The organism is Streptomyces sp. NPDC001970, assembly GCF_053594115.1.
Genome location: NZ_JBSFDW010000002.1, coordinates 343074 through 453769, shown reverse-complemented (window position 1 = coordinate 453769; position 110696 = coordinate 343074). Strand labels below are relative to the sequence as shown.

Below are 110696 nucleotides of genomic sequence, written 5' to 3'. Positions count from 1 at the left end.
CTCCGCGCTGTCCACCACGCTAAGGACGGCCGTGAGGCAATCCACCGGACGCAGAACACGAGAAAGCCGGCACCCTTCGTATCCGGGACCCAACATTGGTCACCAAAGGCAGCACAGGAAGACCGTCTCGTCGCCACCATCGGCCAGGAGGGGCCGGACGCGCACCTCCCCGACCCTTGCGGTGCCCTTGGTCCCTGCGTCGAGGCGATCCTCATCGGACGATGGATGACCTTGCACCACCAGTGGTGGAGCGACCGCACTCCCCGCTGCTCACACGCTGCCGGACGGTGAAGGAACTCTCGGTGCGGCAGGGGTGTCGGAGTACTGGCGTTGCACGCCGGCGGAGGTGGTGCCCTTCTTGATGAACCCGGTGTCGTCGATGATCAGGACGCCGCCCGGCCCGGCCGAGCTTCTCGGCCCGTCATACCGACCACCGCGCTGTGCGCCGGGTCCGGGGCGCGATCCTGCGTCCGGGCCGCGGCCGGTTCGCGCAGTACACGGCGGAGCCACGGGGTGACCGCGCGCTCCGCCCCTGACATACGCAGCGTTCTCCGGCTCCAGTGGCAACGGCTCCCCGGACACCGGGGGTTGGCCGACGGCCGACCCGCCGCGCTCGTCGTTCCTCCTGTCGCCCATCGCTCCACCTGCGGCAATCCACTACTCACAGGGAGTCAATGCATACTGCATACAGTATGGTTCTCCCCACCAGTTCCGGACAGCTCTGTGGGAGGGAACATCCGTGACCGACACCTCGACGACCGAGCGCACCGCCGCCAGACGCCTCGCCACCGCCTGGGCCGGCAAGGCCCCGTCGCGCGCGGCGAAGTCCGCCATCTCGGTCGCCACCCTGGGCAGCCTGGTGGCGCTGGTCCTCCTGGTCGCGATCGGCGCGGCACTCCACCAGACGGTGCTCATCCCGCCGCTGGCCGCCAGTGCGGCCCTCGTCTTCTCCGCCCCGGCGCTGCCGCTCGCCCAGCCCCGCAGCGTCGTCGGCGGCCAGCTCATCTCCACCGTCGTCGGTTTCATCGCCCTTGCGATGGGCGGCAGTTCCCTGTGGACGGCCGCGGTGGCCGGCGGTCTCGCCATCGGCGCGATGGGGCTGGCCCGTGCGCCGCACTCACCCGCCGCCGCGACGTCGGTCATCGTGGTGCTCACCGAGCCCTCTCCGGCGAGCTTCCTGCTGCTTCTCCTGCTGGCCACGACGGTCATCGTCGCCGTGGGCATCGTCGTGGGGCGCAGCGGGAAGACACCCCGGTATCCCAGCTACTGGTGGTAGGGACACGCGCGTGCCCCCGCCGGACGCTTTCCGGCGGGGGCACGCGGCCGCTGGGTCCAGGGCCGAAGGTCAGCTTCCGGCGAGGAAGTCCCGTGCGATGTTCTCCGCGAGGCGCTCCAGCAGCGGACCCGCCTGCGCCATGCAGACCGCGGGGTCCGGCTCCAGGTCCAGGAGGGCGTACGCCCGGCGGATGCCCGCCTTGCCGAGCGCCTCGGGCGGGAGCGCGAGGCGGCCGCAGACCGCGACGACTTCCTTGCCCTCCGCATGGGCCGCCGCGGCGACGCCCGCCGGGGCCTTGCCGTGCAGGGTCTGTTCGTCCAGGGAGCCCTCGCCGGTGATGACGAGCGTCGCCCGGGACAGCGCCGGGGCGAAGCCGAGGATGTCGAGCATGACCTCGATACCGGGGCGGAAGCGCGCACCGAGCGCGACCAGCGCGCCGTAGCCGATGCCGCCCGCGGCGCCCGCGCCGGGCAGCGCGGCCTGCTCGGGGCCGAGGACGGAGGCGTAGTGGGCCAGCGCCGCGTCCAGCGCGGCAACGTCCTCGGGCGACGCGCCCTTCTGCGGGCCGAAGACGGCGGGCGCACCCTTGGGTCCGGTCAGCGGGTTGTCCACATCGCTGGCGAGGACCAGGTCGACGTCCTCGAGGCGGGCGTCCAGTCCCGACAGATCCGCGGTCGCGACGTCGATCAGCGCGCCGCCGCCCGGGCCGACGGGCTTGCCGCCCGCGTCCAGGAAGTGTGCCCCCAGCGCGGAGAGCATCCCTGCCCCGCCGTCGGTGGTCGCGCTGCCCCCGACGCCGAACACGATCGTCCGCGCCCCCGCGTCCAGCGCTGCGCTCAGCAGCTCACCCGAGCCGTACGTCGTCGCCGTGAGCGGAGCGAAGACCCCCGCGGGAAGATGCTGCAGGCCCGACGCCTCCGCCATCTCCACCACCGCAGTGGTGTCGCGCAGCGCGAACGCGGCCGTCACGGGCTGACCGGTCGGCCCCGTCACCCGCACCTCACGGCGCTCGAACCCCGCGGCGACCGCCGCCGCGACCGTGCCGTCGCCGCCGTCGGCGACGGGCAGGGTCTCCACGGGAAGGCCCGGGACGACCCGCCGCAGCCCGGCCGTCACCCGCTCCGCGACCTGCACGGCCGTGAGCGAGCCCTTGAACTTGTCCGCCGCCACGAGCACTCGCGCGGCAGTAACTGCTCCGTCCGCCACCTTGCTATCCCTTGCTTTCGAACAGGCAGTCGCGCCGCCCCGACCCTATCCGCACCCCGAGACGGCGTGCCACCCCCTGATAAAGCGGTATTTCGCACAGTAGTGGGGCGGCGCAACCACGGAACGTACGAACTGATCGATCATCCGCGCCGAGGGCGGTGGCCCGTCCGCCCCGCAAGGGAGGAAATCCGCGCCATGAGGACAGACGCTGACCTATTCCGTCCCTGCCTTCGGAGCCGAACCCGACAAGGGAAAGGGAACACACCATGCTGCGCGGACTCACCACCACGAGCTTCTGGGCCTCCGGCCTGGACGCGGCAAGGGACTGGTACACGGAGCTGCTGCGAGTCCCCCGTACTTCGACAAGCCCGGCTACATCGAGTTCCGGATCGGCGACCACCAGCACGAGCTGGGTCGTCGACAGCCGCTACGCCCCCGTCGGGCACACGTCCGACGTCAACGGCTCGATCGTCCACTGGCACGTCGACCACCTTGCGTACACGCTCGAGAGGCTGCGCTCCCTGGGTGCGACGGAGCACGAGGGGCCGAAGGAACGCGGCCCGGGCTTCGTCACCGCATCCCTCGTCGATCCCTTCGGAAACATCCTCGGGATCATGTACAACGCTCACTATCTGGAGATTCTGCGGGCAAATCTCCCCGATTCCTGAGCCGGAACCGGGTACACCCGAGTCATGACGCATCAAGGCACGCGGACGGCCGACCGGATCCTCGGCGGCTGGCTCGGCCGGATCGCCGGCAACATGCTCGGGAAGCCCGTCGAGCGCGGGGACTACTGGACACGCGACCGTATCGACCGCTACCTCCGACTCACCGACGCGCTCCCGCTCACCGACTACCTCCCCGAGCCCCCACCGGGCACGCCCGAAGCGGAGTTCGAGCTGCGCCCGGAGTGGCGGCAGTGCGTCCGCGGCCGGATCCACGGCAGTTGCCGTGACGACGACGTGGACTACGCCATCCTCGGACTGCATCTGCTCGAGACCCATGGCTTCGGCTTCACCACCGAACAGGTCGGCGAGGTGTGGCTGCTGAGGCTCCCGTATCTGCAGACGTTCACCGCGGAACGTGCGGCGTACCGCAATCTCACGGCCGGCCTGAAACCGCCGCTCACGGCCACGTACGACAACCCGTACCAGGAGTGGATCGGCGCGCTCATCCGCGCGGACATCTTCGGCTGGGCCTCCCCCGGCGACCCGCACCGCGCCGCGTCCCTCGCCCGCCGGGACGCGGTGCTGTCCCACACCGGCAACGGCGTCTACGGGGCGATGTGGGCGGCCGCGATGGTCGCGGCGGCGTTCACCGCGGCGGATGCGCGCGAGGCCATCGACGCGGCCCTCGACCGCATTCCGGCGAGCAGCCGCCTCGCACGTACGGTCCGCCGCACGACGGCCCTGTACGACAGCGGCCTGCCCTGGTCGGACGCCCTCACCACGCTGGAGGAGGAGACCGGGCGGCTGGGCTGGATCCACACCGTCCCCAACGCCGCCGTCATCACGGCCGGACTGCTGTACGGCGCCGGGGACTTCACCGCCACCATCGCCCTCACCGTCCGAGGCGGCCTCGACACGGACTCCAACGGCGCGACCGCGGGCTCGGTCGCCGGGGTGCTCCGCGGCGCGTCCGGCATCCCGCCGCAGTGGACCCGGCCGCTGGAGGACCGCGTGCGCAGCGCGGTGTTCGGCTTCGACGGCGCGAGGATCGGCGAACTGGCGGACCGCACGGCTCGGTTGGCGTCCATCTGACACGGCATCCCTGGCACGGCCGGCAGACGATTAGGCTGCACCGGTGACCACCTCGGACTACGCCACGTACATCGCCGGCCTCCCCCGTGTCCTCTCCGGCGCCGCCACGCTCTTCCGGGACGCGGAAGGGCGGGTGCTGCTCGTCGAGCCAAACTACCGCGAGGGCTGGGCCCTCCCGGGCGGGACGATCGAGTCCGACGCCGGCGAGACCCCGCGCGAGGCCGCCCGGCGCGAGACCCTCGAGGAGATCGGCCTGGACGTCGAGCCGGGCCGGCTGCTCGCGGTCGACTGGGTGCGGGGCGCGATGCGCCCGCCGATCGTGGCGTACGTCTACGACGGCGGGGTGCTCGACGGCAAGGACTTCACGGCGATCCGGCTGCAGGAGGAGGAGCTGATCTCCTGGAAGCTGGTGGCCCGCGACGAGATCACGACGTATCTCCTCGGCACCCTGGGCTCCCGGGTCCTGGCCGCCCTCGACGCGCTCACGGCGGGCACGGGTCCGGCGGAGCTGGTGGACGGGCACCCGGCGGGCGGTTAATCGTCTCGCAGCGGCGGGCCTCCGCTGCGTACGCTCGCGGCATGACTCTCGTCGCGATCCTCAGCGGTGCCGGGATCTCCACGGACTCCGGCATTCCCGACTACCGGGGGCCGAACGGCCTGTGGCGGCGCGATCCGGAGGCCGAGAAGCTCGTCACGTACGACCACTACATGGCGGACCCCGAGATCAGGCGCCGGTCGTGGCGCATGCGCAGCGAAAGCCCGACGCTGCGGGCCGAGCCGAACGCGGCACACCGTGCGGTGGCCGAGCTGGAGCAGTCGCGCAACGGGGTCGCGGTGCGCGTCATCACACAGAACGTCGACGGACTGCACCAGCGGGCCGGGATGCCCGAGCGCAAGGTCCTCGAACTGCACGGCACCTCACGCCAGGTGGAGTGCACGCGCTGCCATGCGCGCTCCGCCATGAAGGACGCGCTCGTCCGGGTCGCCGAGGGCGAGGACGATCCGCCCTGCCGGACGTGCGGCGGAATCCTGAAGTCGGCGACGGTGATGTTCGGGCAGCGTCTGGACCCCGTGGTGCTGGGTGAGGCGATGGGCATCGCGAAGGCGTGCGAGGTCTTCATCGCGGTGGGGTCGAGCCTGCAGGTGCAGCCTGCCGCGTCGCTGGCGGGGATCGCCGCGGACAACGGGGCGCGGCTGATCGTCGTGAACGCCGAGCCGACGCCGTACGACGACCGCGCGGCTGAGATCATCCGCGAGCCGATCGGCACGGCCCTGCCGGCGCTCCTGGAGCGGATCACCGAGGCGGTCTAGGTCCGGCGCGACCCCGCGGTCGTGGGGCCCGTTCGGTGGGCCCCGGCCTCCCGGACGGGCCGGAGGTGCGCCCCGGTACCGGCCGCGGGGAGCCGGTGCCCGCGGTCTAGAAGAGGGCGTCCTCCGGCGTGCCGCTCTCGAAGGCCAGCAGCCGCTGCTTGCGGTCCAGACCGCCGCCGTAACCGGTCAGGCCGCCCGTGGAGCCGATCACTCGGTGGCAGGGCACGATGATCCCGACCGGGTTCCTGCCGTTCGCGAGACCGACCGCGCGGGACGCGCCCGGCTTGCCGAGGGCGTCGGCGAGTTCGCCGTAGGTGCGGGTCTCGCCGTACGGGATCAGGCACAGCTGCTCCCAGACACTGCGCTGGAACGGCGTGCCCTCCAGGTTCAGCGGCAGGTCGAAGTCCGTCAACTCGCCCGCGAAGTAGGCGTCGAGCTGGCGGATCACCTCTCCGAAGGCGCGCGGGTCGGGCTCGCCGAAGGTCTCCTCGGCGGGGCGGTGGCGTTGCTCGGTCATGTAGAGGCCGCTCAGGACGGAGTCCGTGGCGACGAGGGTGAGCGGGCCGTACGGGCTGTCGACGACCGTGTGGGTTCTCGTTCTGTTCGTGGTCGTGGTCGTGCTCGTGCTCGTGCTCGTGTTCATGGTCGGGTTTCCTCAGGCAGGCAGGTGGTTGATGGGGTGGTCGCCGGTGGCCCAGAGGTACTGGACGGCGTACGCGCGCCAGGGCCGCCAGGCCGCGGCGCGGGCCGTGAGCGCCGCGGGTGTGGCGGGCAGGCCGAGGTCGGCCGCGGCACGTCGGATCCCGAGGTCGGTCGGAAGGAACGCGTCGGGGTCACCGAGCGCGCGCATCGCGATGACCTCGATGGTCCAGGGGCCGAAGCCGGGCAGCTCGGCGAGCCGCGCACGGGCCTGGTCCCAGTCGCTGTCGGCTCCGAGCCGCAGCGTGCCGTCGGCGAGGGCGGCGAACAGTGTGGTGAGGGTGGTGCGGCGGCTGCGCGGGAAGGCAAGGGTGTCCGGGTCGACCCCGGCCAGTGCCTCCGGCGTCGGGAAGAGGTGCGTGAGGCCGCCTTCGGGGTCGTCGACCGGTATGCCGTGCGCGGTGACGAGCCGGGCCGCGTGGGTGCGGGCCGCCGCGGTGGAGACCTGCTGGCCGAGAACGGCCCGTACCGCGAACTCCGCCGCGTCGACGGTCCGCGGCACCCGTCTGCCCGGCGCCTTGTCGACGAGCGGCGCGAGCAGCGGGTCGGCGCGCAGCTGGTCGTCGACGGCCACGGGGTCGGCGTCGAGGTCGAGCATCCGGCGGCAGCGGCTGATGGCGAGGGTGAGGTCGCGGGCGTCGGTGAGGGAGAGCCGGCAGGCGATGTGGTCGGGGCGGGGGGCGAGCGACACGGTGCCGTGGCCGTGCGGAAGGGTGAGGGTGCGGCGGTACGCGCCGTCCCGCCACTCCTCCACGCCGGGCACCCCGGTCGCGGCGAGGTGCCCGAAGAGGTTGTCGGGGTTGAGCGGCGCACGGAACGGGAGGCGCAGCGCGAGCACTCCAGGGGTCCCCGGTGCGGGCTTCGTCGCCTGCCGGGTGGCGCGGGTGCGCAGCTCGCTCGGGGAGAGCGCGAAGACCTCGCGGACGGTGTCGTTGAAGGTGCGGATCGAGGAGAAGCCTGCCGCGAAGGCCACCTCGGCCATGGGCAGGCCGGTCGTCTCGATGAGCAGCCGGGCGGTCTGGGCTCGCTGCGCGCGGGCCAGGGCGAGCGGTCCTGCGCCGACCTCGGCGAGCAGCTGGCGTTCGATCTGCCGGGCCGAGTACCCGAGCCTTGCTGCCAGCCCGGGGACACCTTCGCGGTCGACGACCCCGTCCTGGATGAGCCGCATGGCGCGGGCGACGGCGTCGGCACGGGCGTTCCACTCGGGGGATCCGGGGCTGGTGTCGGGCCGGCAGCGCTTGCACGCCCGGAAGCCGGCCTGCTGGCAGGCGGCCGCGCTGGGGTAGAACGTCATGTTCTCGGCCTTGGGCGGTACGACGGGACAGCTGGGGCGGCAGTAGATCCTGGTCGTCAGGACCGCGGTGAAGAACCAGCCGTCGAAGCGGGCGTCCTTGGACCGGACGGCCCGTACGCAGCGCTCGGTGTCGGTGTGCATGGCGGGATGCATGGGTCAAGCATCGGGCATCGGCGGCGGTGGACGCTGGCGAAAAAGCGACATCAGCCTTCCTCAGCCAGCACCTTTCTCGCGTCCCGGAGTGCAAGGACGCCGTACGCCGATGCCCGCGATACCCTCCCGGTCTCCGTCGCCGGAACCACCCCGTCGGCCTGCGCGTCGAAGGGCCATGACGGAGACAGCCGGTCGGATGGTCCTGGTACTCGCGCTGGCTGCCGGCGCACTCACGGGCTGCGCCGCGGCCAATGGCGGGGGCGCGGCCGAGGTCCGGCCGGCGGCGTCCGGGCCACCCGCGGGGTCCGGGCGGACGATGCCCTTCGACCTCTACACGCACTGCGGGATCGACGAGGCCCGCATCGGCTCGACGTACTTCGAGGCGGAGAACCCCCTCTCCGACGGCTCGGGAAACCCGCCCGAGGGCTGGGACAACCCCACCCAGCACGGCACGATGACCCTGGTGTCCGGGACGGAGGCGGTCTTCACCGACGACGCGGGGCACGAGGTGACGTTCCGCGCCCGCCCGGGTGCGACCGCCTTCAAGCTCATCTGCGAGTAGCCAGCACAAGCAGCGCGCGGGCCCGCCCGGCGGCGCCCCTTACTCCTCGCACTCCTCGGCGGTGCGGGCCCGCGCCCCTGCCCTGGTGCGGCCCGGCGACTGGGCGCGCTGCGGATGACGCCGTAGGTACTCGCCCTCCAGTGCCTCCATACGAGCGGTGTGCGTCCTCAGCGCCTCGTCGGACCCGAAGAGCAAGGTCTCGTGGCGGGTGCGGTGGATCGCCTCCAGCTCCTTGAGCAGCAGTCCGTCCTGCAGCTGCTCCGGCGCCACTCCGCGGTCCTTCTCGGTCATGGCTCACACCTCCGGGTCAAGGCACCTGACGTCGGGGCTCCACTGCCGGAACACCGGAATACCAGTATCGAGGGGACTCGGACCGTGGCGCGCGGTCCGGGCCGGATCACTCCGTCCGTGCGGCGAACGCCGCGTACGCCCGCTCGTCGAAGAGGACGAACCGCACCTCCTCCACCGCCGACGTCTCCGCGCCCCGCACGGTCTCGACGGCGATGCGGGCACCGTCGTCCATGGGCCAGCCGTAGATGCCGGTGGAGATGGCGGGGAAGGCGACCGTACGCGCGCCCAGCTCGTCGGCGACGCGCAGCGACTCGCGGTAGCACGAGGCGAGCAGCGCGGAACGGTCCTCGGTCGCGCTGTGGACGGGGCCGACGGTGTGGACGACCCACCGGGCCGGCAGCCTTCCCGCGGTGGTGGCGACGGCTTGCCCGGTCGGCAGGCCCTTGCCGTAGTGCGAGGCCCGCAGTTTCCGGCACTCCTCGAGGATCTCGGGCCCACCGCGGCGGTGGATCGCGCCGTCGACACCGCCGCCGCCGAGGAGTGAGGAGTTCGCCGCGTTGACGACGACGTCGACGTGCTGCGCGGTGATGTCGCCTTGGACGAGCGTGATGGCAGGGCTCGTGGTCATACGCCCATCATCCTGCCCGGCGCGCTCATCGCGCTCATCTCCCGCGGAGGTGCCGCCACACCGCCTTCGCGGCGTTGTGCCCGGACATCCCGTGCACGCCCGGGCCGGGCGGGGTCGCGGACGAGCACAGGAAGACCGCCGGGTGCGGGGTCGAGTACGGGAACAGGGAGAGCTTCGGGCGCAGCAGCAGCTGGAGTCCGCTCGCGGCGCCGCAGGCGATGTCCCCGCCCACGTAGTTGGCGTTGCGCGCGGCCAGTTCCGGCGGGCCGGCCGTGGCGCGGGCGAGGACGCGGTCGCGGAAGCCGGGGGCGAAGCGCTCGATCTGGCGCTCGATCGCGTCGGTGAGGTCGCCCTCCCAGCGGTGCGGGACGTGGCCGTACGCCCAGAAGACGTGCTTGCCGGCCGGGGCGCGGGACGGGTCGACGAGGCTGGGCTGCGCGGTGATCAGGAACGGCGTGCCGGGGGCGCTGCCCCCGGAGGCCTGCCGGAGGGCCACGCCGATCTCGCGGCTGCTGGGGCCGATCTGAACGGTGCCGGCGCGACGGGGCTCGTCGGCGGTCCAGGGGACGGGGCCGTCCATGGCGTAGTCGATCTTGAAGACACCCGCCCCGTAGCGGTAGCCGTCGTACACGCGGCCCAGGCCGGCGATCCGGGCGAGGGCGGTCGGGGAGGTGTCGAAGACGTAGGCCCGGGCGGGCGGCAGATCGTCGAGGCGCTTGATCTCGGTGCCGGTGTGGATGGTGCCGCCCAGGTCCCGCACGTACGCGGCGAGGGCGTCGGAGATCGACTGCGAGCCGCCGCGGGGCAGCGGCCAGCCACCGGCGTGCGCGGCGAGCGCGAAGACGAGCCCGACCGCGCCGGTGCCGATGCCGTCCAGCGGGGCGATGACGTGGGCGACGAGCCCGGCGAACAGGGCACGGGCCCGGTCGTCGCGGAAGCGGCGGAGCAGCCAGGTGGACGGGGGCAGCCCGGCGAGGCCGAAGCGGGCGAGGGTGACGGGGTCGCGGGGCAGCGCGGTCAGCGGGAGGGACATGAAGTCCCGCGCGAGGGTGTCCCACTTGCCGAGGTAAGGGGCGACGAGGCGTCGGTACGCCCCCGCGTCCCGGGGCCCGAACGAGGCGGCGGTCTCCGCCACCGAGCGGGACAGCACGGCGGCGGTGCCGTCGTCGAAGGGGTGGGCCATGGGGAGCGGGGCGTGCAGCCACTCCAGCCCGTACCGCGCCAGCGGCATGGCCTTGAAGGCGGGCGAGCCCGCGCCCAGGGGATGTACTGCGGAGCAGGGGTCGTGGCGGAAGCCGGGGAGGGTGAGCTCCTCGGTCCTGGCGCCGCCACCGACGGTGTCCAGGGCCTCGAACACGGCGACCGAGAAGCCCCGACGGGCCAACTCGGCAGCTGCGGTCAGTCCGTTGGGGCCCGCCCCCACGACGACGGCATCGAGCATCGACGGCACCTTCGGACTCCTTCGTCAGCCGATGGCCAAGGAACCCAGGATATTCGGCGGCACGGACAACGCGGCCGGGGGTAGCGTCCGCAGCCATGAACGACCTGATCGAAGCGATGGCTGCGCGACTCGTGGGCACACACGGCGTGCGCGCCGTCGCACTCGGCGGCAGCCGGGCGCGCGGGGCGCACCGGCCGGACTCCGACTGGGATCTGGGCGTCTACTACCGGGGCTCGTTGGACGTGGCCGGTCTGGCCTCGCTGGCCGGCGAGCTGACCGGCGCCCCGGTGGAGGTGGCCGGGCCGGGCGGGTGGGGCCCGTGGGTGAACGGCGGCGCGTGGCTGTCCGTGGACGGGGTCCGGGTGGACTGGATCCTCCGCGACCTGGACCGCGTGGAGCGCGTCTGGGCGGACTGCCGGGCGGGGCGCTACGAGGTGGGCGTCCAGGCGGGCCACCCGCTGGGCTTCTGGTCCCCTGCGTACGCCGGCGAGGTCGCGCTGTGCCGGGTCCTCACCGACCCGTCGGGCGAGCTGGCGGCCCTGCGGGCGCAGACGGCGACGTACCCGGAGCCGCTGCGGAAGGCGCTGGTCGAGGCGGCGTGGGAGGCGGAGTTCTCGGTGGCGGCTGCGGCGAAGTCCGTGGGCACGGGGGTGGGGCCCGGGGATGCGCTGCACGCATCGCTGTGCCTCTCCCGCGCCTTCGGCATCCTCACGCAGTCGCTGCACGCCCACCACCGCGTGTGGCTCCTCAACGAGAAGGGTGCTCTTGCGAGCGCGGCCTCCCTCCCGTCCGCCCCGCCGGACTTCGCGTCCCGCGTGACGGCGGCGCTGCGCACCCTCGACGCGGCCGCGGTCGGCGCGGCGGGGGACCTGGTCCGGGAGACCCGTGGCCGCCTGACCTGACGGCGCGTGCCCGTGCCCGTCGGCCCCGGCGCGCGGCCTGGGCGCCTGCGGCGGGTTTTGCTCCCCGCCCCGCCCCTTCCCGAAATGGGGGACAAGCCCCCGACCCCCGTTCGCGAAGGCTCCGCCCCGAGCCCCTACGCCCTTCGGGCGTGGGTCATGTGGCCCCTTCGGAATCGGTCCGACGTCGAAACCAGGCACCCGGCTCGCCGGACGGCACCGGCACGCATCAAGCCCGTCCGACGCATGAGAACCGACACCCCACCCGCCCGGCGACACGCGACACACATCAAGCCCGCCCGACGCATGAGGACGAACACGCGGGCCCACGGCCCGCTACGCGGCGGCGCGCTCCGGCTCGTCCGGTGATCGGAGACAGACCCCCGGCCCACCGGACGCCACCAGCACGCTTCAGACCCGACCGATGCATGAGGACCGACACCCGGCCCGGTCGCCGGTACGGGACGATCCACGACCACCCGGCCCGTCCGCCGCTCGAGGGCGCGCCGGGAAACCGTGCACGGGCCGGGGCGGGCGGAGCCGCCCGCGGGCAGGAGCTGCTACGCGCGCCGCGGCTCGCGCAGCAGTTCGTGAAGCGTGCGTGCCGTGGTCTCGTCCCGTGCAGCGGTGAAGGGGAGGGCGTTGCCGCCGGTGATGCGGAAGGGCTCGCCGGTGAGGGTGAGGTCGGTGCCGCCCGCCTCGTGGACGAGGAGGAGGCCCGCCGCGTGGTCCCAGGCGTTCTCCCAGGAGAAAGCGACCGCGTCGAGCTCGCCGCGGGCGACCGCGAGGTATTCCAGGCCGGCGGAGCCGCACGGGCGGCCGTGGATGCCGTCGGTGCGGAGGGCGAGGAGGGCCTGCTTCTGTTCGGGGGTGGTGAAGTCCGGGTGGGACGTGGCCACTTCGAGCACCGCGCCGGGTTCGGGCGAGCCCGACCGTATCGGCACGCCGTCCACCCGCGCCCCGTGCCCGCGCACGGCGGTCGCCATCTCGTCCAGCGCCGGGGCGTAGGTCCAGGACGCGAGCACCTCGCCGTGGCGGGCGAGCGCGACGAGCGTGCAGAAGCCGGGGTCGCCGTGCACGAACTGCCGCGTGCCGTCGACCGGGTCGACGATCCAGACCGGAGCGTCGCCCTGCAGCGCGTCGTACACCGCAGGGTCCGCGTGGACCGCCTCCTCGCCCACCACCACGGAGCCGGGGAGCAGTGCCGTGAGCGACGCGGTGAGGTGCTCCTCCGCGCTGCGGTCGGCGACCGTCACCAGGTCGTGCGGGCCGTTCTTCTCGACGATCTCGTGCGCGGCGAGCTGCCGGAAGCGCGGCATGATCTCGACGGCGGCCGCCTTGCGGACCGCCTCCTCGACCAGGGCAAGGTTGCCGGACTCCCAGGGATTCCCTGTCGTCCCGGACAGAAACTCTTCGGTCATGCGTCCAGCAAAGCACGCCGGGCTGACATCCCCGCCGACGCCCGGTGACCGTGCGACGGACACCCGGTGGACTCCAGGTGACTCCCGGCCGAACACCGGGTGTCCGCTCAGCGGCCTACCGCATAACCCTGCATGCCGCGCGGGTTCGCCGCCGCCGACAGCACACCGGTTCCCGGGTCCCGTGCCACCGCGCACAGCCGGCCCTCCGACCATGCCCCGCCCACCGTGACGTCATGACCCCGCCGGCGCAGTTCCGCGACCACCTCGGGGGCGATCCGCGACTCGACGGTCACCGAGCCGGGACGCATCCCGCGCGGGTGGAACGACGAGGGGAAGGCGTCGTTGTGCCAGTTCGGCGCGTCGATCGCCTCCTGCAGGGCCAGCCCGCCCAGCGCCACGGCCAGGAAGAAGTGCACCTGCCACTGGTCCTGCTGGTCGCCGCCCGGCGTGCCGAACGCCATCACCGGCACCCCGTCCCGCAGCGCGAGCGACGGAGTCAGAGTGGTCCGGGGGCGCCGCCCCGGCGTGAGCGAGTTCGGCAGGCCCGGGTCCAGCCACGCCATCTGCAGCCGCGTGCCCAGGGGAAAGCCCAGCTCCGGAACGACCGGGTTGGCCTGGAGCCAGCCACCGCTCGGCGTGGCCGCGACCATGTTGCCCCAGCGGTCGACGACGTCGACGTGGCAGGTGTCTCCCCGCGTGCCCCCGTCCTCGGCCATGGTCGGCTCCCCCGCCCCGGCGGCCGGGGCATCCGGCGCGCCGAAGCCGGACTCCCCAGCCGCCACCGCGCGGGCGTGCGCGCCGAGCACGGGCTCCCGGCCCTCCGGAGCGCCGGGCCGCAGCTCGTACGACGCCTTCTGGCCGATCAGCGCCCGCCGCTGCGCGTTGTACGGTTTCGACAGCAGCGCCGCGACGGGCACATCGGCGGCATCGCCGTACCAGGCCTCCCGGTCGGCCATGGCCAGCTTGCAGCCCTCGACGAGGAGATGGACGTACTCGGCCGTGCCGTACGCCGGCGGCTGCGGCGGCAGCAGCGCCAACTGCTGCAGGAACGCCGGGCCCTGGCTCCAGCCGCCCGCCTTGCACAGCGTCCAGCCGCGCCAGTCGTAGATCACCGGCGTCTCGTACGTCGCCGACCAGCCCGCCAGATCGGCCCTCGTGAGCGTGCCGGTGTGCCGGGTGCCGCTGGTGTCCATGGTCGGGACGCCCGCCTGGCGTACGAGCGCCTCGGCGACGAACCCCTCACGCCAGACCGCCCGCGCCCGCTCGATCTGCTCGGTCCGTTCCCCGTCGCCCGCCTCCTCGAGGAGGCGCCGCCAGGTCGCGGCCAGCGCCGGATTGCGGAACAGCCCGCCCGGCCGCGGAGCCCTGCCGTCCGGCAGGTACACCTCCGCGGACGAGGTCCACTCCGTCTCGAAGAGTGTGCGTACGGTCTCGACGGTCCGGCCCAGCCGCTCGACTGCCGGGTGCCCGTCCTTGGCGTACCCGATGGCGTACTTGAGCACCTCGGCAGGCGTCCTGGTCCCGTGGTCCCGGAGCAGCACCATCCACGCGTCGAACGCGCCTGGCACGGCCGCGGCCAGCGGTCCGGTGCCGGGAACGAGATCGAGGCCGAGCTCCCGGTAGTGCTCGATCGTGGCGCCCGCGGGGGCCGGTCCCTGCCCGCACAACACCTGCACCTCGCCGCCCGCGGGAGCGAGAATGATCGGAACCTCACCGGCGGGGCCGTTGAGGTGTGGTTCGACCACATGCAGCACGAAGCCGGCGGCGACGGCGGCGTCGAAGGCGTTCCCGCCGTCCTCGAGGACGGCCATCGCGGACTGGGATGCCAGCCAGTGGGTCGACGACACCATGCCGAAGGTGCCCTGGAGGGTCGGCCGGGTGGTGAACATCTGTGGCTGCTCCATCAAGGCAGCGTACGCGGGAGGCGGAAGACGCAGACCGGCGGCCGGCGTACGTCGGCCAGGCCCCCAGAGGCGGGCCTGCTGCGGCGTGGGCTCGCGGCCGATCGGAATCCTCAACGCCCTTCGCGCCACTGCGCGATTCACCAGAGGTCGGGCGCAGGGAAGGGCTCCGCCGCGGCGGTCGGCCGTCGTCATCCCTGCCCCTGTGCACGATCCGCGGGCACCAGGCGTGGCCTGCACAGGGCCGAGCGGGCAGCCGTACATCGTGATCCGTACCGATGGACGGACCGGCCTTCACGGCCATGGGCACCGACGGCTCCGGCCAGGCTCCACCACGCCGTGTGACGCCGTTGACGCGCCGACGCCCCGACATGCCCGATCACCACCCCCTCCGCCACACGCCACGGGCCGGGCAGCGCGCCGAGCTGCTCCGGAGGGCAGCGGGGGGCAGCCGAGGCGGCCTGGAGAGCGAAGACAGGCGCAACCTCTGGATGCCTCATAGATTTGATGTTGGGCAGATCCGCAGGCCGGGCGTCCTCAGGGAGCGCAATGGAGACACCGGAGATCGATTACGCGGCGCTCTTCGCGGCCACGCCGAGCCCTTACCTGGTTCTCGACGCCGACCTGGTGATCGTCGACGTCAACGATGCCTATCTCCGGGCGACCAATCGGACCTGCGACGATCTGGTCGGGCAGTACATCTTCGAGGCCTTCCCGGACAACCCGGCAGACCCCGGGGCCGACGGGGTGCGGAATCTGAGTGCCTCGCTGCACCGGGTCCTCGCCTCCCGTGTGCCGGACACGATGGCCCTGCAGCAGTACGACATCCCCGTCGTGGCACGGCCGGGGACGTTCGAGGAGCGGTGGTGGTCGCCGATCAACACTCCCGTTCTCGGGCCGGACGGGACGGTGGCGTGGATCATCCACCGCGTGGAGGACGTGACGGCATTCGTCCGCTCCCGCCGAATCCGCCACCGGGGCCAGGGCAGCGAGCTGAGCGAGCGGGAAATGGCCATGGAAGCCGAGCTGTACTCGAGGTCGAGGGAGCTGCAGCGGCTGAACGAGGAGCTGCGCCAGGCCCACGCCCGTGAACGACAGGTGGCCCTTACGCTCCAGGAGGCCATGCTCCACTCACCGGACCTGGCACGACACCCCAACATCGCGGTGCGCTACCTGCCCGCCATCGGATCGCTGAACGTGTGCGGGGACTGGTACGACGTGGTGAACCTGTCGGCCGGTCGCTTCGCCGTGGCGGTCGGCGACGTCGTGGGCCACGGGCTGAAAGCCGCCACCGTGATGGGCATGCTCCGCAGTGCGCTGAGCGCCGCCGCCCGTACCTCGGACGGTCCGGCCAAGGCGCTCGAGGTACTCGGCCTGTACGCCCGCTCGGTCGAGGGCGCGCTCGCCACGACCGCGGTCCAGGCGATGGTCGACACCGGTTCCCGCCGGATCTCCTACAGCTGCGCCGGCCACCCGCCGCCCATCCTGCTGCACACCGATGCCACCTACGAGTTCCTGGACCAGGCGACCGACCCGCCGCTGGGTGCCCGTCCCGATCACCTCCCGCGCCCCGAGGCCAGTGCGACCTACGCCCCCGGCGACACCCTCGTGCTCTACAGCGACGGCCTGATCGAACGCCGCGGCGAGGACGTCGACGTCGGCCTCGCCCGCCTGACCGACGCCCTCGCCCGGCACGGCGGCCTCGGCCCGGAGCGCCTCGCGGACGTCGCGCTGGCCGGTCTCGGTGTCAGCGCCGGCGCTCGCGACGACATCGCCCTGGTCGTCGTCCGCCTCTGACGGCGTCGTCGCCCGTGCCCGCCGGCACACCCGGACGACGACGAGCTGTCGGGCCGCCCGCCGGCGCCTCGGTCCGTACGGACTCCTGCGCGGGGCGCCCGCTCCCGCGAGGATGCCCGCGGCAGGCCATCGGCCGACTCGCACAGCCGCGCCGGCCCACCCGCCCGCACGGGTTCGGAAGAACCGAACCCCCGATCCGGTTGCCTGCCCCGTCGTGGACCCGACCGGTGCCCTCATACGGTCGGACCATGAGCACCGCCCTCGACCTGGAGCGGTCAGCCGGACCTACGGCCGCTGCCGGTGCCGTGGGCCTCGCCCCGGCCCTCAGAAGACCAGGGGGTGGCGGAACAGTGCGGGTTCCCGTCAGTCCGAGGGGGACACCGGGGCGGGCGGTGCGGGCGGCAGGTCGTAGACGTTGCCGGGGGTCACGAGGGAGGTGATGGCCTTGGCGAAGAGCGTGCTGGGATCGTTGCCCTGGTAGGCGGTGTCCGTGTTGCTGAGCGTGACCAGCGTCGCCTGCGCCGAGGGCAGATGGACCACCACGGACTGGTAGCCGGGCAGTGAACCGTTGTGCCCGATCCAGCCGTGGTTGGTGAAGATGCCGAGGCCGTATCCGGTACCGGGATAGCCGGTGGGAAGGGTGCGCAGTCGCTGTGCCTGGGTGGCGGGCTTGAGCAGGGTGCCCGTCGCGACGATGCGCGCCCACGCACGGAGGTCGGACAGGTCCGAGATCATCGCCCCGGCGGCCCAGCCCCAGGACGGATTCCAGTTCGTGGCGTCCGCGACCTCGCCGTCCGCTGTCTGCTCGGTGTAGCCGTGTGCGTGCGGCTCCGGGAACTCGGCCCCTTCGGGGAGGAGCGTGTGGTCCAGGCCGCTCGGTTCGAGGACGTGCTTCTTCAGGTAGTCGGCGAGGCGCTCGCCGCTCACCTTCTCCACGACCAGGCCGAGCAGGATCGCGTTCGTGTTGGAGTATTCGAACGTCTTGCCGGGCTCGGCGTTCGGCGGGTGCCTGAAGGCGTAGTCGAGCAGTTGCTGTGGCGTGAACGGCCGGTCGGGGTCCGCGAGAAAGGCCTTCTCGAAGTCGGGATCCTCGGTGTAGGAGTAGAGCCCGCTGCGCATCTCGGCGAGCTGGCGCAGAGTGATCCGGTCGCCGCCCGGGACGCCCTGGACGTGGTCCGACACCGGGTCGTCGAGACCGATCTTCCCCGCGTCCACCAACTGCAGCAGCGCGGTCACGGTGAAGGTCTTGGTCTCGCTGCCGATCCGCATGCGCAACCCGTCCGACATGGCGGCGCCGCTGCTCTTGTCGGCGACGCCGAACGCGCGGACGTAGCTGCCCTTTCCCGGGATCCACAGCCCCACGATGACGCCGGGGACGCCGGCCTGACGCAGCGTCCGGGTGATGGCCTTGTCGAGCTGTGCCGAGACGGCGGGCGTCAGCGCGCGGACCGGGCCGCTGGGCGAGGGTGTCGGCACCGCCGCCGCCTGCGGGGCGGAGGTCGGCGCCGCGGTGCACGCCGTGACGGTGAGCAGCCCCGCGGCGGCGAGTGCCACGGCCGCGATTGGGGAGGGGAGGCGTGCCATGCAGCAGAACGTACGTCGCGGGTGCGCGTGCGGCGGCGCGACGGGGCCCGGCGCTGACCCGTTCGGCAGCCTGGCCGCCGCCGGCCGGACCTGTGCTCAGCCGGCCCCGCGCACCAGGAGCAGCAGTGCGTCCGTGAGGTCCTCGGCCGGGGAGCCCGTCGCCAGGCGGCGGAGTTGGAGGCCCGTGACGAGGGCGACGGTGGTCGCGGCGAGGCGGTCGGCGTCCGGGACGCCGAGGGCCGTGAGGATCTGTACGGCGAGGCGGTCGTACGCCGCGAAGCACTCCGCCGCGGCCTCGCGCAGTCGTTCGTCGCGGCCCGCCTGGACGTACAGCTCGAAGGGCGCGATGTGTTCGCTGTCGAAGGTGGTGCCGTCCGCGACCTGGGCCGCGAGGGCGGCCGCGCCGTCGATGTCGACGCCCTCGGCGCGGCCCGCGTCGGCGAGTTCGGTCAGCCGCCGGGTCTCCTCGCGGACGAAGTGGAGCAGCGATTCCCGCAGCAACTCGTGCTGGCTGGTGAAGTGGTAGGTGACCGAACCGAGCGAGACCCCGGCCTCTTTGGCGATCCGCCGGTTGGTGACCGCGGCGATGCCGTCCCGGCCGATGATGCGCAGGACGGCACCGATGATGCGCTGCCGGGTCGGGGGCGTGGAGGTGACGGGCGGGGATATGACGGGCGCGGCGGGCTCGCTGGACATGCGCGTCATTGTTCCACCGGCGCGCTCCAGGTGATCAGGGGGTCGGGGCACTTCTCGTACCAGCGGCGGTCGGCCTCGAGCTGGGCGGCCAGGGAGATCAGCCGCTCCTCACCGCCGGCGGGGCCGAGGAGCTGTGCGCCGACGGGCAGTCCGTCGGCGGTGAACCCGGCGGGCACGCTGACGCCGGGCCAGCCGAGGACGTTCCAGGGCCAGGCGTACGGACAGGCGGTGGCCATCGTGGCGTTGGTACGCCAGGTGCTGAGTCCGTCGAAGGTGCCGATGGCGGGCGGGGGCGCGGCGGTGGTCGGGGTGAGGACGACGTCGTACGTGTCGAAAATGGCGCCGATGCGCAGGTGCTGGCGGGCCTCGCGGGCGCGGGCGGCACGCACGATCCGGCCGCCGAGGAGGCGGCCGTTGCGCATGGCGGTGCGCGTGCGCGGGTCGAGGAGCGTGGGCTCGGGGTGCAGGGCGGCGATCTCGGCGACGCCTGCCGTGCCGCGGGGGACGAAGCCGAGGCCGATGAGGCCGTAACGGGGCCTGGCCTCCTCGACGTGGTGGCCGAGGCGGGCGAGTGCCTCGGCGATCTCGGTCACGGCGCGGCGTACGTCCGGGTGGGGCCTGGCTCCGGTGAGGGTGAGCGGGGGCCGCCAGGCGAGGGCGATGCGCAGCCGGCCGGGGTCGCGGCGGGCGGCGGCGGAGGCGTCGATGGCGTCGGGCCGGTGGAGGTCCTCCGGATGCGCGCCCTGGACGACGTCGAGGAGGAGGGCGGCGTCGGCGACGGTGCGAGCGAGGGGGCCGTTGACGGCGAGGCCGTGGAAGGCGTCGGTGTGCGGGTGGAGCGAGACCCGGCCGCGCTGGGGCTTGATGCCGACGAGGTGGGTCCAGGCGGCGGGGATCCGGATGGAGCCTGCTCCGTCGGAGCCGAGCGCGGCGGGCACGAGCCCGGCGGCGACGGCGGCCGCCGAGCCGCCGGACGAGCCACCGGGTGTGTGTCCGGGTGACCAGGGGTTGCGGGTGGCTCCGAAGGCGGGTCCCTCGGTGAACGGCCACTGGCCCAGCTCGCAGGCGTTGGTCTTGCCGACGATGACGGCTCCGGCCGCGCGCAGCCGGCGTACGGCCTCGCCGTCGGCAGGCGCCGGGGCGAGCTCGCCGCGGCAGCCGAACAGCGTGGGCAGCCCGGCCACATCGGTGTCGTCCTTGACGGCGAGGGGGACGCCGAGCAGGGGCAGTCGCTCACCCGCGGCGAGGCGCCGGTCGGCGTCCTCGGCCTCGGCGAGCGCGGCTTCGGCGCGTACGTGCCGGAAGGCGTTGAGCACCGTGCGGCTCGCCTCGATCCGCGCGAGCGACGCGGCGACGAGCTCCCGCGCGCCGACCTGGCCCTCCCTCAACTTCCTTGTCTGCTCCACGAGTCCCGAGAAATCTGCTGTGGACATGCCCACCCTGCGCTCCTTATTGTTCGTTCGAACGAACAGAACTGGAGGGTAACCAGATGCGCATCACCGGATCAACCGTTCTGCTCACCGGTGTCACCGGCGGTATCGGCGCGGCCCTGGCCGCCGAACTCTCAGCGCGCGGCGCGAAGTTGATCCTCACCGGGCGACGCGCCGAGGCACTCGAACCCCTCGTGGCGCGCTACGACGCACGCGGCATCGTCGCCGACCTGGCCGACCCCGACGATGTCGAGCGGCTCGCCCACGAGGCGGCCGGCACCGAGATCCTCGTCGCGAACGCCGCCCTGCCCTCCAGCGGGGAGCTCCTCGACTACACCCCGGACCAGATCGACCGTGCCCTGGCGGTCAACCTCCGCGCTCCCGCGGTCCTGGCCCGCCTGCTCGCCCCCGCCATGGTCGAAGCGCGCCGCGGCCATCTGGCGTTCGTCGGCTCGATGTCCGGCAAGACGGCGACCAAGTACTCCGCCCTGTACGACGCCACCAAGTTCGGTCTGCGGGGCTTCGCGCTCGCGCTGCGGCAGGACCTCCACGAGCACGGCGTCGGGGTCTCCGTCGTCCAGCCCGGTTTCGTGCGCGACGCGGGCATGTTCGCGGCGACGGGCGCCGAGGCCCCGGCCGGTCTGCGCACGGTCTCGCCCCGCCAGGTCGTCGCGGGCGTCGTCCGCGCCATCGAGCGCGACCGGGCCGAGGTCAACGTCGCCCCCGCCGAGATGAAGGTCCTCACCGCGATCGGCGGGCAGTTCCCCGGGTTCTCCGAGCGCGTCCAGCGCCGCGCGAGCGGGGCCGACCGTACGGTCCGGCGCATCGTGGACGCCCAGCGCGACAGCCGCTGAACCCGGTCGTCCCCGCCGTCCCGGGCAGGCCCGTGGGACTGTCGGTGGCCCTTGCTACGGTCGGCCGCATGTTCGCAGTACGGGAATTCGCCGGGGACTTCGAGACGCATCTGACCGTGCGCCCGCCCCGGACACCGGCCGAGGACGAGCGGCTCGGCGCATGGGCCGCCGACCATGGTCTGAAGCTGACGCGCATCGTCCTCGACCGGGGCGCGACGCCCGACCAGCCGATGCTCACCCGCACGGGCAGCGGCGGGCTCGGCGATCAGCTGGCGGCCGCCGGCCGCACGGCCCGGCAGCTGGGCGAGGCGGGCTTCTCGGTGATACGCACCAAGGTCGAGGCGGCTCCGTGGAACGAGGACGTGCCACGCACCGCCGACGAGGCACTGCTGCTGCCCCCGCACTGCGGCTTCGAGCACCACGTGAAGCTGCGGCTGGACGACGCGGAAGCGATCGCGGCGGTCCGGGCCGTGGCCGAGGCACACGACGCCCATGTCTCCCGCAACGCCCGCCGCGCACTGCGGGACGGCCGGCACGAGCGGTTCGTCACCCAGCGCTGCCACACCGTCGGCCGCCCCGGGGCGCGCCGCAGGCTCGACGCGCTCCTGGCCGCGCTCTCGGCCGCCGGTTTCCGGTACGTGGAGGTGGAGGAGGAGTTCGTCGTCCACGACGACCGTCCGTCGGTCGACGCGGGCTGGATCATCGGCTCGGGGAGATGAACGGAGTGGAGCCGCCGCTGCGGCGGGCCGCCCTCGACCATGTGCTGCGGCTGATCGCCGATGCACCGTGGAGCGACGGACTGATGCTGCGCGGCAGCATGCCGCTCCAGGCCTGGCTCGGGCCCGGGGCGCGCGAGCCCGTCGACCTTGACTGGATCGTCCACGCGCCCGGCCCCGGCTCGTTCCCGGACCGGCTCAGCCCGTATCCGTACGTCGACGACATCGAAGCGGTGCAGCAGTGGCCGGAGGCGGCACAGGGGGCGGCGCGGTACGAGATCTGGGGCGAGGAGGAGTTCTCGACGTTCGGGGCGCGGCCGGTACTCCCGCCCGAGGGGCTGCGGTGGCTGGACGGCCGGTCCTTCGAGAGCCTGGCATCCCTGGACGATCTGGTCGAGGAGATCCGCAGCAGCCCCACGGCTCCCGGCGGCGTCACTTTCGACCCGGACTCCGTCCGGCAGGAGCGGTTCGGGGACTACGACGACGATGTCCACGACGATGACGACATCCTGAGCACCTGGGAGTACGAACTGCCCGGGCTGCGGATCTTCCTCCCGTGGCGGGCCTCCGGTGACGAGCGTGACGGAGTGCGGGGCCGGATCCAGCTGGACTTCACGCTCGACGAGGCCGTACCCGACCCGCCGGTGTGGACGGCCGTCCCCCGCGGCGACGGCGGCCCGCCCACTCCGGTGCGCACCGCGAGCCGGGAACTGTCCCTCGCCTGGAAGCTTCTGTGGCTCTGCACCGACTGCGCGAAGGACCGCGTCGGCCGCGGCAAGGACCTGTACGACGCAGCCCTGCTCGCCGAGTGCCCCAGGACCCGTCTCACCCCGCGGCTGCTCCACCGGGTGCTCGGCGAGCACGCGGCGGACTTCGGGCCCGGCACGGTGCGGGGCTGGCGGGTCGACGGCGCGTCCTGCCCGGGCGACCAGGACCAGCTGCGGGAACGGCTGGTCCGGGCGCTCGGGCCGGTGTTCGGCGGGCGGTGACGGCACTGCGCCCGGGCAGCATCGGCGGCGTGCACCGCACCTTCCACGGCACGAGCTTCCACGGCACGACGAGGACCCCGACGACTGCGTGACCAGCGCGTCAGGGAGCGGCGTCGAGATCCACGTCGAGGTCCTCGGCCTCCGTCCAGAACCCCTCGTCCGCGTCCTGGAGCCGAGCGGCGGCGTGCACCGCACCTTCCACGGCACGAGCTTCCACGGCACGACGAGGACCCCGACGACTGCGTGATCAGCGCATCAGGGAGCGGCATCGAGATCCACGTCGAGGTCCTCGGCCTCCGTCCAGAACCCCTCGTCCGCGTCCTGGAGCCGAGCGGCGGCGTGCTTCAGATGGAGACGCGCGGCGGTGCGTGCCGCCTCGGCGTCGCCGGCCTCGATGGCGGCCAGGATGGCGTGGTGCTCCTGCCGGACCGCCTCGATGAAGTCGCCCCGTCGCGCCTCGTTCGCGCGGGTGACGCGGATGCCGCTGCGCAGCACCTCGCCCAGGTACCGCACCGTCGAGACCATCACCTCGTTGCCGGTCGACTCGGCGATGGACCGGTGGAAGGTGAGGTCCTCGTCCACGCCGTCACCGCCGGACGCGACCGATGCGTCGATCGCGTCCAGGGCCTGGCGCATCCGGGCGAGGTCGTCCTGCCTGGCGCGGGCGGCGGCGAGGCCGGCGGCCTCGCCCTCCATGGCGCGGCGAACCTCCACGATCTGCAGGACCTTGGACTTGGTCTCGGTGGTGCCGCCGGTGTCGGCCTCGAGGTCGAGCGGCCGTGTGCGCCGGGGCAGGACGAACACGCCGAGACCCTGGCGCGGTTCGACCAGGCCCGCGTTACGGAGCCGCGACACGGCCTCGCGCACCACGGTGCGGCTGACGCCCAGCTGCTTGACCAGCGCGACCTCGGTCGGCAGCTTGTCGCCCGCGGCCAGCCGCCCGGACTCGATCTCCTCCGCGAGGATCGTGGCGACCTGATCCGCGAGCCGGACGGGACCACTCACCTTGGAAAACATGATTTTCAGTCTATCGGTGCCGACCCCGAAGCCCTCGTTGCGAGGCGTACGTCGGGCACGACCGCGTCGGCGTGGTCGGCGACGTAGTCCCGTACCACCGATGCGAAGCTCGGGTCGGGTTCCAGGCCGAGCGCCGCAGCGCGCGCGTTGTCGAAGGCGGCGGGCCACGAGCCCACGATGGCCTCGACGGCCGGGTCCGGCGCGACCGTGACCAGGTCGGCGACCTCGTCGCCCGCCACCCGCCGCAGCGTGGCCAGCATCTCGGCGACCGAGACGGTGAGGGCCGGGAGGTTGACCGGCACACCGCCGTCGAGGCGGCCCGGTCCGGCGCCGCGCTCGGCCTCGGCGACACGGAGAATCCCCTCGACCGTGCGCCGTGGCGAGGCCAGGGCGACCCGCAGGTCGGGACGGACCGGGCAGGTCGACGGGAGGCCCGCGAGCGGCTCGCGGATGATGCCGGACAGGAAGCCGGAGGCGGCCGCATTCGGCTTGCCCGGCCGCACCGACACGGTCATCAGGCGGGCGACGCGTCCGTCGACGAATCCACGACGGGTGTACTCGGCGACCAGTTGCTCGCAGACGAGCTTCTGCGTTCCGTAGCTCGACCGCGGCGTCGGCAGGGTGGCCTCGCTGACCACCGGCGGCAGCCGCAGCGCCGGGTCGCTGCCGTAGACCGCGACGCTGCTGGAGAACACCACCCGCGGGGTCGGCCCGCCCGCGGCCGACTGGGCCCGGGCGGCTTCGAGCAGCGCGCGTGTCGTGTCCACGTTGGCGCTCATCCCGAGGTCGAAGTCGGCCTCGCACTCGGCCGAGACCGCGGAGGCGAGGTGGATCAGCACATCCACGGGCTCCGCGAACACGTCGTCGAGGCGCTCGGTCAGGTCGCCCTGCACGATGTCCACGATGGGGTATCCCCTGCTCGAAGAGCTTGGGGAAGGGTCGTCCGCGAGCGGCGACCCGGACGGCACGAACCGGTCGGCGAGCACCAGCCGGTCGATCGGCGCACCGCGGAACGTCCGCGTCTCCAGCAGGGCACCCGCGACCTGCCGGCCCAGGAAGCCGAAGCCGCCCGTGATGACGATCCTCATGCGTCTTCTCCTTGGTAGTTCTTCAGCCAGCCGAGCCCCTCGCTCGTGCCGGCGCGGGGGTGGTACTCGCAGCCGATCCACCCGTCGAAGCCCAGCTCGTCCACGACGCCGAAGAGGTGGCGGATGTCGAGTTCACCGCCGTCGGGCTCGTGGCGGTCGGGCACGCCCGCGACCTGCAGATGACCGACGCGGCCGGTCGGCAGGTCGCGGCGCAGGGTCGCGGTGAGGTCGCCCTCGACGATCTGGCAGTGGTAGAGGTCGAGCTGCACCTTGAGATTCGGCGCTTCCACCTCCTGCACCACGGCATGGGCGTCCGCCTGCCTGTTCAGGAAGTAGCCCGGAATGTCGCGGCCGTTGATCGGCTCGATCAGGATGTCGACGCCCGCCGCGGCGGCCCGATCCGCGGCCCGGGCCAGGTTGGCCACGTAGGTGTCGCGGTGCTCGGCGAGCTCCGCCGGCGTCGCGTCCTGCCGTACCAGCCCGGCCATCATGTGCACGCGCGGGCACCCCAGCGCCGCGGCGTACTCCAGCGCCCGGTCGATCCCGGAGCGCACCTCCGCCTCGCGTCCGGGCAGCGCAGCGATCCCGCGCTCCCCGGACTCCCACGCCCCGGGAGGCGCGTTGAAGAGCACCTGCCTCAGGCCGTGGTCGTCGAGCCGGCGGCGCAGCTCGGTGGCGTCGTACGCGTAGGGGAAGAGGTACTCGACGGCCGTGAAGCCGTCTGCCGAGGCCGCGGCGAAGCGGTCGAGGAAGTCGTGCTCGGTGTACAACATGGACAGGTTCGCGGCGAACCTCGGCATGCTGGCTCCTGTGTTGGGACCGGGGCCGGACCCGGTCAGCGGTTGACGACCTGCTTCTTGGTGGTGAGCACCGCGCCGGCGCCGACGACGAGGCTCAGCGCCAGGACGTACATGGGGACCGACGTCGAGCCGGTGGCGTCCTTGAGCGAGCCGATCATGTACGGGCTGACGAAGCCGGCGAGGTTGCCCACCGAGTTGATCGCGGCGAGGCCGGCCGCGGCGGCGGCGCCGCCGAGGAACGCGGTGGGCAGCGACCAGAACAGCGGGGCGCAGGTCAGTACGCCTGCCGCTGCGAAGGAGAGCGCGACCAGGGACAACGCGGTCGACCCGGACCAGCCGGCGGCCAGCGAGAACCCGACAGCGCCCATGAGGGCCGGGACCACCAGGTGCCAGCGGCGCTCGCGGCGCTTGTCCGCCGAGTGCCCGAACAGGTTCATCGCGACGAGTGCGGCCAGGTACGGCACGGCGCTGAGCACGCCGATCGCGAGGTTGCCCTTGATGCCGGTGGACTCGACGAAGGTGGGCATCCAGAAGGTCAGGGCGTACTGGCCCATCACGAAGCAGAAGTAGATGAGGCACATCAGCCACACCTTGGGCTCGCGGAAGGCGTCCCAGACCCGGCCGTGCACCGTCTGGTGCGTGGCGTCGTCGGCGATCGCCCGCTCGACGACGGCCTTCTCCTCGTCGGTGAGCCACTTCGCGCTGCGCACGTCGTTGTCGAGGTAGAACAGCGTGGCCACGCCGATGGCGAGCGCGGGGATCGCCTCGAGCAGGAACATCCACTGCCAGCCCTGCCAGCCGTTCACGCCCTGGAACCGGTCCATGATCCAGCCGGAGAGCGGGTTTCCGAAGATGCCGGCCACCGGGATCGCCGACATGAACATCGCGATCACCCGGGCACGGCGGTTCGACGGGAACCAGTAGGTGCAGTAGAGGATCACTCCCGGGTAGAAGCCCGCCTCCGCGGCGCCGAGGAGGAACCTGAGCACGTAGAACGTCGCCTCGTTGGTGACGAACATGAACGACGCCGAGACCAGGCCCCAGGTGATCATGATCCGGGCGATCCAGGTGCGGGCGCCGACGCGCTGCAGTATCAGGTTCGAGGGGACCTCGAAGAGGAAGTAGCCGATGAAGAACAGGCCCGCGCCGAGGCCGTACGCCGCCTCGCTGAATCCGAGGTCGTCGGACATCTGCAGCTTCGCGAAACCGACGTTGACCCGGTCGAGGTAGGAGACGACGTAACAGAGGATGAGGAAGGGGACGATCCGCCGCACAACCTTGCGGAAGACGGCGTTCTCGCGGGCGAGGTCGGGGGCCTCGCCCACCGTTATGGGCAGGGACATGACGGAATCCTTCTCGCGGCTCAGGGGATTCTCTGACAGGGGTGGAGCTGGTCACCACGCGGCGCCGAACGCGGACCTCAGTTCGTCGATGGCGTGGGCGGGGAGCGGCTCGGGGCGACGGTCGGTCAGGAGCCAGAGTCGTGCCGTCTCCTCGAGTTCTTCGAGGACGGCGAGGGCGGTGGCCGCGTCGGGGCCCCAGACCACGGGGCCCAGCCGGTCGAGCAGGACGGCCCTGATCGGCGTGCGGCTCGCCCGGCGGTCGGCGATCCGGGCGGTCACCAGGTCGGCCACGCGCGGGTCGCCGGGCCGGTGGTACGGAATGAGCGGGACGTGACCGACCTTCATCACGTAGTAGGGAGTGAGGGGCGGGAGCACGTCGTCCCGGCTCCACACCCCGGCCAGGGTGAGCCCGACCAGGTGCGTCGAGTGGGTGTGGACGACGAACCGGGCCGTGGGGTCGGCGGCGTAGATGCGCCGGTGGAGCGTCAGGGTCTTGCTGGCGCGGTCGCCCGCGATCTGCTCGCCACTGGCGTCGACCAGAGCAAGGCGGTCGGGTTCGAGGAAGCCCAGGGCGGCGTCGGTGGGGGTGATCAGGTGGGAGTCGCCGACCCGGGCGCTGATGTTGCCGGCGCCGGCGTGGACGTACCCCCGGGCGAACAGGCTCGTGCCCACCCGGACGATCTCCTTGCGCGCCCTGTCGACGGCGGTGCCGGGGAGTTCGGTCATGAGGCGTCCCCGTCCAGGAGGGCGAACGAGTCGGTGAAGAAGCCGGGGCCGCCGAAGTTGCCGGACTTGAGCGCGATGTGGAGCGTGTCCCCGTCGGGGAGGGTCGCCGCGCACCATGGCACACCCGGGTCGATCTGCGGTCCGATCCGGAGCCCGGTGATGCCGAGGGCCTGGACGACCGCTCCCGAGGTCTCGCCGCCCGCCACGACGAGCCGGCGGACACCGCGCTCCACGAGTCCCTGCGCGACGTGGGCCAGGGTCCGCTCGACGAGCTCACCGGCCTCGGCGGCCCCGAGCCGGCCCTGGACGGTCCGGACCGCGTCGGGCGCCTCGGTGGAGTAGACGAGGACCGGTCCGACGGCCAGGTGCGACTCGGCGAAGGCCAGGGCCCGGCCGACCACGTCCTCGCCGTCCGCGATGCGCAAGGGGTCCACACCGAACGCCGGCCGGCCGCTGCGCAGGAACTGCTGGACCTGGCCGTTCGTGGCGACGGAGACCGATCCGGAGACGATCGCCCGGTGGCCGCCGGCCGGCGGCAGCTGCGCCACGGCCGGGGACGGCGTGAGGCCCCAGTTCGCGGGCAGGCCGATCGCCAGGCCCGAGCCGGCGGTCACCAGGGGCAGCCCCTGGACCGCGGCCCCCAGACGCAGGAGGTCGTCGTTGGTGACCGCGTCGGCGATGGCGATCCCGGAGCCGTCCTCGCGCAGGGCGTCGATACGGGCACGGATCGCGTCCGAGCCGGCGGCGACGACCGTGTGGTCGATGAGGCCGACCGGTCGTGCGGTCTGCGCGCCGAGCACGGAGACCAGGTTGGGGTCGGTCATCGGCGTGAGCGGGTGGTCGCGCATGCCGCTGTCGCTGAGGAGCACGTCGCCGACGAAGAGATGGCCCTTGAAGACCGTGCGTCCGTTGTCGGGGAACGCCGGTGTCGCGATCGTGAAGTCGGCGCCCAGTGCGTCCATCAGTGCCTCGGTGACCGGCCCGATGTTGCCGGCCGGGGTCGAGTCGAAGGTGGAGCAGTACTTGAAGTAGATCTGCTCCGCGCCCGCGGACCGCAGCCAGGCGAGTGCACGCAGCGAGGCCTCGACGGCGTCGGCGGCCGGGACTGTCCGTGACTTGAGCGCGATGACCACGGCATCCGCGTCCATCACCTGCTCGGCGGCGCCCTGCGGCACGCCGATCAGCTGGACCACGCGCATGCCCGCGCGCACGAGGTTGTTGGCCAGGTCCGTGGCGCCGGTGAAGTCGTCGGCGATGCAGCCGAGTCGGATTCCCATGTCAGGCCTCCGCAGGCTCGGGCAGATCGATCCCCGGGAAGATCTTGATGACCGCACTGTCGTCCTCGGCCCCCAGGCCGGATGCGGACGCCTGGAGGAACATCTGGTGGGCGGTGGCGGCGAGGGGAAGCGGGAACTTCTCCGGGCGGGCGGAGTCGAGCACGATCCCGAGGTCCTTGACGAAGATGTCGACCGCGGAAAGGGGCGTGTAGTCACCGGAGAGCACGTGCGCCATGCGGTTCTCGAACATCCACGAGTTGCCGGCGCTGTGCGTGATGACCTCGTAGAGTGCCTCGGCCGGAACTCCGGCCTTGATGCCGAGTGCCATGGCCTCGGCTGCCGCGGCGATGTGCACGCCCGCGAGCAACTGGTTCACGATCTTGACCTTCGAGCCGAGCCCCGCCCGGTCCCCCAGGCGGTAGACGGTGCTGCTCATGGCCTCCAGCACCGGGTCGGCGACCGCGTACGCGGCGGCGGAGCCCGACGTCATCATGGTGAGTTCGCCGGTGGCCGCCCGCGCGGCACCACCGGAGACGGGGGCGTCCAGGTAGAGCACGCCCTTCCCGGCCAGGCGCACCTCGAGCTCGGCGGACCAGGCGGGGTCGACCGTGGAGCACATCACGAAGACGGCGCCCGGGCGGAGCCGCCCGGCCGCCCCGTCGGCACCGAACAGCACCGACTCGACCTGCGCCGCGTTGACCACGACGCCGACCAGGACGTCCACCTCGGCCGCCAGTTCGCCGGCCGTGGCGAACGCCGTACCGCCGTCACGGGCGAAGGCCGCGGCCACCTCCGGCCGCAGGTCGTGGACACCCACGTCGTGGCCCGCGTTCCGCAGGCTGCGGGCCATGCCGAGGCCCATGGCCCCGAGTCCCACCACGCCCACGCGCGGCCGTGCCGGCCTGTCCTGGTCGTTCATGCCCAGCCCATCCTCGTCTCGCTCCGCCGTCCGGGCGTGGCAGCCCGGCTCGTGATCCCTGCGGCGATCGGGTCATATGATGACCTGAGGATGTGCGTTCATGCATGGTGATGTCCGTCACACAGGGCGGAAGGCCGACAGGTCCGCTCCCCCGGCCATCGGCGGAGCGGACCTGTCGGTGTCGCACTGTCAGCCGGCGTCGGGCTGTGCGTGCTTCGTCGCCCCCATCAGCAGCGTGTACAGCAGGAGGGCGGCCGCGAGCCCCACCGCCCAGCCGTAGTCCGCGAGCGGCTTCAGGAAGGGGATCAGGCCGTCCTCGGGGAACGGCCCCTTGCCCGGCTGGGAGTGGGAGCCGCCCACGGCCAGCACCCCGCCGACCGCGAAGGCGGCCACGGCCCGCCAGTTCCAGCCGGACGAGTACCAGTAGCGGCCGCCCGGCTGGTAGAGCTCCGCCAGCTCCAGGCGGGTGCGGCGGACGATCCAGTAGTCGGCGATGAGGATGCCCGCGACCGTGCCGAGGAGGCCGCCGACCAGACCGAGCCACGTGAAGATGTAGAGCTCGGGGGTCTCGGTCAGCTTCCACGGCATCATGAGGACGCCGACGACTCCCGTGATCAGCGCGCCCGTACGGAAGTTGATGAAACGCGGGGCGAGGTTCGCGAGGTCGTACGCGGGCGAGACGACGTTCGCCGCGATGTTCACCGAGATCGTCGCGATCAGCACGGTCACCAGGGCGAACAGCAGCCCGAAGACGTTGTCGGCCTTGGCGGCGAGCTGGACCGGGTCCCAGATCGGCGCCCCGTACACCGCCTGGGATCCCGAGGTGACGAACACGGACAGCAGCGCGAAGAGCGTCATGGTCGTCGGCAGCCCGAGGGTCTGGCCCCAGACCTGGGCGCGCTGCCCGGCGCCGAATCGGGTGAAGTCCGGGATGTTCAGCGAGAGCGTGGACCAGAAGGCGATCATGCCCATGAGGGAGGGGAAGAAGACCGGCCAGAAGTCGGGCCCCCAGCCCAGCTTGGACGGCTGGTCGAGCAGCGGGCCGAAGCCGCCCGCCTTGATCGCGATCCACACGAGCAGCACCAGCGCGCCGACGATGACGAAGGGCGCCGCCCAGTTCTCGAAGCGGCGCAGGGTCTCCATCCCCCGGTAGATGATGGCCAGTTCGAGCACCCAGAAGACCACGAAGCAGAGCCAGAGCGTCCACGGCTGGCCACCCACCTCCGCCACGTCCGTCCAGCCGCCGAAGATCGTGCCGAGCAGGACGAAGATCCCCTGCCCGCCGATCCAGGTCTGGATGCCGAACCAGGCGCAGGCGACGCCCGCCCTGATGAGCGCCGGGAGGTTGGCGCCGCGCAGCCCGAAGGAGGCGCGGGCGAGCACCGGGAAGGGGATGCCGTACTTGGGCCCGGCATGGCCCGTGAGCAGCATCGGAAGCAGCACGATCACATTGGCGAGGGCGATCGTGAAGACGGCCTGCTTCCAGTCCATGCCGAGCGTGACGAGCCCGGAGGCGAGCAGCCAGGACGGGATGTTGTGGGCCATGCCCACCCAGAGCGCGGCGAAGTTGTACGTCGTCCAGTGCCGGCGGGCGACGGGGACGGGCAGCAGGTCGGCGTTGACGAACCGGCTGCCGGCGGGGACGGCACCGGGTGCGAGTTCGACGCGGCCGTCGAGGTGGGCGTTGGGGTCGGGGGTGGGGGTCGGCGGTATGGCGGCGGTACCGGTCATGAGCGGCCTTTCGATGAGTGGTGTGGGCGTCGCCTGCGGCGGGCCTTCTCCCTGCCCCTCCCCCTCCGCCCTGCGGGCGTGGGGGGAACGTCCCGAACGGGGGGCTTCGCCCCGGCCCCCGGACGTGCCGGTACCGGGCGCTGGGCCCGGTGACCGGCCTCACACGCGGACGGGCTCCCAAGGAGCCCCTCTGCCGAATGGGGCAGGGGCCCGGGGAAAGGCCCCGACGTCACGCCCCGCCGACGATCGCGGTGGGGCGTTCCCCCATGCCCGAAGGGCGTAGGGGACGCGGGTCCGGGGGCAGAGCCCGCAACGGGGTCGGGGGCCTGCCCACTGTTCGGGAAATGGGGTCCCCCACGCCCACGGGAGCAGGACGCAGGGGTCCGCGTTCCCCCATGCCCGAAGGGCCTAGGGGACGCGGGTCCGGGGGCAGAGCCCGCAACCGGGTCGGGGGCCTGCCCACTGTTCGGGAAATGGGGTCCCCCACGCCCACGGGAGTAGGACGCAGGGTTCGGGGAGGGGCGAGGCCCCGCCTCAGGCACGGCGGTCCGGGGCGGGGCCCCCGGGTCAGCCCAGCGCGGGGATGACGTGCTCGCCGTACGCGTCGATCACGGCCTCCCGGGCGTCGTGCATCGCGTACACCGCGAACTGGTCGACGCCCAGGTCCCGCAGCGCCTTCAGCTTCTCGATGTGCGCGGACACGGGCCCGAGCAGGCAGAAGTGGTCCACGATCTCGTCGGGCACGAAGTCCGTCGACGGGTTGCCCGCGCGCCCGTGGTGGCCGTAGTCGTAGCCGTGCCGTTCCTTGATGTACGCGGTGAGCGCCTCGGGCACCATGTCCGAGTGCTCGCCGTACCGCGCGACGAGGTCGGCGACATGGTTGCCGACCATCCCGCCGAACCAGCGGCACTGATCCCGCGCGTGCGCCAGATCGTCGCTGACGTACGCGGGCGCCGCGACGCAGATCGTGATCGAGTCCGGGTCGCGGCCGGCCTGCGCCGCGGCGTCGCGCACCGCCTTGACCATCCACTCGGTGAGGTAGAGGTCGGCGAGCTGCAGGATGAACCCGTCGGCCTTCTGCCCGGCGAGTGCCAGCGCCTTCGGACCGTAGGCGGCCATCCACACCGGCAGCTTTCCGTTCCGCACCCAAGGGATGCGGACCGTCTGCCCGTCTATGACCGTCTCCCGGCCCTCGGCGAGGTCACGGATGGCGGGGATCGCCTCGCCGAGGCGCGCCAGGGTGTTGGGCTTGCGGCCGGCGACGCGCATCGCGGAGTCGCCGCGCCCGATGCCGCACACCGTCCGGTTGCCGAACATCTCGTTGAGCGTGGCGAAGGTCGATGCGGTCACCTCCCACGTCCGGGTCCCGGGGTTGGTGACCATCGGGCCGACGTGCATCTTCCGGGTGTGTTCCAGGATCTGGCTGTAGATGACGAACGGCTCCTGCCAGAGCACCGCCGAGTCGAAGGTCCAGCCGTACCGGAAGCCGTTGCGTTCCGCGCGCCGCATCAGGCCGACGACCGCCGAGGCGGGCGGATCGGTCTGCAGGACGAGTCCGAAGTCCACCGGGACCTCCTAGTTCAGGTACTGACAGGTGGAGCGGGGGGTGTACACGCCGTGGCCGGCGCGGCCGGTGAACTCCCGCTGGTCGATGACGGTTTCGCCGCGTGAGAGGACGGTCTCCACCCGGCCGGTGATCCGCTTCCCCTCGTACGCCGAGTAGTCGACGTTCATGTGGTGGGTCTCGGCCGACAGGACCTGCTCGACGCCCGGGTCGTAGATCACGACATCGGCGTCGGCGCCCGGCGCGATCGTGCCCTTCTTCGGGTAGAGCCCGAACATCCGGGCAGGGGTCGCGCAGGCGATCTCGATCCACCGGCGCCTGCTGATGTGTCCGTCGAGCACCGCCTGGTGGAGCAGGTCCATGCGGTTCTCCACGCCCGGCAGGCCGTTGGGGATCTTGGAGAAGTCGCCCCGGCCGAGCTCCTTCTGGCCGGCGAAGCAGAAGGGGCAGTGGTCGGTGGAGACGACCTGGAGGTCGTTGGTGCGCAGCCCGCGCCAGAGCGCCGCCTGGTGCTCCTTGGGCCTCAGCGGCGTGCTGCACACGTACTTCGCGCCCTCGAAGTCCGGCTCCGCAAGGTTGTCCGTGGACAGGAACAGATACTGCGGGCAGGTCTCGCCGAAGACGTTCAGCCCCTTGTCCCGGGCGGCGGCGAGCTCGGCGACGGCCTCGTCGGCCGAGACGTGGACGACGTACAGCGGTGCCCTCGCGACCCGGGCCAGCTGGATCGCGCGGTGCGTGGCCTCGGCCTCCAGCAGCACCTTCCGGACCTCGCCGTGATAGCGGGGGTCGGTCTCGCCGCGCGCGAGGGCCTGTTCGACGAGGACGTCGATCGCGATGCCGTTCTCGGCGTGCATCATGATCAGTCCGCCGTTGGCGGTGCCGCGCTGCATGGCCCGCAGGATCTGTCCGTCGTCGCTGTAGAAGACGCCGGGGTAGGCCATGAAGAGCTTGAAGGAGGTCACGCCCTCCTCGACGAGCAGGTCCATCTCCTTGAGCGACGACTCGTTGACGTCGGAGAGGATCATGTGGAAGCCGTAGTCGACGGCGCAGTTCCCGTCGGCCTTCGCGTACCAGGCGTCGAGTCCCTCGCGCAGGCTGTGGCCGACGGTCTGGACGGCGAAGTCCACGATGGTGGTGGTGCCGCCCCAGGCGGCGGCCCGGGTGCCGGTCTCGAAGGTGTCGGAGGCGAAGGTGCCGCCGAAGGGCAGCTCCATGTGGGTGTGGGCGTCGACGCCGCCCGGGATGACGTACTTCCCGGTGGCGTCGATGGTGCGGTCGGCGGTCCAGCTCTCGGCCGCGGTGGAGCCGTGCGCCGCGAGGGCGGCGATGCGCCCGTCCTCGACGAGGACGTCGGCATGGGTCTCGTCGGCGGCGGTGATGACGAGTCCGCCGCGGATCAGGGTGCGGTTGCTCATGGTTCCCTGCTTCTCCTCATGACTGGACGCTGCGCAGGGCCCGTTCGAGGATCGCGGCCCCTTCCTCTGCCTCCGCGACGGTGAGCGACAGCGGCGGTGCGAGCCGCAGCACGCTGGTGTTGTGCGCGCCGCCCTTGCCGATGAGCAGGCCGCCTTCGCGGGCCGCTTCGAGCACGGCGGATGCGGCTTCCGGATACGCCTCGTCCGTACCCGGCTTCACCAGCTCCACGCCGATCATCAGTCCGCGGCCACGCACCTCGCGGACGGCCGGGACGGCGGCGCCGATGGCGCGCAGCCGCTCGATGAGGAGTCCGCCGACGCGGCGCGCGTTGCCCTGCAGGTCGTGTTCGAGGAGGTACGTGAGGTTCGCCAGGCCCGCCGCCATGGTGACGGGCGAGCCGCCGAAGGTGGAGATGGAGTTGGCGTCGATGCAGTTCATGACGTCGGCGCGGGCGACGACGCCGCCGACGGACATGCCGTTGCCGATGCCCTTGGCGAACGTCAGGATGTCCGGCGGGCCGTTCTCGGCGTGCGCCTGCCAGCCCCAGAAGTGGTCGCCGGTCCTGCCCCAGCCGGTCTGCACCTCGTCGGAGATCCACAGGATGCCGTGCCGGTCCAGGACCTCGCGGAACGCGGCGTACAGCCCGTCGGGCGGGGAGGTGAAGCCGCCGACGCCCTGGACGGGCTCGGCGATGAGCGCGGCGACGTCGTGGGTGTGGCCGAGGAGGTCCTCCAGGTCGGCGACGCAGGCCTCGGTGAACTGCGCGTCCGACAGCGCCGCGTACGGCCCGCGGGTGCGGACGCCGCCATGCACGTACAGGGTCTGCAGCGGGGAGAGCGTGGTCGGGGACCAGGCGCGGTTGCCGGTGATGGAGACGGCCGAGAAGGAGCGGCCGTGGTAGCTGTTGCGCATCGCGAGGATCTGTCCCGACCTGCGGTACGCGGTGGCCAGGAGCAGCGCCGTGTCGTTGGCCTCGGTGCCGGACGTCGTGAAGAAGACGCGGGCGTCGGGGATTCCGGAGAGGGCGGCGATGCGCTCGGCGAGCTCGACCATGGGGCGGTTGAGGTAGAGCGTGGAGGAGTGGATGATCCGCCCGGCCTGTTCGCTCACCGCCTTGGTGACCTCGGGGAGGGCGTGGGCGGTCATGGTGGTGAGGATGCCGCCGAAGAAATCGAGGTAGCGGTTGCCGGCCGCGTCCCAGACGTGCCGTCCCTCGCCGTGGCTGATCTCGATGGGCTGCTGGTAGTAGAGGGCCACCCAGTCGGGGATGACGGCCCGGTGCCGGTCGTACAGGTCGCTCATGGCTGCACCAGCCCCTCGTAGGCGTCGGGCCTGCGGTCTCGGTAGAACGCCCACTGCTGGCGTACCTGCTCGATGAGGCCGAAGTCGAGGTCGCGGACGACCAGTTCCTCCTCCTTGTCGCTGGCGACGTCGCCGACGAACTGGCCGCGCGGGTCGACGAAGTAGCTGGTGCCGTAGAAGTCGTTGTCGCCGTACTCCTCCTGGCCGACGCGGTTGATGGCGGCGATGAAGTACTCGTTGGCGACGGCGGCCGCGGGCTGCTCCAGCTGCCAGAGGTAGGAGGAGAGTCCGCGCGAGGTGGCGGACGGGTTGTACACCAACTGGGCGCCGTTCAGGCCGAGCTGGCGCCAGCCCTCGGGGAAGTGGCGGTCGTAGCAGATGTATACGCCGACCTTGCCGACGGCGGTGTCGAAGACGGGCCAACCTGCGTTGCCCGGCTTGAAGTAGTACTTCTCCCAGAAGCCCTTGACCTGCGGGATGTGGTGCTTGCGGTACTTGCCGAGGAAGGTGCCGTCGGCGTCGATGACGGCGGCGGTGTTGTAGTAGAAGCCGGAGCCCTCGACCTCGAAGACGGGCACGACGATCACCATGCCGGTCTCGCGGGCGAGGTCGCGCATGCGCAGGACCGTGGGTCCGTCGGGGACGGGCTCGGCCCAGCGGTAGTGCTCCGCCTCCTGCACCTGGCAGAAGTACGGCGCGTTGAAGACCTCCTGGAATCCGATGACCTTGGCACCCTGCCGGGCCGCCTCGCGGGCGTGCTCCTCATGCTTGGCGATCATGGATTCGGTGTCGCCGGTCCAGGTCGCCTGGACGAGTGCGGCGCGTACGACGTTGGTCATGAGCTGCTCCTTCGACAGGACGTCAGAGAGCCTCTACGCACGTAGACACGGTGCGTAGGAGGAGAACGTAAGCCCCGTCACACACTGGGGCAAGACCATCGTCGTCAACCCGCAGTGTCGATCATGTTTCACACCTGAGCGGTCGACAAACAGCGTATACCGTACTTTTTCAACCGCTGACGATCCCGGCGACGCGCAGGGCGTGCACCACATCGCGCTCGCGCTCGGGGGACACGGCACGGGCCGCGACGAGCAGTTGCGGTACCAGCCTGCGGGGGTCGGGGGCCGTGAGCTGCGCGGAGTCCTCCGGGGTGCGGGCCCGGACGAAGGCGGTGAGCAGCGCGTCCGCCTCGGCGCGGTCGCCGGCCTCGCCGAGGGCGAGCACGGCGTCGGCGATCTCGGCGGCCGGGCGGGCGACGCCCTGGCGCAGCAGCTGCCCGCAGTCCTCGGCCCTCCCGGCCGCGGCGAGCGCCCCCGCGGCGGCGGCGAGCCGGCCCGGCGGCAGCGACGCGGCCTCCCAGAGCAGCGTGGCCCAGTCGGCGCCGAGGCCCGCGCGGTGCAGCTCCGCCGCCAGCACCGGCAGCCAGGCGGCGGGGCGGACGGCGGCCTCGCACAGCTGGGCGTGCGCCTCGCCGCCGCGCCCCTCGGCGCGCAGCCGTACGAGGGCGGCGACGGTCTCGGCCGCTGCGCGCCGCGCGCGGGCGACCTCCTCCCCCTGCCTCTCGTGCGCCGCCTCCGGCTCGACCGCTGCGCCCGCGTCCGCCCCGCCGAAGCGCGCGCCGCGCGGACGGATGCCGGCGGCGGGCAGGTCGGGTACGGCGACAGCCTCGTCGTCTCCCCCGTCGCCCCAGGCGTACCGGGCACCCCTGGGCCTCCGCTTCGTGCTGCGCCGGGTGCTCCGCGAGGACTCCGCGGGGCCGTGGGCCGGCGCCTCGGGGGCCGCGTCGGGGGCTGCCTCGGAGAACGCCTGGGGGGACACCTCGGGGGCTGCCTCGGAGAACGCCTGGGGGGACACCTCGGCGGCCGAAGCAGGGTCCTGCCGACCGGGGTTGGGCGGTCTAGCGCCAGGTGAGGCGCCGGCCGGTCCCGGCCGGCGATCTGCAGGCGGTGTCCAGACGTCCCCGTCGGGGTGACCCGACGCCCAGTCCCCCAGGGCCGCGAGGCGAGCGGACAGCTCCGTGCAGCGAGCAGTTGCGCGGGTGTGGTCGTCGTTCGTCCAGGACAGTTCGTGGGCGAGGCGCTGGTACTCGGGGCTGCGCTCGGGCAGGGCGGACAGTTGACGCAGGAGTTCCTGGCCGCGGTCCGCCGCGTAGGCCTGTTCGCGGCGCATCAGGTCCAGTCGCTCCTGGAGGGCGTCCGGACCCCCGGACATGCGGTCGTGCGCGGCAGCCGCGGCGGAGTGCAGGGCCCGGGCGCGTACCGTCTCGCCGCCGTCGGCCGGGAGGTCCTGGAGGAGCGACTCCACCACGTCCCAGGGCGGGATCTCCGCGCCCTGCAGGCAGGCGACCAGTCCGCCGGGGTCGCGCTGCCAGAAGACCGCGTACCAGCCGCCGCCCCGGTCGAGCCGGTCGGCCAGCTCTCTCAGGTACCGCGCGAAAACCCCTACTTCCACGGGGAGTTGATGCACCACCATCTCCGCCCGCCCCTTCGCTTCCGGTTCGCAGGCATTCGACCTCAGCCGTGTTACGGGACGGCTACGCGGAGTTTTCGGTGGCGGAGCGGATCGCTCAACGTAGCGGGAGCGTCACTGCGATGCCCGTGTGCGGGCGCTTGCCGAGCCGTACGACGGCGGCGGGCCGGTCGACGAGCCAGAACTGCCAGGTGTACTTGCGCAGCAGCGCCTTGCGGACCTTCTTCATGTCCGCGTCGTCCAGCAGCCGCGCCGTTCCCTCCACGGCCTCGGCGCCCTCCGCGACCCTCCCGCGCACATCGCACGCGGCCACGGTGACCCGGCCGTCCCTGCGCAGCCGCTTGACCTTCCACGAGTCGGAGCGGGTCCACACGTACACCTCACCCCCCTCGACGGCGAACCACACGGGTGTGGCGACGCCCGTCCCGTCCTTGCGGAAGGTGGTGAGGCTGATGTACTTCGCGCGGTCGAGCTCCTGGAGATCCACGGCGCGACCCTACTCCGCGCGGTGCGCCACTCCGGAGTCGTAGGCGCCACGGGCCTGAGTGATCTCGGCCAGATGGGCACGCGACCAGGCGCAGGCGGTGTCGAGCGGGCCGAGCAGCGAGCGGCCGAGCGCGGTCAGTTCGTATTCGACGCGCGGCGGGTTCTCGTCGTACACGGTTCTGCTCAGGAAGCCGTTGCGCTCCATCGACCGCAGGGTCTCGGTGAGCACCTTGGGGGTGATCCAGTGGAGCGGTACGCGGAGTTCGGAGAAGCGGCGCGGGCCGCCGTCCAGGCAGCGCAGCACCCATGCGGACCACTTGTCACCGACGCGCAGCGGCCGCGTCCCGGCCCCGGCGAAGCAGTCGGCTTCGGGGAACATGTCGGCGCGCAGCGGCTCGCGGGTGGCAGGCATGGCTCGGACGCTAGCCCAGTACCGTTGAAGTAACCAGGCATGTCCGATCTACCGTCCGGGACATGAGCGACATCATCGTTTTCGGAGCAGGCGGACGGGTCGGCCGGGCGGCCGTGGCGGAGGCGGTGGCCCGCGGCCACCGGGTGACGGCGGTGGTGCGGGACCCCGCGAAGTACCCGGCCCTGGGCGGGGACGGCATCACGGTCGTACGGGGCGACGCGACCGATGCCGCATCGGTGGCGGCACTCGCGGCGGGCCACGGCGCCGCGGTCAACGCCTCGGCGCGGCTGGACATCCCGTCCGTGGAGCACTTCACCGCAGCGGCGAAGGCCCTGATCGCGGGTCTGGGTGAGGCGGGCGTACATCGGCTGCTGGTGCTGGGCATCGCGACGACACTGGAGACCGCGCCCGGCGTACGGGTGATGGACGCGCCGGGCTTCCCGGCGGAGTACCGGGCGTTCTCGCAGGGCCATGTCGCCGAGTTCGGGGTGCTGGCCGCGGCGGATCCGGCGTCCCTGGACTGGCTGATGGTCGTCCCGCCGATGAATCTGGACGCCGAGGCGCCGCGGACCGGCGGCTACCGGGCGGCGGTGGGCACGGTCCTGGACGGTCCGGGCCGTATCTCGCACGCGGATCTGGCGATCGCGCTGCTGGACGAGATCGAGCGGCCGCGCCACAGCCGGGTGCAGCTGGCGGTCGCCACGTAGTCACGGCTACGCGGGCACGAGCGCGCAGCGCGTCACGAGGTCGTCCATGGACAGGCCGAGCGCGCCGGCCAGCGCGGCCACGGTGAAGAAGGCCGGGGTCGGGGCGCGGCCCGTCTCGATCTTGCGGAGCGTCTCGGGCGAGAGCCCGGCGGCCGCCGCGACCTCCACCATGCTCCGCGGGCCGCGCGCCTCACGGAGCAACCGGCCGAGCCGCTCGCCGCGTTCGCGCTCTTCGGGGGTCAGGGGCGTACGAACCATGCCGTCATTCTAATACCGCTTCGACCGGTATAGTAATTGGCATGGTGGAGATCAAGACAGACGCATCCCTGGACGCCATGCGCGCCGCCGGCCGGGTCGTCGCGCAGGCCCTCGCCGCGGTACGGCAGGCGGCGGCCGTCGGCGTCACGCTCCAGGCCCTGGACGAGACCGCCCGTGCCGTGCTCCGCGAGGCCGGCGCGGGCTCGCCCTTCCTGAACTACCGGCCCGACTGGGCCCCCATCCCCTTCCCCGCCGTCGTCTGCGCGTCCGTCAACGACGCGATCGTGCACGGCATCCCGGACGGCCGCCGGCTCCGCGACGGCGACCTCGTGAGCATCGACTGCGGAGCGGTCCTGGACGGCTGGGTCGGCGACTCGGCCATCAGCTTCACCGTCGGCCGCCCCCGCCCCGAGGACGTACGCCTGGTCGACACCGCGTACGAGGCCCTGGCGGCGGGCATCGGCGCGGCGGTCGTCGGCAACCGCATCGGGGACATCGCCCACGCCATCGGCCGCGTCTGCCGGGCCGCGGGCTACGGCATCCCGTCCGGCTTCGGCGGCCACGGCGTGGGCCGCACGATGCACGAGGACCCGAGCGTCCCGAACGAGGGCCGCCCGGGCCGCGGAATGCCGCTGCGCCACGGGATGGTGCTCGCGATCGAGCCGATGCTGATCGAGGGCGGTGGCGACGGCCACTACACGGACCGGGACGGCTGGACGCTGCGCACGTCGGACGGATCCCGCGCCTCGCACGCCGAACACACGGTGGCGATCACGGACGACGGCCCGCGGATCCTGACCTCGCTCTGATCCCGCTCAGGCCCGGCCGCTCACGGCCGGATGTCGTCGCAGGCGATGGGCAGATGGCGAGGGCCGCGCAGGACCGCGTTCTGCCGGTACTCGGGCGGATCCTCCAGCAGCCGGGGGTTCACGAGCCTGCGCGCCAGCTCGCTCAGCGCGAGCTGCGCCTCCAGCCGGGCGAGCGGCGCACCGAAGCAGCTGTGGATGCCGCTGCCGAAACCCAGGTGCTCGATGCCCTTGCGGTCCGGGTCGAACCGCTCGGGGTTCTCGAAGCGCTGCGGGTCGCGGTTGCCGGCGGCCACGACCAGCCACAGCGACGCGCCCTTCGGGATGGTGACGCCACCGACGTCGATGTCCGCGACGGTGGTGCGGTTCGGCACCAGCTGCACCGGCGGCTCGAAGCGCAGCAGCTCCTCCACGACGGGCACCGCCAGTTTCGGGTTCTCGCGCAGCCGTTGGAGCACGTCCGGGTTGCGCAGGAGCGTCAGCATCCCGTTGGTGATCAGATTCACCGTGGTCTCGTGGCCGGCGATCAGCAGCAGGGCGGCGGTGCTGAGCAGCTCCATCGTCGTCATCGACCCGTCCGGGCCCTTGGCGGCCGCCAGCTCGGAGAGCATGTCGTCCGCGGGGTTCTTGCGGCGCTCCTCGATCAGCCCGGCAAGATACATGCCGAGCTGGGTCCTGGCCTCGTGGGCGATCCGGTTGCGCTCCGTCGGGTCCTCGCCCGGGGTCGGGTCGAGGCTGGCGGCGAGGGTGTCCGCCCAGGTGTGGAAGCGCGCTTCGTCCTCGCGCGGCACGCCGAGCAGCCGGCAGATCACGGTCACCGGGAACGGGTACGAGAACTGCTCGACCAGGTCGATCCGGTCCGTGTTCCCGATGCCGTCGATGAGCCCGGAGACGATCCCCCCGAGCTCGCCGCGCATCTCGTGGACCCGGCGGGGATTGTGGGGCGGGCCGAAGGACGTGTTCGTCATGCGGCGCAGCCGGTCGTGCTCCGGAGGGTCGAGCCGGATGAAGCTGGGCGGCAGACCCGTCTCCTCCCCCTCCGCCTCCAGATCGGGGCCGGGCTGCGCGGTCCGGTTGCGGGCGTCGGAGCTGACCCGCGGATCGTGCAGGAGACTCAGGATCTCCCAGTAGGTGCTCACGACGTACGCGCCGTCTCCCTCGTCGAGCACCGGCGTCTTGCGCAGCTCCGCGTACAGGGGATACGGGTTCGCGCGGTTGTCGTAGTCGATGATCTGCCGCAGGAGGTTGTCTTGGGTCATGACAGTCCTTGTGTTCGCTCGCGGCCGGTGCCGGCCGGCGCCTGAGGGCGGATGGCGTCGCAGGCGATGGGCAGATGGCGGGGGCCGCGCAGGGTCACGTTCCGCCGGTACGGCGGCGGGTCCTCCAGCAGACGGGGGTTGTCGAGCCGGTGGGCCAGTGCGGTGAGCGCGAGCTGCGTCTCCAGCCGGGCGAGCGGCGCCCCGAAGCAGCTGTGGATGCCGCTGCCGAAGCCGAGGTGCTGGTTGTCCTCGCGGTCCGGGATGAACGTGTCAGGGTCGGGGAAGCGCTCCGGGTCACGGTTGGCGGCGGCCACGGCGAGGTAGACCGTCGCCCCTCTGGGGATGCCGACTCCGCCGATCTCGATGTCCGCGAGGGTCGCGCGGGGTACCACGAAGTGCACCGGCGGCTCGTAGCGCAGCAGCTCCTCCACCATGGGGACGACCAGGTCCGGATCGCTCCGCAGCCGCTGGAGGGCTTCCGGGTGGCGCAGCAGCGTGAGCATCCCGTTGGTGATCAGGTTGACCGTCGTCTCGTGGCCGGCGATGAGCAGCAGGACCGCGGTGCTCATCAGCTCCGGCGTCGTCATGGCCCCGTCCGGTCCATGACTGGTCGCCAGCTGGGAGAGCATGTCGTCGCCGGGGTTGTTGCGGCGCGCCTCGATCAGGTTGTTCAGGAACGTGCCCATCTCCAGCCGCGCTCGGTGAACCCTGCGCATCAGCTCGGCGCGGTCCGCGTCGGGGTTCATGTCCAGGCCCGCGACGATGGCGTCGGCCCACTGGTGGAAGCGTGCCTCGTCCTCCGTCGGCACACCGAGCAGCCGGCAGATCACCGTCACGGGGAGCGGGTAGGCGACCTGGTCGACCAGGTCGATCCGGTCCGTGCTCCCGATGGCGTCGATGATGCCGGAGATCATCTCGCGCATTTCCCCGCGCATGCCGTTGATCCGGTGCGGGCTGTGCGGTGGTCCGAAGGGCCGGTTCGTGATGCGGCGGAACCGGTCGTGCTCGGGAGGGTCGAGATGCAGGAAGTTGGGCGGCAGCGGCGATTCCTCGGCCGGTTCCGCCAGGGCGTCAGCAGTCGGCGAGTCGATGTTGCGTGAGTCGGAGCTGATGCGGGGGTCGTGGAGAAGGTTCCAAACCTCCCAGTACGTACTGACGATGTAGGTGTTGTCTCCCTCGTACGTCACCGGCGTCTTGCGGAGCTCCGCGTACAACGGATACGGGTTCGCGCGGACGGCGTAATCACTGATCTGCCGTAGGAACGCGGTCTGCGTCATGACGGGTCCTTGGGGGCGTGGGTCCGCGGGCCTGGGGTCAGTGCCGGGCGGGCGTGAAGGTGATCCGCCGGTCGGACGGCGAGTAGCCACTGAGGGTGACGGTCGGTCCGTGGGTGGGCACCGACGGGTCGGGGAAGTCGGCCGGCACCGGCCGCATCCCCTCGGGACGGCGGTCCACGGTGGGGAACTGCGGCGGGAACGGCGCCGTGGTCTCGATCAGCCGCTCGTAGAACGGCAGCCACCGCGCCTGGTCGAAGGTGACGGCGCCGATGACGCGGTCCTGGAACCCGTACACACCGACGAATCTGCGCTCGGCGAGCGAGCCCTGCGAGATGAGGATCTCCGTGCCCATGGACGGCACGCCGACCGATTTGATGTTCACGCCGAACTGCGAGGACCAGAAGGCCGGGACCCAGATGTGGGGACGGCGTTCCACGCTCTCGCAGAGCATGTTGTGCGCCGCGGTCTCGGCCTGGCTGACGGCATTGCCCCAGTGCTCCAGGGACAGGAACTGGTACGCGAACAGCGGGTGGGGGGACCGTGCCACGTCACCGGCCACGAAGACGTCGTCGGTGACGATGCCCCGGATGTCGAAGGCCCGGCAGCCGGCGTCGCAGGCGATGCCCCGGGGACCCGCGCCCAGGCCCGAACCGGCGAGCCACTCGGTGTTGCGCGTCGCGCCGAGCGAGACGACCACGACGTCCGTCTCGACGCTGGAGCCGTCCGAGAGGTGGGCGGCGCGCACCCGCCCCGCCGAGTCGCCTTCGAGGCCGGTCACCATCACGCCGGTCCGCAGGTCCACACCGTTCTCGCGCTGCAGCTGTGCGGCGACCTCGCCGACGACCCCGCCGAGCGCGCCCACCAGCGGCGCGGCGCCCCGTTCCGCGACGGTGACGGCGATGCCCTGCTCGCGGCAGGCGGAGGCGATCTCCGAGCCGGTGAAGCCGGCACCGATGACGAAGACTCTGCGGGGGCCGGCCGTCAGCCGCTTGTGCAGCGCACTGGCGTCGTCGCGGGTGCGCAGGACGAAGACCCCGTCGAGTTCGGCCTCGGCCTCCTTCGGCCACGGCCTCGCCCGTACGCCGGTGGCGATCAGCAGCCGGTCGTACGCCACTTCGTCGCCGTCGGCCAGCCGTACCCGCCTGGCGGCCATGTCGAGCCCGGAGGCGGGGACCCCGAGCCGCCATTCCGCGTCCAGGGCCCGGCGCCGCGGCAGGGCGGTACGGTCCGCGGTGGCCTTGCCCAGCAGGACCCCCTTGGACAGCGGGGGCCGGTCGTACGGCTCGCACGGCTCGTCGCCGATCATGGTGAGCGTCCCGCCGAAGCCCTCTTCCCTGAGGGTCTCGGCGGCCCTGAGGCCGGCCAGGGAGGCGCCCACGACGACGATGCGCCCCTCACGCTTGAGCCAGTCGAGGAATCCCTCACCGCGCATGGGACGCCTCCCGGTCGGGCACGGTCTCGTCCGACCGGTCCATGAGGATGGCCTGGACCGGGCAGGCGGCCACGGCCTGGGCGACCTCGTCCCGGTGTGCCTCATCGGCCCGGGGGTTGTACAGCAACGATTCTTCGCCGTGCATTTCGAACACGTCCGGTGCGAGGAACGCGCACTGGGCGTACCCCTGGCATCGGTTGAGATCGACGACAAGTCTCACCACGGATCAACCCTTCCCGTGCCTGGTCACTCCCCGGTGTCAGGATGCGATCGCGCGCACCGTGCCGCATGTCGTGGCGGCCGGGAGAGTGAACGGACGGACGTCACACCACGTCGGCCGGCTGGGGCCGGGACCGGAGACGAAGCCTGATCAGATGGACGCCGACGATCGCGGACCAGACCGGGAAGACCAGTTCGGACCAGGGGAATCCCGGTCCCACGAACAGCAGCACCACACCGGCCACGTACCCGACGACGGCGAGCGGGCGCGGGAACACACCGAGGCGGTGCCCGATGGTGGTCGTCGCGAAGATGAAGACGGCGGCCATCCGCATCGCGTACGTGGTCAGCAGGGTGTACGCGAAGGTGCGGCCGAACTCCGACGGCTGATGGTCGGCCAGAATGCTGCCCGCCGCCGCGGCGGCCCCGAACATGGCGGCCACGAAGATCAGTCCGCTCCCCAGGAACACCGTCGCGACGAACCTGTCCTCCCGCTCCCCGACCTGTGCGCGCAGGGCGCCCATGAACCACAGGAAGAAGATCCCGGCGAACGGCACGAGCTCCAGCGCGGCGCGGACCGCCCTCCGCCGGTTCGGACTGAGGACGTCGTCCCCCGCCGCGGTCGCTCCCTCGGGAATCGCCAGCCGGATCAGCACGATCGCGGCCGCCAGCAGCACCGCGAACACGATCCCTGCCAGGCCGGCGGCGCGCGGCGTCCGCAGTCGCTCCCTGTTCGGTTCCATGGGCTGCTCGCTCTCTCCCCCTGCCCAGCAAGCAGCTCAGGCCCCGCCCCGCGCCACCGGGGCGACCCACGAGAGTGACACGGCACGCGCCGAGCCCGCCGCAGGCCCCCGCCGGCCGGGCTACGGCGCCGCCGGCCGCACCACCATCGCCGAGCCGCCGCCTCGCCGTACCTTCTCCGCCGCTGCCAGCCAGCGCCCGTCCGGCAGCCGCTGGATGCCCGTCGCCGCGCCGATCTCCGGGTTCTGCCGGAAGCCGTGGCCCAGCGCCTCCAGTTCGGCGCGCAGCGGGCTGTTCCACAGGGCGGGTTCGAGTTCGGTCGTCGGCTGGTTGCGCTGGCTGGCGCGCGGGGCGGCGATCGCGTCGACCAGGGGCAGTCGGCGGTCGACGACACCCGTCAGGGTCTGCAGCACCGTGGTGATGATCGTCGCGCCGCCCGGCGAGCCGAGCGCCAGCACCGGCCGCTGCCGGTCGTCGAGGACGATCGTCGGGGAGATCGAGGAGCGGGGGCGCTTGCCCGGGCCGGGGAGGTTCGGGTCGTGGACCGCCGGATCGGCCGGGGCGAAGGAGAAGTCGGTCAGCTCGTTGTTGAGGATGAAGCCCCGCCCCGGGACGGTGATCCCGCTGCCGCCCGTCGACTCGATGGTCAGCGTGTACGCGACGACGTTGCCCCACCTGTCCGCGACCGTCAGGTGTGTCGTGTTCTCGCCCTCGTACGTCGTCGGCGCGGCCCTCCCGCCGCTCGCGCACGCCGCCGGGCTCCGCGGGTCACCCGGAGCGAGCGGGCTCGTCAGCACGGCGTCGTCGCGGATCAGGCACTCCCGCGAGTCGGCGAACCGCTGCGACAGCAGCTCCCGCACCGGCACGTCCTCGAACGCCGGGTCGCCGACCCACCGCCCGCGGTCCGCGAAGGCGATCCGGCTCGCCTCGATGAAGCGATGCAGATACTTCGCCTGCGCAAGTCCCGAGAGATCCGTCCGTTCCAGGATGTTGAGTGCCTCGCCCACGCTCGTACCGCCCGAGGACGCCGGGCCCATGCCGTACACGTCCAGGCCCCGGTACGACACCCTCGTCGGAAGCCGGCGCTCCGTCTCGTACGCCGCCAGGTCGCGCAGCGTCAGGTCACCGGGCCGCACGACCCGTGTCGCGCCCTCCCGCACGGCCGGTTTCCGCACGGTGTTCACGATGTCCTGCGCGATCGCGCCCCGGTACAGGGCTCCGGTGCCCTTGCGCCCCAGTTCCTCGTACGTACGCGCGAGACCGGGGTTCTTGAACACGGACCCGACCACCGGCAGCCGCCCGCCCGGCAGGAACAGCTCGGCCGTCGCCGGGAAGTCCCGGAAGCGCGCCTCGTTCGCCTGGGTCTGGGAGCGGAACGTCGCGTCGACGGTGAATCCGTCCTTCGCCAGCCGCTCGGCCGGCTTCAGCAGCTGTCGCAGCGGCCGGCTCCCCCACGCGTCGAGCGCCGCGTCCCAGGTCGCCGGTGTGCCGGGCGTGCCGACGCCGAGGCCGCTGGTCATGCCCTCGTCGAAGGGGATGGGCTTGCCGTTCTCGAGGAAGAGGGACGCATCGGCCGAGCCGGGTGCGGTCTCGCGGCCGTCGACGGTCCGGACCGTGCGGGACTTCGCGTCGTAGTAGACCAGGAAGCCGCCGCCGCCGATGCCTGCGGAGTACGGCTCGGTCACCCCGAGTGCCGCGGCGGTCGCCACCGCCGCGTCCACCGCGTTGCCGCCGCCGCGCAGCACCTCGATGCCCGCCGCCGAGGCGTCCGCGTCGACGCTCGCGACCGCTCCCCCGTAGCCGACGGCCACCGGCTCCTTGACCGGTACCCGGGCCGGTGCCCCCGTCGGCGCGGCCGCACCTCCCGCCGACAGCACCGCCAGCGCGACGGCGGGAATCGTGACAAGACGTCCGGCAGCACCACGACGCATCCGTACCTCCAGTCGAAAAGCGTCCGCGCAGCGTAACTACACCTCAGCTTTCCCGTCAGGACCGCATCGAACACTGTTCGGCCCGGACCGCTACCATGCGCGCCCATGAATGAAGACCTGCGCAACATCGTGCTCGGCGTCGTGGCCGCCGGTATCAGCGCCTCGCTCGGCTGGTTCGCCCGTAATCACCTCTGGCGCCGCAGGCTCCGCCGGAAGCAGGCCTTCTTCGGTCTGCCGGGGAATTCCGAGTGCCTTCTCGTGGTGAACCGTGAGGCGGGCAGCGAGGGCGCGGTGCACCGCTTCGACGTGTTCGCGCTCCTTGAACTCTCCGCGCTCGTCAAGGACTGCGGGGCGCACGCCCAGATCGTCCAGCACGACGTCGCCCAGCAGGGCTTCGGCGAGCGTACGGAGTTCTGCGTCGGCGGACCGTACTCGAACCGCCGCATGGCGGCGCATCTCGCCTCGCTCCTCCCCGGCGTGGCGGTCAACACGGATGTGGAGCCGGGCCCGGACCGGGGCGCGTTCCAGATCGGCTCCGAGCGGTACCGCCTGGAGGCGGGCACCACCGAGTACGTCCTCCTCGCCCGGCTCACGGCGGGCGAGGGATCGCGGCCGGTCTTCCTCTTCTGCGGCCAGCGGGCGATCACCAATCAGGCCGCCACCCGCTATCTGGCCCGTCACCACGAGAAGCTCGCCCGCAAGCACGGCACGAACTCCTTCGTCCTGCTCCTGAAGGTCGTCAACACGCAGGCGTACGGGCCCGATGTCGTCGAACTCGTCGCGGACGTCACCAAGGCGGCGCAGGAACCGCTGCCCGCTGTCCGGAATTCGCACCGGGCCAAGAGCTAGCCGCCCTGGGCGCGGTGCCGGGAGAACGGCGCGGTGTGCGACGCCCGGCGCCGGCGTACCCGGTCGTCGCGTGCTTGAACGGATGCCGCCCGCACGCCGTACAGGTATCCGCGGCCCCGGGCCCCGGGCCAGGTTCGCCGTGCCATCACCGAGCTCCGCACGGAAGGACCTTCGGGTGTCGCTCTGGACGCACTCTCAACTGCCTGATCAGGACAGCACCGTCACGGAGGAGAGCCCGCCACGGTACGGCTCCCCGCACCAGCTGCCGGACGACGGCGCCGCGGATCGGAACACGGCGGGCCGGACGGCCGCAGCGGACCACGAAGGCGACGCCCCCGGCGGAGGCGTCCGCGGCGGTCGGCGGAAGAGGTCCCCGGGCGCCGCACGGGCCCTGACACGGTGTACCACCATCCTGGCCGCCCTGCTCGTGCACGGCGCCCTCCTCCTGCCGGACGAACTCCCGCGCCTCGTCCCCGCCGCGTTCACCCGTATCCCGGTGGAGGCCGTCTTCGGCACGGCGGTACTGCTCGTCCTGAAGCCGAAACCGAGGCAGGTGGCCGCCGTGGTCGCCGGGGCGGGGCTGGGCCTGCTGACCGTCCTGAAGCTGCTCGACATGGGCTTCCACTCCGCTCTCGACCGCCCGTTCGACCCCCTGCTCGACTGGACGCTGCTCGACGACGCCGAGGCGTTCCTCAGGGACTCCGCGGGGGCGACCGGGGCGATCGTCGCCGCGATCGGGGGCGTGGTCCTGGTCCTCGCCGTGCTCGTCCTCATGACCCTGGCAGTCGTCCGGCTGTCCCACCTCGTCGTCCGGCGCAGTGCGGCAGCGACCCGTGGCACGCTGCTGCTCGGGACCGTCTGGCTCATCTGCGCGTCGCTCGGCGCGCAGATCGCCGCCGTACCCCTCGCCTCCCGCGGCACGGCCGAGTTGGCCCAGGAGCACGTGCGTCAGGTGCGTGCAGGCCTGAAGGACAGGCAGGCGTTCTCGGAGGCGGCCGCCGTCGACGCTTTCCGCGGCACCCGGGCCGACCAGTTGCTGACCGGGCTGCGGGGCAAGGACGTCCTCTTCGTCTTCATAGAGAGCTACGGCCGCAGCGCGGTCCAGGACCCCCGGATCGCGCCGCACATCGGCGCGGTGCTCGCGGACGGAACCCGGCGGCTGCGCGCGGCCGGCTTCTCCTCCCGGAGCGCCTTCCTCACCTCGCCGACGTCGGGCGGCGGCAGCTGGCTCGCGCACTCCACCTTCATGTCCGGCCTGTGGATCAAGAATCAGCAGCGCTACGACAGCCTCACCTCGAGCGACCGCCTGACCCTCACCGGCGCCTTCCGGGACACGGGTGCCTGGCGGACGGTCGGCGTCATGCCGGGCGTCACCCGGTCCTGGCCCGAGGGGGAGTTCTACGGCCTCGACCAGGTCTACGACTCCCGGAATCTCGGCTACCAGGGACCGAAGTTCAGCTGGTCGCCCATACCCGACCAGTACAGCCTGGCCGCCTTCGAACGCCTGGAGCACGGCAAGCCGGACCACAGGCCACTGATGGCGGAGATCGTTCTCGTCTCCAGCCACAGCCCATGGGCACCGATACCCAGGACGCTCGGCTGGGACGAGATGGGAGACGGCTCGGTCTACCACTCCGTCAAGAGGGCCGGCAACGACCCGGAGGACGTGTGGAAGGACCCCGCACAGGTGCGCGCCGAGTACGGGCGGGCCGTCGCGTACTCGCTCGCCAGCCTGATCGACTACGTGGAGAAGTACGGCAACGACGACACCGTGCTCCTCTTCCTCGGTGACCATCAGCCCGTTGCGACGGTGACCGACGGCGAATTCGGCCGGGACGTACCGATCACCGTCGTCGCCCGCGACCGGGCGGCACTGGGGCGGATCTCCGGATGGGGCTGGCAGGAGGGCCTGAAGCCCGGCCCCGGGGCCCCGGTCTGGCGGATGGACACCTTCCGGGACCGCTTCCTGACCGCCTACGGCCCGGGACCCGGCGCAGCTCCGCCCCCGACGTCCCGGTGACCACCCGGCGGCGCAGCTCCGCCCCCGACGTCCCGGTGACCACCCGGCGGCGCAGCTCCGCCCCCGACGTCCCGGTGACCACCCGGCGGCGCAGTTCCGCCCCCGACGTCCCGGTGACCACCCGGCGGCGCAGTTCCGCCCCCGACGTCCCGGTGACCGCCCGGCGGCGCAGGGCCGGTCACGTCACACCCTGACGTGTGTCGCACCCTTGGACACGGTCGCGCCGTCACGGACCCTGACGGCCCACAGCCACCGCATGTCCCGTCCGAAGGACCAGACGAGCGCCGCCAGCGCCGCGAGAACGGCCACGTACGCGGCAGGGCGCGGGACGATCCCGGCGGCGGCCACGAGGAGGACGATCCCCTGCACGGCTGCCACCGTCTTGCGGGCCATGCTCGGAGGGAGCGGTCCCTGCAGCCACGGCAGCACACGGGCCGCCGCGACGAAGGCATAGCGCATGGCTCCGATCACCAGCACCCAGGCGCCCAGCGACAGGGCGACATGGACGCTCAGCACCAGGATGAGGAACGCGTCGACCTCCATGTCGAAGCGTGCCCCGAAGCACGACTCCGTCCCGGTGCGCCGTGCGACGTGGCCGTCGACCGCGTCGAGGACCAGCGCCACCGTGATGAGCGCGGTCAGGAGCACGGTCGGCGGCCGGCTCACGAAGGACTCGGCGACCAGCGCCGTCACGCCCCCCACGAGCGTCGTCCGGGCCAGGGTGACCCTGTTGGCCGGACCGAACGGCCCGACCTGCGAACGGCGCAGGGCACGCGTGAGTACGGCCCACGTGCCGATCGTGAAGGCCAGGCCCGTCACCCATCCGACGGGTCCGAATCCGGTCGCGGTGCCGAGCAGGACCAGCAGGAGGGTCTGCGCACCCGCCCCCTCGACCGTCTCCGGGCGCGCCGGCCTCCTGTTGTTCGTGCCGCTCGGGGCCACCGCGTACCTCCGTGTGACAGGGTCGATGTCTGCCGCGTACCGTGTGCGCGGCCTCATGATTGTCAGAACGTAAATCCCCACACCAGCGTTCAGCGGGAGGACGTCGTTGGAGAGCCGCGCACGCGCCTTCTGGCTCCGGTCCCCCGGCAGCGGCGAGATCCGGGACGTGCCGCTGCCCGAACCGGGCACCGACGACGTCGTGGTGCGCACGCTCTGTTCCGGGGTGAGCCGGGGCACGGAGAGCCTGGTCTTCCGCGGGGGCGTTCCGGAGAGCCAGTACTCCACGATGCGGGCGCCCTTCCAGGACGGCGAGTTCCCCGGGCCCGTGAAGTACGGCTATCTCAGCGTCGGTCTGGTCGAGGAGGGCCCGCGGCACCTCGTCGGGCGCACGGTCTTCTGTCTCTACCCGCACCAGAGCCGCTATGTCGTCCCGGCGAGCGCCGTGACCCCGGTGCCGGACACCGTCCCCGCCGGGCGGGCGGTGCTGGCCGGCACGGTGGAGACGGCGGTGAACGCGCTGTGGGACGCCGCGCCGATGGTCGGCGACCGGATCGCCGTGGTCGGGGCCGGCATGATCGGCTGCTCCGTCGCCGCTCTCGTCGCGCGGTACCCCGGTGTCCGGGTCCAGCTGATCGACTCCGATCCCGCCCGCGGCGCCGTGGCCGAGGCGCTGGGTGTCGACTTCGCGCTCCCCGGGGACGCCCTGGGGGACTGCGACCTCGCCGTCCACGCCAGCGCGACCGAGGCGGGACTCACGCGCGCGCTGGAACTGCTGGCGCCGGAGGGCACGGTCCTGGAGCTGAGCTGGTACGGCGACCGGCGGATCAGCCTGCCGCTCGGGGAGGCGTTCCACTCCGGCCGACTGGTCCTGCGCGGCAGTCAGGTGGGCAGGGTGGCCGAGGCCCGGCGCTCCCGCAGGACCTTCGCCGACCGGCTCGCGCTCTCGCTCGACCTGCTCGCCGACCCGTCCTTCGACGCACTGATCACCGGCGAGTGCGCGTTCGAGGAGCTGCCGTCCGTGATGCCAAGGATCGCCGCAGGGGACCTTCCCGGGTTGTGCCACCGTGTGCGGTACGACGCGGACACGGGCGCGGATCGCGTCTGACCTCCGGCCGTGAACACACGGCACACTGCGGCCGTAGTGAAAGGCAGGGCAGCACCGTCGGCTGCCGGATCCGTCGACCGGGAGGTCACCGCACTTGTTCAGCGTCACCGTCCGCGAGCACCTGATGATCGCGCACAGCTTCCGCGGCGAGGTCTTCGGACCCGCCCAGCGTCTGCACGGAGCCACCTATCTCGTGGACGCCACCTTCCGCCGTCCCGAGCTGGATGCCGACAACATCGTCGTCGACATCGGACTGGCCACCCGTGAGCTGAACGCCGTCGTGGGCGAGCTCAACTACCGGAACCTGGACGACGAATCCGCGTTCGCCGGCATCAACACCTCGACGGAGTACCTGGCCAAGGTCATCACCGACCGCCTGGCCGACCGGGTGCACGCCGGAGCGCTGGGCGAGGGTGCCCGGGGCCTGTCCGGCATCACGGTCACCCTGCACGAGTCGCACATCGCATGGGCGAGTTACGAGCGGGCGCTGTGAACCAGGCGGCGGACCAAGCGGCCGGCGTCGCTGCGCCCGGGCGCTTGGTCCGGGTCGTGATGCCCGCAGGCGTCGACGATCCGACGTCGCCGAGCGGCGGCAACACCTACGACCGCCGGGTATGCCGGGAACTGCCGCAGATCGGCTGGCAGGTCCACGAGCACACCGTCGCGGGCGACTGGCCACGCCCCGGGACCGACGCGCGCGAGGAACTGGCCCGGACGCTCCGTGCCGCGCCGGACGGCTCCCTCGTCCTCCTCGACGGACTCGTCGCCTGTGGTGTCCCGGAGGTCGTCGTCCCGGAGGCCGAACGGCTGCGCCTGGCCGTACTGGTCCACCTGCCGCTGGGCGACGAGACCGGCCTCGCCCCGGACGTGGCCGCCGCTCTGGACGCAGCCGAACGCAGGACGCTGCAGGCCGCGGCGGCGGTCGTGGCGACCAGCAACTGGGCGGCCGGCCGACTCGTGGACCACCACGAACTCGCCCCCGGACGCGTCCATGTCGCCGTCCCGGGGGCCGACATCGCGCCCCTGGCGACCGGTGCCGGAACCGGCCCCGCGGCCGGTGGACCCCCGCGCCTGCTGTGCGTCGCGTCGGTGACCCCGCGCAAGGGGCACCATCTGCTGGTGCGGGCCCTGGCGTCGGTCGCCGACCTGCCGTGGACCTGCGAGTGCGTCGGTGGACTGGGCCAGAGTCCCGGCTACGTCGACCAGGTCCGGAAGCTGATCGGGGAGCTCGGCCTCGGCGACCGGGTGCGCCTCGTCGGCCCCCGGACGGGCCCCGGGCTGAACTCGGATTACGCCGCTGCGGACCTCCTGGTGCTCCCCTCGCGCTCCGAGACCTACGGCATGGTGGTGACCGAGGCGCTCGCGCGCGGTGTTCCCGTGCTGGCGACGGCCGTCGGGGGAATGCCGGAGGCGATGGGGCACGCACCCGACGGCAGTGTGCCGGGCTTCCTCGTCCCGCCCGAGGATCCGGTTGCACTCGCCGCAGCGCTGCGTCGCTGGCTCGCCGACCCCGGCGAACGCCATCGCTCGAAGGCGGCCGCCCGCCGGCGGCGCACCGCGCTGGCCGGCTGGGAGACCACCTCACGGAACCTGGCCAGGGCGCTGGAACAGATCCGGCAGGAAACTCTGGAGGCCGCATGAGCGCGACCCATGTCACGCGCTACCCACCGGAGTGGCTGGCGCTGCGGGAGGCCGCCGACGCCGCGGCCCGGGCACCCGAACTCCTCGAACCGCTGCGCCGTCATCTGCCACGCCCGGCCGGCCCGGGACACCGCACGGGCCGGGACGGGGCGCTGGTGATCCGCGACCTCGGCTGCGGCACCGGCTCCATGGGACGCTGGTTGGCCCCCCGGCTGGAGGGGCCGCAGCACTGGATTCTGCACGACCATGACGCCGGTCTGCTCGAGCTGGCCGCCGAGAGCCTGCCCCGTACGGCGGCGGACGGCAGCCCGGTCACGGTCACGACGGAACGCAGCGACATCGCCCGGCTGACGGCGGACGGTCTGGCCGGCACCTCGCTGGTGACCGCCTCGGCCCTGCTGGACCTGCTCACCCGCGACGAGTTGGACGGGCTGGTCGCGGCCTGCGCCGGCGCCCGCTGCCCGGCGCTGCTGGCTCTTTCCGTGCTGGGGCGGGTCGACCTCGCCCCGGCCGATCCGATGGACGCCGACATCACCGACGCGTTCAACGCCCACCAGCGCCGGTGGGATCGAGGCCGCCGACTGCTCGGGCCCGACGCCGTCGCCGCGGCCTCCGTGGCCTTCGCCCGTCATGGCATGACCGTACGGGTGCAGACCAGCCCGTGGCGGCTCGGTGCCGCTTCGCGGAAGGCCGTCGGCCCGGAGGATGCGGCCACGGGCGCCCGCGACGCGACGTCGATGTCGGCCCTGACCGCGGAGTGGCTGCGGGGCTGGGTCGGCGCCGCGCGGACACAGCGGCCGGAGCTCGCGTCCGGCGCCGACGCCTACTTGCGGCGGCGTCTGGCGGCCTGCGAAGCGGGCGAGTTGCGGGTGGTGGTGCATCACAGTGATGTGCTCGCCCTGCCCCGGCGGACGGGCGTCACCTCGTGACCCGGGCGGTCCGGGCGGTCCGGGCCCGCCTCGGCATGCTCGCCGGAGCGGGCATCCTCGCGGCGGTGCTGTGGTGGCAGGGCACCGGCGCCTTCCTGGACGGGCTGCACGGGATCGACGGCCCCACTCTGCTGGCCGCTCTCGGCCTCGGCCTGTTCACGACCGTGCTCAGCGCGTGGCGCTGGTGGCTCGTGGCCCGTGGTCTGAGCATCCGGCTGCCGCTCGGCCGGGCCGTCGCGGACTACTACCGCGCGGTGTTCCTCAACGCGGCGCTACCCGGCGGCGTCCTCGGCGACGTCCACCGGGCGGTACGGCACGGGCGGAGTGCCGGTGACGTCGGCCGGGGCGTCCGGGCGGTCCTGCTGGAGCGGATCGCGGGGCAGGCCGTCCTCGTCACCGCCGGTGCCGTGCTCCTGATCGCGCACGTCTCCCGCGCCCCGGCCGAGGCGGTGCGGCTCGCCGCGACGCCGGAGGCCGCCGCTGCCCTCGCCGTGGTGTGCGGGCTGACGGTCGTCGGTGTGGCCGGACTCCGGGGGAGGCCGGCCACCTCGCGGCGGCGCCGCGCCGTCCGGACCATGCTCGCCGAGGCGCGCCTCGGGCTGCTCGCCCGAGGCAGCTGGCCGGGCGTGCTGATCGCGTCGGTCGCGGTGCTCGCGGGTCACCTCACCATGTTGCTCCTCGCCGCCCGATCGGCGGGATCGACGGCGCCGGTCACCGAGTTGCTGCCGTTGATGGTGCTCGCGCTGCTCGCCATGGCGCTACCTCTGAACATCGGCGGCTGGGGCCCCCGGGAGGGAGTCACCGCCTGGGCGTTCGGGGCCGCCGGCCTGGGCTCCGCCCAGGGGCTGACCGTCGCCGTGGCGTACGGACTGCTCGCGTTCGCCGCCTGCTTGCCCGGCGCCGTGGTGCTCGCCGTCGACTGGTTCGGCGGAATCCGGCGTGCGCAGGTCGAGTTCGAAGAGGGTGTCCTCGCCGAGGGCGGCCCGGCGCATCGGCGGCCGGAGCGCGTCCCGCATCAGATCGGGTCCGGGGAAGCCGAGCCCAGGAACGCCGTCACCGATCAGGACCGGTGCCACGGTGAGATACAGCCGGTGCAGCGCATCGTCGTGCAGGAAGCGCGACACGGTGACGCCGCCGCCCTCGACCATCACACGGCCCAGGCCGCGGCGTCCGAGCTCGTGCACCAGGCGCCGGGGGGCGAACGCGGCGCTGTCGGGGAGGGTCAGAACGTCGACGCCGTTCATGCCGACGGCGTCCGCAGCGCTACACCCGCGCCCGGCGTCGGCGCTCACCACCCACAGGGTCGGCGCCGCCCCGTCGGTGAACACCTGGCGTCGCGGCGGCACCCGGCGGTTCGGGTCGAGGACGACGCGCACCGGGTCGGTTCCGGCGCAGGCACGGACCGTCAGCCGGGGATCGTCCGCGACGACGGTACCTGCACCGACGACCACCGCGTCGGAGAGTGCGCGCAGGCGGTGCAGATGCTCACGGTCCTCCGCTCCGGTGACGTAGTCGGAGTCGCCCTTCCGGGTGGCGATGAAACCGTCGAGGCTCTGGCCCAGTTGGGCGAAGGTGAATCGGGGGCCGGCCAGGCACAGCGGGAGGTAGCGGTCGGCGAGCACGTCCGCCTCGGGCGAGGCGTCCCGCCAGCGGCGCCGGCCGTCGGTGCCGCGGAGCAGCCCGACCGCGTCGGCCTCCGCTTCGGTCCGCAGCCCGAGCAGCAGTTCCCAGGCTCGCGAAGCGTCGAGTGTGCCGGCGCCCCGGGGTGCGGCGGGCCCGTTCAACAGGTCCCCCGCGGGGCCGGATCCGCGGATTCCGCCGGGACCAGGAGCGAGAAATATCCGGCAAAGGAATCGACGAGGCCGGCCAGCAATTCCTTGCCCTTCTCGGCCGATGCCAACGACGGACGGCCGACGACTCCGGTCGCGGTGTAGGCCCGCATGCCGAGAGTGAGCAAATGCCGTCGGTCGTCGACGACGAAATCGGAGGTCATATGTCCGGGCCGGACGAGTTCCGGATGCTCGTGCAACAGGATGGAGGTCTCCACTTCACCCGCATGCATATCGCTGTGCGACGGCGTCCGCACACCGGCGCGGTCCCTCGCCGCGTTCCAGTCGTCCGGGCCGGGGAAAAGCGCCATGCGCGTGCCGCTGCCGGCGGACTCCTGGACCACGTTGCGCAGGACGTAGTTGCCGCCGTGGCCGTTGACCAGGATCAGGTTGGCGACGCCGGAGCGGCGGAGCGATTCCGCGATGTCCCGGACGACGGCATGGAGGGTCACGGCGGAAATGCTGACGGTTCCCGGCCAGTCGGCGTGCTCGTGGGAGCAGGAGACGGTCAGCGGAGGCAGCCGGAGAACCGGATACGCGGCGGCGACCTCCCTGGCGATGGCGCAGGCGATGACCGTGTCGGTCATCAGGGGGAGGTACGGTCCGTGCTGCTCAAAGCTGCCGATGGGGAGCACGGCGACCTTCGCCCGCGCCGTCCCCGCGTCCTCCGTCGTGTCCAGCGGCAGAAGTCCCCACTCCGGCGGTCGCGCGTACAGGCCGCTCATGTCCCCGAACCCTTCTTTCTTCGCCCCGTTCCTCGCGCCATGAGATGCACTGCTCGAACACCTGGATAAACGGGTGGGTCGAGTTCTCCCCCATCAATCATGTCCCTGCCAGAGGCTACCCGACAGGATACCGCCATGACAGACAAAGATGTCCCGCATCACCAAGACGTTCGTTCCACGGATGCCGAACGCAGGGCAACCGTCCAGTTGTCCACCGATTACGGTGTCTTTCTCGCCGTCGGATATCTGGACCGTCATCGCGGGGACGAACAAATTGCGTTGGTGCACGGCGACGCCGAAGGGGACGATGTACTGGTCCGGGTGCATTCGGAGTGCCTGACCGGGGATGTTTTCGGGTCCCGGCACTGCGAGTGCGGGGACCAGCTGGACGCGGCGTTGCGAGCCATCGTGAGCGAGGGACGCGGCGTGCTCGTCTACCTCCAGGGGCACGAGGGCCGGGGAATCGGCCTGCTGGCCAAGCTCCAGGCGATGCATCTCCAGGCGGAGGGGCTGGACACCGTCGACGCGAATCTCGCGCTCGGATTCCCTGCGGACGCCCGCGACTACCGGGTGGCGGCGGACATGCTCCACGACCTCGGGGTGCGGTCCGTACGACTGCTGTCGAACAACCCGCGCAAACGCGATGCTCTGCTCCAGCACGGCCTCAAGGTCACCGAGCAGGTTCCGCTTCTGACCCCGCCGCGGAAGGAGAACATCTTCTATCTGCGGACCAAGCAGGGGCGCCTCGGCCACCACCTTCCGCACCTGGACGGGGCAACCGTCCGCTCCGCGGCGGAACCTACAGCGCCACCGGCAGTGCCTTGATCCCGTTGATGAAGTTGGACACGAGCCGCCTCGGCGGCTCCGCGACCGTGAGGAACGGCAGCGCCTCCCTCACCTCCTCGTGCAGCACGCGCAGTTGAAGGCGCGCGAAATGCGCGCCCAGGCACACGTGCGGGCCGCCCCCGAAGGAGACATGCGGGTTCGGCGAGCGGGACAGGTCGAGCCGGTGCGGGTCGGCGAAGACGCGTTCGTCGTAGTTGGCGGAGGCGTGGAAGACGACGACCTTGTCGCCGGTGCGTACCGTCCGGCCGGAGAGGCTCACGTCGCGGGCCGCCGTGCGGCGGAACGACAGCACCGGCGGATGCCAGCGCAGCAGTTCGTCGACGGCGGTGTCCACGCCCACCTCCCCCGCCCGTAGCCGCCGCTGCTCGTCCGGGTGCCCGGCGAGCGCCAGGAGCCCGCCCGGCGCGGCGCTGCGGACCGTGTCGTTCCCGGCGACGGTGAGCAGGAAGAAGAACATCTCCAGCTCGGCGTCGGACAGTCCGGGCGCGGCGAGCGAGGTCATGACGTCGTCGCCGGGGCGGCGCCGTTTGTACGCCGCGAGCTCGTGTGCGTAGTCGAACATCTCGCGCAGCATCGCGGGCGAGCGCGGATTGACCGGTCTCCCGTCGCCGTCGAGCACGGCCGGCTCGTCCGGGTCCTGGTACGCGATGACGCGCTCGGTCCACGTGAGCAGCAGTCCCCGGTCGCTCTCCGGTACGCCGAGCAGGTCGGCGAGGTTGAGCAGGGCGTAGTCGTCGGTGACGGCGGCGACGAGGTCGACGACCGGGCCGGACTCGCGTGCGGCGCCGAGCAGTTCCCGTGCCCTGGCCCGCGCGGCAGCCGTGAAGCGGTCGATGCGGCCGGGGGTGAAGGCCCGGCTCACCAGTCGCCGCAGCCGGCCGTGGTCCGATGGGGCCTCCCCCGCGTGGCGAGGGGAAGGGTCCTGGTTGAGCATCATGCGGCGGATGAACGGCAGATCGGCCGGGTCGGGGTCGCGGATCTGAGTCGCTCCGAGCCACGACGAGAAGCTTTCCGCGTCCTTGAGCACGCGGACGACGTCGGCGTGGCGGGTGACCGCCCAGAAGCCGGGCCCGGCGGGCCAGCCCAGCACCTCGTACTCGTCCTGCCAGGCGACCGGGTGACGGTCGCGCAGTTCGCGGAAGGCGTCGTGCGGCGGCCCGTCGGCGTAGATCCGCGGGTCGAACACGTCGGGGACCGTGGCCGTGCTCATGCGTCGGCCCGCAGGAAGTCCTCGACGGTACGGATCAGTTGCAGCGGTGTCTCGTCCATCGCGTAGTGCCCCGCGGCCGCCAGCTCGGTGAGCTCGCCCCGTGCGTACCAGCGCAGCCACGTGTCCCGCATCAGCCCGGCGCCCAGCGCGGGGTCGAGTGCGCCGACGACGGCGAGCGCCGGGACGGTCGAGCCCTCGACGTCGCTGTGGAAGTCCTCGACCGCCCAGGAGTCGAGCCAGGCACGGAAGGCCTTGGGGTCGCTGCGCCGCAGCGACCGCTGCACCATGCGGTCCAGCCAGGCGGCGGGCCGTACCGAGCCGGTGGTGATGTCGATGATGGTGCGCCGGTTGGCCGGACTGTCGGCGGCGTCGGCGAAGAGCCCCCACTGGTCCTGTGGCATCGGCAGTCCGCCGGCCGGCACGGGTGAGATGCCGACCAGCCGCCGCACCCGGTGGGGTACGAGCGCGGACACGCGCTGGACGACGGATCCGCCCATGGAGTGACCGATGAGCGAGAAGCGGTCCCAGCCGAGCCGACCGGCGAGCGCCACCAGGTCGGCGGCGCCCTCGCCGGTGGTGTACGCGCCGGGGGTGCTCATCGCCTCTCCGTATCCGCGCAGGTCGACGAAGGCGTAGGTGAACGAGGCCAGGTCCAGATCGGCGAGCACGGGGGCGTAGGCGCCGCGGTCGGCGAACCAGCCGTGCACGGCGATGACGCGGTGCGGTCCGTCGCCGAGCAGCGTGTGCGGAAGCACGAAGGGTGTCACGACGTCTCCGTTCGCAGGCTGGATGCGTACGGGACAACGGTGGCTTCCCGCGGGCGGATCCGCCAGGGTGCAGAACGGGCGCACTGTCTGACATGTCACATCCGCCAACGAAGGAAATACCCGGCATGTACGCAGCCCCGTCCGCTCCTCCTGACTCTGTACCGGCGGAACAGATCGCCACGGAGGTCTTGAGTTGAGCCGCAGCCACGTCCGCATACGCCCGCGCACCACCGTCCGCGCCGCCGCGACCACGGGCCTCGCAGCGCTCGCGGACGCGAAGGCGGTGTACGACGCGGTCAGGCCGGGCGATCCGTTCGAGATCACGGGCGCGGACGCGAAGGGCACGATCGCCCCCAACAACGGCTACGGCGAGTGGAATCCGAACTGGGCCGAGTGGCAGGCGAAGAGCGCGCTGCGGTGACGTCCCCTGATCCCTCGTTGACACGACGTCCAACAATCGTTACCCCTGCGTAACTTACCGACGGGTTACTTCAGGTGAGCGCGGCCGGTTACCTTCGGGTCACTTTCGGACCGGCACGAGTCAGGAGTGACCGATGGCCCACCCCCACAAGGCCCTGCGCACGACCACGGCCGGCACCGTCTCGGCCGCCCTCCTGGCCGGCGCCGCCTTCGGGCTGGCCCCGGCGGCTCCGGCCGCAGCCGCCGACCGGCCCGGTATACGGTTCGTCGACATCCAGGGCGACGGCGGCACCGTGCTCAAGGCCAATGTCGTCACCCCGGTGGACGCCCACGGCTCGCGCACGTACCCCGTCATCGTGCTGCCCACCAGCTGGGCCACGCCGCAGGTCGAATACCTCGCCCAGGCCACGAAGCTCGCCGACTCCGGCTACGTCGTGGTCACTTACAACGTGCGCGGCTTCTGGCAGTCCGGTGGGCAGATCGAAGTGGCGGGGCCGCCGGACATCGCCGACGCATCCAAGGTCATCGACTGGACGCTCGCGAACACCCTTGCGGACCCGTCCAGGATCGGCATGGCCGGAATGTCGTACGCCGCCGGGATCAGTCTGCTCGCCGCCGCGCATGACGAGCGGATCAAGACGGTCGCGGCCCTCAGCGGCTGGGCCGACCTCACCGACTCCATCTACAGCGGCCGTACCCAGCACCTCCAGGCTGCCGCGCTCCTCGTCGGCGCGGGCTGTCTCACCGGCCGCCCCAGCCCCGAACTCCAGCAGTTCACCAAGGACTTCCTCGGCTCGAACCTGGCCAAGGAGGACGAGATGCTCGCCTGGGGAAAGCAGCGCTCCCCCGCCACCTACCTGGACCGCATCAATCGCAACGGCGCCGCCGTGATGCTCGGCAACGCCTGGGGCGACACCATCTTCCCGCCCAACCAGTACGCCGAGTTCTACGAGCGGCTCACGGTCCCCAAGCGACTGGAGTTCCGCCCCGGCGACCACGCCACGGCCGAGGCCACCGGCCTGCTCGGACTGCCCAACGACACCTGGACCAGCGCCCGGCGCTGGTTCGACCACCACCTCAAGGGCGCCGACAACGGAGTGGACCGCGAGCAGCCCGTCCGTATCAAGTCCCGCTCCTCCGGCGGCTACGAGACGTACCCCGACTGGAAGTCGGTCGGCACGGACGCCCGCAAGATGGCGCTCGGCGGCACGAAGACGATCCACGCGAACGTCGACTCCGGTGCCAACGGCGGGATCGTGATGCTTTCGAGCACCTTGGACCAGTTCCTGAAGCTGCCCCCGATCGCCTCGATTCCCCTGCTGCCGCGGTCGTTCGCCGCGGTCTGGCAGTCCGAGCGGTACGCCACCGAGCAGCGCATCCGGGGGACCGTGAAGCTGCACACCACGGTCACCGGCACCAAGGAGAGCGGCACCCTCGTCGCGTACCTCTACGACGTGGGACCGCTCGGCCTCGGCAAGCTGGTCAGCAACGCCCCGTACACCTTCCACGGCCGGACCCCGGGCCGGCCGTTCGCCGTGGACCTGGAGCTGTTCTCCACCGCCTACGACGTACCGGCCGGCCATCGTCTTGCCCTGGTGGCCGACACCGTCGACCCGCTCTACATCGAGCACAACCCGTCCGGCGCACAGCTGACCTTCTCCTCGCCCACGGCCGACCCGTCGTACCTGTCGGTCCCACTGCACAAGAAGTGATCTCCGGCTGCCGCCGGGACGGGTACGGCCGGGGCGACGTCCACGGCCTTGGGTGTCAGGGACTGCCCATCCCGGTGCGGGTCGGCGAGGCCGCCGTCATCACAGGGATGAACGGCCCATCGTAGTCGAGCCGTCCGGGGTCGCGCGCGCCACCGCAGATCCTGCGATTGATGTTCAGGAGGATGTGCATCTGCCCGTAGTGCTTGTCGACGTCACGCAGCTCGATCAACGGATCGACGCCCATACGCTGCCCTGCCCCATTTCTCAGCGGTGTCGGGTCAGCGCAAACTATCCAGGCCGCCAAGGGACTTCAGGGGCGACACGCATAAGTAGGGCATAAGCCGTATTTACCATCCCGCAGGTGGCCGGGACCGTCAGGCCTCGGCCGCCTCCGCGTACACCTGGGACAGTTCGGGAGAGCCGTGCGCCGCCCAGTCCAGCCCCGCCTCCACCACGTTGATCTCCCGCCCCGACGCGAGCCGCACCACCGGGTGACCACCCGGCCAGACATGCCAGGAGGCACCCCGGACGGTCCGCACGATCACGGTGCCGAGATAGAGGCCCGCGTCGTTGCCCACCCAGGGCAGTTCCTCCGGATCCTCCCGCCAGCGCGGGGGCAGCTGGTCGAGCGCCTCCAACGACGTGGGGGTGTCGTCCAGTTCCAGCCCTTGCTGCCCTGCCCGGACCCGCAGCAGCTCGCACTCGGCGAGGAGCTCGGCCACGCCGTCGGGGTCGCCGCCGACGGCGGAGGCCAGCGATTGCCCGCCCCGCTCACCGCCATGCTTTTTGCGCCAGTTGTCCAAGAAAGGGATGTTCATACCTCAGCCTCGCATTCCCATGGACGGGCGCACCACACGGCGCGCAGGAGGCGCCTCAGAGCTCGAGATCGACCACGACAGGGGCATGGTCCGAGGCACCCTTGCCCTTGCGCTCCTCACGGTCGACATAGCTGTCCTTGACGGCCTCGGCGAACGGTTCGTTGCCGTAGACCAGGTCGATGCGCATGCCCCGGTTCTTGGGGAAGCACAGCTGGCGGTAGTCCCAGTAGGTGAACGGGTGGTCGTACTTGAGCGGCCGGGGCACCACGTCGGAGAGCCCGACCTCGCGCAGCCGCTCCAGCGCGGCCCGCTCCGGCTCGGTCACATGGGTCATACCCTCGAAGAACGACGGATCCCACACGTCGTCGTCCGTCGGCGCGATGTTGTAGTCACCGAGCACGGCGAACGGCCGGTCGCGCGCGGCGTCCTCGGCGACGGCGTCCTTCAGCGCCTCCAGCCAGGCCAGCTTGTACACATAGTGCTCGTGGGCGACCTCCCGCCCGTTCGGCACGTACACCGACCAGACGCGGACCGGGCCGCAGGTGGCGCTCAGTGCGCGCGGCTCCTGCACGCCGCCGTACGCCGGGCCGCCGGGCAGCCCCATGGCGACGTCGTCGAGCCCGACCCGGGAGACCACCGCCACGCCGTTCCACCGGCCGTCGGCGTTGACCGCGGACTCGTAGCCGAGCTCCTTCAGGGCCTCGCTCGGGAACTGCTCCGCGGTGCACTTGGTCTCCTGGATGCACAGCACGTCGGTGCCGCTGCTCTCCAGCCAGGCGAGCAGGCGCGGCAGCCGGGCGGTGATCGAATTGACGTTGAACGTGGCGATGCGCATGCCGCAAGCGTAACCGCGGGGTGTGACAGCAAGAGTGGCAGTACGGTCCGACGGTCGGCGGCGCGCCCGTCAGACGTCGGCGGACTCCCCGGAGCCGAGCCTGCTGTGCTCGGCACCACTGAGGTTGCCCAGGTGGGTGTCGTAGACGGGGCGCGCGCGCTCGGTCAGCAGGGCGTCGTGGATGTCGATCGCACGGCGCGGCCCGACCTCGCGCACGTACTCGATGACCTCGGAGATCTTGTTCCAGGGAGCCATCACCGGAAGCATCAGCGTTTCCACGGACTGCTCGGGGACGGTCAGCGCGTCGCCGGGGTGGAACAGCGAACCGTCCACGAGGAAGCCGACATTGGTGATCCTCGGCAGATCGGGGTGGATCACGGCGTGCAGTTCCCCGTGCACCTGGACGTCGAAACCGGCGGCGGTGAAGGTGTCACCGTTGCCGACGGTGTGCACGCGACCGGGAAAGGCGGCCGAGAGCCGGTCGGCGACGCTCCGCAGGGTCCAGATCTCGGCCCCCGGATCGGCGTCCATGGCCACGCGCAGGCGCTGCTCGTCGAAGTGGTCGGGATGCTCGTGCGTGACGAGAACGGCGTCCGCGCCCTGTGCGGCGTCCTCCTCGCTGAAACCGCCGGGGTCGATGACGAGCGTGCGGCCGTCCTTCTCCAGCCGGATGCAGGCGTGCGACTTCTTTGTGAGCTTCACGTCGGTGGCCTCCCTCGCGCGTACGCCCCTCCTGCGACCCTAGCGGCCCGGACGCGGCGAGGCGCTGTGGGGCGGGGCCCGCTTCCACGGGGCGTGCCGGGTACCCGCCCGGTGGGCCGGTCCGGGGCTTGCCCCCGGTTCGGGAAGGGGCAGGGCGGGGACATTAGCCCTCCGCAGTCGCCCAGGGCGCGGCGAGGGCTAGACAAGCCTCATCATCCCAGCTCAGAAGGCACTTTCGCGTTTCCGCTCAGGATCCGGACCCACCGCAAGTGAAATGCCGGGGCTAGGGGTGACCTCGGTAGAGATGTCCCTCGCGCGACTGAAGGACGCACTCAACCGGGCGGTGACGCGGCGCCTGGTCGCCGTGAACGTTGCCCAATCCCTCGGAAGGCACGCAAGGCGGAGCGGAAGACCAAGACGGTGGTGCCGCCCTGGAGCGTGGCGGAGGTTCATGCCTTTGTGCTCGCGGTGAAGGACGACCGGCTGTACGCCCCCCTCCTTCTCTCCCTGACAGGCCTGCGTCCGGCGGAGGTCTGCGGCACCGCTGGGCCGACGTCGACCTGGGCAAGGCCACCCTGGCCATTGCCAACACGCGAACACTGGTGGGGAACAGGACCGTGGTGGAGAAGGACACGAAGTCTCTCGCCGGTGAGCGGCAGCTTCCCCTGCCCGCTCTGATCAGGGAGGCCCTGAAGCGCTTCAGGGCCACGCAGGTGGCCGAGAAGCTGGCGGCGGGGGAGGCGTACGAGGACAGCGGGTACGTGCTCGTGGACGAACTCGGGAGGGCACTCAACGGGCGGCATCTGCGCGTGCGGGCGTACAAGGTCATGGCCGAGAACGAGCTGCGGCGGGTCCGCTTGTACGATGCCCGCGCGAGTTGCTTCACGTACCTCGCGAACAACGGGGTGCCGGATCACCTCCTTGCCCTGTGGGCGGGGCACACCGATGTCAAGACGACCAAGAAGTGGTACGTCAAGCCGGACGTGGAGGACCTGCGCCCGGCGGCGGAAGCGTGGGGAGGTTTGGCCAGCGTCCCGACCCCCGTCGGTGAGAAATTGTGAGATGTGGGAGCGTGAGTGGGTGAGCACGACGACGACACGCACCCTGCAGTACCGCTCTGACGGGCCAGAAGACGCACCAGTCCTGATCTTGGGACCATCGCTCGGCACTACATGGCACATGTGGGACAGGCAGATACCGGAGCTGTCCCAGCAGTGGCGCGTCCTCCGCTTCGATCTGCCCGGCCACGGCGGTGCCCCCGCGCACCCCGCGAGCTCGGTGACCGAACTCGCCGACCGCCTCGTCACCACCCTCGACGGACTCGGCGTGCAGCGCTTCGGGTACGTCGGCTGCTCGATCGGCGGTGCGGTCGGCATCGATCTCGCGCTGCGGCTCCCGCACCGGGTCGCCTCGCTGGCGCTCGTCGCGGCCTCGCCCCGGTTCGGCACCGCCGACGAGTTCCGCCAGCGGGGCGTGATCGTCCGCACGAACGGAATGGACCCGATGGCCCGCACCGCGCCCGACGCCTGGTTCACGCCGGGCTTCGTGACGGCGCAGCCCGCGATCGTCGAATGGGCCGTCCAGATGGTGCGGACCACCGACCCCGGCTGCTACATCGCCGCCTGCGAGGCGCTCGCCGCCTTCGACGTGCGGGCCGACCTGGGGCGGGTCGGCATCCCCACCCTGGTCCTGGTCGGCTCCGAGGACCAGCTCACCGGACCCGCCGAGGCCCGCACCCTGGTCGCCGGCGTCCCCGACGCCCGCCTCGCGCTGGTCCCCGGCGCGTCCCACCTCGCGCCCGTGGAGCAGCCCGCAGCGGTCACCGACCTGCTGGTACGCCACTTCTCGTCGGCCTGGCAGGACACGCTGGCCGCGATCCCGGCGCCGCCGGTGTTCCCCTCGATCTCCGCGCCGGTCGCCCCGGTCGCCCAGATCGCTCCGGCCCCCGAGCAGCCGCATGCCGTCGGGGCGGTGCGCCCCGACCCTTACGAGGCCGGGATGAAGGTCCGCCGCGAGGTGCTCGGGGACGCGCACGTGGACCGGGCCCTGGCCGCGGCGGACGACTTCACCGGCGACTTCCAGGAGCTGATCACCCGGTACGCATGGGGCGAGGTCTGGACCCGCGACGGGCTGGACCGGCGGACCCGCAGCGCGGTCACGCTCACCGCGCTGATCGCGAGCGGGCACCTCGAGGAGCTGACGTTCCACACGCGAGCCGCGCTGCGGAACGGGCTGACTCCGGCCGAGATCCGCGAGGTCTTCATCCAGGCGGCGGTCTACTGCGGCGTGCCGGCCGCCAACTCGGCGTTCCGGGTCGCCCAGGCGGTGATCCGCGAGGAGACGACCCCGCGGGACTAGGGCGTGCTGCAGCAGCACCACGACGAGATCTCCGCCCGCGGAGCGAAGCTGGTGGCCGTCTCGCCACAGATCCCGACGAGTCGCTGTCTCTGAGCGAGAAGCACGAGCTCACCTTCGACGTCCTCAGCGACGTCGGCTCCGACACCGCCAAGCAGTACGGGCTCGCCTTCGACCTGCCAGGCGACCTGGCGGCCGTCTACGACTCCTTCGGCATCGAACTGCAGCGCGTGAACGGCGGTCACCCCCCGGACCCTTCCGCTGCCTGCGACGTACGTCATCGACCGCGAGGGCACCATCTGCTGGGCTTTTGTCACCACCGACTACACCCAGCGGGCCGAACCGGCCGACATCCTCGCCGCCCTCGACTCGTTGACCTGAAACAGCCGCCTGATTTACCGGTGCGTACGTAAGCACCCCTCACATACCTGCGCCTGCCATGCGGCCTAACGTCAGCGGCGAAAGCTGGAGGTCACCGCAGAGGCATGTGGGGGCGATCATCATGGCCGCGACCGTGCAGGTATCAGAGAGTCTTCGACAAGCTGACCGCGAAGTTCGGCCGCGTGCTGGTCATCGTTGACCAGCCCGCATCCATCGGTGCCCTGCCACTCGCGGTGGCCAAGGACGCCGGCTGCGAGGTCGCCTACCTGCCCGGCCTGGCGATGCGCCGGATCGCCGACCGCTACCCCGGCGAAGCCCAGACCGGCGCCCGCGACGCCCACGTCATCGCAGACGGCGCCCGCACCATGCCCCACACCCAGTTCCACCCCAGCCTGGAACGCGTCCTGGGACCCCGCCTGGACCGCCCGGCCGTCACCCACCTCCTCGAGCGATCCGGATCGCCCGCCGCTCTGCGCAAGGCAGGACCCCGACGGCTGATCAGCCTCATACGTCCCAAGGCCCCGCGCGCGCATGGCCGAACGCCTGGTCAGCGACATCTGCAATGCCCTGGACGAACAGACCGTCGTCGTCCCCGGCACCGGAACACTCGACACGGTGGTGCCTCCGCTGGCCCGCTCGCTCGTCGCCGTCCACGAGCAACGACGGGCCATCGACTTTCCCAGGTCCTGACGTCGATGCCCGGAGTCGGCGTCAGGACCGCCGCCACCCTGCTCGTCACCATCGGCGACGGCAGCAACTTCCCCACCGCCGCCCACCCGGCCTCCTACACCGGCCTCGCCCCAGCCACCAAGTCCTCCGGATCCTCCATCCACGGCGAACACGCCCCACGAACCAACCGGCTCCTGAAACGGGCCATGCTCCTGTCCGCGTTCGCCGCCCTGCACGGCCCGGCATCCCCCACCTACTACGACCGCCAGCGGGCCCGCGGCAAAACCCACACCCAAGCCCTCCTCCGCCTCGCACGCCAACGCATCAGCGTCCTGTTCGCCATGCTCCGCGACGGAACCCTCTACGAGTCACGCACCCCCGAACCGGCCACCGGATGAGCCCTCTCAACCTTGACGAAGGACATGGAGGCACCCCCGAGCCCTGAGCATGAGAGCCTTTCGGGCTGCACGCAACGACCGCGTCCGGGTCGCGCAGATGTGGAGTCGTGCCGGGGCGCCTAGGCTCGGCGATGTGCTGCGCAAGGTTGACGAACTGGCTGGCCGTGGGCCGCTGCGGATCTGTGCCCATGTGCCGCCGCCCGGTGAGCCGGGCGGTCTGACCGGCCTGCGCGTGCTGTTGGTCGCGGATGTGCTGGCGCGCGTCGTCGAGCTCCGTGGCATGCCCGTCTTTGTCAGGTGGATCGGCCCGAAAGTGGCATCGGCTGTTGCCATGGGTATCCGCCCGGCCGACGTACACGGGCCCCCGGACCAGATCGCTGACGTGCACAGCGAGCCACTTGGCGTACATCTCACTGCCCGCGCGTACGAGGGCGGGAGCGGGGCCTCTGTCCAGGTCGCGGAGGCACGCACGGCCGTTTCCCTGGTGGGACTTGAGGGGCAGGATCCGCTCGCCGTACGCCTGCTCCTGCTCTCTTACGCCCACTACGAACCGGTGGTGCTCCGTGCCGATGCCCTCGATGTGGCCCGCCGCAGGCTGGCGCGATGGCGGCGTGCCGTAGCCGATTGGGCAGAGCTGCCGTCGAAGCCAATGCCCGCCGACCGCCTGCGGCCGGTCCGTTACGAGCTGGAGAACAGTCTCGACACCCCCGCCGTACTCGGCCTACTGCGGGATCTGGAGACGGCTATGGACGTGCCAGCCGGGGCGAAGTTCGAGACCTTCGTCCACCTGGACCGTGTCCTCGGCCTGGACCTGGCCCGCGAGATCGGCCGTCCGCACTACGGGGAAGCGTCAGGATGATCCCGCCACGGCTGCGCGTCGTCCTGCGGCACGCCAAGTCCGCCTGACCCGAGGGGGTTTCCGATGCTTCGATCCATCCTGAGGTTCACCGGCGCCGCGCGGCCTGGCCGCATCCCGCCAGAGGGCGCAGGTACTCGGTCCGGCATTCCGGGTGGTCACTTCGGACCGTGCCGCTGACTCGCCGCACAACCCACCCTGCACCGGCTCCAGCGTGGCCGCGGTCAGATCTGCGTGCCCCACGGCCGCGATCATTGTGCCGCTCCTGCCCGCCGCTTCCTAGTCATTGCAATAGGGCCGAACGGCCCCAGCGGAACCGCAGCCAGGTCCCGTCACCCGCGGAGCCGCAATTGTCCATCGCAGCTGATCGGACTGCCCTCGCCCATGCGGTCCAGGACCGGGTCAGGCGGGTGTGACGTTTTCGGCCTGCGGACCCTTGGGGCCCTGAACCACGTCGAACTGGACTTTCTGGCCCTCGTTGAGTTCGCGGTATCCAGTGCTGGCGATGGCCGAGTGGTGGACGAACACGTCCGGGCCACCGCCCGCCTGTTCGATGAAGCCGAAGCCCTTCTCCGCGTTGAACCACTTCACAGTGCCGGTAGCCATTGCGATCTCCTCCATGGAGGCGAAGCGAGTCCCGCGTGCGACGGTTGCGGCGCGATCGTCACTGCTGCCCCTGACCATGGTAAGCAGCCACGCCCATGCCCTGCCCACCGTGGGGCAATCACCGTGAACCAGAGGCCCTGCGCCGCCGGGGCGCTGGGCATGCTCGCCATCGGCGTAGGCGGGATCGACGTCGCGATGGCGATGGCCGGCCGCCCCTTGCACATCCGTATGCCGCAGATCTGGGGCGTACGGATGTCTGGCGAGCTGCCCGCAGGGGTGTCGGCCAAGGACGTGATTCTGGAGATGCCGCGGCGGCACGGCGTGAGCGGCAGCGTGCACCGGATCACCGAGTACCACGGTCCGGGGCTTGCCGGCTTGTCGGCCATGGACCGCCATGTCATCGCCAACATGGGTGCCCGAGCTGGGCGCCACCACCACCGTGTTCCCCGCGGACGGCGCGGCACGGGCGTTCCTGGCCGCTGAGGGCAGGGAGGAGGACTTCACCGAGATCCTGCCCGACCTCGACGCCACGTATGACATGGAGGAGGAGATCGACTTGTCGGCGCTGGAGCCGCTGATCGCCAAAGCCGTCCTCGCCGGGGAATGTGGTCCCGGTGCGGGAGGTGGCAGGTGAGGAGGTGAGTCAGGTCGTGGCCGGCTCGTCCGCCGATCCCGGGCTGCGCGACTACGCGATCACGGCCGCCGTGGTCAAGGGCCCTCAGACGAGTGCGCAGGTCAGCTTCGGCATCAACCCGACCTCGCGGGAGATCCTGGCAGACCTCACAACAATGGGGGCCACTCTGGACAATGGGGGCCACTCTGGATCTGGTCACCGCCGGCGCGCGTATCCACCAGGCCGGCTGTCTGGGTTGCATCGGCATCGGCCAGGCGCCCGCGCGTGGCCGGACTCGTTGCGGGACGTTCCCGCGGAACTTCCCCGGCCGCTCCGGCACGGCGGAGGACGCGGTCTGGCTCTGTTCACCGGACCGGACACCGCGGCAGCCTCCGTCCTGGCCGGAGCCGTCACGGATCCCGGTCGTCCCACTGGAATTCCCTGACAGGGACGACTTCGACCGCACCGACCAAGGCGACGTTCTGATGCTGGACGAGCTCCACTCAGTCCTGCAGGGCGAAGCCGACGAGGTACGAGCACGCAATGTCACCAAGGGCGAGGAGTACCGCCTCTGGCACCGTCTGTCACCGCGACAGGCGCGGATAGTGCTGGCCGGAGGGCTGATCCCGGAACTCGAGAAGTAGCGCCGTTCTTGCCCGCCGCAGCGCAGCTGCCCCGCCTCACGGTAGTAGAAGACTTCTGCCGCACCGAATGCCAGCCACCGCTGACCGAACACAACCCGGTGTCGGCGGTTTCGGAATTCAGAGACCACCGACACCGACCTGCTCGCCCGCCCAGCGCTGGCACAAGGCCGCTGACATCCATCAGCGCGCCTTCTCCGCGCGCGCCGGGCGGGCAGGTCGGTGATGCGTGACAACCGCCGCTCCGGTGGCGAGATTCGTCCCCTGGGAGCCGGTCAGCGCCTGGGCGGGCGCTCGCTCCTGCACGGCTGAGCATGATCGCCAAGTCCACCATCGCGGCCAGGACCAAGGCCGCGCACACGTCGAGTTCCTCGGAAAGTTCCGAGGAATCAGGGTGCTGTGTGACCTGAACGCGCTGAGCACACGGCGAACAGCACCGTCCGGCCAGGAAGAGCGACGTGACCTCACCCCGACCGCGGTCCACTCAGCTCTCGACGAGGCGTGGTGTCAGTCGCCGACCACCGGTAGGCATCGACGACGAACGGAGTCATGTCGTCGAGGGTGACGAAGCGGCGCACCGCGCCGGCCCACACCTGTATGCCGGGATCAAATCGGCAGATCAGGGCCGATGCCGGGCCCGGTTCATGGCGCTGCGGATCATTGACGCCATCCGCTCGGGGTGCGGCGAGCTGACGGCAATGCGCACGAAGGGCGACGGCGCGCGCAGGTCGACGCAGACGACCGCCGGGTGCCGCGGGCGGATCGCGAGGAAGTCCTCGCCGCGATGCTCCCATGTCCCCAGACAGACCGCGCCGGGCACCACCAGGCGCCGGCCCGGAATCCCCCGCAGGAGCCTCCACCACTCCGGCAGTACGGTGACGCTCTCGACCGCGGCCAACGGGACACTCACTTTCCAGCGTCGAACGACAGCCTTCTCCCACCACGCCAGGCGGACCACCAGTTCCTCACCGACCACTCCGAACCGCGCCATGGCTCACTCCCTCAGGGCGCCATCGGGCCGGCGCCATGCGGTGCCGAGCGGCACGACCGGGTCGTCGTCGGGAGTCCGGCCCTACCGGCCGAATGTGAGCGGTGGCGCCGAGCACATGCCCATCATGCCGCTCGGGACCGGTACCCCGCAGCGTTGGTGATCTTCTTGCCGCGGAACGGCACTCGCCCAGCTCGTCGGGGGCGCGCGGCGGGCCACCGATGCCGGCGTCGACGACGCCCAGCCGCAGCTGGTGATGCGCTGCCAGGGGTACATGTACCGCCCAAAGACCAGCAGAAGATCATGCAGCAGTGCCGGGCGTGGCGACTGGGACCAGCTCCTGGACCACGCCGCCTACCGCGCCCTCGTCGAGCGCGAGCAGCAGCGCGAGGAACGGGTCGCGGCTGGCCGCTGCTCCGCGGCGCTGCGGTCGACGTCGTGCGCCCGCCGGTCGGCCGATCAGGGGCCGATCCCGCGCTGCTGCGTAATCTCGTCGGGCAATGGGTTACCCATATTCCGAGCAGGGGATCGACGGGAGTGTGATGCATGCCCCCTCGGAAGCGCAGGGCGGAGCTCAGGGCCCGGGCAGGGCAGGCGGCGAAAGGCGGGTACACGGCGGTGGACGGGCGACTGCCCGTCAGTGAGCTCGCCACGCAGTTGTTGCGCAAGGCCTTTCCCGATCACTGGTCGTTCCTCCTTGGTGAGATCGCGCTCTACTCCTTTGTGGTGCTGCTGCTCACGGGCGTGTATCTCACCTTGTTCTTCGACCCGAGCATGATGGAGAGCGTCTATACCGGCGCGTATGCGCCCCTTCAGGGTGAGAGAATGACCCAGGCCTACACCACGACCCTCAACATCAGCTTTGAGGTGCGGGGAGGCCTGCTGATCCGTCAGATCCATCACTGGGCGGCGCTGGTGTTCGTGGCCGCGATCGCGGTCCATATGCTGCGGATCTTCTTCACCGGCGCCTTCCGTAAGCCGCGGGAGGCCAACTGGATCGTGGGCGTGACGCTGTTCATGCTCGCGCTCGTCGAAGGTTTCGCGGGCTACTCGCTGCCCGACGATCTCCTGTCCGGGACCGGCCTGAGGACGGCGGCCACCATCGTGGGATCGATCCCACTCGTCGGCACGTATCTGGAGCTGTTCGTCTTTGGCGGGCAGTTTCCGGGAAATATCGTCATCCCACGCTTGTACGTCCTGCACATCCTGCTCTTGCCCGGCTTGATCCTGGCGCTGATCACCGCCCATCTCGTTCTGATCGTCTATTTGAAGCACACTCATTGGGCGGCGCAGGGGAAGACCAACAAGAACGTCGTCGGTTCGCCGGCGTTCCCTCAGTTCTCCGCGAAGACCACCGGCTTCTTCCTCTTGATCTTCGGTGTGCTGGCCTTGATGGGCGGGCTCGCCCAGGTCAACCCCGTATGGAAGTACGGCCCTTACCGCGCCGATCAGGTGTCCGTCGGCGCTCAGCCGGACTGGTATGTCGGATTCCTGGAAGGCGCGCTGCGGCTGATGCCGCCGTGGGAGACCAATGTGGCGGGCCACACCATCATGTGGAATGTGTTCATTCCGGCGGTCGTGCTGCCCGGAGTCGTCTTCATGGTGCTGTTCCTCTATCCCTTCTTCGAGAAGTGGGTGACGGGCGACCGCAAGGAACACCATCTGTGCGACCGGCCGCGCAACCGCCCGACCCGTACGGGGTTGGGCGTGGCGGCCGTCGTCTTCTACGCCGTTCTTCTGGTCGCTGGCGGCAACGACGTCGTCGCGTTCTCGTTCCGGATCTCGATCGAGGCCACTACCTGGATCCTCAGGATCGCGTTGATCGTCGCTCCGGTCCTGGCCTTCGCGGTCACCAAGCGGCTCTGCCTCGCCCTTCAGATGCGGGACGGCCAACGGCTGACCGAGGGCGAGGAGACCGGGCAGGTGACCCAGTCGGCATACGGAAGTCTCTCGGAAGGCCACCGTGCCCTGACTCCGGGCGCCCGCTACCGCATCCTGATGCGCGATGTGCCCGAGCCGCTGGAGCTCCCCGCTGAGGGTCCGGTCTCGCGTCGGCGGCGGCTGCGGACTGTGCTGAGCGGCTGGTATTACGAGGACGTCGTGGAGCTGCCCGCCACGGACGGGCAGAGGTCCGTGATCGCGGAACGGACGGCGCCGCCCGAGCCGGTCGTCGAGCGCCAGGAGTGATGCATCCTCGGGCTGTTGGCGGCTCAGTCGTGCGGGCGGGCGTACTGGAAGACCATTCCGAACACCCCGCCGAGCAGCACGCCCAGCCCGATGAGGAAGAGCCACAGACCGAACACGATCCCAAGGGCGGCCAAGGTCATTCCCGCAGCGGTGAACAGCGGCCAGACGCTGTTGGGAGCGAAGAAGTCCACCGGACCGGACCGGTCACTGATGTTCCCGTCCTTGCGGTCCTCGGGGCGGAGCCCCTTTCGCCGATAGTTGGTGGCGAAGAAGAACGTGATCAGCAACGCCATGAGGTGGGAGACGGTGAGCGCCGCCGTACCGGCCGGATCCCGGGACCACACGGCGTAGAGAACATCGGTCACGAGAAAGAATCCCGCGACCCCGGCGAAGACGATGGCCTCGGTCTTCATTCGCTGATCTCCCCTGGAGTGTCCGGAGTGGATGTGGCGCCTCGGCCCAGGCGCGGCTTCTCAAGCGCCTCCGGGTGGTTGAGGTCGAAGGCCGGCGAGTCGGAGCGCACGCGCGGCAGAGCCCGGAAGTTGTGCCTCGGGGGTGGACAGGAGGTTGCCCACTCCAATGAGCGGCCGTACCCCCAGGGGTCGTCCACCCTGACCTTCGGCGCATAACGGCTGGTGCGCCACACGTTGTACAGGAACGGCAGTGTCGACAGGCCCAGCAGAAAGGAGCCGATGGACGAGATCGTGTTGAGGAGGGTGAAGCCGTCCGCGGCGAGATAGTCGGCGTAACGCCGGGGCATGCCGGACTCCCCAAGCCAGTGATGGACCAGGAAGGTCATCTGAAAGCCGAAGAACAAGGTCCAGAAGTGGATACGCCCCAGGCGCTCGTCGAGCATACGTCCCGTCCACTTCGGCCACCAGAAATAGAATCCGCCGAACATCGCGAAGACCACCGTCCCGAAGAGGACGTAATGGAGATGGGCGACGATGAAGTACGAGTCTGTGAGGTGGAAGTCCATCGGGGGCGAGGCGATCAGTACACCGCTGAGGCCGCCGAGAAGAAATGTGACGAGGAAGCCCACCGCCCAGAGCATGGGTGTCTCGAAGGACAGGCTGCCGTTTCGCATGGTGCCGATCCAGTTGAAGAACTTGACACCGGTGGGCACGGCGATGATGAACGACATGGCGGAGAAAAACGGCAGGAGGACTGCTCCTGTCGCGAACATGTGATGGGCCCAGACGACCGCCGAGAGCATGGTGATGGCGATCGTGGCCATGACCATGCCGAAATATCCGAACATCGGCTTCCGGCTGAACGCGGGAATGATCTCACTCACCACCCCGAAAAAGGGCAACGCGACGATATAGACCTCGGGATGGCCGAAGAACCAGAACATGTGCTGCCACAGCAAGGCACCGCCGTTGGCGGAGTCGTAGATATGGGCCCCGAACTTCCGGTCGGCTTCGAGGGCGAGCAGCGCGGCGGCGAGCACCGGGAACGCGAGCAGCGCGAGGATCGAGGTGAAGAGGATGTTCCAGGTGAAGATCGGCATCCGGAACATCGTCATTCCCGGCGCCCGCAGACAGACGATCGTGGTGATGAAGTTGACGGATCCGAGCGTCGTGCTGATCCCGGACAGCACCAAGCCCATGGTCCAGAGGTCTCCCCCGGCGCCGGGTGAGAAGACGGAGCCGTTCAGCGGGGCGTAGGCGAACCAGCCGAAGTCGGCCGCGCCGCCCGGGACGACAAACCCGGACACCACGATGATCCCGCCGAAGAGAAAGAGCCAGTAGGTAAGCGCATTGAGGCGGGGGAAGGCGACGTCGGGCGAGCCGATCTGCAGCGGCATGATGGCGTTCGCGAAGCCGGCAAACATCGGAGTGGCGAACAGCAGCATCATGACCGTGCCGTGGATCGTGAAGAGCTGGTTGTACTGCTCGGCACTGACGACCTGCATGCCAGGCCGGGCCAGCTCCGCTCGCATGACCATGGCCATCAGCCCGGCCAGCAGGAAGAACCCAAACGCAGTGACCATGTAGAGGTTGCCGATGACCTTGTGATCCGTGGTCGTCAGCCACCCCATGATCCTGACGCCGGCGCTGATGCGCTTGTTGGTCACCGGCTCGGCCGGCACGGCTTCCTGCTGGTCCTGCGCCATCGGTACTCCGTCCGTCCCTGGTGAATCGATGGTGGAGCCCTCAACCACGGGCGGGCCGCACGCCTGGCGGTGAGGCCGCGAATTTCACCAGGTCACCGGCCCAAGGAAACAGGAGCTCGATTGCCCTGCTGTGTCTGGGAGCCCCGCTCGGTAGAGACTGCGGGGATACGGCCTTCTTCTTCGTCGTCCCCGCACGCGCTGCAGACTGCGGCGAACACTGCGGCGGCTCCTGGGACGAGTTGCGCATCCACGCAGCAGCTGCCGGACGAAGCCGCGGGAGGGTCATCGGTCGGCCCCACCCGCACCAACCCGGCGATGCGGTCCGGATGTCGCACGGCGGCATCGACGGACACCTGACACCCGATAGTCCCGCCGAGGAGGACCACCCGTTCCAGCTCGACGGCGGCCAACCACTCGGTAATCACATCGGCAAGCGCCGATGCCGCCGAATCCGTTGCATGGCCCATCTCTTGGATCAGGTCCTCGAGTGAGAAGCGTTGATTTCAGCCGGCCCAGGTGGCACCCTCAGGCGTGATCCACGAGTTGCGCGACGCCACTCTGGCGAGCGCAGTGCGCGCAGCAGAAGAACTGCCCGTCCGCTTGAAGCCCATGGCCGAGGATGCGGCACTGGCAGTTGAAGCAGATCGGTGCAATCTTCTGCGCTGCACACTCGATGCTGTCGAAGACGTGGACGGCTCCCGCGGCACGCACCTCGAACGCCATCTCGTAGTCGTTGTGGCAGACCTCGCACACGGCCATGACTGATCAGCTCCTCGTTACTGCATGGACAACCGGGCGGGTCGGCGGCCGCCGCTCTTGGACATTACCGAGCTGGCGCATCGAACCTCCGGCGGCACGTTGGGCAGGTCCCCGCCGGCATACCGGAATCACTCAGGTGGGCCCGGAGGTGCACGACAACGCCGCCTTGGGCCTGCCCGCTCGCGCCGGTCGGCCTTCGCGGGTCAGCGCCTTCGTGCGCGGCCCGGAAACGCTGCTGATGGCGTTTGGTTGGACCAGGTCGCGGGCAGCCAGGGAATCCAGACGCCCGGCGTCGACTGGCTGACGGCCACCGGCGCCGATGGGTGTCGTCCGGCCACGTCGCTGTCGGTGCCGATGACGTCGGCGATGGCATCGACGGTTGCCTGGTCGGCGTCATGGGCGAGCAGACTGTCCCGCAGGCTCCGCCAGCGCAGCTCGATGGGCCGGTCCGGTTCGGCGATGTCACGGGAGGTGTCGAGGCATACAGCGCGCCGCCATCCCGGGTGACAGGTTCCGGGCCGACCTCGGCGGCCGGACACCCCTGGACAGCCGCTATGACCTGTGCCAGGTGGTGCCGAGCGAGGGCCCGAGGACGAGAACGGGAGCGTCGTCCGGGCCGTCGATCCGGTACTGCAGGGTCTTCGAGGGCGTAGGCATCTGCGTGTCACTCACCCGCTCCACAGTAGTGAGCGGAGGCATGCGCTCCGGAATCAGGGGGTCGCCGTGGAGACGACGAACACCTTGGGCGCGGACGGATCGGTCAGATCGACCGTGATGTGCTGGGTCGGCCTGGGGCCCTTCTGCCGGTGCGTGGTGCCCGCCCAGAGCGGCTCGGCGCCGAAGGACCATCCGGCGGTGGACGCGTCGCGCTCGCCGATGGTGACCTCGCCCGTCTTCAGTGCGGAGCGGCTGGTGCCTGCCTTCTCGAGGAAGAGGTCCAGGCCCGCGGCTGTGGTCCGGAAGGTGACGTAGAGGCGGCTGGACTTCCAGTTGGAGGTCTCGTAGTAGGCGACCTCGGTCGACTTCGCCGGGATGGGCACCTCGAAGACGCGGCGCTTCATCTTCGACGGCCAGTTCTCCCGCAGACCGGTGGCCGACGACTCCCGCTCCTTGTCCCGGCCGCTGTCGCGGCTCTGCTCCGCGGAGATCACCAGATAGCCGGCCGGGATGCCGATGAGCAGCACGATGACGGTCGCGGTCAGCCAGCGGCGCCAGATCATGTGGCGCCGGTCCTCCGGCGGACGCACGGTCTCGTCCGGACGGACGGCCACCGCGGTCCGGGTGGTCCCGTCGGTGCGGGGAGTGCCTTCCGGGCGGGTGGTCTGTCGGGGCAGGGTCATGAGGAGGGTTCCTGAGGGCTGGTGCGGGCGGAGTCTCCGGTGTCGCCGTGGCTGCCGCTGCTGCCGTTGCTGGTACTGCCGTTGCTGCTGATACTGCCGATGCCGCCCGAGTTGCGGAGGGCCTGGGCAACCCGCTCGAATCTCTCGTGCCGCTCGAGGCGGCGCCGGTTGGCGCGCCGGAAGCGCCGGGCGACCAGCCGCGCGAGGTCGGCGGCGCCGACCATACCGGCCTCCGGCCCGAGCTGGGCCTTGGCGATACGGGCCTCGGGCCGGTAGCCGCGGCCGGTCAGATGGCGGCGGAAGGAGTCCCTGGCGGGTCCGATCAGCAGATCGTCGGCGGCGCTGACGCCGCCGCCGATGACGAAGCAGGAGGGGTCGAGGGCCGCGGCGAGGTTGGCGATGCCCACACCGAGCCACTGGCCGATGTCCTCGAGCAGCTCGACGCACATCGCGTCGCCCTCGCGGGCCAGCTCGGTGATCAGCGGGCCGGTGATGTCCGGGACGTTGCCCTTGACCCGCTCGATGATGTTGTACGCGACCGGGGAGTCCGCGGCCGCCAGCTCACGGGCCTCACGGACCAGGGCGTTGCCGGAGCTGTACTGCTCCCAGCAGCCGCGGTTGCCGCAGGGGCAGCGGTGCCCGCCGGGCACCACCTGCATATGGCCGAACTCTCCGGCGACGCCGTACTTGCCCCGCTTGACCTGCCCGCCCTCCAGGATCGCGCCGCCGATGCCGGTCCCGAGCGTGATCATGACGAGATGGTCCTCGCCGCGGCCCGCACCGAAGCGCCACTCGGCCCAAGCGGCGGTGTTCGCGTCGTTGTCGACCATGACGGGGACGGCGAGACGGTTCTGCAGCGAGTCGCGCAGCGGTTCGTTGCGCCAGGCGAGGTGGGGCGCGAAGAGCACCTTGGAGCGGTCCGCGTCGACCCAGCCGGCCGCGCCGATGCCGACGGCGTGCACATCGTGCCGGTCGGAGAGGTCCAGGACCAGTTCGACGATGGTGTCCTCGACGACCTTGGGGCTCTTGGACTTGTCAGGGGTCTCGGTGCGGACCTTCTCCAGGATGATCCCGTCGGCGTCGACGACGCCGGCCATCACCTTCGTACCGCCGATGTCGATGCCGACGGTCGGCACACGGGGCGCGGTGAGGTGGGAGCGCCGCTCTCGGGTCCCGATGGTCCGCAGGACGGTGCCGCGGGCGGAGCCTCGGTGTGCGAAGTCACGGTACGTGCTCACGGTGTCCCTGCGGGTGGTGGTCGGCGATCCGGATCAGCGGAGGCGGACGGCGCCCGCCGTGCCCGATTGTGCCATCCGGGCACACCGGCGGGTCCGTGCGAGGGAGGGACGTGCAGGAAGGGCGCCCGGACCCGATGGCCGTCGAGCTCACACGAGGGAGTCGCCGGCCCCGCCTCCGATGCCCTGGCTGTCGGGAGTCAGGGCGATCGCCAGCCGGGCGGGGTCGGTGAACGAGCGCGCCACCGACTGGTCCAGGAGCTTCAGCTCCTCCCGCACGGCAGGCAGGCGCGGCTCGGGCAGGGCGGCGAGGAGGCCCTCCAGCAGGGCCCGGAGCCGTCGGCAGATCTGGAGGGAGGTCGCGCCGCACTCGCGGATCTCGGTCACGGCCAGCTGCAGGAAATCCTCCCAGGACCTGCCGGGCACCACGAGCCGGGGCCGGCCATGGCTGTCCTGGAGGGCGTAGCGGCGGTGGAGCTCGGCCTTGCCGAGGGCGTGCAGGAACGCGTCGATGTGGTTGAGGAGCTGTACGGCGGTCGTGGGGTCGTTCACGGCCGGTGAGAGCGCCCTGATCGCGACGTCGACGAGGATGCGCAGGGCGAAGGCGGGGTCCTGCTCGATGGTCCGCTCGACACCCAGCGCCACGAGCCCGGTCAGGGCCCGTGGGTCGGGCGGCGCCGCTCCGTGGACCTCGAGCAGCGCGCCGCCGGGTGGTACGGAGTCGCCCACCCGGTGGGTGAGCACCACGACGCAGTCGTGATGCTCGGCGACGGCCGCCAGCCGCACGGCGTTGACGCCCTGAAGCGCACCGCCCCGCTCGGTGCGGACCAGGGTCACCGGTCCGCCGCTCAGGGGTGCGACCGGGCTCCCGGCACGGACCGTCCCGCTGCCGACCAGCGTCGCCCCACGCTCGATCAGCCGCTGCCCCGCGCGTGACACGAGGTCGGCGATGGCCACCGGTCTGAGGTTGTGGATGAAACGGTTGAGATAGATCAGGAGGAGCAACAGACTCGCGGCGACGGCCACTCCCGCCAGCGTGACACCGAGATCGGGCACGAAGTCCGTCTCGATGCGGCGCAGCAGCGAGAAGGCGAAGGCGAACGTTCCGGTGAAGGTGGCGAGCACGGCCTTCTGCAGCCGGTCCCGGTACCAGAGCCGCATGTAGCGCGGTGACAGCGTTCCCGTGGCCTGCTGGACGACGAGGACGCCGATGGTCACGACGAAGCCGAGAAGGGCGACCATCGCTCCGACGATCGAACTGAGAACGCTGCTCGCGGTCGACGCGGAGTACTGCCAGTCCGTGGGCATCCGCACCCTGTCGTCGAGCCACACCACGGCATCCGCGAGGAACGTGCCGAGGATGATCCCGAACAGCGGGACGATCCAGAGGCTCGCTTTCGCGTACTGCCGCATCCGGAAGGCCGTCGCCCAGGACATCATCGTGTGCGCCCCCGGGTTCTCACCTGGTGTGCAGGGTCGTCTCCACGGTAGGCCCGTTCTCCGCGGTGCACGAATTTTCCCGAAAAGCCCTAAATGCCGCGAATGCCTAAGCTAATGGAGCGGCATCTGCCCGCAGACCCAGGCGAAAGGGGTTCGGGATGGGCGACTACCCCCTCATCGAGGACCACGGACTGATCGGTGATCTGCAGAGCGCGGCGCTGGTCACCACCCAAGGAACGATCGACTGGTACTGCTCGCCGCGCTTCGACTCGCCGAGCATCTTCGGGTCCCTGCTGGACAGCGAGAAGGGCGGGCACTTCAAGGTCGCCCCGGTGGACAAGACGTACGCCACCAAGCAGTTGTACCTTCCCGACACCGCGGTCCTGGTCACCCGCTTCATGACCGAGGCAGGTGCCGGTGAGGTCATCGACTTCATGCCGGTGACCGGGGCGACGGCCACACGGCGCCACCGTCTGGTCCGTCTGCTGCGCTGCGTACGCGGCAGCCTCACCTTCCAGGTGGACATCGCTCCGCGGTTCAACTACGGCCGCACCCCGCACGAGCTGCGCTACACCGAGCGGGGGGCGGTGTTCGTCACGGACGAGCTGGAGCTGACCGTCCACGCGGTCCGCGAGCCCGAGGACGTGCGTCTGGTCCCCCAGGACCTGGGCGACCACGACATGCACTTCACCCTGACCCTGCAGGCCGGCCAGGAGCGGGGCGTCGTCCTGGAGTCGTTCGCCGACGGCCCGCCGCGGCACATCCCGCACGCCGAGTTCATGGAACTCTTCGACGGAACCGTGCAGTTCTGGCGCAACTGGCTGGGTCAGTCCCACTACTCCGGCCGCTGGCGCGAGGCCGTCGAACGCTCGGCGGTGACACTGAAGCTGATGACCTACGCGCCGAGCGGCGCACTGGTGGCGGCGCCGACCACAGGGCTGCCCGAGCAGCTGGGCGGCGAGCGCAACTGGGACTACCGCTTCACCTGGATCCGCGACGCCTCCTTCTCCATCTACGCCCTGCTGGGGCTCGGCTTCACCGAGGAGGCGGTGGCGTTCATCGGCTGGCTGCGCGACCGGGTCCACGAGAAGGCGGGCTGCGACGGCGACTCGGGGCCGCTCAACATCATGTACCGGGTCGACGGCTCCTCCGACCTGGTCGAGGAGACCCTCGACCACTGGGAGGGCTATGCGGGTTCCAGTCCCGTGCGCATCGGCAACGGGGCAGCCAATCAGCTTCAGCTCGACATCTACGGCGAGGCGCTGGACAGCATCTTCTTCGCCCATCAGCGAGGCATCCAGCTGGACCACCGCGGCTGGACATCCCTGCGCACGCTCCTCGACTGGCTCAGCGACCACTGGGACCAGCCCGAGGAAGGCCTGTGGGAGACCCGGGGCGGGCGCCAGGACTTCACGTACGGCCGCGTCATGTCGTGGGTCGCCTTCGACCGGGCGCTGCGGCTCGCCGCGGCGAGCGGCCGCCCTTCCAGGCTCGCCCGCTGGAGCACCGAGCGCGACAAGATCTACGAGCAGGTGCTGACTCGGGGCTGGGACCCGGAACGGCAGTCGTTCGTCCAGCACTACGGCAGCCAGGTGCTCGACTCGTCACTGCTGCGGATGTCCACCGTCGGCTTCATCACCCCGGACGATCCGATGTGGGTCTCCACTCTGAAGGCCATGGACGAGCGGCTGGTGAACGACAGTCTGGTCTACCGCTACAACCCCGAGGCGTCGCCCGACGGCCTGCGCGGCTCCGAAGGCACGTTCTCCCTGTGCACGTTCATCTATGTCGACGCACTCGCACGGGCGGGCAGACTGAACGAGGCGAGGCTCGTCCTGGAGAAGATGCTCACCTACGCCAACCATCTGGGTCTGTACTCGGAGGAGATCGACCTGACCGGACGCCAGCTCGGCAATTTCCCCCAGGCCTTCACCCATCTCGCGTTCATCGACACGGCCCTCACCCTGGACGGGGAGCTGAACCGGGCCCGGGCGAACGGGACGGCGGTGCCCCGGGGCTCTGCCGAGTCCAATCTCTGAACCGTCATCTCCCCGGACCGTCATCGCGCCCGGCCTCCGGGCGTCCCGGCGACCGGTTTCACAGCCCGGCCTTGACCGTCCCCGTCCGCTCGGCGGGAGCCGGGCCCAGCAGGACGACCATGTCACCCGGGCCCGGCACGGCCGCCTCGGCCTCGGTCACCGGGTCGAGGCGGCCGTCGGCCCGCACCACGAACAGCAGGTCGTACCCCGCCGACGGGGCCTGGTCCGCGGGCATCACCACGAAGCGCGCACCCTGCGTGTACCGGGCCGCCAGCCGGTGCCGGACCAGGGCCCGGCCGAACAGGATGTCGCCGCCCGTGTAGGGGGCGACGACGCCGTAGCTGTCGTGCGGGGGCCCGACCCGGTAGACCGGGCCCTCGACGTTGTCCTGGACCATCACCGAGGCGAGCGCGTTGAAGTCGTCGTCGTCGGTGCAGAGGAACACGGCCGAGACGCCCTCCAGCCGCGCCCTGGGGTTGGTGGCCGTCGCCAGCATGTCGCCCTTCGCGAGCTCCAGACCGGCGTCTCTGACCCGGTCCCGCTGCTCGTCGAGCCCCGCCCACATGAGCACATCGAGACCCGCGGACTTCAGTGCCAGACCGAGGCCGATCACCCACGTGTCGCCTCCCACCAGCAGGGGCCTCGTACGCGCCGGTCTGGCGACCCCCAGCCGCCGGGCCACGGGCGCCGCGGTGAGCGCGTAGAGCAGGACCGTTCCCACGATCACCAGGAAGGTGACCGGAAGGATCTTTGAGGCGCCCTTCAGCCCTTCGTCGACAAGGGACGCGGCGAAGACCGATGCCGTGGAGGCCGCCACGATGCCGCGCGGAGCCATCCATCCGATGAAGGCCCGTTCCCCGCCGGTCAGGCCCGAGCCGTGGGTGGCGGCAAGGACCACGAGCGGCCGGACCACCAGGACGAGGACCGCGATGAGGACGAGCGCGGGAATGAGCACGGGCACCACGGACGCCGGGGTGACGGTGGACGAGATGGAGATGAAGAGCAGCCCGATGATCAGCTGGACCAGCGTTTCGAAGAACGGGCGGCGGGCGGGCATGTCGAAGCCGCGGATGTTGGTGACGGCCAGCCCCGTGACGATCGCTGCGATGAGTCCCGTGTCGTCACGGACGATGTCGCAGCCCGCCGACACGGCGATCACCGTGGCGAGCTGCGCCAGTGTGCCGAGCGTTTCGCCGAGCCGGAGGGTGCGCAGCGTCAGCCACAGCAACGCGACTCCCACGACCCCGCCCACCAGGCCGATGGCCAGGCTGATCAAGAACTGGCCCAGCTGGTATCCCTTGCCGACGTCGACGCGGCCCGTCTGGGAGACGGCGTGAAAGACGATGGCGCCGAGAATGCCGCCGATCGGGTCGATCAGCGTCCCCTCCCAGATCAGGATGCGCCGCACCCTGTCCGTCGGTCGTACGTACTCGAGCAGCGGCCCCACGACCGTCGGGCCCGACACGACGAGGATCACACCGAGCATCGCCGCCATCTTGAGCGACGCGTCGAACAGCGCAGGGCCGACGGCGCAGATGACCAGGAAGGTGAGGAGCACGCCGAGCAGCAGCAGCCTGCCCACGATCCCGCGGGTTCGGCCGGTGAGACGGCGCAGGTCGAGCCCGAGGCCGGCGTCGTAGAGAATCACCGCGACGGACAGCGACACCAAGGCGGAGAAGTTCTGACCCGCCAGCTCGTGGGGGTTGATGACGTCGGTCAGGGCACCTGCGGTGAAGCCGACCGGCAGCAGCAGGATCAGCGCGGGGACGCGCAGCTTGCTCGCCACGATCTGCGAACCGGTGGCCAGCACCACCGTCAGGGCGATGCCCAGGAGGACCTCTTCGGCGGTCAGCACGGTCCGTCCCGTCAGTCGCCGTCGGCCCGGCTACCCGTTCCACCCTGCTGCAGGTCGGCGTCGGAGAGCGACTCCAGCTCGCCGTGGGTGTCCAGCCAGTAGAGGAAGAACACGGCCGGGAAGACGAAAATCGCGGCGACAAGCGTGACGAACCCCAGCCACTTCAGTGTCGTGGGATCCCCCGCGGCGTCCTGCACGGTCAGGGACGTCGGGATCAGGTAAGGACGCTGGGCGAGCCCCCAGGCGAGGACGGCCGCGGCGACCATGGCGACGGCCGTGATACGCGACCACCGCCCGCCGGCCCGCAGCAGCAGCCAGCCCGTGCCGAGGGCGCCCACGACGGCCACGATCACGAACACGAGGCCCGCGCCATGGGTGAGCCCGTGCCAGATATGGGGCGCGTCGCCGCGGGTGACGATGAACGCGGCCACACCGAGCAGGACGACGACGACCAGACTCCCGAGAGCCCGGCGCCGGAAGTAGCCGACGAGGTCGGGCGCGTCGAAGCGGGCGGCGTCCGAGGAGAGGAACACCGCCCCCAGGAAGGCGGTCGCGGCGATGGTCAGCAGCCCGAAGAAGAGTGAGGTCGGATTGGCCCAGGCGTGCGCCGAGGCCTCGGTGCCGGGTGCCGCCCGGCCGGAGGCGATCCCGCCGACAGCGGCGCCGAGGAAGTACGGGGTGATGAGCGAGGCGATGGCGAAGACCGCCCCGTAGACGCGCCGTCGGGCCAGTCGCCGCGCGGGTTTGCGCAGAGCGAACCCGGCGCCGCGCAGGACCATGCCGACGGCGGCGAGCGCCAGCGGCAGCCACATCGCGGAGAAGACCGTCTGGAACAGCACGGGGAACCCGGTCCACATGATGACGAAGACGAAGATCAGCCAGACGTTGTTGACCTCCCAGACGGGCGCCATGGCGTGGTCGATCAGCCACCGGGGCCGCTTGCCGCGCTCCGCTCCCCCGGCGAACAGGTCCCAGAATCCGGCCCCGTAGTCCGTGCCGCCGGCGCAGGCGTAGGCGGCCACCCCGAGCAGCAGGACGAAGGCGATGACGTCCGCGGCGGTCACGACCGACCGTCCTCACCCGGTACGGACCCGCTGCCGCCGGCGGCGAGAGCGCCGCCGTCCGGGGGCCGTGAGCGGGGGCCGTAGGGCGTGTCGGTCTCAGGAACACCCTCCACCGGGTGCCCCTTGGCCCGCTCGGCGTCGGCGAGCCGCCAGCGGGTGCGCATCTTCATCAGCACGGCGAGGAACGAGCCGAAGAGGAGGACGTACACGACGATCACCAGACCGAACATGATCCAGAGGCTGGAGGCACGGGTCGCCGTCACCGCCTCCGCGACCCGCATGTTCTGGTAGACGATCCAGGGCTGCCGCCCCACCTCGGTCGCGATCCAGCCGCATTCGACGGCGACGACCGAGGCGACGCCGGCGCATGCCGCACCGCGGTAGAACCAGCGGGAGCCGGGCATCCGGCGCCCCCTCAGCCGGTACCAGCCGTACCAGAGGGCGAGGAGCAGGAGCAGCGAGCCGATCACGACCATGATGTCGAAGGCCCAGTGGACGATGGTGGCCTGGGTCGCCGTCGGACGGTCGGACGCGGGGACGGACGTGAGTCCGGTCACCTTCGTGTCCGGCCTGAAACCGGCGAGGATGGAGTCGAGTTGGGGGATCTTGATGCCGCCGGAGACGGTTCCGTCCGGGTGGAGCCTGCCGAAGATGTACTCCGGGACATGGGTGTCGGTCTCCCAGACGATCTCCATCGCGGCGAATTTCACGGGCTGCTTGTGGAAGACCGAGCGGGCGATGGAGTCGCCGAGCACGAACTGGACCGGGGTGAAGACCGCGGCCAGCGTGAAGGGGACGGTGAACCCGAGCCGGTGATAGTGGTCCCTCCGGCCCCTGAGCCAGCCGACCGCGTAGACACCGGCGACGACGTATCCGGCCGTCACCAGCATCGCCACGACGAAGTGCCAGTACTGCGGCCCGAACATCGGGGTGAAGATCGCTTTCCAGATGTCGACGTCGACGGGGTTGCCGTCGGAGTCGAGCGTGAAGCCCTGGGGCGTGTTCATCCACGAGTTGGCCGCGAGGATGCCGAACGCACCGAGCAGTGCCGCGACGGGCAGCGGAAGCCCGAGCAGGAAGTGGGTCCTCGGCTTGAGCCTGCGCCAGCCGTACAGGTAGATGGCGATGAGGACGGCCTCCAGGAAGAACGCCCAGGCCTCGATGCCGAATCCGATGCCGAAGACATCACCCCACCGGCCCATGAGGCCCGGCCAGAGCAGTCCGAACTCGAAGGAGAGGACGGTGCCGGTCACGACACCGACGGCGAACTGGATCGCCATGACGGCCGACCAGCGGCGGGCGAGCAACAGCGCGACGGGATCGTGCATGCGCAGCCCGCGGTAGTGCATGATCAGGGTGATCAGCGGCAGCGCCACCCCCATCGGCACCAGGATGATGTGGGAGGCCAGAGTGAACGCCATGAGCTCCCTGGCCGGGAGCAGCTGGGCGGGTGCGTCCGCCAGCAGGTGGACCGCATTGTGCATGGATGCCTTCGGTGGTCGGACCGTTCGGTGGAGGCGCGCGCCTCAACCGCCTGTGGCGAATCCGGGGAAGAGGGTCATGCCCCCGTCCACGAACAGGGTGACGCCGACCACGTAGTCCATGAGGTCCGACGCGAGGGCGACGGCGGCCCGGGCGATGTCCTCGGGCTCTCCGACCCTGCCGTAAGGAATGAGCTGCAGCAGTGCTTTCTCGGCTTCGGGCGTCGACCAGGCGCTCGTGTTGATCGGGGTCTTGATGGCGCCGGGGCCGATCGCGTTCACGCGGATCCCCTTCGGCGCCAGTTCCTGGGCCAGCGTCTCCATCATCATCTGTACGCCACCCTTGGAGGAGGCGTAGTTGACGTGGCCCGCCCACGGGATGAGCTGGTGCACCGAACTCATGCAGATGATCTTCCCGGCGGAGCGGGACACCTCGGGAACGACACCGCGCCGCAGGAACTCCTTGGTCGCCTCCCTGGCACACAGGAACTGGCCGGTGAGGTTGACGTCGATGACCTTCTGCCACTGGGCGAGCGTCATCTCGGTGACCGGGGCGTCGCGCTGGAGGCCCGCGTTGGCGACCATGATGTCGATGGTCCCGAACTCCCGGACCATGCGGTCGACCATGCCGACGACCTGTTCCTCCTGGGACACGTCCGCCTCGTAGGCGGCGGCGCGCACCCCGAAGGACTGGATCTCCTCGACGACCTGCTCGGCCGCTTCCTGGCCTGCCACGTAGTTCACGACCACATCGGCGCCCGCCCGGCCCAGGCCGATCGCCGTCGCTTTGCCGATACCTGAGTTGGCGCCGGTGACCAGCGCCTTCTGTCCCTTCAGCAGCGGCGGGATCGCGTACGGTGCCGCACCGGCCTGGGTGTTCACGATGCCTCCTGGGTACGTACGTGGCGGGGATCCCACGGGGACGTGGTGGTGTCGCCGTCGGGGACCCGCGGGCTACCGAACCATCAGGAGGCCCGCGAAGGCGGCACGGCACAGTGCGCCTTGGGCCGTTGGCGCGCGATGTTCCCCCGGTCGGGTCAGCCGCGCAGCCGCTCCACGATGTGGTCGCCGACGCGCAGGGCGTTCGCGATGGCGGTCAGGGACGGATTGACCGCGCCGATGCCCGGGAAGAAGCTCGTGTCCACGACGTAGAGGTTGTCGAGGTCATGGGCCTTGCAGTTGACGTCCAGGGCAGAGCTGCGCGGATCGTCGCCGAAGCGCACGGTGCCGGCCTGGTGGGCGGTCGCGCCGATGGGCATGCCCTTGTGTAGATAGATGCTGTGCGACAGCAGATGGTGCTCGTGCATGCCCAGATGGCCCAGCATGCCCTGCAGCTTGTGGCGCAGCCGGTTCAGCCCCTCGATGTTGTTCTTCTCGTCGAGGGCGAGATGGATACCGCCGTCGCGGTCCAGGGTGACGCGGTTGTCCGGGTCCGGGAGGTCCTCGCCGCACAGCCAGAAGTCGACGGCGTGGTGGGCCAGCACCTCGAAGGGCATGTCCGGGGTCACGGCCCCGGCCCAGCGCGGGGCCTCGCCGTGGATCTGGTCGGCGTCCGACTTGCCGAGCATCTGGATGCCGCCGAGCGGATAGTCCCAGTCGTCGGCGCCGAAGTACCAGTCGTTCAGGGCGAGGGTCTTCTGGAACTGGGTGTCGTTGGGTTCCTTGGACACCGCCATGAGCGCCAGGTTGTTGTGGCGCATGTAGTGGCGGCCCACCACGTCCGAGCTGTTGGCCAGGCCGCCCGGGTGCCGGTCGTTGGCCGATGCCAGCAGCAGGACCGCGGAGTTGACGGCGCCGCACGCGACGACGACGACGTCGGCGGAGAATCGGGCCGGTGATCTGTCGCCACCGCCGGCGCCGTCGCCGAGCCGGGCGACGACGGTACTGACGCTGCGTCCACCAGGGTCGGTCTCCAGGCGGACCACATGGGCGTTGGTGATCATTTCGACGTTGGGGTGCTCCAGGGCGGGTTCGACGCAGATCACCTGTGCGTCGGACTTGCCCCGCACCAGACAGGGGAAGCCGTCGACCCGGTTGCAGCGGATGCACACGCTGGAGTGGGTGGCCCGGCCGTTCTCGTCCTGGCGCAGATTGACGCCGATGGGCAGATGGAAGGGGTGCAGCCCGCGCTTCTCGAGGTCGTCGCTCAACTGCTGGATGCGCGGCTCGTGCTCGACGGGCGGGTACGCGTACTGCTCGCTCGCCGGGCCCTCACCGGGGTCCTCGCCGTGTCTGCCGTGCACGAGGTAGAGGTGTTCGGCCTGGGTGTAGTACGGCTCCAGGTCCTCGTAGCGGATCGGCCAGGCGGGGGAGATGCCGCCGTGGTGGCGCAGCTCGCCGAAGTCCTCCGGGCGGAGCCGGAAGAGGGCGGCCCCGTAGAACTTGGTGTTGCCGCCGACGTAGTAGTTGACCTCCGGCGGGAAGGTGTTGCCGTGCTTGTCGTACCAGAACTCGGGGGCACGGTACTTGCCCTTGACGAAGACGGCCGTGGACTCCCAGTTGTCCCGCTCCCGGGGGAGATAGTCGCCGCGTTCGAGAATGAGTACGCGTTTTCCCGACGGGGCGATGCGGTGGGCGAGGGTGCCTCCGCCCGCGCCCGTGCCGATGATGATGACGTCGTAGTGCGGGAAGTCGTTCACGGCGGTCACCGTCCTCGCGGTTCTGGCCTACGGATCGAACGTATCGGTGGATCGGGTGGGCGGCGACCGGACCGTCCGGGCGGAGCCGTGCGCCACTGTCACAGCACCGCGATCGGGTTGACCGGGGAGCCGGTGGCCGCGGGAAGGCGCAGCGGCGCGACCACGCAGAGGAAGCTCCAGCGGCCCTCCTGCTCGCAGACCGGCGCCAGCTCCTCGAACTGCAGATAGTCCATCAGGTGCATCCCCATGGCTTGGATCGTCAGTACATGGACAGGGAAGGCGACTCCGTCCACGACGCTCGGGGCGGTGTCGTTGTTGCCGTCGCTGCCGAGCATCGCGACCTGCCGGTCGGCCAGGAATCCGACCGCTTCCGGATGCAGACCGGCCCGCGCCTCCGCGGCGTTCCAGGCCCCGGACTCCCGGCGCCTGCGCCGATGGCCCACGCGCACGAGCAGCAGATCCCCGGCACCGACGCGGACGCCCTGGGCGGTCTCGGCCGCGGCCAGGTCGTCCACCGTCACATGGTCGCCCGGCTCCAGCCAGGGCACGCCCCGCAGCCGGGGGATGTCCAGCAGCACCCCGCGGCCCACGATGCCGTCACGGACGACGTCGACGGTGAGGGCGGTGGCACCGTCCGGCGTGACGCTGCTCGCCGGTATGCCGTTGTAGAGCGCACCGTCATACATGACATGGCACAGTGCATCGAGATGGCTGTCCACATCGCCGTGCACGTTCATGGCAAAGCGGTCGAGGGCGAAGTCCAGCCCTTCCGGGCCGCCGTCGTGCGGCTCGGCCCCTGTCATCCGGTGCGCCGCGGGGTCGGGGTTGTCCGGCCCCGGCGAGGTGTCCACCTGAGCGGCGAGGGAAATCGTGCGCCCGTTCGTGACCTCCCGGACCGCTGCCACGACGCGTGCGGGCGTGAGGTGGTTCAGCGTGCCTCGTCTGTCCTGCGGGCTCTGCCGTGCCTGCTCGCGCAGCCGCTCGTACAGGGTCCGGAACGCCTCCGGAGTCATCCGGGCCGTCACGACGGTCCCCGCGCACCGGCCCGGGCCGTCGGTTCCGGCTCGTGCGGCGCCGGCACTCCGGGGCGGGCCGGCAGAAGTTCCGCCGTGATGAACGCGATCACCGCCGCCAGGATCACCACGGGAATCATGGCGATACTGCCGAGCAGCAGCACCACGAGCACCACGCTGCTGACCGGCAGCCGGAGCGCGGCAGCGGCCGAGGCGGCCATGCCCGCCGCCATGCCGGGAATCACTCCGAAGCCCGGCAGGGGTGCCAGCAGGACGCCCGCCGCGGCTCCGAGGAAAAGTGCGGGAAAGATCGGGCCACCGCGCAGACTGCCCAGGCACAGGGCGTAGCCGACGCTCTTGAACACGAGAACGGCCACCAGCGCCCCGACGCCCCACGTGTGCGGATCGGCGGCCAGCTGCACCATCGTTCCCTGGCCCGACGAGGCGACGTCGGCGGGTGACCGGTCGGTGAGCACGGCGTACAGGGCCGCGCAGAGACCGGCGCCGAGCGCGCACAGCACCGACGCCGTGAGGGTCCGCCTGGCGACGGCGGCGGCCGCCAGCCGCCCTCCGGAGAAGATCATGTGGACGAGAACGCCGATGACGACCGCCATCGGCAGGGTCCAGACCACGTCCCCGACGTCCAGGTGCGGGAACGACCCCGAGAGTTTCAGGCTGAGGCTGCCCTCCTCCAGGCCGGTCCAGCGGCCGAACCCGGTGAACACGAGGGCACCCACGCCGCTGGAGAGCAGGGCCGGAAGCATGACCGCGAACAGCTGCGGGCCGCCCACCCCTGCCACCTCCATCAGGAGCACGGCGCCGATCAGCGGATTGCCGAGGATCACCGAAATGGCCGCGGCTGCCCCGGCCGCGCCCAGGAGCGCCGTGCTCTGCGGCGTCGCTTCCTTGCGCACGAGGTCCCTGAACAGCAGGGCCAGACCGCCACCCACGGCGATCAACGGCGCTTCCGGGCCCAGCACCGCACCGAGCGGCAGGCTCGCCAGCGCCGCGACGGCGACTCCCGGCAGTGCCTTCGAGGAGGCGCCGCCGGCGTGCAGCCCGTACGCGGGGACATGGCCACCCGCTCCGGCCATACGGGTGACGACCAGGCCGACCACCAGACCCGCGACCGGAAGCAGTACCAGCGGCCACCACCAGGGCGGCAGGGACCAGCCCAGCACCTCCGGGAGGTGCACCCACAGCAGGTGCTCCAGCTGGTGGAGCGCCACGAGGAACCAGAACGCGGCCAGCGACACCGGGATGCCGATGACGGCGCAGAACACGAGCGTCCTGAGATAGCCGGGGCTGCGCAGCAAAGCGCGCAACCGGTCCGCCTCCTCCGGCTGGGCGCCGTCACCGGGCGTGTCTGCCCGCGGAGGCCCAGTCGGCGGATGCGGCTGCGGTTGCGGCTGGGTCATCGAGGGCGGCCCTCAGCCGAGGACCTTCTGCTTCTCGGCCGCGAACTCCTGCTCGGTCAGAATCCCCTGGGCCTTCAGCTCACCGAGCTCCTTGAGCCTGTCGATCTTCCTGCCCATGGCGTCGTCGGGCGGCATCGGCGGGGGAACCGTCTCCTGCGACGGTGCCGGAGCCGCGCTCTGTTGCGGCTGCTGCTGCGTCTGTGTCTGCTGCTGTGTCTGCTCCTGCTGCTGTGACCACCGGCCCGACTGTCGCCGCGACACACGATTGGACACCGCGGTGGCGGTCCCGGCGACGACGGCGGTACGGGCGACTCGACGGATGAGGCGTGGCATGTTCGACTCCCTGTGCCTTCCCTGTGCCTTCCCTGTGCCCTTGTGAGGGCGGACGCGGACGGGCCGTGGGGCCCGGGGCTCAGGCCGCCGGGGATCCCTCTTCCGGCATGCCTTCGACCGCGTCCAGCGAGGCGAGCAGGGCCTGGACCGGGATCCGCCCTCCCGCCACGAACTGTGCGCCGCTGCGCCGCAGGGCCCGGGCGAGCGGGGCGGCCCAGGTGTTCTCGTACAGCATGATCGCCGCGGAGTTGCCGGGTTCGACGGCCGCGCCGGCCTCGTCGATGTCGTCCTGGCCGAGCAGGCCGGAGGAGACGCCTTCGAAAACGGTCAGGTCCAGTTCGTCGTCACCGACCTCGGACAGCTCCAGGACCGTGACGGAGCCGTCGGTGTCCTTGCGGACGAACAGCAGGTCGAGAATGCGGATGATCCGGCGGTCGACCAGGTCGATGAGCAGGGGGAACCCTTCGCCTGTCATGCGATCGCCGGGAAATTCCAGGACCAGGTAGTCGACAGGTCCCATGTCCTCGAAGTCTTCGCTCATGACCACTCCTTGCGAGCGCATCAGCGGTCCGGGCCCGGCTCGCCTGCCGATGGCTCGGCGCGCCCTCCGGCACGCGGCGTCCTGTATGCCATTGCAGCACTCGTCGCAGGGCTTCGCACCTTCGGCTCCGTGCCGCCACCGGGGCGCGGGGGCCGCGCCGCGCAAGGGCGGCACGGCTGCTCGGCGGTCAACTCGTCAGCTGGTAGATGCTGTTGCCGGTCAGCCACAGACCCACCACCAGGCAGCCGAGGACGATGGCCGGCTCCTCGTGCTCCTCCAGCCAGGTGCGCAGACGCTGCAGGCGGACTCCCGCGGCCTCCGGCGCGAGCACCGTGTACAGCTCGGCGGCGAGCAGGCTGGCGCTGGCGAGGATGCAGAAGCCGAACAGGGCCACGTACGAGCCGAGATGGGACAGATCGGCCTTGACGACGATGGTGGCCGCCGCAGCGACCAGACCCCAGGGCTGCAGAAAGACGGCCAGCCCGGCGGCGGACCAGGGGGACATCCGGCTCGACCCGGAGTGCGTCGGGCGCGCGTGCTTGGCGCGCCCGGCCGGCGCGGCCTTGCCGGGCGCGTCGTGACGGCGCCGCCGCCGGTACTCGCCGTAGGCGACCAGGCCGACGCCGATGGCGAGCTTGGCCGCGAGCGCGGCCGTGGAGGGCGGTGACCTGGGTGGTGGCGGGGTACCGCCGGTGAACAGCAGGACCAAGGCGATCACCGCGACGAGGCACGCCAGCCAGGCGAGGATGAAGACCAGTCCCCGCCGGACGCCCTTGTGCGACGACAGCACCAGCACAAAGGCCATGATCGGCAAGGGGTCGAGGGTGATGGCGACGGCGATGAGCAGCAAGTCGAGGACCATGACACTCCCCTCCGCAGGGTGTCGTCCGCGCCGCTCCCTCGGCCGGGCCGGCGCACCGGCCGCCCGCACGCGTGCCGGTGGCCGGCCGCTCACCCGTCCATCGTCACCTCCGATGACGGACTCACGCAAACAGAGCACAAGGGCCCGCTCCGGAACACCTGTGGCCGCAGATTCGGCGACGCCTGCGTGATTCCCGAGATGCCGGTGCGGCCCGACTCCCGCACTCTTGGTCGCAGGGAAGGAGCAACGCCATGACCACGCGGCCGCGGGCTGCCTTCCTCCGCCCGTCATGGTGGACGGCACAGTTCGAGGCCCAGCGGGCGTTCGTGCGGTCGATGGCCGCGCGCACCGAGGCCCGCTTTCCCGTCGTCACGCAACTGACGGCCCGTATGGTCGCGGTGAACATCTTCGACTCCGCGACCCGGTTGGCCGCGCAGTGCTTTGTGACGGCCGTCCCGCTGCTGTTCGTCGTCGGCTCCTTCGCACCCGAGGGGGTACGCAATCAGCTGATCAGTTCCGTGTCGTCGGTGTTCGGGCTCACCGGCGCCTCCAGGGACCAACTGGAGCAGGTGTACCGGTCCACCGACGACAATCTGCGCGACGCCACCGGTGTGATCGGCGCGCTGATGGTGCTGCTGTCCGCCACGGCCTGCAGCCGGGCGATGCAGCGGCTGTGCAAACGGGCCTGGCTGATCCCGAGGACCGGCACCAAGATCGCCGCATGGCGCTGGCTGGCCTGGATCGGCGTGTGGCTGTCCGTCCTGACCGTGCAGGCGCCGGTGCGCGACGGATTCGGCGCCGGTCTGTGGCTGGCCATCCCGGTGACGATGCTGTCCCAGACGCTCCTGTGGTGGTGGAGCCAGCATCTGCTGCTCGGCGGGCTCATCGGCTGGCGTCCGCTGTTGCCCGGCGCACTCCTGACCGGCTTCGCCGTCACCGCGCTGTCGATCGGCAGCCGGTACTACATGCCCCGCGCGATCAACCGGAGTCTCGCCGAGTACGGACCCGTCGGCACGGTCCTCACGCTCCTGTCCTGGCTGATCGTGCTCTGCGTCGCGATCGCGGTCGGTGTCACGGCAGGGGCAGTGCTGGCACGGGAGCCCTGGCTCGCCCGCCGTCTCGGCACCGGCACCGGCGCCGGCACGTGAACGTGTCCAGGCCGGGCGCTCGCCCGCGTCAGCCGTACGTGCCCCGGCGGTCCGCGCCTCGGCCGTGCCCCAGGTCGTGCCCTCCGAGATGGCGCGGAACCGGGGCCCGTTCCAGTTCGTGGCGCAGGTCGTCGAGTTCGCTGCCGCCCGCCATCTGACGCGTGAGCTCGTCCAGGGTGATCTCGGACTTGCTGTGTCTGCCGAACATCGTGCCGCGCTTGAGCAGGACGAAGCGGTCGCCCACGAGATAGGCGTGATGGGGGTTGTGGGTGATGAGCACCACGCCGAGCCCCGCGTCACGTGCCGCGGCCACGTACTTCAGAACGACGCCGGACTGCTTGACCCCGAGCGCCGCCGTGGGCTCGTCCAGGACCAGCACCTTGGCGCCGAAGTAGACGGCCCTGGCGATGGCCACGCACTGCCGTTCGCCGCCCGACAGGGTGCCGATGGGCTGGTCGACGTCGCGCAGGTCGATGCCCATGCGCAGCAGCTCGGCGCGCGTGGTCTCACGCATCAGCCTGACGTCGAGCCGTTTGAACGGGCCTTCGCCCTTGGTCGGCTCGGAGCCGAGGAAGAAGTTCCGCCAGACCGGCATGAGCGGTACGACGGCGAGGTCCTGGTAGACCGTGGCGATGCCCCGGTCGAGGGCCTCGCGGGGCGAGGAGAGGGTGACCGGCTCGCCCTCGATCGAGAAGGTTCCCGCGTCGTGCCGGTGGAGCCCCGCGACGATCTTGATGAGGGTGGACTTCCCCGCGCCGTTGTCCCCGAGGACACAACTGATCCCGCCGGCGTGGACCTCGAGGGAGACCCCTTCGAGCGCGCGGACGTTGCCGTAGTACTTGCTGACGTCGTCGAGCTCCACGAGGGGCGTGGTGTCGGTCATCTACTTGCTCGCCTCCGCGCGCTTGCGGACCCATGCGTTGAGCAGGGTGGCCAGAAGGAGCATCGCTCCGAGGAAGAACTTGAACCAGTCAGGGTTCCATTCCGCGTACACGATGCCCTTGCTCGTCATGCCGAAGATGAAGGCACCGACCGCGGAGCCGATCGCCGAGCCGTAGCCGCCGGTGATCAGGCAGCCGCCGATGACGGCCGCGATGATGTAGATCAGCTCGTTCCCGACGCCCTCGCCGGACTGGACGACGTCGAACGAGAACAGCAGATGCTGTCCGGATATCCAGGCGCAGAACCCCACGCCCATGTAGAGGCCGATCTTGGTCCTGGCCACCGGGACGCCGACCGCGCGGGCCGCGTCGGCGCCGCCGCCGGCCGCGAAGATCCAGTTGCCGAAGCGGGTCCGCAGCAGGATCCAGGTGGCGAGGGCGACCAGCCCGATCCACCAGAGGATCGTCACCTTGAGGTCGACGTCGCCGATCGTGAGCTGCGAGGCGAAGAGGGCCTTCGCGGACGCGAAGCCCTGCATGTCGGCGATGGTCTTGGTCGACACCGTGCCGCTGATCAGCTTGGTGAAGCCCAGATTGAGGCCGGTGAGCATCAGGAACGTGCCGAGCGTGATGATGAAGCTCGGCAGCTTCGTCCGGGTCAGCATGACGCCGTTGAAGACGCCGATCGCGAGCGTGACCAGCAGGGACACCAGGACGCCGACCCAGACGTTCGCCGTCATCTGGTAGCTGAACATCGAGGAGATCAGAGCGGAGCTGGTCACCAGCACACCGGCGGAGAGGTCGAACTCACCGCCGATCATCAGCAGCGCGACGGGGACGGCCATGATGCCGATCGTGGACGCCGCGTACAGCACCGTGCCGAGGCTGGACGCCTGAAGGAAGCTGTCGGCGACGATCGAGAAGAAGATGAAGACGGCGGCGGCGCCGACGACGGATCCGAGCTCGGGCCGGCCGAGGAGCTTCTTCAGCGGCGAGGTGCGCAGGAGCCGCTCGTCCGCCCCGTCCGCCCCGTCCGTCCTGTCGTGTGCGGGTGGTGCGGTCGCGGTCATCGGGTCCCCCGCTCCGTGTGGTCCTGCAGTTCGGCGGCGTCCTTGTCGGTGATGATCTGCGGTCCGGTGAGCACGGGCCGCCCGCCGCCGAGCACATCGGCGTTGTAGCGGTGCAGCCACAGCAGATCGACGGCCTCGTAGCCCTGGAGGTAGGGCTGCTGGTCGACGGCGAAGCCGAGCTTCCCGGCCTGGAGCGCGGTGGCGACCTTGGCGTTCAGGTCGAAGGTGTCGATCTCGGCCTTGCTCCCCGCGGTGTCCCTGGCCTGGACGGCCGCGTCCGCGAAGGGGGCCCCGAGGGTGACGACCGCGTCGACGGACCGGTCGGACTGGAGCTTCGCCTCGATGGCCGCCTGGACGTCGGGCATGTTGGTGCCGTCGACGTACAGGTTCTCGAGCGCCCCGTCGAAGGTCTTCTTCGCCCCGGCGCAGCGCTGCTCATGGCCGACGTTGCCCTGCTCGTGCAGAACGCACACGGCCTTCTTGCGGCCGCGCTTGACGAGTTCGTCGCCGACGGCCTCACCGGCGATCGACTCGTCCTGGCCGATGTGGGTCAGCGCGCCGAAGGCCTTGGACTGCTCGGAGCCGGAGTTCACGGTGATCACCGGGATCCCGGCCCTGGTGGCCTTGGCGACGGCGTCCTTCATGGCGTCGGGCTTGGCGAGCGTGACGATCAGCCCGTCGACCTTCTTGTCGATGTACGTGTCGACGAGCTGGGCCTGCTGCTGGGCCTCGTCGCTGTGGGCGTAGAGGAAGTCGATGTTGTCCTTGGCCGCCGCCTCCTTGGCACCGCGCTGGACGATGTCCCAGAAGGTGTCGCCGTCCCCGGAGTGGGTGACCATGGCGAAGGTCCAGCGCGGGGTGCTGACCGCGGGCCGGCCCTCGGCCGCGGCGGCCATGCGCGCGTCCTCGGCCCGCTTGCCTCCGGTGGCACTGCACCCCGCGAGGGAGACTCCCAGCACCGCCGCCAGCACCGCGCCGACCGCGCGTACCCCTGTCCGAACCCTTGCCACGACGCCGTGCCCCTCTTGCTCCGCTTGGTGAAATCTGCGGTAAGTATCCCTCGGCACCTTTGCGGGGGTGACCGGCGGGTAGGTGAGGGCGCAGCTCATCGGGTGCCGGACGGACGTCCGCAGCCGGGCGGAGGTCATCGGATGCCGGGCGCAGCTCATCGGGTGCCGGGCGGACGTCCTCGGATGCCGGACGGGCGTCATCGGGTGCCGTCGGCCGTGAGCTTCTCGAGGGCGGGCACGTCCTTCTCGGTCACGAGCGCGGGTCCGGTGAGGACCGGCTTGCCGCCGCCGATGACGTTGCCGTTGGTCTTGTTGAGCCACAGCTCGTCGACGGCGAGATAACCCTGGAGGTACGGCTGCTGGTCGACGGCGAAGCCGACTTCCTTGGCCTTGAGGCGCTTGACGACCTCGGCGTTGAGGTCGAAGGTGTCGATCTCCGCCGTGCTCCCGGCGCTCTGCCTGGCCTGGACGGCGGCGGCGGCGAACGGCGCGCCGAGCGTGACGACCGCGTCGATGTCCTTCCCGCTCTGCAGCTTCGCCTCGATGGAGGAGGTGGTGGCGGGCATGTTGGTGCCGTCGACGTTGAGGTTCTCGACGGTCCCCTCGAAGGTCTTCTTCACTCCCGCACAGCGGTCCTCGAGCGAGACGTTGCCCTGCTCGTGGATGACGCAGACCGCCTTCTTCTTCCCGCGCTTGTTGAGCTCTTCACCGACGGCCTCGCCGGCCACGGACTCGTCCTGGCCGATGTGGCTGAGCGCGCCGACCTCGGCCGAGAACTGCCCGCCGGAGTTGATGGTGACGACGGGTATCCCGGCGGCGACCGCCTTCTTGACGACGTCCCTGACCGCCTCGGGCTTGGCGAGGGTGACGACGATGCCGTCGACCTTCTGGTCGATGTACGTCTGGACGAGCTGGGCCTGCTCCTTGCCCTCCTTGTTCGCCGCGTAGAGGAACTCGACGTTGTCCTTCGCCGCCGCGTCCTTGGCGCCGCGCTGGACGATGTCCCAGAAGGTGTCGCCCTCGCCGGAGTGGGTCACCATCGCGATCTTCAGCCGCTCGGTCGTGGCGGGCTTGCCGCCGCCTCCCCCGCCCTCGGGCTTCTCCTCGGAGTCCTTGCCGCCGGAGCTGCTGCATCCGGCCACGGCGAGTGCGAGTGCGGCGAGCAGGACTGCTGCCGTGCGGGGTGTACGCATGGGGTGTCCGCCTTCTCTCCCGGCCGCCCGATTGCGGCTGGGTGAGTTTTTACGTCGGCGGCGCCGACCCGTCAATACTTTGTCCGAACATACTTACGCAGACCGGTGAACGGGAGACGGACCCTACGGCCTGACGAGGAGCTGGAACTCGAAGGCGTACCGAGAGGCCCGGTAGACGTGCGAGCCGAACTCGACTGCGCGCCCGGTGTCGTCGAAGGTGGTCCGCTGCATGGTCAGCAGCGGCGCGCCCGTCTCTTCGCCCAGCCGCTCGGCCTCGTCGGCGGTCGCGGCGCGGGCCCCGACCGACTGGCGGGCGCTGTGCAGCGTGATGCCCGCGGCCCGCATCATGCGGTAGAGCCCGGTGGACTCCAGCTGCTCGTTGTCCAGGGGCAGCAGCCCTGCGGGCAGATGGTTGCGCAGATGGGCCATCGGCTCCGCGTGCGCGTACCGCAGCCGCTCGATCATGTGGACGTCGCTGCCCTCCGGCACCCCGAGCGCGGCGGCGACCTCCGCGGTCGCCGGCTCGACGGTGTTCTGCAGCACGCGGGTCGCCGGGCGCTGGCCGGCCGCCTCGAGGTCGTCGTAGAGGCTGCTCAGCTCCAGCGGCCGCTTGACCTTGCTGTGCACGACCTGGGTGCCCACGCCCCGGCGGCGCACCAGCAGCCCCTTGTCGACGAGTGACTGGATGGCCTGCCGCACGGTGGGCCGGGACAGGCCGAGCCGGCCGGCCAGCTCGATCTCGTTGCCGAGCAGGCTGCCCGGGGTGAGCGTGCCGTGCTCGATGGCCGCCTCCAGCTGCTGGGAGAGCTGGAAGTACAGCGGGACGGGGCTGGTGCGGTCCACGCCGAGCTGGAGCGAAACGGTGGCTTCCGTCGTGTCTCTCGTCGTGTCTCTGGGCTGTTTGGGCACGTTGCGAGCGTAGTCGCAGGGTTTGATGACCGGAAGTTGTGCAGTCCGATTGTCAGGACAAATGCTTGACAGGGTCGCGGGGCGGACTCCACCTTGGGGCCATGCGCATCGGACTCATCGGAACCGGACGTATCGGCGCCTTCCACGCGGGCGTCCTCAGCCGTCACCGCGAGGTCGGCTCCCTGGTGGTCGCCGACACCGACGCCAAGCGGGCGCGTGAGGTCGCGGACCGTATCGGCGCCACCGCGGCCCCCTCCGTCGACGAGGTCTTCACCTGGGGCGTCGACGCCGTCGTCATCGCCTCCGCCACCGCCGCCCACGCCGATCTGATCGGCCGGGCGGCTCGCACCGGACTGCCCGCCTTCTGCGAGAAACCGATCGCCCTCGACCTGCCGGGGACCCTGGGCGCGCTGCGCGAGGTGGACAGCGCGGGCACCGTGCTCCAGCTCGGCTTCATGCGCCGATTCGACGTGGGGTACGGCACGGCCCGGAAGCTGGTGCGCTCGGGAAGCCTCGGCCGGCTCCACACCGTACGGGCCATCACGGCGGACCCGGCTCCGCCGCCCGCCGCGTATCTGCCGCTGTCCGGCGGTCTCTACCGCGACTGTCTGGTCCATGACTTCGACATCCTGCGCTGGATCACGGGCCGCGAGATCGTCGACGTGTACGCCACCGGCTCGGACGCGGGGCCCGCGATGTTCCGTGAAGCGGGCGACGTCGACACCGCGGCGGCGGTGCTGACGCTGGACGACGGAGTGCTGGTCTCCGCCACGGCGACGCGCTGCAACGGCGCGGGCTACGACGTCCGCATGGAGCTCTGCGGCGAGCTGGACACGGTCGCCGTGGGCCTCGACGACCGTACGCCGATCACCTCCACCGAACCGCAGGGCCCGCCCCCCGCCGACAAGCCCTGGCCCGGCTTCCTGGAGCGCTTCGCCGCGGCGTACGAAGCCGAGCTGGACGCCTTCATCCAGGTCGCCGCCGGTGAACTGGCCAACCCGTGCGACGGCCGTGAGGCGCTGGAGGCGCTGCGCGTGGCCGAGGCCTGCGAAGTGTCGCGGCGGGAGCACAGACCGGTGCGGATCGAGGAGATCCCGGGGCTGGACGGCTGAGGTCACCGGCCTCGCAGGGACGTCACCATCTGACGGGCAGGCGGCGGACACCGCGTATGAGCATGCCCGGCAGCCAGTCGAACGGCCCGCCCTCGGGATCGAGGGCGAGGCCGGGGCAGCGCTCCAGCAGGGTCCGGATCGCGATGCCCGTCTCCAGCCGCGCCAGTGGCGCCCCCAGGCAGTAGTGGATGCCGTGCCCGAAGGCGAGATGCCCTCGGTTCTCGCCGCGGATGTCGAAGCGGTCCGGCTCGGTGAAGCGCTCCGGGTCGCGGTCGGCGGCGGCGAGGGCGACAAGCACCGCCTCGCCCGCCGGGATGACCGAGCCTCCGCAGGGGACCGGCTCGCGGGTGAAGCGCTCGGTCGCGGTCTCGACGGGTCCGTCGTAGCGCAGCATCTCCTCGACGGCGCCGTCGAGGAGTCCGACGTCCGCGCGGAGCGCCGCCAGTTGGGTGGGATGGGCGAGCAGGGCCCGGACACCGTTGGAGATCAGATTGACGGTCGTCTCATGGCCGGCGATGAGCAGCAGATACGCCATGGCGCGCAGCTCGGCCGCGGAGAGCCGGTCCCCGTCCTCGATGGGGGTCCCTCCCATGCCCGCAGGGCTATGGGGGAGTGTGCGCAGGAGGGCCGACAGCAGATCGTCGGCGGGGCGGGTGCACCGCTTGTCCTCGATGAGTTCGTCGAGATACGCGGAGAGTTCGTGCACGGCGGCGCGCTCGGCCTCCGCGCCGGTCGGCGCGACGACCTCGGTGGACCAGGCGCGGAAGCGGTCGTGGTCGCCGGCCGGGACGCCGAGGAGTTCGCAGATGACGGTGATGGGCAGCGGAAAGGCGAACGCGTCGACGAGGTCGGCCCGTCCGGCCGGGAGCATCGCGTCGATCAGATCGTCGGCGATCCGCTGGACGCGGGGGCGCAGCGCCTCGACCCGGCGCATGGTGAACTCGCGGGCGACGAGCTTGCGCAGCCTCGTGTGGTCCGGCGGGTCCAGCACCAGCAGATGCGGCCCGATCACCTGCTCGTCGAGCATCATCAGCCCCAGGGTGCCGGGGGACTTCGACAACCGCGGATCGGCGAGCGCGGCGCGGGCTTCGTCGTGCCCGACGATGAGCCACATGCGGTCGCCGTAAGGGGTGACGATCTCGTGGACGGGTCCGGCGGCTCGGAGCCTGGCGTAGTACGGATACGGGTCGGCGGTGAACTCCGGCCCGAACTCCCGCAGATCGATGACGGCCATCGTCCCAGCCTAGGCCGGACGCGCGGGGGACGCGCCCGCGGCGGGCGATCCCCCTGAGCCGGGGCACGCTCCCGGACCCCCCGCCGTGCCCGAGGCGTGCCCGGTGCCGCCCGGTGAGCCCGCGTGTCCGTCATCGAACGCCGGACGGACCGGATCGTGGTGGGTGCCCACTGGGCGAAGACGTCGTCTCTCCGTCAGGCGCCGTGGCCGCGGTCCTCCAGATAGCGCGTGTGGGTCTGCTGGCGTCGCGCCTCCTGCTCGCGCAGGGCGGACGCGATGGCCTCGGCCTCCGTGTGCAGGAGGCCGAGCTGGCGCTCCAGGTGCCGCTCCGGTGGCTCGCTCCCCGGATTGAGCCGGGTCCACCACCGAGTACGGGTGTACGTGTCGACCGACTCGGGGATGTCCTGCCGGATCGCACGGGACAGCGCGTGCACCGCCTCCGGATCGGTGGCGAGCGCGTCGGCGACCCACCCGGGCTCCAGGAGCGCGGCGAGCAGCGCGTCCAGCTCGGTGAGCCGGCCGGCCGCGGCGGGCGGCAGGTCCACCTCCGCGAGATAGCCCTGCAGTCGCCCGAAGTCGCCGCGCAGGTCGACGAGTTGCTCGGCCGGCTCGGGGAAGCCGGGCGCCTTCGGCCGCTCCGGTGGCGCGATCAGCGCGCCCGCCCCGTACAGTCCGGCGATGACCACGGGCCAGTACGCGCCCGCGACCCCCGCGAAGGTCAGCCCGAGCCCGAGCAGCCCGCACGCGCTCCCTGCGAGGTTCTTCCTGGACTCGAGATAACCGAGCACCCGGCTGCTACTGGTAGCCACGGATCTCCTCGAAGGCGCCTTCCAGCGAGTCCTTCTCCGCGTCGAAGAGCCGCCCGCCGGTGAGCTCGGCGATCCGGTTCAGCTCTCCGCGGTCGGAGTCGCCGAAGAAGACGGGAAAGACGGGCGTGTGCTGCTGCTCGGCCGGCAGCCCCCCGTAGTACGCCTCGAAGTCCTCGGCCGAGGCCCCGGTCGTGTTCTCCCCGTCCGTCATCAGGACCACGGAGGTGAACGCGTCCTCGGAAAACCCCCGGCCCAGGTAGGCGTACGCGTCCCGCAGGCTGCCGAAGATCGCCGTGCCGCCCTGCGCCGAGAGCTGCTCCGCGTCCTTGCGGATCGCGTCCCGCCCCGCGTCCGGGTCGGCCGGGTCGAGCGTGTGCGTGAGCTGCCGCTTCACCTGCGAGCCGAAGGGCATCAGCGTCACCTCCTCGCGGTCCCGGAACTCTCCGGTCAGCTCCACCAGCGCCGCCTTCAGCCCTTCGAGCCGCTCGCCCTCCATCGACCCGGAGGTGTCGAGGACGTACACCGTGCGGGACGGTCGGCGCAGCTTGTTCTCGTACGAGTCCAGGAGCCCGTCCGCGACGGACCGGCTGCCGGGGAAGGGCAGTTCGCGCCGCTGGTCCAGGGCCAGACCGGCCGCCGGCCGTACGGACGTGACGACCGGGCGGCGGAAGGTCTTCTCCGTGATCGCCTTCTGCGCCTCGGGCCCGCGCAGGTAGTCGGTGAGCGTCCTGCCGGACTCGCGGGCCTCCTGGGGCGCCGAGGTGAGGAGCGTGAACGGGTAGTCGGCCGTCACGACACCGTCCTGAGGGCGGATCACGGTCAGCTCCGTGGACATGAGCACGGACTCGTAGTTGACGAGCGCGTCCACCGTCCCCCGCCGCTTGTACGCGGAGGCGAGCCAGCCGGAGGAGCCGGAGGTCAGCTTCTGCCCGGCGAAGAACTCCTTCAGCTGCGGGGTCGCCTTGGCCACGTCGGCCTCGGTGAGTGCGGACTGCGCGCCCGAGAGGCCGGAAGCCACCGAGATCAGCGCCGAGAAGCCGGAGTTGGACCGCTCGGGGTCGGTCATTCCGTACGTCAGCCGTCCGTCGGCGACGGCCTTGTGCAGCTGCGACCAGGTGACGGACTCCGGCTTCCACCCGAGCTGCCGTACCTTCTCGGGCTTCACCCCGATCGCGACCGGCGAGGTCATGACGGGCGTCTCGCTGCTGATCCGGCCCGCGCTCTCGGGACGCAGCCGCAGATAGTCGTTGGACGACAGCCAGATGGCGTCGTACTTCCCGTCCGCCTGCCCCGACGCGACCTGCTCGACGGCATCGAGCGTCCCGGCCCACGTGGGCCGCACGGTGACCCCGGTCGCCTTCGCGGCCGCGTCCAGTACGGGCTTCATGTCGGCGAGCTCGCTGCTGGCGAGGACCCTCAGGGTGCCGGGCCGGTAGGTGGTGTCGGGCTGCTTGTCGGGCGCGTCGCTCCCGCAGCCCGCCGTGACCGTGACGGCCAGGGCGGCCACGGCGGCCCACACCCCCGTACGCGTACTCATCCGGATCGTCATGCGAGACCGCCGCCTTCCAGCGCGCCCGTCCGGCGCGTGCGCTCCAGATGTGTGCTCGCCGCCTGGAGTTCCGCCGTCAGGGACTCGACCGTCGCCGCCATCGACTCCGTCGCCTGGACCTTGTACGTGTCGATCGCGTCGAGGGTCCGGTAGATCTGCTGGAACGCCGTGCGCAGGGTCTCCGCGCCGACCGCCGGGTCGGCGGCGATCCGCTGGATCTCGCCGCTCTGGGTGGCGAGCATCTCCGCGTTGCCCCGGATCAGGTCCTCGGTGGTCGCGCGCAGCGTGTTGACCTGCTCGGTCACCTTGCGCTGGTTCTCCAGCGCGGAGGACAGCATCACCGCGATGCGCAGCGCCGAGACCGTGGTGGTCGCCGCGCGGTCGACGCCCTTGATGAGCTCCTCGTTGTTGCGGCGCACGACGTCCATGGCCAGGTACCCCTGTGCGCACACCGCGAGCTGGGTGAGCAGGTCCTGGTGCTTCTGCCGGACCGGAAAGAGCACGTCGGCGCGCAGGGCGTCCGCCTGGACCGGGTCGGGGGTGGCGGCGATGCTCTGCTCGACGGCGGCGTCGAGGGCGTCGGTGAGGACGGTGTACTCCTGGAGCTTGCCCATCGTCTCCCAGAGCCTGGCCCGCTCGGTGTGCAGGGCGGCGTTGTCGCGGCGCAGTTCGTCCTGGCCGCCGCGCAGGGCGCCCACGATCCTGTTCAGCGTGGTCTGCGACGAGGCGTACGTGGCGACGTGGTCGCGGAACCTGTTCCCGCCCGGCAGCCTGGACAGGAACTTCCGCGCGCCCTTGCCCGGCGTGTCCCGCGGGTCCAGGTCCTCGACCGTGCGCCGCAGTTCGACGAGCGACGAGGCGACCCGTGACGAGGCGTCCTCACCGCCGCCCGCGAGCGAGCGGACCGTACGGTCCAGCATCCGGTTGGACTGCTGCGCGGCGCTGCGGATCTCGCCCGCGCCGAGCCCCGCGATCTCCCCGATCCGGCCGGCGAACTCGGGGGAACGGGCGTCCAGCCCGGCCAGCGAGCCGACGTACTCCTCGGCGCGCCGCGTCATCTCGTCCCGCACGGAGTCGTCCAGCGGCACGAGTCCGGTGGCCTGTTCGGCACGGACCGGGGCGACGGGCTCCGGCGGAGTGAGAACGAGTGCGTCGCTGTTCCCGATGCTCATCTCAGTGCTGTTCCCGGTGCTGTTCCCGGTGCTTTTCTCGGTCATGTCGGCCCCCCTACGACCGTGCCCGCTGCGCCATCGCGTGCAGCACCTTGGAGGTGGGCACGGGCGCCTGGCGGACTCCGGTCAGCTTCTGGTTGAGATAGTCGGTGTGCGCCGCGGTCGCGGCGGTGAACTCGGCGGCCGCCCCCTGCGGCCGGAATCCGTGCCGTACCGCGAGCTCCCGCAGCCGCTTGTCCGTCGCGAGCAGCTCGCCCAGCTCCCGCCCGCTCTCCGTGAGCGGAACGAGGGTGTGGTCGCTGGAGACGGTGGTGTCCGGGTAGAGCACCACCAGGTCCCCGACGTCCTGCCTCTGCAGCAGCAACGAGGCGACCTGCGACTCGTACACGAGCACCAGCGGATTGCCGACCCCGCTGATGAAGTCCCGGAACGGCGCGTCGGAGCTGGTCTGCTGCGCTCCCTGCACCGAGGTCAGCTTCTTCAGCAGCGGCGCGGTGCGCGCGACCGCGGCGTCGTCCGCCGCGACCTTTCCGCCGTCGGCGACGTACGAGGCCGCGGCCAGATACAGCGCCCCGGAGCTGGAGGCGAGCGGATCGGTACTGCTGATGAACAGCGTGCCGCTCAGCTCGGCATGTCCGGCGGATCCCTTGAGCTGCTGCCAGGTCCGGTCGGCCTTCGCCGCGTCGAGGTACGGGCCCATGCGCAGGGTCCCGGTGGCCTTGCCGCTCAGCGTGGCGAGCCCGTTGCCGGCGAGAATCTCGGCGGCCTTGCGGTGGGCGACCACGACGAGGGGCGAGTAGAAGGGCCGCAGCGGCGCGCCCTGGATCTTCGACTTCCCGCGCAGCTCGTCGGCCGGCGCCTTGGAGGCGGGGAAGGCGAAGTCGTAACCGCCCAGGGGAAGTTGCTCCATGTCCCAGGAGCCGGACGTCTCCGTCTTCACGGTGAAGCCCTTGGCAGCCAGGCTCTTCACCACCTCGGGATCGGCGAAGAACTCCGCCTTCTCCGACCCGATCACTCCGCGCACGGTCTTCGTTGCCGTGCCCGTGCCCTGGCTTTCCCGGCCTGCCACGACGGCTACTGCCACACCGCCGATCAGCAGCACCGCCAGGACGATTCCCACGATGCGTCTCACGGATTCAGCATGCTCACGGAACCGAACATTCCAGGCGGGCCGGGGTGTCGTGGAGGTGAACGACTCATCCCAGTAAGAAACGGGCCACGTCGGCCGGTCCCGGGGGAGCACCGTCCCCACGGTGGTGCGGACGACGAGCCGGAAGCGGAGCTCGGGGGGATCCGCCCTCCGCGCTTCCAGGACCGCGCGTACGCGGGGATCGGGTCTCGATGGGCTTGCCGGTCCCGCCACGCGAAGTCCTCGGCCCCCAGCGCCGCCTGATGGCGCAGCCGCTCCTCGAGCACGCCTTGCGCGCGACGTCGTCGGCGCCGGGCAGTTCATGGCCGGCTCGGGCGGCGAGCCGGGAGCGCTGAGGGCGGCGGCCCATCACGTTGCCGCAGGTCGGGCGATTGCCGCCTGCAGCAGCGCGACCCCCACGCCCGAAGGGCGTAGGGGCCGGGCCCGGGGCGGAGCCTCGGGCCGAGGCTCCAGCGGGGCCTACTGCGCCGCGTCCTCGTCCAGCAGGCCGGCGTCGTGCACCAGCAGCGCGATCTGGACACGGTTGTTCAGACCGAGCTTGGCCAGGATGCGGGAGACGTGCGTCTTCACGGTCGGCACGCTCATGTACAGCGCGGCCGCGATCTCCGCATTCGAGTGGCCCCGGCCGACCGCCACGGCGACCTCGCGTTCCCGCTCGGCCAGTGCGTCGAGCCGCACCCGGGCCCGCCCGGCGCGGTCGTCGGGCGCGGTGGCCGCGACCCGGGTCATCAGCCGGCGGGTGACAGCCGGCGACAGCACCGGGTCCCCCGCCGCGACGCGGCGCACGGCCGCGACGATATCGGCGGGCGGGGTGTCCTTCAGCACGAACCCCGCCGCCCCGGCACGCAGCGCCCGCAGGACCTGCTCGTCGGCGTGGAAGGTGGTGAGGACGACGACTTCGGGCGCCTCGGGGCGGGCCCGGAGCCGTTCGGTTGCGGTGAGTCCGTCCACCACGGGCATCCGGATGTCCATCAGGACCACATCGGGCCGCAACCGGTCGGCGAGCGCGGTGACTTCGGAGCCGTCGGCGGCCTCCCCGACGATCTCGATGTCCTCGGCCCCGCCGAGCATGAAGGTGAGTCCCGCGCGGACGAGGGGATCGTCGTCGACGATGAGCAGCCGGATGGTCATGAGGGCCACGGTAGCCAGGATCGGACCATGAACCCTCCGTCGGCCGTCTTCCCGTGCTCCAGGCTGCCGCCCGCGAGCGTGGCGCGTTCGGTCAGCCCGATCAGGCCCTGGCCGGAGCCCGGCACCTCGGTCACCGGACCTGCCGGGGCCGGGTTGCGCACCTCGACGGTGAGACCGTCCCCGGGGCCCCCGCCCAGTGAGACCGTCACCTCGGCCCCGGGGGCGTGCTTGCGGGCGTTGGTGAGGCCTTCCTGGGCGATGCGGTAGACGGTACGTCCGGTGGCGGCCGGGGCGGCGGCGGGGTCGGCGACGCGGTCGTCGAGGGTGATCCTCATGCCCGCGCGCCGGGACTCGTCGACGAGTGCGCCGAGGGTCGCGAGCGTGGGCTGCGGCCGGTCCCCATCGTCTCCGTCCCCCTCGCCGTCGTCCGGCGCGCGCAGTACGCCGATGATCTCGCGCAGGTCCTGGAGCGCCTCGTGGGCGCTGTCGCGGATGACGCCGGCGGCGCGGGCTATCTCGGCCGCCGGCGCGTCGGGGCGGAACTCCAGCCCGCCGGCGTGCACGGAGAGCAGGGTCAGCCGGTGTGCGAGGACGTCGTGCATCTCGCGGGCGATGGCCTCGCGCGCGAGGCGCTGCGCCTGCTGGGCGCGCAGTTCGGCCTCGGCCTCGGCCCGGTGGGCGCGATCGCGGAGGGCCACGACGAGCTGGCGGCGGGAGCGTACGAGCATGCCCCAGCCGATCGCCAGCAGCACAAGGACGATCCCGGCCACGATGTTGACCAGTGCGGTGACGCTCGGATCGGGCCGCAGGAACGCCGTGGCCACCGCGCACACCACCGCGAGGGAACCCAGCACGGCGACCGGGCGGAACGGCCGGTGCACGGCCAGGCTGAACAGGCTCACCAGCATCGCGCCGCCCGCGACGGGAACGACGAGGCCGACGGCGATGAGCACGGCGGCGAGCCCCACGGGCCAGCGCCGCCGCAGCCACACCGCACAGCAGGCCGCCGCGCCGATCAGCTGGTCGGCGATGACGACGACCTCGGCGTTGCCGGCCTG

The 110696-nt window shown here is 71.3% G+C and carries 105 protein-coding genes and 4 pseudogenes (1 of these 109 only partly in view); 36 read left to right on the top strand and 73 right to left on the bottom strand.

All coding sequences use genetic code 11. The features are described from left to right. Positions 1-312: 312 nt before the first annotated feature. Positions 313-399: pseudogene (locus ACWCP0_RS04565) on the bottom strand (transposase); the annotation flags it as partial. 340 nt (positions 400-739) lie between these two features. Between ACWCP0_RS04565 and ACWCP0_RS04560 the strand changes: the two are divergent. Beyond that, a complete protein-coding gene (locus tag ACWCP0_RS04560; RefSeq protein WP_451077363.1) occupies positions 740-1276 on the top strand; it encodes an HPP family protein in 537 nt (178 codons plus the stop codon). A gap of 69 nt (positions 1277-1345) precedes the next feature. Here ACWCP0_RS04560 and ACWCP0_RS04555 read toward each other — a convergent pair whose 3' ends face one another. Continuing rightward, on the bottom strand, positions 1346-2482 hold the full coding sequence (locus tag ACWCP0_RS04555; protein WP_451077362.1) for a glycerate kinase: 1137 nt from the start codon (positions 2480-2482) through the stop codon (positions 1346-1348). Positions 2483-2748: 266 nt separating this feature from the next. Between ACWCP0_RS04555 and ACWCP0_RS04550 the strand changes: the two genes are divergently transcribed. Genes ACWCP0_RS04550 through ACWCP0_RS04535 form a run of 4 tightly spaced genes read left to right on the top strand, consistent with a single transcriptional unit; the run spans position 2749 to position 5553 of the window. Continuing rightward, a complete protein-coding gene (locus ACWCP0_RS04550; protein ID WP_451077361.1) occupies positions 2749-3150 on the top strand; it encodes a VOC family protein in 402 nt (133 codons plus the stop codon). 24 nt (positions 3151-3174) lie between these two features. Beyond that, the gene (locus ACWCP0_RS04545) at positions 3175-4242 is read left to right on the top strand and encodes an ADP-ribosylglycohydrolase family protein (RefSeq protein ID WP_451077360.1); all 1068 of its coding nucleotides are present in this window, start codon (positions 3175-3177) and stop codon (positions 4240-4242) included. A gap of 43 nt (positions 4243-4285) precedes the next feature. Beyond that, on the top strand, positions 4286-4780 hold the full coding sequence (locus ACWCP0_RS04540; protein ID WP_451077359.1) for an NUDIX domain-containing protein: 495 nt from the start codon (positions 4286-4288) through the stop codon (positions 4778-4780). 41 nt (positions 4781-4821) lie between these two features. Continuing rightward, positions 4822-5553, top strand: coding sequence for an SIR2 family NAD-dependent protein deacylase (locus ACWCP0_RS04535; RefSeq protein WP_451077358.1), 732 nt, complete (start codon positions 4822-4824; stop codon positions 5551-5553). A 106-nt stretch (positions 5554-5659) separates the two neighbouring features. On the opposite strand, the gene ACWCP0_RS04530 is transcribed toward ACWCP0_RS04535, so the two are convergent. Together ACWCP0_RS04530 and ACWCP0_RS04525 are read right to left on the bottom strand one after the other, a co-directional pair. Next, positions 5660-6196: a methylated-DNA--[protein]-cysteine S-methyltransferase gene (locus ACWCP0_RS04530; protein ID WP_451077357.1), complete on the bottom strand. Its 537-nt coding sequence runs from the start codon at positions 6194-6196 to the stop codon at positions 5660-5662. A 12-nt stretch (positions 6197-6208) separates the two neighbouring features. Then, entirely contained in the window at positions 6209-7687 is a 1479-nt protein-coding gene (locus tag ACWCP0_RS04525; protein ID WP_451077391.1) for an AlkA N-terminal domain-containing protein, read from the bottom strand. 208 nt (positions 7688-7895) lie between these two features. Here ACWCP0_RS04525 and ACWCP0_RS04520 point away from each other — a divergent pair, with 208 nt between their 5' ends. Continuing rightward, positions 7896-8261 (top strand): hypothetical protein, encoded by a 366-nt coding sequence (locus ACWCP0_RS04520; protein WP_451077356.1) that lies wholly within the window; start codon positions 7896-7898, stop codon positions 8259-8261. 39 nt (positions 8262-8300) lie between these two features. Here ACWCP0_RS04520 and ACWCP0_RS04515 read toward each other — a convergent pair whose 3' ends face one another. The 3 genes from ACWCP0_RS04515 to ACWCP0_RS04505 all read right to left on the bottom strand — a co-directional run bounded on the left by ACWCP0_RS04515 (position 8301) and on the right by ACWCP0_RS04505 (position 10630). Continuing rightward, positions 8301-8552 (bottom strand): DUF6158 family protein, encoded by a 252-nt coding sequence (locus ACWCP0_RS04515; RefSeq protein WP_451077355.1) that lies wholly within the window; start codon positions 8550-8552, stop codon positions 8301-8303. A gap of 106 nt (positions 8553-8658) precedes the next feature. After that, complete coding sequence (locus tag ACWCP0_RS04510; protein WP_451077354.1) at positions 8659-9180, bottom strand: O-acetyl-ADP-ribose deacetylase; 522 nt, start codon at positions 9178-9180, stop codon at positions 8659-8661. Between the two features lie 34 nt (positions 9181-9214). Then, complete coding sequence (locus tag ACWCP0_RS04505; protein ID WP_451077353.1) at positions 9215-10630, bottom strand: phytoene desaturase family protein; 1416 nt, start codon at positions 10628-10630, stop codon at positions 9215-9217. An 86-nt stretch (positions 10631-10716) separates the two neighbouring features. Between ACWCP0_RS04505 and ACWCP0_RS04500 the strand changes: the two genes are divergently transcribed. Beyond that, positions 10717-11523 carry a nucleotidyltransferase family protein gene (locus ACWCP0_RS04500; protein ID WP_451077352.1) on the top strand — a complete coding sequence of 269 codons (807 nt, stop codon included), beginning with the start codon at positions 10717-10719 and terminating at the stop codon, positions 11521-11523. Positions 11524-12080: 557 nt separating this feature from the next. Here ACWCP0_RS04500 and ACWCP0_RS04495 read toward each other — a convergent pair. Continuing rightward, positions 12081-12941: an inositol monophosphatase family protein gene (locus ACWCP0_RS04495; RefSeq protein WP_451077351.1), complete on the bottom strand. Its 861-nt coding sequence runs from the start codon at positions 12939-12941 to the stop codon at positions 12081-12083. Positions 12942-13048: 107 nt separating this feature from the next. Further along, positions 13049-14830 carry a gamma-glutamyltransferase family protein gene (locus ACWCP0_RS04490; protein WP_451077390.1) on the bottom strand — a complete coding sequence of 594 codons (1782 nt, stop codon included), beginning with the start codon at positions 14828-14830 and terminating at the stop codon, positions 13049-13051. Between the two features lie 561 nt (positions 14831-15391). Here ACWCP0_RS04490 and ACWCP0_RS04485 point away from each other — a divergent pair. Continuing rightward, positions 15392-16639 carry a PP2C family protein-serine/threonine phosphatase gene (locus ACWCP0_RS04485; protein WP_451077350.1) on the top strand — a complete coding sequence of 416 codons (1248 nt, stop codon included), beginning with the start codon at positions 15392-15394 and terminating at the stop codon, positions 16637-16639. A gap of 363 nt (positions 16640-17002) precedes the next feature. Here ACWCP0_RS04485 and ACWCP0_RS04480 read toward each other — a convergent pair whose 3' ends face one another. The 3 genes from ACWCP0_RS04480 to ACWCP0_RS04470 all read right to left on the bottom strand — a co-directional run bounded on the left by ACWCP0_RS04480 (position 17003) and on the right by ACWCP0_RS04470 (position 20352). Beyond that, entirely contained in the window at positions 17003-18223 is a 1221-nt protein-coding gene (locus tag ACWCP0_RS04480) for a serine hydrolase domain-containing protein (RefSeq protein WP_451077349.1), read from the bottom strand. A gap of 96 nt (positions 18224-18319) precedes the next feature. Next, on the bottom strand, positions 18320-18919 hold the full coding sequence (locus ACWCP0_RS04475; protein WP_351222669.1) for a TetR/AcrR family transcriptional regulator: 600 nt from the start codon (positions 18917-18919) through the stop codon (positions 18320-18322). Between the two features lie 5 nt (positions 18920-18924). Beyond that, positions 18925-20352 carry an amidase gene (locus ACWCP0_RS04470; protein ID WP_451077348.1) on the bottom strand — a complete coding sequence of 476 codons (1428 nt, stop codon included), beginning with the start codon at positions 20350-20352 and terminating at the stop codon, positions 18925-18927. 56 nt (positions 20353-20408) lie between these two features. Between ACWCP0_RS04470 and ACWCP0_RS04465 the strand changes: the two genes are divergently transcribed. The 3 genes from ACWCP0_RS04465 (at position 20409) to ACWCP0_RS04455 (ending at position 22908) form a co-directional block, all read left to right on the top strand. Continuing rightward, positions 20409-21203: an SDR family NAD(P)-dependent oxidoreductase gene (locus tag ACWCP0_RS04465; protein WP_451077347.1), complete on the top strand. Its 795-nt coding sequence runs from the start codon at positions 20409-20411 to the stop codon at positions 21201-21203. A gap of 68 nt (positions 21204-21271) precedes the next feature. Beyond that, on the top strand, positions 21272-21922 hold the full coding sequence (locus ACWCP0_RS04460; RefSeq protein ID WP_451077346.1) for a hypothetical protein: 651 nt from the start codon (positions 21272-21274) through the stop codon (positions 21920-21922). Beyond that, positions 21919-22908 carry a nucleotidyl transferase AbiEii/AbiGii toxin family protein gene (locus ACWCP0_RS04455; RefSeq protein ID WP_451077345.1) on the top strand — a complete coding sequence of 330 codons (990 nt, stop codon included), beginning with the start codon at positions 21919-21921 and terminating at the stop codon, positions 22906-22908. The genes ACWCP0_RS04460 and ACWCP0_RS04455 overlap by 4 nt, the downstream gene beginning before the upstream one ends. Positions 22909-23163: 255 nt before the next feature. On the opposite strand, the gene ACWCP0_RS04450 is transcribed toward ACWCP0_RS04455, so the two are convergent. The 15 genes from ACWCP0_RS04450 to ACWCP0_RS04380 form a co-directional block, all read right to left on the bottom strand. Then, positions 23164-23925 (bottom strand): FadR/GntR family transcriptional regulator, encoded by a 762-nt coding sequence (locus ACWCP0_RS04450; RefSeq protein WP_451077344.1) that lies wholly within the window; start codon positions 23923-23925, stop codon positions 23164-23166. 5 nt (positions 23926-23930) lie between these two features. Continuing rightward, a complete protein-coding gene (gene denD, locus ACWCP0_RS04445) occupies positions 23931-25013 on the bottom strand; it encodes a D-erythronate dehydrogenase (RefSeq protein WP_451077343.1) in 1083 nt (360 codons plus the stop codon). Continuing rightward, a complete protein-coding gene (otnI, locus tag ACWCP0_RS04440) occupies positions 25010-25813 on the bottom strand; it encodes a 2-oxo-tetronate isomerase (protein WP_451077342.1) in 804 nt (267 codons plus the stop codon). Before otnI ends, denD begins: the two co-directional genes overlap by 4 nt. Positions 25814-25848: 35 nt before the next feature. After that, positions 25849-27156, bottom strand: coding sequence for an MFS transporter (locus ACWCP0_RS04435; RefSeq protein WP_451077341.1), 1308 nt, complete (start codon positions 27154-27156; stop codon positions 25849-25851). A 51-nt stretch (positions 27157-27207) separates the two neighbouring features. Next, positions 27208-27882, bottom strand: a complete 675-nt coding sequence (locus ACWCP0_RS04430) for a class II aldolase/adducin family protein (RefSeq protein ID WP_451077340.1) — start codon at positions 27880-27882, stop codon at positions 27208-27210. Next, complete coding sequence (otnK, locus tag ACWCP0_RS04425; RefSeq protein ID WP_451077339.1) at positions 27879-29159, bottom strand: 3-oxo-tetronate kinase; 1281 nt, start codon at positions 29157-29159, stop codon at positions 27879-27881. The genes ACWCP0_RS04430 and otnK overlap by 4 nt, the downstream gene beginning before the upstream one ends. Before the next feature lies 1 nt (position 29160). Further along, positions 29161-30078 (bottom strand): L-threonate dehydrogenase, encoded by a 918-nt coding sequence (gene ltnD, locus ACWCP0_RS04420; RefSeq protein WP_451077338.1) that lies wholly within the window; start codon positions 30076-30078, stop codon positions 29161-29163. Positions 30079-30267: 189 nt separating this feature from the next. Continuing rightward, on the bottom strand, positions 30268-31809 hold the full coding sequence (locus tag ACWCP0_RS04415; protein ID WP_451077337.1) for an NCS1 family nucleobase:cation symporter-1: 1542 nt from the start codon (positions 31807-31809) through the stop codon (positions 30268-30270). A 567-nt stretch (positions 31810-32376) separates the two neighbouring features. Continuing rightward, a complete protein-coding gene (locus ACWCP0_RS04410) occupies positions 32377-33375 on the bottom strand; it encodes a TIGR03842 family LLM class F420-dependent oxidoreductase (protein WP_451077336.1) in 999 nt (332 codons plus the stop codon). Positions 33376-33384: 9 nt separating this feature from the next. Further along, a complete protein-coding gene (hydA, locus tag ACWCP0_RS04405) occupies positions 33385-34788 on the bottom strand; it encodes a dihydropyrimidinase (RefSeq protein ID WP_451077335.1) in 1404 nt (467 codons plus the stop codon). Positions 34789-34804: 16 nt separating this feature from the next. After that, the gene (locus ACWCP0_RS04400; protein WP_451077334.1) at positions 34805-36091 is read right to left on the bottom strand and encodes an aspartate aminotransferase family protein; all 1287 of its coding nucleotides are present in this window, start codon (positions 36089-36091) and stop codon (positions 34805-34807) included. Further along, a complete protein-coding gene (locus ACWCP0_RS04395) occupies positions 36088-36930 on the bottom strand; it encodes a nitrilase-related carbon-nitrogen hydrolase (RefSeq protein ID WP_451077333.1) in 843 nt (280 codons plus the stop codon). Before ACWCP0_RS04395 ends, ACWCP0_RS04400 begins: the two co-directional genes overlap by 4 nt. A gap of 169 nt (positions 36931-37099) precedes the next feature. Continuing rightward, entirely contained in the window at positions 37100-38542 is a 1443-nt protein-coding gene (locus ACWCP0_RS04390; RefSeq protein WP_451077332.1) for a UL36 very large tegument protein, read from the bottom strand. 115 nt (positions 38543-38657) lie between these two features. Beyond that, a complete protein-coding gene (locus ACWCP0_RS04385; RefSeq protein WP_451077331.1) occupies positions 38658-39047 on the bottom strand; it encodes a PPOX class F420-dependent oxidoreductase in 390 nt (129 codons plus the stop codon). Positions 39048-39056: 9 nt separating this feature from the next. Then, entirely contained in the window at positions 39057-39458 is a 402-nt protein-coding gene (locus ACWCP0_RS04380; protein ID WP_451077330.1) for a winged helix-turn-helix transcriptional regulator, read from the bottom strand. 62 nt (positions 39459-39520) lie between these two features. Here ACWCP0_RS04380 and ACWCP0_RS04375 point away from each other — a divergent pair, with 62 nt between their 5' ends. Beyond that, positions 39521-40165 carry an NAD(P)-dependent oxidoreductase gene (locus ACWCP0_RS04375; RefSeq protein ID WP_451077329.1) on the top strand — a complete coding sequence of 215 codons (645 nt, stop codon included), beginning with the start codon at positions 39521-39523 and terminating at the stop codon, positions 40163-40165. A gap of 6 nt (positions 40166-40171) precedes the next feature. Here the strand turns inward: ACWCP0_RS04375 and ACWCP0_RS04370 are convergent, their stop codons facing one another. Then, complete coding sequence (locus ACWCP0_RS04370) at positions 40172-40423, bottom strand: helix-turn-helix domain-containing protein (protein WP_451077328.1); 252 nt, start codon at positions 40421-40423, stop codon at positions 40172-40174. A gap of 41 nt (positions 40424-40464) precedes the next feature. On the opposite strand from ACWCP0_RS04370, the gene map reads away from it, so the two are divergent. Beyond that, positions 40465-41232, top strand: coding sequence for a type I methionyl aminopeptidase (map, locus tag ACWCP0_RS04365; protein WP_451077327.1), 768 nt, complete (start codon positions 40465-40467; stop codon positions 41230-41232). A gap of 20 nt (positions 41233-41252) precedes the next feature. On the opposite strand, the gene ACWCP0_RS04360 is transcribed toward map, so the two are convergent. The 6 genes from ACWCP0_RS04360 to ggt form a co-directional block, all read right to left on the bottom strand. Further along, positions 41253-42488 carry a cytochrome P450 gene (locus ACWCP0_RS04360; protein WP_451077326.1) on the bottom strand — a complete coding sequence of 412 codons (1236 nt, stop codon included), beginning with the start codon at positions 42486-42488 and terminating at the stop codon, positions 41253-41255. Next, positions 42485-43765, bottom strand: coding sequence for a cytochrome P450 (locus ACWCP0_RS04355; protein ID WP_451077325.1), 1281 nt, complete (start codon positions 43763-43765; stop codon positions 42485-42487). Before ACWCP0_RS04355 ends, ACWCP0_RS04360 begins: the two co-directional genes overlap by 4 nt. A 37-nt stretch (positions 43766-43802) precedes the next feature. Continuing rightward, on the bottom strand, positions 43803-45197 hold the full coding sequence (locus ACWCP0_RS04350) for an NAD(P)/FAD-dependent oxidoreductase (protein WP_451077324.1): 1395 nt from the start codon (positions 45195-45197) through the stop codon (positions 43803-43805). Beyond that, positions 45187-45417 (bottom strand): ferredoxin, encoded by a 231-nt coding sequence (locus tag ACWCP0_RS04345; protein WP_451077389.1) that lies wholly within the window; start codon positions 45415-45417, stop codon positions 45187-45189. The genes ACWCP0_RS04350 and ACWCP0_RS04345 overlap by 11 nt, the downstream gene beginning before the upstream one ends. A gap of 103 nt (positions 45418-45520) precedes the next feature. After that, positions 45521-46159: a hypothetical protein gene (locus ACWCP0_RS04340; protein WP_451077323.1), complete on the bottom strand. Its 639-nt coding sequence runs from the start codon at positions 46157-46159 to the stop codon at positions 45521-45523. A gap of 120 nt (positions 46160-46279) precedes the next feature. Next, a complete protein-coding gene (gene ggt, locus ACWCP0_RS04335; protein WP_451077322.1) occupies positions 46280-48088 on the bottom strand; it encodes a gamma-glutamyltransferase in 1809 nt (602 codons plus the stop codon). A 105-nt stretch (positions 48089-48193) separates the two neighbouring features. Between ggt and ACWCP0_RS04330 the strand changes: the two genes are divergently transcribed. The 3 genes from ACWCP0_RS04330 to ACWCP0_RS04320 all read left to right on the top strand — a co-directional run bounded on the left by ACWCP0_RS04330 (position 48194) and on the right by ACWCP0_RS04320 (position 51151). Then, on the top strand, positions 48194-48937 hold the full coding sequence (locus ACWCP0_RS04330) for a hypothetical protein (RefSeq protein ID WP_451077321.1): 744 nt from the start codon (positions 48194-48196) through the stop codon (positions 48935-48937). A 175-nt stretch (positions 48938-49112) separates the two neighbouring features. Next, a complete protein-coding gene (locus tag ACWCP0_RS04325; protein WP_451077320.1) occupies positions 49113-50957 on the top strand; it encodes a sulfatase in 1845 nt (614 codons plus the stop codon). After that, positions 50954-51151: a hypothetical protein gene (locus ACWCP0_RS04320; protein ID WP_451077319.1), complete on the top strand. Its 198-nt coding sequence runs from the start codon at positions 50954-50956 to the stop codon at positions 51149-51151. Before ACWCP0_RS04325 ends, ACWCP0_RS04320 begins: the two co-directional genes overlap by 4 nt. Here ACWCP0_RS04320 and ACWCP0_RS04315 read toward each other — a convergent pair. Continuing rightward, positions 51141-51899, bottom strand: coding sequence for a CDP-alcohol phosphatidyltransferase family protein (locus ACWCP0_RS04315; protein WP_451077318.1), 759 nt, complete (start codon positions 51897-51899; stop codon positions 51141-51143). The two genes, ACWCP0_RS04320 and ACWCP0_RS04315, sit on opposite strands and share 11 nt — an antisense overlap. Positions 51900-52005: 106 nt before the next feature. Here ACWCP0_RS04315 and ACWCP0_RS04310 point away from each other — a divergent pair, with 106 nt between their 5' ends. From ACWCP0_RS04310 to ACWCP0_RS04290, 5 genes and pseudogenes are all read left to right on the top strand, one after another. Further along, positions 52006-53004 carry a zinc-dependent alcohol dehydrogenase gene (locus ACWCP0_RS04310; RefSeq protein WP_451077317.1) on the top strand — a complete coding sequence of 333 codons (999 nt, stop codon included), beginning with the start codon at positions 52006-52008 and terminating at the stop codon, positions 53002-53004. 94 nt (positions 53005-53098) lie between these two features. Then, the gene (locus ACWCP0_RS04305) at positions 53099-53497 is read left to right on the top strand and encodes a 6-pyruvoyl trahydropterin synthase family protein (protein WP_451077316.1); all 399 of its coding nucleotides are present in this window, start codon (positions 53099-53101) and stop codon (positions 53495-53497) included. Next, positions 53470-54645 carry a glycosyltransferase family 4 protein gene (locus ACWCP0_RS04300; RefSeq protein WP_451077315.1) on the top strand — a complete coding sequence of 392 codons (1176 nt, stop codon included), beginning with the start codon at positions 53470-53472 and terminating at the stop codon, positions 54643-54645. The genes ACWCP0_RS04305 and ACWCP0_RS04300 overlap by 28 nt, the downstream gene beginning before the upstream one ends. After that, complete coding sequence (locus ACWCP0_RS04295; protein ID WP_451077314.1) at positions 54642-55574, top strand: SAM-dependent methyltransferase; 933 nt, start codon at positions 54642-54644, stop codon at positions 55572-55574. Before ACWCP0_RS04300 ends, ACWCP0_RS04295 begins: the two co-directional genes overlap by 4 nt. Before the next feature lie 35 nt (positions 55575-55609). Continuing rightward, positions 55610-56404: pseudogene (locus ACWCP0_RS04290) on the top strand (lysylphosphatidylglycerol synthase domain-containing protein); the annotation flags it as partial. Here the strand turns inward: ACWCP0_RS04290 and ACWCP0_RS04285 are convergent. Both ACWCP0_RS04285 and ACWCP0_RS04280 read right to left on the bottom strand, forming a co-directional pair. After that, entirely contained in the window at positions 56333-57358 is a 1026-nt protein-coding gene (locus tag ACWCP0_RS04285) for a RibD family protein (protein WP_451077313.1), read from the bottom strand. The pseudogene ACWCP0_RS04290 and the gene ACWCP0_RS04285 overlap by 72 nt on opposite strands. Continuing rightward, complete coding sequence (locus ACWCP0_RS04280) at positions 57355-58128, bottom strand: creatininase family protein (RefSeq protein WP_451077312.1); 774 nt, start codon at positions 58126-58128, stop codon at positions 57355-57357. Before ACWCP0_RS04280 ends, ACWCP0_RS04285 begins: the two co-directional genes overlap by 4 nt. A gap of 135 nt (positions 58129-58263) precedes the next feature. On the opposite strand from ACWCP0_RS04280, the gene ribA reads away from it, so the two are divergent. Then, on the top strand, positions 58264-58953 hold the full coding sequence (gene ribA, locus ACWCP0_RS04275) for a GTP cyclohydrolase II (RefSeq protein ID WP_451077311.1): 690 nt from the start codon (positions 58264-58266) through the stop codon (positions 58951-58953). Here ribA and ACWCP0_RS04270 read toward each other — a convergent pair. After that, positions 58928-60184: a cytochrome P450 gene (locus ACWCP0_RS04270; protein WP_451077310.1), complete on the bottom strand. Its 1257-nt coding sequence runs from the start codon at positions 60182-60184 to the stop codon at positions 58928-58930. The genes ribA and ACWCP0_RS04270 overlap by 26 nt on opposite strands. After that, positions 60181-60951 (bottom strand): alpha/beta fold hydrolase, encoded by a 771-nt coding sequence (locus ACWCP0_RS04265; protein ID WP_451077309.1) that lies wholly within the window; start codon positions 60949-60951, stop codon positions 60181-60183. The genes ACWCP0_RS04270 and ACWCP0_RS04265 overlap by 4 nt, the downstream gene beginning before the upstream one ends. 193 nt (positions 60952-61144) lie before the next feature. On the opposite strand from ACWCP0_RS04265, the gene ACWCP0_RS04260 reads away from it, so the two are divergent. Beyond that, entirely contained in the window at positions 61145-61372 is a 228-nt protein-coding gene (locus ACWCP0_RS04260; RefSeq protein ID WP_451077395.1) for a hypothetical protein, read from the top strand. Positions 61373-61505: 133 nt separating this feature from the next. Beyond that, positions 61506-63083 carry a CocE/NonD family hydrolase gene (locus ACWCP0_RS04255; RefSeq protein WP_451077308.1) on the top strand — a complete coding sequence of 526 codons (1578 nt, stop codon included), beginning with the start codon at positions 61506-61508 and terminating at the stop codon, positions 63081-63083. 55 nt (positions 63084-63138) lie between these two features. On the opposite strand, the gene ACWCP0_RS04250 is transcribed toward ACWCP0_RS04255, so the two are convergent. The 4 genes from ACWCP0_RS04250 to ACWCP0_RS04235 all read right to left on the bottom strand — a co-directional run bounded on the left by ACWCP0_RS04250 (position 63139) and on the right by ACWCP0_RS04235 (position 65438). Then, positions 63139-63327: a hypothetical protein gene (locus tag ACWCP0_RS04250; RefSeq protein ID WP_451077307.1), complete on the bottom strand. Its 189-nt coding sequence runs from the start codon at positions 63325-63327 to the stop codon at positions 63139-63141. Between the two features lie 130 nt (positions 63328-63457). Further along, complete coding sequence (locus ACWCP0_RS04245; RefSeq protein WP_451077306.1) at positions 63458-63901, bottom strand: DUF6278 family protein; 444 nt, start codon at positions 63899-63901, stop codon at positions 63458-63460. A 55-nt stretch (positions 63902-63956) separates the two neighbouring features. Beyond that, a complete protein-coding gene (locus tag ACWCP0_RS04240; RefSeq protein WP_451077305.1) occupies positions 63957-64736 on the bottom strand; it encodes an exodeoxyribonuclease III in 780 nt (259 codons plus the stop codon). Positions 64737-64805: 69 nt separating this feature from the next. After that, positions 64806-65438 (bottom strand): MBL fold metallo-hydrolase, encoded by a 633-nt coding sequence (locus ACWCP0_RS04235; RefSeq protein WP_451077304.1) that lies wholly within the window; start codon positions 65436-65438, stop codon positions 64806-64808. A 602-nt stretch (positions 65439-66040) separates the two neighbouring features. Between ACWCP0_RS04235 and ACWCP0_RS04230 the strand changes: the two genes are divergently transcribed. From ACWCP0_RS04230 to ACWCP0_RS04210, 5 genes and pseudogenes are all read left to right on the top strand, one after another. Next, positions 66041-66499, top strand: a complete 459-nt coding sequence (locus ACWCP0_RS04230) for a tyrosine-type recombinase/integrase (protein ID WP_451077303.1) — start codon at positions 66041-66043, stop codon at positions 66497-66499. Position 66500: 1 nt separating this feature from the next. Then, positions 66501-67796, top strand: a complete 1296-nt coding sequence (gene pcaDC / locus ACWCP0_RS04225; protein ID WP_451077302.1) for a bifunctional 3-oxoadipate enol-lactonase/4-carboxymuconolactone decarboxylase PcaDC — start codon at positions 66501-66503, stop codon at positions 67794-67796. Between the two features lie 6 nt (positions 67797-67802). Continuing rightward, a pseudogene (locus ACWCP0_RS04220) lies at positions 67803-68174 on the top strand (redoxin domain-containing protein); the annotation flags it as partial. 137 nt (positions 68175-68311) lie between these two features. Beyond that, a pseudogene (locus tag ACWCP0_RS04215) lies at positions 68312-69241 on the top strand (transposase); the annotation flags it as partial. 133 nt (positions 69242-69374) lie between these two features. Then, positions 69375-70100, top strand: coding sequence for a hypothetical protein (locus ACWCP0_RS04210; protein WP_451077301.1), 726 nt, complete (start codon positions 69375-69377; stop codon positions 70098-70100). 399 nt (positions 70101-70499) lie between these two features. Here the strand turns inward: ACWCP0_RS04210 and ACWCP0_RS04205 are convergent, their stop codons facing one another. Continuing rightward, positions 70500-70703, bottom strand: a complete 204-nt coding sequence (locus tag ACWCP0_RS04205) for a cold-shock protein (RefSeq protein ID WP_451077300.1) — start codon at positions 70701-70703, stop codon at positions 70500-70502. Positions 70704-70862: 159 nt separating this feature from the next. Between ACWCP0_RS04205 and ACWCP0_RS04200 the strand changes: the two genes are divergently transcribed. From ACWCP0_RS04200 to ACWCP0_RS04190, 3 genes are all read left to right on the top strand, one after another. Next, complete coding sequence (locus tag ACWCP0_RS04200) at positions 70863-71186, top strand: aconitase family protein (protein WP_451077388.1); 324 nt, start codon at positions 70863-70865, stop codon at positions 71184-71186. Next, complete coding sequence (locus ACWCP0_RS04195) at positions 71098-71337, top strand: hypothetical protein (protein ID WP_451077394.1); 240 nt, start codon at positions 71098-71100, stop codon at positions 71335-71337. Before ACWCP0_RS04200 ends, ACWCP0_RS04195 begins: the two co-directional genes overlap by 89 nt. 173 nt (positions 71338-71510) lie before the next feature. Next, positions 71511-71960, top strand: a complete 450-nt coding sequence (locus ACWCP0_RS04190) for a hypothetical protein (protein WP_451077299.1) — start codon at positions 71511-71513, stop codon at positions 71958-71960. A 616-nt stretch (positions 71961-72576) separates the two neighbouring features. On the opposite strand, the gene ACWCP0_RS04185 is transcribed toward ACWCP0_RS04190, so the two are convergent. Beyond that, positions 72577-72948: a hypothetical protein gene (locus tag ACWCP0_RS04185; RefSeq protein ID WP_451077298.1), complete on the bottom strand. Its 372-nt coding sequence runs from the start codon at positions 72946-72948 to the stop codon at positions 72577-72579. 543 nt (positions 72949-73491) lie between these two features. Between ACWCP0_RS04185 and qcrB the strand changes: the two genes are divergently transcribed. Next, positions 73492-75132 (top strand): cytochrome bc1 complex cytochrome b subunit, encoded by a 1641-nt coding sequence (gene qcrB / locus ACWCP0_RS04180; protein ID WP_451077297.1) that lies wholly within the window; start codon positions 73492-73494, stop codon positions 75130-75132. Positions 75133-75155: 23 nt separating this feature from the next. Here qcrB and ctaF read toward each other — a convergent pair whose 3' ends face one another. From ctaF to ACWCP0_RS04150, 6 genes are all read right to left on the bottom strand, one after another. Next, positions 75156-75545, bottom strand: coding sequence for an aa3-type cytochrome oxidase subunit IV (gene ctaF / locus ACWCP0_RS04175; RefSeq protein WP_451077296.1), 390 nt, complete (start codon positions 75543-75545; stop codon positions 75156-75158). Next, the gene (gene ctaD, locus ACWCP0_RS04170) at positions 75542-77251 is read right to left on the bottom strand and encodes an aa3-type cytochrome oxidase subunit I (RefSeq protein ID WP_451077295.1); all 1710 of its coding nucleotides are present in this window, start codon (positions 77249-77251) and stop codon (positions 75542-75544) included. Before ctaD ends, ctaF begins: the two co-directional genes overlap by 4 nt. A gap of 525 nt (positions 77252-77776) precedes the next feature. After that, positions 77777-78010, bottom strand: a complete 234-nt coding sequence (locus ACWCP0_RS04165) for a hypothetical protein (protein ID WP_451077294.1) — start codon at positions 78008-78010, stop codon at positions 77777-77779. A gap of 710 nt (positions 78011-78720) precedes the next feature. Next, positions 78721-79230: a hypothetical protein gene (locus ACWCP0_RS04160; protein ID WP_451077387.1), complete on the bottom strand. Its 510-nt coding sequence runs from the start codon at positions 79228-79230 to the stop codon at positions 78721-78723. Positions 79231-79346: 116 nt separating this feature from the next. Then, positions 79347-80588: an ROK family glucokinase gene (locus tag ACWCP0_RS04155; protein ID WP_451077293.1), complete on the bottom strand. Its 1242-nt coding sequence runs from the start codon at positions 80586-80588 to the stop codon at positions 79347-79349. Positions 80589-80735: 147 nt separating this feature from the next. Continuing rightward, a complete protein-coding gene (locus ACWCP0_RS04150; protein WP_451077292.1) occupies positions 80736-82025 on the bottom strand; it encodes a DUF2254 domain-containing protein in 1290 nt (429 codons plus the stop codon). A 158-nt stretch (positions 82026-82183) separates the two neighbouring features. Between ACWCP0_RS04150 and ACWCP0_RS04145 the strand changes: the two genes are divergently transcribed. Further along, positions 82184-84064, top strand: coding sequence for a glycoside hydrolase family 15 protein (locus tag ACWCP0_RS04145; RefSeq protein WP_451077291.1), 1881 nt, complete (start codon positions 82184-82186; stop codon positions 84062-84064). Between the two features lie 58 nt (positions 84065-84122). On the opposite strand, the gene ACWCP0_RS04140 is transcribed toward ACWCP0_RS04145, so the two are convergent. The 10 genes from ACWCP0_RS04140 to ACWCP0_RS04095 all read right to left on the bottom strand — a co-directional run bounded on the left by ACWCP0_RS04140 (position 84123) and on the right by ACWCP0_RS04095 (position 95270). Then, a complete protein-coding gene (locus tag ACWCP0_RS04140) occupies positions 84123-85916 on the bottom strand; it encodes a cation:proton antiporter (protein WP_451077386.1) in 1794 nt (597 codons plus the stop codon). Between the two features lie 14 nt (positions 85917-85930). After that, entirely contained in the window at positions 85931-86983 is a 1053-nt protein-coding gene (locus ACWCP0_RS04135; protein WP_451077290.1) for a cytochrome d ubiquinol oxidase subunit II, read from the bottom strand. Further along, on the bottom strand, positions 86980-88467 hold the full coding sequence (locus ACWCP0_RS04130) for a cytochrome ubiquinol oxidase subunit I (RefSeq protein WP_451077289.1): 1488 nt from the start codon (positions 88465-88467) through the stop codon (positions 86980-86982). Before ACWCP0_RS04130 ends, ACWCP0_RS04135 begins: the two co-directional genes overlap by 4 nt. Before the next feature lie 42 nt (positions 88468-88509). Then, positions 88510-89346: an SDR family oxidoreductase gene (locus ACWCP0_RS04125; protein WP_451077288.1), complete on the bottom strand. Its 837-nt coding sequence runs from the start codon at positions 89344-89346 to the stop codon at positions 88510-88512. Between the two features lie 155 nt (positions 89347-89501). After that, positions 89502-91103, bottom strand: a complete 1602-nt coding sequence (locus ACWCP0_RS04120; RefSeq protein WP_451077287.1) for a GMC oxidoreductase — start codon at positions 91101-91103, stop codon at positions 89502-89504. 98 nt (positions 91104-91201) lie between these two features. After that, positions 91202-92116, bottom strand: coding sequence for a cyclase family protein (locus ACWCP0_RS04115; RefSeq protein WP_451077385.1), 915 nt, complete (start codon positions 92114-92116; stop codon positions 91202-91204). A gap of 8 nt (positions 92117-92124) precedes the next feature. Then, a complete protein-coding gene (locus ACWCP0_RS04110) occupies positions 92125-93534 on the bottom strand; it encodes a chloride channel protein (RefSeq protein WP_451077286.1) in 1410 nt (469 codons plus the stop codon). A 12-nt stretch (positions 93535-93546) separates the two neighbouring features. Next, the gene (locus ACWCP0_RS04105; RefSeq protein WP_451077285.1) at positions 93547-93867 is read right to left on the bottom strand and encodes an SHOCT domain-containing protein; all 321 of its coding nucleotides are present in this window, start codon (positions 93865-93867) and stop codon (positions 93547-93549) included. Positions 93868-93946: 79 nt separating this feature from the next. Then, positions 93947-94408 (bottom strand): DUF6325 family protein, encoded by a 462-nt coding sequence (locus ACWCP0_RS04100; protein ID WP_451077284.1) that lies wholly within the window; start codon positions 94406-94408, stop codon positions 93947-93949. Positions 94409-94595: 187 nt separating this feature from the next. Beyond that, on the bottom strand, positions 94596-95270 hold the full coding sequence (locus tag ACWCP0_RS04095) for a GAP family protein (protein ID WP_451077283.1): 675 nt from the start codon (positions 95268-95270) through the stop codon (positions 94596-94598). A 251-nt stretch (positions 95271-95521) separates the two neighbouring features. Here ACWCP0_RS04095 and ACWCP0_RS04090 point away from each other — a divergent pair, with 251 nt between their 5' ends. Beyond that, positions 95522-96418: a YhjD/YihY/BrkB family envelope integrity protein gene (locus ACWCP0_RS04090; RefSeq protein ID WP_451077282.1), complete on the top strand. Its 897-nt coding sequence runs from the start codon at positions 95522-95524 to the stop codon at positions 96416-96418. A gap of 28 nt (positions 96419-96446) precedes the next feature. Here ACWCP0_RS04090 and ACWCP0_RS04085 read toward each other — a convergent pair whose 3' ends face one another. The 5 genes from ACWCP0_RS04085 to ACWCP0_RS04065 all read right to left on the bottom strand — a co-directional run bounded on the left by ACWCP0_RS04085 (position 96447) and on the right by ACWCP0_RS04065 (position 101415). After that, complete coding sequence (locus ACWCP0_RS04085) at positions 96447-97301, bottom strand: ATP-binding cassette domain-containing protein (protein ID WP_451077281.1); 855 nt, start codon at positions 97299-97301, stop codon at positions 96447-96449. After that, a complete protein-coding gene (locus ACWCP0_RS04080) occupies positions 97302-98369 on the bottom strand; it encodes an ABC transporter permease (protein WP_451077280.1) in 1068 nt (355 codons plus the stop codon). Then, complete coding sequence (locus tag ACWCP0_RS04075) at positions 98366-99379, bottom strand: sugar ABC transporter substrate-binding protein (RefSeq protein ID WP_451077279.1); 1014 nt, start codon at positions 99377-99379, stop codon at positions 98366-98368. The genes ACWCP0_RS04080 and ACWCP0_RS04075 overlap by 4 nt, the downstream gene beginning before the upstream one ends. 197 nt (positions 99380-99576) lie before the next feature. Then, a complete protein-coding gene (locus tag ACWCP0_RS04070) occupies positions 99577-100572 on the bottom strand; it encodes a sugar ABC transporter substrate-binding protein (protein WP_451077278.1) in 996 nt (331 codons plus the stop codon). Between the two features lie 123 nt (positions 100573-100695). Further along, entirely contained in the window at positions 100696-101415 is a 720-nt protein-coding gene (locus ACWCP0_RS04065) for a GntR family transcriptional regulator (RefSeq protein WP_451077384.1), read from the bottom strand. A gap of 167 nt (positions 101416-101582) precedes the next feature. On the opposite strand from ACWCP0_RS04065, the gene ACWCP0_RS04060 reads away from it, so the two are divergent. Further along, positions 101583-102593 (top strand): Gfo/Idh/MocA family protein, encoded by a 1011-nt coding sequence (locus ACWCP0_RS04060; RefSeq protein WP_451077277.1) that lies wholly within the window; start codon positions 101583-101585, stop codon positions 102591-102593. A gap of 22 nt (positions 102594-102615) precedes the next feature. Here the strand turns inward: ACWCP0_RS04060 and ACWCP0_RS04055 are convergent, their stop codons facing one another. The 7 genes from ACWCP0_RS04055 to ACWCP0_RS04025 all read right to left on the bottom strand — a co-directional run. Next, on the bottom strand, positions 102616-103827 hold the full coding sequence (locus ACWCP0_RS04055; RefSeq protein WP_451077276.1) for a cytochrome P450 family protein: 1212 nt from the start codon (positions 103825-103827) through the stop codon (positions 102616-102618). A 194-nt stretch (positions 103828-104021) separates the two neighbouring features. After that, complete coding sequence (locus ACWCP0_RS04050) at positions 104022-104636, bottom strand: hypothetical protein (RefSeq protein ID WP_451077275.1); 615 nt, start codon at positions 104634-104636, stop codon at positions 104022-104024. Then, positions 104623-106173 (bottom strand): substrate-binding and vWA domain-containing protein, encoded by a 1551-nt coding sequence (locus ACWCP0_RS04045; RefSeq protein WP_451077274.1) that lies wholly within the window; start codon positions 106171-106173, stop codon positions 104623-104625. The genes ACWCP0_RS04050 and ACWCP0_RS04045 overlap by 14 nt, the downstream gene beginning before the upstream one ends. 8 nt (positions 106174-106181) lie before the next feature. Next, positions 106182-107357: a toxic anion resistance protein gene (locus ACWCP0_RS04040; RefSeq protein WP_451077383.1), complete on the bottom strand. Its 1176-nt coding sequence runs from the start codon at positions 107355-107357 to the stop codon at positions 106182-106184. A gap of 55 nt (positions 107358-107412) precedes the next feature. After that, positions 107413-108489, bottom strand: coding sequence for a hypothetical protein (locus ACWCP0_RS04035; protein ID WP_451077273.1), 1077 nt, complete (start codon positions 108487-108489; stop codon positions 107413-107415). A 477-nt stretch (positions 108490-108966) separates the two neighbouring features. Continuing rightward, positions 108967-109638, bottom strand: coding sequence for a response regulator (locus ACWCP0_RS04030; RefSeq protein WP_451077272.1), 672 nt, complete (start codon positions 109636-109638; stop codon positions 108967-108969). Next, positions 109635-110696, bottom strand: the 3' portion of a protein-coding gene (locus ACWCP0_RS04025; RefSeq protein ID WP_451077271.1) for a histidine kinase. It continues 180 nt past the right edge of the window; 1062 of the gene's 1242 nt are visible here — the last part of the coding sequence; its start codon lies off the right edge, out of view; the stop codon is at positions 109635-109637. The genes ACWCP0_RS04030 and ACWCP0_RS04025 overlap by 4 nt, the downstream gene beginning before the upstream one ends.

Coding starts and splice junctions, on each gene's coding strand:
- ACWCP0_RS04550 (WP_451077361.1), top strand. CDS start 2,749: ATGCTGCGCGGACTCACCACCACGAGCTTCTGGGCCTCCGGCCTGGAC.
- ACWCP0_RS04545 (WP_451077360.1), top strand. CDS start 3,175: ATGACGCATCAAGGCACGCGGACGGCCGACCGGATCCTCGGCGGCTGG.
- ACWCP0_RS04535 (WP_451077358.1), top strand. CDS start 4,822: ATGACTCTCGTCGCGATCCTCAGCGGTGCCGGGATCTCCACGGACTCC.
- ACWCP0_RS04530 (WP_451077357.1), bottom strand. CDS start 6,196: ATGAACACGAGCACGAGCACGAGCACGACCACGACCACGAACAGAACG.
- ACWCP0_RS04525 (WP_451077391.1), bottom strand. CDS start 7,687: ATGCACACCGACACCGAGCGCTGCGTACGGGCCGTCCGGTCCAAGGAC.
- ACWCP0_RS04520 (WP_451077356.1), top strand. CDS start 7,896: ATGGTCCTGGTACTCGCGCTGGCTGCCGGCGCACTCACGGGCTGCGCC.
- ACWCP0_RS04515 (WP_451077355.1), bottom strand. CDS start 8,552: ATGACCGAGAAGGACCGCGGAGTGGCGCCGGAGCAGCTGCAGGACGGA.
- ACWCP0_RS04510 (WP_451077354.1), bottom strand. CDS start 9,180: ATGACCACGAGCCCTGCCATCACGCTCGTCCAAGGCGACATCACCGCG.
- ACWCP0_RS04500 (WP_451077352.1), top strand. CDS start 10,717: ATGAACGACCTGATCGAAGCGATGGCTGCGCGACTCGTGGGCACACAC.
- ACWCP0_RS04495 (WP_451077351.1), bottom strand. CDS start 12,941: ATGACCGAAGAGTTTCTGTCCGGGACGACAGGGAATCCCTGGGAGTCC.
- ACWCP0_RS04490 (WP_451077390.1), bottom strand. CDS start 14,830: ATGTTCACCACCCGGCCGACCCTCCAGGGCACCTTCGGCATGGTGTCG.
- ACWCP0_RS04485 (WP_451077350.1), top strand. CDS start 15,392: ATGGAGACACCGGAGATCGATTACGCGGCGCTCTTCGCGGCCACGCCG.
- ACWCP0_RS04480 (WP_451077349.1), bottom strand. CDS start 18,223: ATGGCACGCCTCCCCTCCCCAATCGCGGCCGTGGCACTCGCCGCCGCG.
- ACWCP0_RS04475 (WP_351222669.1), bottom strand. CDS start 18,919: ATGTCCAGCGAGCCCGCCGCGCCCGTCATATCCCCGCCCGTCACCTCC.
- ACWCP0_RS04470 (WP_451077348.1), bottom strand. CDS start 20,352: ATGTCCACAGCAGATTTCTCGGGACTCGTGGAGCAGACAAGGAAGTTG.
- ACWCP0_RS04465 (WP_451077347.1), top strand. CDS start 20,409: ATGCGCATCACCGGATCAACCGTTCTGCTCACCGGTGTCACCGGCGGT.
- ACWCP0_RS04460 (WP_451077346.1), top strand. CDS start 21,272: ATGTTCGCAGTACGGGAATTCGCCGGGGACTTCGAGACGCATCTGACC.
- ACWCP0_RS04455 (WP_451077345.1), top strand. CDS start 21,919: ATGAACGGAGTGGAGCCGCCGCTGCGGCGGGCCGCCCTCGACCATGTG.
- ACWCP0_RS04450 (WP_451077344.1), bottom strand. CDS start 23,925: ATGTTTTCCAAGGTGAGTGGTCCCGTCCGGCTCGCGGATCAGGTCGCC.
- denD (WP_451077343.1), bottom strand. CDS start 25,013: ATGAGGATCGTCATCACGGGCGGCTTCGGCTTCCTGGGCCGGCAGGTC.
- otnI (WP_451077342.1), bottom strand. CDS start 25,813: ATGCCGAGGTTCGCCGCGAACCTGTCCATGTTGTACACCGAGCACGAC.
- ACWCP0_RS04435 (WP_451077341.1), bottom strand. CDS start 27,156: ATGTCCCTGCCCATAACGGTGGGCGAGGCCCCCGACCTCGCCCGCGAG.
- ACWCP0_RS04430 (WP_451077340.1), bottom strand. CDS start 27,882: ATGACCGAACTCCCCGGCACCGCCGTCGACAGGGCGCGCAAGGAGATC.
- otnK (WP_451077339.1), bottom strand. CDS start 29,159: ATGGGAATCCGACTCGGCTGCATCGCCGACGACTTCACCGGCGCCACG.
- ltnD (WP_451077338.1), bottom strand. CDS start 30,078: ATGAACGACCAGGACAGGCCGGCACGGCCGCGCGTGGGCGTGGTGGGA.
- ACWCP0_RS04415 (WP_451077337.1), bottom strand. CDS start 31,809: ATGACCGGTACCGCCGCCATACCGCCGACCCCCACCCCCGACCCCAAC.
- hydA (WP_451077335.1), bottom strand. CDS start 34,788: ATGAGCAACCGCACCCTGATCCGCGGCGGACTCGTCATCACCGCCGCC.
- ACWCP0_RS04400 (WP_451077334.1), bottom strand. CDS start 36,091: ATGAGCGACCTGTACGACCGGCACCGGGCCGTCATCCCCGACTGGGTG.
- ACWCP0_RS04395 (WP_451077333.1), bottom strand. CDS start 36,930: ATGACCAACGTCGTACGCGCCGCACTCGTCCAGGCGACCTGGACCGGC.
- ACWCP0_RS04380 (WP_451077330.1), bottom strand. CDS start 39,458: ATGCCTGCCACCCGCGAGCCGCTGCGCGCCGACATGTTCCCCGAAGCC.
- ACWCP0_RS04375 (WP_451077329.1), top strand. CDS start 39,521: ATGAGCGACATCATCGTTTTCGGAGCAGGCGGACGGGTCGGCCGGGCG.
- ACWCP0_RS04370 (WP_451077328.1), bottom strand. CDS start 40,423: ATGGTTCGTACGCCCCTGACCCCCGAAGAGCGCGAACGCGGCGAGCGG.
- map (WP_451077327.1), top strand. CDS start 40,465: ATGGTGGAGATCAAGACAGACGCATCCCTGGACGCCATGCGCGCCGCC.
- ACWCP0_RS04360 (WP_451077326.1), bottom strand. CDS start 42,488: ATGACCCAAGACAACCTCCTGCGGCAGATCATCGACTACGACAACCGC.
- ACWCP0_RS04355 (WP_451077325.1), bottom strand. CDS start 43,765: ATGACGCAGACCGCGTTCCTACGGCAGATCAGTGATTACGCCGTCCGC.
- ACWCP0_RS04350 (WP_451077324.1), bottom strand. CDS start 45,197: ATGCGCGGTGAGGGATTCCTCGACTGGCTCAAGCGTGAGGGGCGCATC.
- ACWCP0_RS04340 (WP_451077323.1), bottom strand. CDS start 46,159: ATGGAACCGAACAGGGAGCGACTGCGGACGCCGCGCGCCGCCGGCCTG.
- ggt (WP_451077322.1), bottom strand. CDS start 48,088: ATGCGTCGTGGTGCTGCCGGACGTCTTGTCACGATTCCCGCCGTCGCG.
- ACWCP0_RS04330 (WP_451077321.1), top strand. CDS start 48,194: ATGAATGAAGACCTGCGCAACATCGTGCTCGGCGTCGTGGCCGCCGGT.
- ACWCP0_RS04300 (WP_451077315.1), top strand. CDS start 53,470: ATGGGCGAGTTACGAGCGGGCGCTGTGAACCAGGCGGCGGACCAAGCG.
- ACWCP0_RS04295 (WP_451077314.1), top strand. CDS start 54,642: ATGAGCGCGACCCATGTCACGCGCTACCCACCGGAGTGGCTGGCGCTG.
- ACWCP0_RS04280 (WP_451077312.1), bottom strand. CDS start 58,128: ATGAGCGGCCTGTACGCGCGACCGCCGGAGTGGGGACTTCTGCCGCTG.
- ribA (WP_451077311.1), top strand. CDS start 58,264: ATGACAGACAAAGATGTCCCGCATCACCAAGACGTTCGTTCCACGGAT.
- ACWCP0_RS04270 (WP_451077310.1), bottom strand. CDS start 60,184: ATGAGCACGGCCACGGTCCCCGACGTGTTCGACCCGCGGATCTACGCC.
- ACWCP0_RS04255 (WP_451077308.1), top strand. CDS start 61,506: ATGGCCCACCCCCACAAGGCCCTGCGCACGACCACGGCCGGCACCGTC.
- ACWCP0_RS04250 (WP_451077307.1), bottom strand. CDS start 63,327: ATGGGCGTCGATCCGTTGATCGAGCTGCGTGACGTCGACAAGCACTAC.
- ACWCP0_RS04245 (WP_451077306.1), bottom strand. CDS start 63,901: ATGAACATCCCTTTCTTGGACAACTGGCGCAAAAAGCATGGCGGTGAG.
- ACWCP0_RS04240 (WP_451077305.1), bottom strand. CDS start 64,736: ATGCGCATCGCCACGTTCAACGTCAATTCGATCACCGCCCGGCTGCCG.
- pcaDC (WP_451077302.1), top strand. CDS start 66,501: ATGTGGGAGCGTGAGTGGGTGAGCACGACGACGACACGCACCCTGCAG.
- ACWCP0_RS04205 (WP_451077300.1), bottom strand. CDS start 70,703: ATGGCTACCGGCACTGTGAAGTGGTTCAACGCGGAGAAGGGCTTCGGC.
- ACWCP0_RS04200 (WP_451077388.1), top strand. CDS start 70,863: ATGCTCGCCATCGGCGTAGGCGGGATCGACGTCGCGATGGCGATGGCC.
- ACWCP0_RS04195 (WP_451077394.1), top strand. CDS start 71,098: ATGTCATCGCCAACATGGGTGCCCGAGCTGGGCGCCACCACCACCGTG.
- ACWCP0_RS04190 (WP_451077299.1), top strand. CDS start 71,511: ATGGGGGCCACTCTGGATCTGGTCACCGCCGGCGCGCGTATCCACCAG.
- ACWCP0_RS04185 (WP_451077298.1), bottom strand. CDS start 72,948: ATGGCGCGGTTCGGAGTGGTCGGTGAGGAACTGGTGGTCCGCCTGGCG.
- qcrB (WP_451077297.1), top strand. CDS start 73,492: ATGCCCCCTCGGAAGCGCAGGGCGGAGCTCAGGGCCCGGGCAGGGCAG.
- ctaF (WP_451077296.1), bottom strand. CDS start 75,545: ATGAAGACCGAGGCCATCGTCTTCGCCGGGGTCGCGGGATTCTTTCTC.
- ctaD (WP_451077295.1), bottom strand. CDS start 77,251: ATGGCGCAGGACCAGCAGGAAGCCGTGCCGGCCGAGCCGGTGACCAAC.
- ACWCP0_RS04165 (WP_451077294.1), bottom strand. CDS start 78,010: ATGGCCGTGTGCGAGGTCTGCCACAACGACTACGAGATGGCGTTCGAG.
- ACWCP0_RS04160 (WP_451077387.1), bottom strand. CDS start 79,230: ATGATCTGGCGCCGCTGGCTGACCGCGACCGTCATCGTGCTGCTCATC.
- ACWCP0_RS04150 (WP_451077292.1), bottom strand. CDS start 82,025: ATGATGTCCTGGGCGACGGCCTTCCGGATGCGGCAGTACGCGAAAGCG.
- ACWCP0_RS04145 (WP_451077291.1), top strand. CDS start 82,184: ATGGGCGACTACCCCCTCATCGAGGACCACGGACTGATCGGTGATCTG.
- ACWCP0_RS04130 (WP_451077289.1), bottom strand. CDS start 88,467: ATGCACAATGCGGTCCACCTGCTGGCGGACGCACCCGCCCAGCTGCTC.
- ACWCP0_RS04115 (WP_451077385.1), bottom strand. CDS start 92,116: ATGACTCCGGAGGCGTTCCGGACCCTGTACGAGCGGCTGCGCGAGCAG.
- ACWCP0_RS04110 (WP_451077286.1), bottom strand. CDS start 93,534: ATGACCCAGCCGCAACCGCAGCCGCATCCGCCGACTGGGCCTCCGCGG.
- ACWCP0_RS04105 (WP_451077285.1), bottom strand. CDS start 93,867: ATGCCACGCCTCATCCGTCGAGTCGCCCGTACCGCCGTCGTCGCCGGG.
- ACWCP0_RS04100 (WP_451077284.1), bottom strand. CDS start 94,408: ATGAGCGAAGACTTCGAGGACATGGGACCTGTCGACTACCTGGTCCTG.
- ACWCP0_RS04095 (WP_451077283.1), bottom strand. CDS start 95,270: ATGGTCCTCGACTTGCTGCTCATCGCCGTCGCCATCACCCTCGACCCC.
- ACWCP0_RS04090 (WP_451077282.1), top strand. CDS start 95,522: ATGACCACGCGGCCGCGGGCTGCCTTCCTCCGCCCGTCATGGTGGACG.
- ACWCP0_RS04085 (WP_451077281.1), bottom strand. CDS start 97,301: ATGACCGACACCACGCCCCTCGTGGAGCTCGACGACGTCAGCAAGTAC.
- ACWCP0_RS04080 (WP_451077280.1), bottom strand. CDS start 98,369: ATGACCGCGACCGCACCACCCGCACACGACAGGACGGACGGGGCGGAC.
- ACWCP0_RS04070 (WP_451077278.1), bottom strand. CDS start 100,572: ATGCGTACACCCCGCACGGCAGCAGTCCTGCTCGCCGCACTCGCACTC.
- ACWCP0_RS04060 (WP_451077277.1), top strand. CDS start 101,583: ATGCGCATCGGACTCATCGGAACCGGACGTATCGGCGCCTTCCACGCG.
- ACWCP0_RS04055 (WP_451077276.1), bottom strand. CDS start 103,827: ATGGCCGTCATCGATCTGCGGGAGTTCGGGCCGGAGTTCACCGCCGAC.
- ACWCP0_RS04045 (WP_451077274.1), bottom strand. CDS start 106,173: ATGAGTACGCGTACGGGGGTGTGGGCCGCCGTGGCCGCCCTGGCCGTC.
- ACWCP0_RS04040 (WP_451077383.1), bottom strand. CDS start 107,357: ATGAGCATCGGGAACAGCGACGCACTCGTTCTCACTCCGCCGGAGCCC.
- ACWCP0_RS04030 (WP_451077272.1), bottom strand. CDS start 109,638: ATGACCATCCGGCTGCTCATCGTCGACGACGATCCCCTCGTCCGCGCG.